The sequence below is a fragment of the Thermococcus sp. AM4 genome, assembly GCF_000151205.2.
GTDB lineage: Archaea > Methanobacteriota_B > Thermococci > Thermococcales > Thermococcaceae > Thermococcus.
The window spans coordinates 1,156,595-1,261,014 of sequence record NC_016051.1; the positions used below are offsets into that span (position 1 = coordinate 1,156,595).

At 55.3% G+C, this 104,420-nt stretch carries 140 protein-coding genes, 10 tRNA genes and 1 CRISPR repeat array (2 of these 151 running past the window's edge); of the genes, 102 read left to right on the top strand and 48 right to left on the bottom strand.

The features are described 5' to 3' along the window. A protein-coding gene (locus tag TAM4_RS06185; protein ID WP_014122389.1) for a hypothetical protein crosses the window boundary here: on the top strand, positions 1–761 show its 3' end. 1,795 nt of this gene lie to the left of the window's left edge; 761 of the gene's 2,556 nt are visible here — the last part of the coding sequence; its start codon lies beyond the left edge, outside the window; its stop codon occupies positions 759–761. Positions 762–763: 2 nt separating this feature from the next. Here the strand turns inward: TAM4_RS06185 and TAM4_RS06190 are convergent, their stop codons facing one another. Next, positions 764–1,438 carry a TIGR00289 family protein gene (locus TAM4_RS06190; protein ID WP_014122390.1) on the bottom strand — a complete coding sequence of 225 codons (675 nt, stop codon included), beginning with the start codon at positions 1,436–1,438 and terminating at the stop codon, positions 764–766. A 92-nt stretch (positions 1,439–1,530) separates the two neighbouring features. Between TAM4_RS06190 and TAM4_RS06195 the strand changes: the two genes are divergently transcribed. Genes TAM4_RS06195 through TAM4_RS06220 form a run of 6 tightly spaced genes read left to right on the top strand, consistent with a single transcriptional unit; the run spans position 1,531 to position 6,270 of the window. Next, positions 1,531–2,829 (top strand): bifunctional L-myo-inositol-1-phosphate cytidylyltransferase/CDP-L-myo-inositol myo-inositolphosphotransferase, encoded by a 1,299-nt coding sequence (locus TAM4_RS06195; RefSeq protein WP_014122391.1) that lies wholly within the window; start codon positions 1,531–1,533, stop codon positions 2,827–2,829. 43 nt (positions 2,830–2,872) lie between these two features. Beyond that, entirely contained in the window at positions 2,873–4,021 is a 1,149-nt protein-coding gene (locus TAM4_RS06200) for an inositol-3-phosphate synthase (RefSeq protein WP_014122392.1), read from the top strand. Between the two features lie 46 nt (positions 4,022–4,067). Next, a complete protein-coding gene (locus TAM4_RS06205) occupies positions 4,068–4,667 on the top strand; it encodes a DUF4443 domain-containing protein (RefSeq protein WP_014122393.1) in 600 nt (199 codons plus the stop codon). 4 nt (positions 4,668–4,671) lie between these two features. Beyond that, positions 4,672–5,307, top strand: a complete 636-nt coding sequence (gene pyrF, locus TAM4_RS06210; protein WP_014122394.1) for an orotidine-5'-phosphate decarboxylase — start codon at positions 4,672–4,674, stop codon at positions 5,305–5,307. Next, the gene (locus TAM4_RS06215; protein WP_014122395.1) at positions 5,298–5,816 is read left to right on the top strand and encodes an RNA-binding protein; all 519 of its coding nucleotides are present in this window, start codon (positions 5,298–5,300) and stop codon (positions 5,814–5,816) included. The genes pyrF and TAM4_RS06215 overlap by 10 nt, the downstream gene beginning before the upstream one ends. A gap of 1 nt (position 5,817) precedes the next feature. Continuing rightward, a complete protein-coding gene (locus TAM4_RS06220) occupies positions 5,818–6,270 on the top strand; it encodes an adenylyltransferase/cytidyltransferase family protein (RefSeq protein ID WP_014122396.1) in 453 nt (150 codons plus the stop codon). Here TAM4_RS06220 and TAM4_RS06225 read toward each other — a convergent pair whose 3' ends face one another. From TAM4_RS06225 to TAM4_RS06240, 4 genes are all read right to left on the bottom strand, one after another. Beyond that, positions 6,271–6,603, bottom strand: a complete 333-nt coding sequence (locus tag TAM4_RS06225) for a hypothetical protein (RefSeq protein ID WP_014122397.1) — start codon at positions 6,601–6,603, stop codon at positions 6,271–6,273. It abuts the gene before it with no gap. Next, the gene (locus TAM4_RS06230) at positions 6,587–7,360 is read right to left on the bottom strand and encodes a ParA family protein (protein ID WP_014122398.1); all 774 of its coding nucleotides are present in this window, start codon (positions 7,358–7,360) and stop codon (positions 6,587–6,589) included. Before TAM4_RS06230 ends, TAM4_RS06225 begins: the two co-directional genes overlap by 17 nt. 83 nt (positions 7,361–7,443) lie before the next feature. Further along, on the bottom strand, positions 7,444–8,697 hold the full coding sequence (ftsZ, locus tag TAM4_RS06235) for a cell division protein FtsZ (RefSeq protein ID WP_014122399.1): 1,254 nt from the start codon (positions 8,695–8,697) through the stop codon (positions 7,444–7,446). A 22-nt stretch (positions 8,698–8,719) separates the two neighbouring features. Next, positions 8,720–8,908 carry a ribbon-helix-helix domain-containing protein gene (locus TAM4_RS06240; protein WP_014122400.1) on the bottom strand — a complete coding sequence of 63 codons (189 nt, stop codon included), beginning with the start codon at positions 8,906–8,908 and terminating at the stop codon, positions 8,720–8,722. Positions 8,909–9,114: 206 nt separating this feature from the next. Between TAM4_RS06240 and cgi121 the strand changes: the two genes are divergently transcribed. The 56 genes from cgi121 to TAM4_RS06520 all read left to right on the top strand — a co-directional run bounded on the left by cgi121 (position 9,115) and on the right by TAM4_RS06520 (position 37,260). Next, a complete protein-coding gene (cgi121, locus tag TAM4_RS06245) occupies positions 9,115–9,507 on the top strand; it encodes a KEOPS complex subunit Cgi121 (protein WP_014122401.1) in 393 nt (130 codons plus the stop codon). Between the two features lie 62 nt (positions 9,508–9,569). Beyond that, positions 9,570–10,748, top strand: coding sequence for a pyridoxal phosphate-dependent aminotransferase (locus TAM4_RS06250; RefSeq protein WP_014122402.1), 1,179 nt, complete (start codon positions 9,570–9,572; stop codon positions 10,746–10,748). Between the two features lie 10 nt (positions 10,749–10,758). Beyond that, positions 10,759–11,022, top strand: a complete 264-nt coding sequence (locus TAM4_RS06255; protein ID WP_014122403.1) for a TMEM165/GDT1 family protein — start codon at positions 10,759–10,761, stop codon at positions 11,020–11,022. A 9-nt stretch (positions 11,023–11,031) separates the two neighbouring features. Continuing rightward, entirely contained in the window at positions 11,032–11,379 is a 348-nt protein-coding gene (locus TAM4_RS06260) for a hypothetical protein (RefSeq protein WP_014122404.1), read from the top strand. A 152-nt stretch (positions 11,380–11,531) separates the two neighbouring features. Beyond that, on the top strand, positions 11,532–12,299 hold the full coding sequence (locus tag TAM4_RS06265; RefSeq protein ID WP_014122405.1) for a putative RNA uridine N3 methyltransferase: 768 nt from the start codon (positions 11,532–11,534) through the stop codon (positions 12,297–12,299). A 1-nt stretch (position 12,300) separates the two neighbouring features. Next, positions 12,301–13,341 carry a 50S ribosomal protein L3 gene (locus TAM4_RS06270; RefSeq protein ID WP_014122406.1) on the top strand — a complete coding sequence of 347 codons (1,041 nt, stop codon included), beginning with the start codon at positions 12,301–12,303 and terminating at the stop codon, positions 13,339–13,341. Positions 13,342–13,351: 10 nt separating this feature from the next. Further along, positions 13,352–14,119 carry a 50S ribosomal protein L4 gene (gene rpl4p / locus TAM4_RS06275; protein ID WP_014122407.1) on the top strand — a complete coding sequence of 256 codons (768 nt, stop codon included), beginning with the start codon at positions 13,352–13,354 and terminating at the stop codon, positions 14,117–14,119. Positions 14,120–14,125: 6 nt separating this feature from the next. Next, positions 14,126–14,386 carry a 50S ribosomal protein L23 gene (locus TAM4_RS06280; protein WP_014122408.1) on the top strand — a complete coding sequence of 87 codons (261 nt, stop codon included), beginning with the start codon at positions 14,126–14,128 and terminating at the stop codon, positions 14,384–14,386. Positions 14,387–14,397: 11 nt separating this feature from the next. Then, positions 14,398–15,117, top strand: coding sequence for a 50S ribosomal protein L2 (locus TAM4_RS06285; protein WP_014122409.1), 720 nt, complete (start codon positions 14,398–14,400; stop codon positions 15,115–15,117). A 2-nt stretch (positions 15,118–15,119) separates the two neighbouring features. Beyond that, positions 15,120–15,521, top strand: a complete 402-nt coding sequence (locus tag TAM4_RS06290) for a 30S ribosomal protein S19 (RefSeq protein WP_014122410.1) — start codon at positions 15,120–15,122, stop codon at positions 15,519–15,521. 10 nt (positions 15,522–15,531) lie between these two features. Beyond that, positions 15,532–16,002: a 50S ribosomal protein L22 gene (rplV, locus tag TAM4_RS06295; RefSeq protein WP_014122411.1), complete on the top strand. Its 471-nt coding sequence runs from the start codon at positions 15,532–15,534 to the stop codon at positions 16,000–16,002. A 5-nt stretch (positions 16,003–16,007) separates the two neighbouring features. Further along, entirely contained in the window at positions 16,008–16,637 is a 630-nt protein-coding gene (locus TAM4_RS06300) for a 30S ribosomal protein S3 (protein ID WP_014122412.1), read from the top strand. Continuing rightward, positions 16,624–16,824: a 50S ribosomal protein L29 gene (rpmC, locus tag TAM4_RS06305; protein ID WP_014122413.1), complete on the top strand. Its 201-nt coding sequence runs from the start codon at positions 16,624–16,626 to the stop codon at positions 16,822–16,824. Before TAM4_RS06300 ends, rpmC begins: the two co-directional genes overlap by 14 nt. A 36-nt stretch (positions 16,825–16,860) precedes the next feature. Continuing rightward, complete coding sequence (gene yciH, locus TAM4_RS06310; protein WP_237702132.1) at positions 16,861–17,127, top strand: stress response translation initiation inhibitor YciH; 267 nt, start codon at positions 16,861–16,863, stop codon at positions 17,125–17,127. Then, positions 17,013–17,393 carry a ribonuclease P protein component 1 gene (locus TAM4_RS06315; RefSeq protein ID WP_193386073.1) on the top strand — a complete coding sequence of 127 codons (381 nt, stop codon included), beginning with the start codon at positions 17,013–17,015 and terminating at the stop codon, positions 17,391–17,393. The genes yciH and TAM4_RS06315 overlap by 115 nt, the downstream gene beginning before the upstream one ends. Then, a complete protein-coding gene (locus tag TAM4_RS06320) occupies positions 17,390–17,734 on the top strand; it encodes a 30S ribosomal protein S17 (RefSeq protein WP_014122416.1) in 345 nt (114 codons plus the stop codon). The genes TAM4_RS06315 and TAM4_RS06320 overlap by 4 nt, the downstream gene beginning before the upstream one ends. Before the next feature lie 3 nt (positions 17,735–17,737). Then, positions 17,738–18,163 (top strand): 50S ribosomal protein L14, encoded by a 426-nt coding sequence (locus TAM4_RS06325; protein WP_014122417.1) that lies wholly within the window; start codon positions 17,738–17,740, stop codon positions 18,161–18,163. Positions 18,164–18,173: 10 nt separating this feature from the next. Continuing rightward, positions 18,174–18,539, top strand: coding sequence for a 50S ribosomal protein L24 (gene rplX / locus TAM4_RS06330; protein ID WP_014122418.1), 366 nt, complete (start codon positions 18,174–18,176; stop codon positions 18,537–18,539). Then, complete coding sequence (locus TAM4_RS06335) at positions 18,539–19,270, top strand: 30S ribosomal protein S4e (RefSeq protein ID WP_014122419.1); 732 nt, start codon at positions 18,539–18,541, stop codon at positions 19,268–19,270. The genes rplX and TAM4_RS06335 overlap by 1 nt, the downstream gene beginning before the upstream one ends. A gap of 11 nt (positions 19,271–19,281) precedes the next feature. Further along, a complete protein-coding gene (locus TAM4_RS06340; RefSeq protein ID WP_014122420.1) occupies positions 19,282–19,833 on the top strand; it encodes a 50S ribosomal protein L5 in 552 nt (183 codons plus the stop codon). Between the two features lies 1 nt (position 19,834). Continuing rightward, entirely contained in the window at positions 19,835–20,005 is a 171-nt protein-coding gene (locus TAM4_RS06345; RefSeq protein WP_011250478.1) for a 30S ribosomal protein S14, read from the top strand. A gap of 11 nt (positions 20,006–20,016) precedes the next feature. Then, the gene (locus TAM4_RS06350) at positions 20,017–20,409 is read left to right on the top strand and encodes a 30S ribosomal protein S8 (protein ID WP_014122421.1); all 393 of its coding nucleotides are present in this window, start codon (positions 20,017–20,019) and stop codon (positions 20,407–20,409) included. Positions 20,410–20,419: 10 nt separating this feature from the next. Further along, positions 20,420–20,974 carry a 50S ribosomal protein L6 gene (locus TAM4_RS06355; RefSeq protein ID WP_014122422.1) on the top strand — a complete coding sequence of 185 codons (555 nt, stop codon included), beginning with the start codon at positions 20,420–20,422 and terminating at the stop codon, positions 20,972–20,974. A gap of 10 nt (positions 20,975–20,984) precedes the next feature. Continuing rightward, complete coding sequence (locus TAM4_RS06360; RefSeq protein ID WP_014122423.1) at positions 20,985–21,368, top strand: 50S ribosomal protein L32e; 384 nt, start codon at positions 20,985–20,987, stop codon at positions 21,366–21,368. Next, complete coding sequence (locus TAM4_RS06365; protein WP_193386074.1) at positions 21,368–21,820, top strand: 50S ribosomal protein L19e; 453 nt, start codon at positions 21,368–21,370, stop codon at positions 21,818–21,820. Before TAM4_RS06360 ends, TAM4_RS06365 begins: the two co-directional genes overlap by 1 nt. Positions 21,821–21,830: 10 nt before the next feature. Further along, positions 21,831–22,436 (top strand): 50S ribosomal protein L18, encoded by a 606-nt coding sequence (locus tag TAM4_RS06370; RefSeq protein ID WP_014122425.1) that lies wholly within the window; start codon positions 21,831–21,833, stop codon positions 22,434–22,436. After that, positions 22,433–23,140, top strand: coding sequence for a 30S ribosomal protein S5 (gene rpsE, locus TAM4_RS06375; protein WP_014122426.1), 708 nt, complete (start codon positions 22,433–22,435; stop codon positions 23,138–23,140). The genes TAM4_RS06370 and rpsE overlap by 4 nt, the downstream gene beginning before the upstream one ends. A gap of 11 nt (positions 23,141–23,151) precedes the next feature. Further along, positions 23,152–23,619: a 50S ribosomal protein L30 gene (locus TAM4_RS06380; RefSeq protein ID WP_014122427.1), complete on the top strand. Its 468-nt coding sequence runs from the start codon at positions 23,152–23,154 to the stop codon at positions 23,617–23,619. An 11-nt stretch (positions 23,620–23,630) separates the two neighbouring features. Beyond that, positions 23,631–24,077, top strand: coding sequence for an uL15m family ribosomal protein (locus TAM4_RS06385; protein ID WP_014122428.1), 447 nt, complete (start codon positions 23,631–23,633; stop codon positions 24,075–24,077). 40 nt (positions 24,078–24,117) lie between these two features. Further along, a complete protein-coding gene (secY, locus tag TAM4_RS06390) occupies positions 24,118–25,503 on the top strand; it encodes a preprotein translocase subunit SecY (protein WP_014122429.1) in 1,386 nt (461 codons plus the stop codon). A gap of 84 nt (positions 25,504–25,587) precedes the next feature. Next, positions 25,588–26,178 (top strand): adenylate kinase, encoded by a 591-nt coding sequence (locus TAM4_RS06395; RefSeq protein ID WP_014122430.1) that lies wholly within the window; start codon positions 25,588–25,590, stop codon positions 26,176–26,178. Then, positions 26,171–26,692 carry an EMC3/TMCO1 family protein gene (locus tag TAM4_RS06400; protein WP_014122431.1) on the top strand — a complete coding sequence of 174 codons (522 nt, stop codon included), beginning with the start codon at positions 26,171–26,173 and terminating at the stop codon, positions 26,690–26,692. The genes TAM4_RS06395 and TAM4_RS06400 overlap by 8 nt, the downstream gene beginning before the upstream one ends. A 42-nt stretch (positions 26,693–26,734) precedes the next feature. Next, on the top strand, positions 26,735–27,007 hold the full coding sequence (locus tag TAM4_RS06405; RefSeq protein ID WP_014122432.1) for a 50S ribosomal protein L34e: 273 nt from the start codon (positions 26,735–26,737) through the stop codon (positions 27,005–27,007). 10 nt (positions 27,008–27,017) lie between these two features. Then, positions 27,018–27,611, top strand: coding sequence for a (d)CMP kinase (gene cmk / locus TAM4_RS06410; protein WP_014122433.1), 594 nt, complete (start codon positions 27,018–27,020; stop codon positions 27,609–27,611). After that, positions 27,612–27,863 (top strand): 50S ribosomal protein L14e, encoded by a 252-nt coding sequence (locus TAM4_RS06415; RefSeq protein WP_014122434.1) that lies wholly within the window; start codon positions 27,612–27,614, stop codon positions 27,861–27,863. 67 nt (positions 27,864–27,930) lie between these two features. Further along, positions 27,931–28,644 carry an SDR family oxidoreductase gene (locus tag TAM4_RS06420; protein ID WP_014122435.1) on the top strand — a complete coding sequence of 238 codons (714 nt, stop codon included), beginning with the start codon at positions 27,931–27,933 and terminating at the stop codon, positions 28,642–28,644. 45 nt (positions 28,645–28,689) lie between these two features. Continuing rightward, positions 28,690–28,911: a type II toxin-antitoxin system HicB family antitoxin gene (locus TAM4_RS06425; protein WP_014122436.1), complete on the top strand. Its 222-nt coding sequence runs from the start codon at positions 28,690–28,692 to the stop codon at positions 28,909–28,911. Then, positions 28,883–29,122: a type II toxin-antitoxin system HicA family toxin gene (locus TAM4_RS06430; protein WP_014122437.1), complete on the top strand. Its 240-nt coding sequence runs from the start codon at positions 28,883–28,885 to the stop codon at positions 29,120–29,122. Before TAM4_RS06425 ends, TAM4_RS06430 begins: the two co-directional genes overlap by 29 nt. Positions 29,123–29,131: 9 nt before the next feature. Further along, entirely contained in the window at positions 29,132–30,136 is a 1,005-nt protein-coding gene (locus tag TAM4_RS06435; RefSeq protein WP_014122438.1) for an RNA-guided pseudouridylation complex pseudouridine synthase subunit Cbf5, read from the top strand. A 299-nt stretch (positions 30,137–30,435) separates the two neighbouring features. After that, a complete protein-coding gene (locus TAM4_RS11620) occupies positions 30,436–31,023 on the top strand; it encodes a class I SAM-dependent methyltransferase (RefSeq protein WP_014122439.1) in 588 nt (195 codons plus the stop codon). Continuing rightward, positions 31,009–31,095: transfer RNA gene (locus TAM4_RS06445), tRNA-Ser, on the top strand. The genes TAM4_RS11620 and TAM4_RS06445 overlap by 15 nt, the downstream gene beginning before the upstream one ends. A 42-nt stretch (positions 31,096–31,137) precedes the next feature. Further along, on the top strand, positions 31,138–31,587 hold the full coding sequence (locus tag TAM4_RS06450) for a 30S ribosomal protein S13 (RefSeq protein WP_014122440.1): 450 nt from the start codon (positions 31,138–31,140) through the stop codon (positions 31,585–31,587). A gap of 10 nt (positions 31,588–31,597) precedes the next feature. Continuing rightward, on the top strand, positions 31,598–32,140 hold the full coding sequence (locus TAM4_RS06455; RefSeq protein WP_014122441.1) for a 30S ribosomal protein S4: 543 nt from the start codon (positions 31,598–31,600) through the stop codon (positions 32,138–32,140). Further along, on the top strand, positions 32,137–32,550 hold the full coding sequence (locus TAM4_RS06460; protein WP_014122442.1) for a 30S ribosomal protein S11: 414 nt from the start codon (positions 32,137–32,139) through the stop codon (positions 32,548–32,550). Before TAM4_RS06455 ends, TAM4_RS06460 begins: the two co-directional genes overlap by 4 nt. Positions 32,551–32,580: 30 nt before the next feature. Next, positions 32,581–33,363 carry a DNA-directed RNA polymerase subunit D gene (locus tag TAM4_RS06465; protein WP_014122443.1) on the top strand — a complete coding sequence of 261 codons (783 nt, stop codon included), beginning with the start codon at positions 32,581–32,583 and terminating at the stop codon, positions 33,361–33,363. A gap of 1 nt (position 33,364) precedes the next feature. After that, positions 33,365–33,449: transfer RNA gene (locus TAM4_RS06470), tRNA-Leu, on the top strand. A gap of 63 nt (positions 33,450–33,512) precedes the next feature. Further along, complete coding sequence (locus TAM4_RS06475; RefSeq protein WP_014122444.1) at positions 33,513–33,878, top strand: 50S ribosomal protein L18e; 366 nt, start codon at positions 33,513–33,515, stop codon at positions 33,876–33,878. A gap of 6 nt (positions 33,879–33,884) precedes the next feature. Beyond that, positions 33,885–34,313: a 50S ribosomal protein L13 gene (gene rplM, locus TAM4_RS06480; protein WP_014122445.1), complete on the top strand. Its 429-nt coding sequence runs from the start codon at positions 33,885–33,887 to the stop codon at positions 34,311–34,313. 10 nt (positions 34,314–34,323) lie between these two features. Next, positions 34,324–34,731: a 30S ribosomal protein S9 gene (locus TAM4_RS06485; protein WP_015859569.1), complete on the top strand. Its 408-nt coding sequence runs from the start codon at positions 34,324–34,326 to the stop codon at positions 34,729–34,731. A 34-nt stretch (positions 34,732–34,765) separates the two neighbouring features. Beyond that, positions 34,766–34,963 (top strand): DNA-directed RNA polymerase subunit N, encoded by a 198-nt coding sequence (locus TAM4_RS06490; protein ID WP_011250450.1) that lies wholly within the window; start codon positions 34,766–34,768, stop codon positions 34,961–34,963. Between the two features lie 16 nt (positions 34,964–34,979). Next, positions 34,980–35,057: transfer RNA gene (locus TAM4_RS06495), tRNA-Pro, on the top strand. A 33-nt stretch (positions 35,058–35,090) separates the two neighbouring features. After that, positions 35,091–35,264 (top strand): DNA-directed RNA polymerase subunit K, encoded by a 174-nt coding sequence (locus tag TAM4_RS06500; protein WP_014122447.1) that lies wholly within the window; start codon positions 35,091–35,093, stop codon positions 35,262–35,264. Between the two features lie 6 nt (positions 35,265–35,270). Beyond that, positions 35,271–36,296 carry a hypothetical protein gene (locus TAM4_RS06505; protein ID WP_014122448.1) on the top strand — a complete coding sequence of 342 codons (1,026 nt, stop codon included), beginning with the start codon at positions 35,271–35,273 and terminating at the stop codon, positions 36,294–36,296. Positions 36,297–36,311: 15 nt separating this feature from the next. Further along, entirely contained in the window at positions 36,312–36,917 is a 606-nt protein-coding gene (gene rpsB, locus TAM4_RS06510) for a 30S ribosomal protein S2 (protein WP_014122449.1), read from the top strand. A 40-nt stretch (positions 36,918–36,957) separates the two neighbouring features. Then, positions 36,958–37,045: transfer RNA gene (locus tag TAM4_RS06515), tRNA-Leu, on the top strand. Between the two features lie 59 nt (positions 37,046–37,104). Continuing rightward, positions 37,105–37,260, top strand: a complete 156-nt coding sequence (locus tag TAM4_RS06520; RefSeq protein WP_014122450.1) for a 50S ribosomal protein L40e — start codon at positions 37,105–37,107, stop codon at positions 37,258–37,260. A 42-nt stretch (positions 37,261–37,302) separates the two neighbouring features. Here TAM4_RS06520 and TAM4_RS06525 read toward each other — a convergent pair whose 3' ends face one another. Next, complete coding sequence (locus TAM4_RS06525) at positions 37,303–37,644, bottom strand: PadR family transcriptional regulator (protein ID WP_014122451.1); 342 nt, start codon at positions 37,642–37,644, stop codon at positions 37,303–37,305. A gap of 112 nt (positions 37,645–37,756) precedes the next feature. On the opposite strand from TAM4_RS06525, the gene TAM4_RS06530 reads away from it, so the two are divergent. Beyond that, complete coding sequence (locus tag TAM4_RS06530; RefSeq protein WP_014122452.1) at positions 37,757–38,056, top strand: FUN14 domain-containing protein; 300 nt, start codon at positions 37,757–37,759, stop codon at positions 38,054–38,056. A gap of 7 nt (positions 38,057–38,063) precedes the next feature. On the opposite strand, the gene TAM4_RS06535 is transcribed toward TAM4_RS06530, so the two are convergent. Beyond that, on the bottom strand, positions 38,064–38,825 hold the full coding sequence (locus tag TAM4_RS06535; RefSeq protein WP_048150179.1) for a metallophosphoesterase: 762 nt from the start codon (positions 38,823–38,825) through the stop codon (positions 38,064–38,066). Between the two features lie 169 nt (positions 38,826–38,994). Next, positions 38,995–39,071 (bottom strand) — tRNA-Gly (locus TAM4_RS06540). A 90-nt stretch (positions 39,072–39,161) separates the two neighbouring features. On the opposite strand from TAM4_RS06540, the gene TAM4_RS06545 reads away from it, so the two are divergent. Both TAM4_RS06545 and TAM4_RS06550 read left to right on the top strand, forming a co-directional pair. Then, complete coding sequence (locus tag TAM4_RS06545) at positions 39,162–39,620, top strand: class III signal peptide-containing protein (RefSeq protein WP_014122454.1); 459 nt, start codon at positions 39,162–39,164, stop codon at positions 39,618–39,620. Between the two features lie 45 nt (positions 39,621–39,665). Then, positions 39,666–39,743: transfer RNA gene (locus tag TAM4_RS06550), tRNA-Arg, on the top strand. Between the two features lie 459 nt (positions 39,744–40,202). Here the strand turns inward: TAM4_RS06550 and TAM4_RS06555 are convergent. From TAM4_RS06555 to TAM4_RS06570, 4 genes are all read right to left on the bottom strand, one after another. Next, the gene (locus TAM4_RS06555) at positions 40,203–41,546 is read right to left on the bottom strand and encodes an FAD-dependent oxidoreductase (RefSeq protein WP_237702064.1); all 1,344 of its coding nucleotides are present in this window, start codon (positions 41,544–41,546) and stop codon (positions 40,203–40,205) included. Positions 41,547–41,644: 98 nt separating this feature from the next. Continuing rightward, positions 41,645–42,448: an S-methyl-5'-thioadenosine phosphorylase gene (gene mtnP, locus TAM4_RS06560; protein WP_014122456.1), complete on the bottom strand. Its 804-nt coding sequence runs from the start codon at positions 42,446–42,448 to the stop codon at positions 41,645–41,647. Positions 42,449–42,511: 63 nt separating this feature from the next. Further along, on the bottom strand, positions 42,512–43,831 hold the full coding sequence (locus TAM4_RS06565) for a hypothetical protein (protein WP_014122457.1): 1,320 nt from the start codon (positions 43,829–43,831) through the stop codon (positions 42,512–42,514). Positions 43,832–43,921: 90 nt separating this feature from the next. Next, positions 43,922–44,131, bottom strand: a complete 210-nt coding sequence (locus tag TAM4_RS06570; protein WP_014122458.1) for a hypothetical protein — start codon at positions 44,129–44,131, stop codon at positions 43,922–43,924. Positions 44,132–44,284: 153 nt separating this feature from the next. Here TAM4_RS06570 and TAM4_RS06575 point away from each other — a divergent pair, with 153 nt between their 5' ends. Genes TAM4_RS06575 through TAM4_RS06595 form a run of 5 tightly spaced genes read left to right on the top strand, consistent with a single transcriptional unit; the run spans position 44,285 to position 47,516 of the window. After that, positions 44,285–45,631, top strand: a complete 1,347-nt coding sequence (locus TAM4_RS06575) for a signal recognition particle protein Srp54 (RefSeq protein WP_014122459.1) — start codon at positions 44,285–44,287, stop codon at positions 45,629–45,631. Continuing rightward, positions 45,628–45,882 carry an Lrp/AsnC family transcriptional regulator gene (locus TAM4_RS06580; RefSeq protein WP_014122460.1) on the top strand — a complete coding sequence of 85 codons (255 nt, stop codon included), beginning with the start codon at positions 45,628–45,630 and terminating at the stop codon, positions 45,880–45,882. Before TAM4_RS06575 ends, TAM4_RS06580 begins: the two co-directional genes overlap by 4 nt. Positions 45,883–45,891: 9 nt before the next feature. Next, positions 45,892–46,398 carry a YkgJ family cysteine cluster protein gene (locus TAM4_RS06585; protein WP_014122461.1) on the top strand — a complete coding sequence of 169 codons (507 nt, stop codon included), beginning with the start codon at positions 45,892–45,894 and terminating at the stop codon, positions 46,396–46,398. Between the two features lie 58 nt (positions 46,399–46,456). Continuing rightward, a complete protein-coding gene (locus TAM4_RS06590; RefSeq protein ID WP_014122462.1) occupies positions 46,457–47,176 on the top strand; it encodes a phosphoribosyltransferase family protein in 720 nt (239 codons plus the stop codon). A gap of 4 nt (positions 47,177–47,180) precedes the next feature. Next, complete coding sequence (locus tag TAM4_RS06595; protein ID WP_014122463.1) at positions 47,181–47,516, top strand: hypothetical protein; 336 nt, start codon at positions 47,181–47,183, stop codon at positions 47,514–47,516. On the opposite strand, the gene TAM4_RS06600 is transcribed toward TAM4_RS06595, so the two are convergent. Further along, on the bottom strand, positions 47,502–47,960 hold the full coding sequence (locus TAM4_RS06600; RefSeq protein ID WP_014122464.1) for an Lrp/AsnC family transcriptional regulator: 459 nt from the start codon (positions 47,958–47,960) through the stop codon (positions 47,502–47,504). The two genes, TAM4_RS06595 and TAM4_RS06600, sit on opposite strands and share 15 nt — an antisense overlap. Positions 47,961–48,026: 66 nt before the next feature. Between TAM4_RS06600 and TAM4_RS06605 the strand changes: the two genes are divergently transcribed. The 4 genes from TAM4_RS06605 (at position 48,027) to TAM4_RS06620 (ending at position 52,151) form a co-directional block, all read left to right on the top strand. Then, positions 48,027–48,104, top strand: a tRNA-Arg gene (locus TAM4_RS06605). Between the two features lie 64 nt (positions 48,105–48,168). After that, positions 48,169–49,371 (top strand): gephyrin-like molybdotransferase Glp, encoded by a 1,203-nt coding sequence (glp, locus tag TAM4_RS06610; RefSeq protein ID WP_014122465.1) that lies wholly within the window; start codon positions 48,169–48,171, stop codon positions 49,369–49,371. A 56-nt stretch (positions 49,372–49,427) separates the two neighbouring features. Next, on the top strand, positions 49,428–50,795 hold the full coding sequence (serS, locus tag TAM4_RS06615) for a serine--tRNA ligase (RefSeq protein WP_014122466.1): 1,368 nt from the start codon (positions 49,428–49,430) through the stop codon (positions 50,793–50,795). Positions 50,796–50,894: 99 nt separating this feature from the next. Continuing rightward, on the top strand, positions 50,895–52,151 hold the full coding sequence (locus tag TAM4_RS06620; protein WP_014122467.1) for an ATP-binding protein: 1,257 nt from the start codon (positions 50,895–50,897) through the stop codon (positions 52,149–52,151). Here TAM4_RS06620 and TAM4_RS06625 read toward each other — a convergent pair. From TAM4_RS06625 to TAM4_RS06630, 3 genes are read right to left on the bottom strand one after another with little or no spacing between them, the layout of a single operon-like run. After that, positions 52,148–52,612, bottom strand: coding sequence for a type II toxin-antitoxin system VapC family toxin (locus TAM4_RS06625; protein WP_014122468.1), 465 nt, complete (start codon positions 52,610–52,612; stop codon positions 52,148–52,150). The genes TAM4_RS06620 and TAM4_RS06625 overlap by 4 nt on opposite strands. Next, positions 52,593–52,763, bottom strand: coding sequence for a hypothetical protein (locus TAM4_RS11730; protein ID WP_014122469.1), 171 nt, complete (start codon positions 52,761–52,763; stop codon positions 52,593–52,595). Before TAM4_RS11730 ends, TAM4_RS06625 begins: the two co-directional genes overlap by 20 nt. Before the next feature lie 43 nt (positions 52,764–52,806). After that, positions 52,807–53,511, bottom strand: a complete 705-nt coding sequence (locus tag TAM4_RS06630; RefSeq protein WP_014122470.1) for a nucleotidyltransferase domain-containing protein — start codon at positions 53,509–53,511, stop codon at positions 52,807–52,809. A 62-nt stretch (positions 53,512–53,573) separates the two neighbouring features. Between TAM4_RS06630 and TAM4_RS06635 the strand changes: the two genes are divergently transcribed. The 3 genes from TAM4_RS06635 to TAM4_RS06645 are packed head-to-tail and all read left to right on the top strand — an operon-like array spanning position 53,574 to position 56,280. Then, a complete protein-coding gene (locus TAM4_RS06635; RefSeq protein WP_014122471.1) occupies positions 53,574–53,999 on the top strand; it encodes a hypothetical protein in 426 nt (141 codons plus the stop codon). A 7-nt stretch (positions 54,000–54,006) separates the two neighbouring features. Next, positions 54,007–55,038, top strand: a complete 1,032-nt coding sequence (locus tag TAM4_RS06640; protein WP_014122472.1) for an L-threonylcarbamoyladenylate synthase — start codon at positions 54,007–54,009, stop codon at positions 55,036–55,038. Positions 55,039–55,083: 45 nt separating this feature from the next. After that, positions 55,084–56,280, top strand: a complete 1,197-nt coding sequence (locus TAM4_RS06645; protein ID WP_237702065.1) for a hypothetical protein — start codon at positions 55,084–55,086, stop codon at positions 56,278–56,280. On the opposite strand, the gene TAM4_RS06650 is transcribed toward TAM4_RS06645, so the two are convergent. The 3 genes from TAM4_RS06650 to minD all read right to left on the bottom strand — a co-directional run bounded on the left by TAM4_RS06650 (position 56,268) and on the right by minD (position 59,302). Continuing rightward, a complete protein-coding gene (locus tag TAM4_RS06650; protein WP_014122474.1) occupies positions 56,268–57,707 on the bottom strand; it encodes an asparagine synthase-related protein in 1,440 nt (479 codons plus the stop codon). The genes TAM4_RS06645 and TAM4_RS06650 overlap by 13 nt on opposite strands. A gap of 98 nt (positions 57,708–57,805) precedes the next feature. Continuing rightward, the gene (locus TAM4_RS06655) at positions 57,806–58,555 is read right to left on the bottom strand and encodes an ATP/GTP-binding protein (protein WP_014122475.1); all 750 of its coding nucleotides are present in this window, start codon (positions 58,553–58,555) and stop codon (positions 57,806–57,808) included. 9 nt (positions 58,556–58,564) lie between these two features. Beyond that, positions 58,565–59,302, bottom strand: a complete 738-nt coding sequence (gene minD / locus TAM4_RS06660; protein WP_014122476.1) for a cell division ATPase MinD — start codon at positions 59,300–59,302, stop codon at positions 58,565–58,567. A 98-nt stretch (positions 59,303–59,400) separates the two neighbouring features. Here minD and TAM4_RS06665 point away from each other — a divergent pair, with 98 nt between their 5' ends. From TAM4_RS06665 to TAM4_RS06675, 3 genes are all read left to right on the top strand, one after another. Beyond that, positions 59,401–61,209, top strand: a complete 1,809-nt coding sequence (locus TAM4_RS06665) for a PINc/VapC family ATPase (RefSeq protein ID WP_014122477.1) — start codon at positions 59,401–59,403, stop codon at positions 61,207–61,209. Positions 61,210–61,258: 49 nt separating this feature from the next. Beyond that, the gene (locus TAM4_RS06670; RefSeq protein ID WP_014122478.1) at positions 61,259–61,627 is read left to right on the top strand and encodes a hypothetical protein; all 369 of its coding nucleotides are present in this window, start codon (positions 61,259–61,261) and stop codon (positions 61,625–61,627) included. Between the two features lie 99 nt (positions 61,628–61,726). After that, positions 61,727–62,287 carry a Maf-like protein gene (locus TAM4_RS06675; protein WP_014122479.1) on the top strand — a complete coding sequence of 187 codons (561 nt, stop codon included), beginning with the start codon at positions 61,727–61,729 and terminating at the stop codon, positions 62,285–62,287. 454 nt (positions 62,288–62,741) lie between these two features. Next, positions 62,742–65,745: direct repeats of the CRISPR family, unit length 30 nt; unit sequence GTTGCAATAAGACTCGAGGAGAATTGAAAG. Position 65,746: 1 nt separating this feature from the next. Here the strand turns inward: TAM4_RS06675 and TAM4_RS06680 are convergent. Next, a complete protein-coding gene (locus tag TAM4_RS06680; protein WP_014122482.1) occupies positions 65,747–66,394 on the bottom strand; it encodes a PHP domain-containing protein in 648 nt (215 codons plus the stop codon). 119 nt (positions 66,395–66,513) lie between these two features. Here TAM4_RS06680 and TAM4_RS06685 point away from each other — a divergent pair, with 119 nt between their 5' ends. The 4 genes from TAM4_RS06685 to TAM4_RS06700 all read left to right on the top strand — a co-directional run bounded on the left by TAM4_RS06685 (position 66,514) and on the right by TAM4_RS06700 (position 69,011). Beyond that, a complete protein-coding gene (locus TAM4_RS06685; RefSeq protein ID WP_014122483.1) occupies positions 66,514–66,942 on the top strand; it encodes a cobalamin B12-binding domain-containing protein in 429 nt (142 codons plus the stop codon). Positions 66,943–66,982: 40 nt separating this feature from the next. Beyond that, the gene (meaB, locus tag TAM4_RS06690; protein WP_014122484.1) at positions 66,983–67,948 is read left to right on the top strand and encodes a methylmalonyl Co-A mutase-associated GTPase MeaB; all 966 of its coding nucleotides are present in this window, start codon (positions 66,983–66,985) and stop codon (positions 67,946–67,948) included. A gap of 4 nt (positions 67,949–67,952) precedes the next feature. After that, complete coding sequence (mce, locus tag TAM4_RS06695) at positions 67,953–68,354, top strand: methylmalonyl-CoA epimerase (RefSeq protein ID WP_014122485.1); 402 nt, start codon at positions 67,953–67,955, stop codon at positions 68,352–68,354. Positions 68,355–68,612: 258 nt separating this feature from the next. Then, entirely contained in the window at positions 68,613–69,011 is a 399-nt protein-coding gene (locus tag TAM4_RS06700) for a DUF835 domain-containing protein (RefSeq protein ID WP_048150185.1), read from the top strand. Between the two features lie 18 nt (positions 69,012–69,029). Here the strand turns inward: TAM4_RS06700 and TAM4_RS06705 are convergent. Together TAM4_RS06705 and TAM4_RS06710 are read right to left on the bottom strand one after the other, a co-directional pair. Beyond that, positions 69,030–69,107 (bottom strand) — tRNA-Ile (locus TAM4_RS06705). Positions 69,108–69,112: 5 nt separating this feature from the next. Continuing rightward, positions 69,113–69,188, bottom strand: a tRNA-Asn gene (locus tag TAM4_RS06710). 67 nt (positions 69,189–69,255) lie between these two features. Between TAM4_RS06710 and TAM4_RS06715 the strand changes: the two genes are divergently transcribed. From TAM4_RS06715 to TAM4_RS06725, 3 genes are all read left to right on the top strand, one after another. After that, complete coding sequence (locus TAM4_RS06715) at positions 69,256–69,918, top strand: phosphatase PAP2 family protein (RefSeq protein WP_014122487.1); 663 nt, start codon at positions 69,256–69,258, stop codon at positions 69,916–69,918. Positions 69,919–69,949: 31 nt separating this feature from the next. Beyond that, positions 69,950–71,026, top strand: coding sequence for a Xaa-Pro peptidase family protein (locus TAM4_RS06720; protein WP_014122488.1), 1,077 nt, complete (start codon positions 69,950–69,952; stop codon positions 71,024–71,026). A 170-nt stretch (positions 71,027–71,196) separates the two neighbouring features. After that, positions 71,197–72,375: a hypothetical protein gene (locus TAM4_RS06725; protein ID WP_048150190.1), complete on the top strand. Its 1,179-nt coding sequence runs from the start codon at positions 71,197–71,199 to the stop codon at positions 72,373–72,375. Positions 72,376–72,397: 22 nt separating this feature from the next. On the opposite strand, the gene TAM4_RS06730 is transcribed toward TAM4_RS06725, so the two are convergent. Beyond that, positions 72,398–73,429 (bottom strand): DUF835 domain-containing protein, encoded by a 1,032-nt coding sequence (locus TAM4_RS06730; protein WP_014122490.1) that lies wholly within the window; start codon positions 73,427–73,429, stop codon positions 72,398–72,400. A gap of 245 nt (positions 73,430–73,674) precedes the next feature. Between TAM4_RS06730 and leuS the strand changes: the two genes are divergently transcribed. Then, positions 73,675–76,572, top strand: coding sequence for a leucine--tRNA ligase (leuS, locus tag TAM4_RS06735; RefSeq protein WP_014122491.1), 2,898 nt, complete (start codon positions 73,675–73,677; stop codon positions 76,570–76,572). 2 nt (positions 76,573–76,574) lie between these two features. On the opposite strand, the gene TAM4_RS06740 is transcribed toward leuS, so the two are convergent. From TAM4_RS06740 to TAM4_RS06760, 5 genes are read right to left on the bottom strand one after another with little or no spacing between them, the layout of a single operon-like run. Then, the gene (locus TAM4_RS06740; protein WP_237702066.1) at positions 76,575–77,345 is read right to left on the bottom strand and encodes an ABC transporter ATP-binding protein; all 771 of its coding nucleotides are present in this window, start codon (positions 77,343–77,345) and stop codon (positions 76,575–76,577) included. Then, entirely contained in the window at positions 77,338–77,802 is a 465-nt protein-coding gene (locus TAM4_RS06745; RefSeq protein WP_048150192.1) for a hypothetical protein, read from the bottom strand. The genes TAM4_RS06740 and TAM4_RS06745 overlap by 8 nt, the downstream gene beginning before the upstream one ends. Beyond that, positions 77,780–78,568, bottom strand: coding sequence for a hypothetical protein (locus TAM4_RS06750; RefSeq protein ID WP_014122494.1), 789 nt, complete (start codon positions 78,566–78,568; stop codon positions 77,780–77,782). Before TAM4_RS06750 ends, TAM4_RS06745 begins: the two co-directional genes overlap by 23 nt. Before the next feature lie 6 nt (positions 78,569–78,574). Next, complete coding sequence (locus TAM4_RS06755) at positions 78,575–79,399, bottom strand: hypothetical protein (RefSeq protein ID WP_014122495.1); 825 nt, start codon at positions 79,397–79,399, stop codon at positions 78,575–78,577. A 20-nt stretch (positions 79,400–79,419) separates the two neighbouring features. Then, a complete protein-coding gene (locus TAM4_RS06760; protein WP_148258636.1) occupies positions 79,420–79,941 on the bottom strand; it encodes a hypothetical protein in 522 nt (173 codons plus the stop codon). Positions 79,942–80,374: 433 nt separating this feature from the next. Here TAM4_RS06760 and TAM4_RS06765 point away from each other — a divergent pair, with 433 nt between their 5' ends. Further along, complete coding sequence (locus TAM4_RS06765) at positions 80,375–81,082, top strand: class I SAM-dependent methyltransferase (RefSeq protein ID WP_237702067.1); 708 nt, start codon at positions 80,375–80,377, stop codon at positions 81,080–81,082. Between the two features lie 11 nt (positions 81,083–81,093). On the opposite strand, the gene TAM4_RS06770 is transcribed toward TAM4_RS06765, so the two are convergent. The 7 genes from TAM4_RS06770 to fni all read right to left on the bottom strand — a co-directional run bounded on the left by TAM4_RS06770 (position 81,094) and on the right by fni (position 87,157). Then, positions 81,094–82,269 carry a hypothetical protein gene (locus TAM4_RS06770; protein ID WP_014122498.1) on the bottom strand — a complete coding sequence of 392 codons (1,176 nt, stop codon included), beginning with the start codon at positions 82,267–82,269 and terminating at the stop codon, positions 81,094–81,096. Then, on the bottom strand, positions 82,266–82,640 hold the full coding sequence (locus TAM4_RS06775; RefSeq protein WP_148258637.1) for a hypothetical protein: 375 nt from the start codon (positions 82,638–82,640) through the stop codon (positions 82,266–82,268). Before TAM4_RS06775 ends, TAM4_RS06770 begins: the two co-directional genes overlap by 4 nt. 122 nt (positions 82,641–82,762) lie before the next feature. Next, complete coding sequence (locus TAM4_RS11980; protein WP_083820419.1) at positions 82,763–83,155, bottom strand: DUF3267 domain-containing protein; 393 nt, start codon at positions 83,153–83,155, stop codon at positions 82,763–82,765. Positions 83,156–83,252: 97 nt separating this feature from the next. Further along, complete coding sequence (locus TAM4_RS06780) at positions 83,253–84,284, bottom strand: polyprenyl synthetase family protein (RefSeq protein ID WP_014122500.1); 1,032 nt, start codon at positions 84,282–84,284, stop codon at positions 83,253–83,255. A 68-nt stretch (positions 84,285–84,352) separates the two neighbouring features. Beyond that, positions 84,353–85,687 carry an RNase J family beta-CASP ribonuclease gene (locus tag TAM4_RS06785; RefSeq protein WP_014122501.1) on the bottom strand — a complete coding sequence of 445 codons (1,335 nt, stop codon included), beginning with the start codon at positions 85,685–85,687 and terminating at the stop codon, positions 84,353–84,355. 52 nt (positions 85,688–85,739) lie between these two features. Continuing rightward, positions 85,740–86,042, bottom strand: coding sequence for a hypothetical protein (locus TAM4_RS06790; protein WP_014122502.1), 303 nt, complete (start codon positions 86,040–86,042; stop codon positions 85,740–85,742). A gap of 5 nt (positions 86,043–86,047) precedes the next feature. Continuing rightward, entirely contained in the window at positions 86,048–87,157 is a 1,110-nt protein-coding gene (fni, locus tag TAM4_RS06795) for a type 2 isopentenyl-diphosphate Delta-isomerase (RefSeq protein ID WP_371137002.1), read from the bottom strand. A 79-nt stretch (positions 87,158–87,236) separates the two neighbouring features. Between fni and TAM4_RS06800 the strand changes: the two genes are divergently transcribed. Beyond that, positions 87,237–88,403, top strand: a complete 1,167-nt coding sequence (locus tag TAM4_RS06800) for a hypothetical protein (protein ID WP_014122504.1) — start codon at positions 87,237–87,239, stop codon at positions 88,401–88,403. Positions 88,404–88,417: 14 nt separating this feature from the next. Here TAM4_RS06800 and TAM4_RS06805 read toward each other — a convergent pair whose 3' ends face one another. From TAM4_RS06805 to TAM4_RS06820, 4 genes are all read right to left on the bottom strand, one after another. Next, a complete protein-coding gene (locus TAM4_RS06805; protein ID WP_014122505.1) occupies positions 88,418–88,750 on the bottom strand; it encodes a DUF4389 domain-containing protein in 333 nt (110 codons plus the stop codon). A gap of 109 nt (positions 88,751–88,859) precedes the next feature. After that, complete coding sequence (locus tag TAM4_RS06810; RefSeq protein WP_014122506.1) at positions 88,860–89,447, bottom strand: thermonuclease family protein; 588 nt, start codon at positions 89,445–89,447, stop codon at positions 88,860–88,862. An 89-nt stretch (positions 89,448–89,536) separates the two neighbouring features. Then, positions 89,537–90,796, bottom strand: a complete 1,260-nt coding sequence (gdhA, locus tag TAM4_RS06815) for a glutamate dehydrogenase (protein WP_014122507.1) — start codon at positions 90,794–90,796, stop codon at positions 89,537–89,539. Positions 90,797–91,102: 306 nt separating this feature from the next. Further along, positions 91,103–91,179: transfer RNA gene (locus TAM4_RS06820), tRNA-Thr, on the bottom strand. 91 nt (positions 91,180–91,270) lie between these two features. Between TAM4_RS06820 and TAM4_RS06825 the strand changes: the two genes are divergently transcribed. Beyond that, positions 91,271–91,711: a Tfx family DNA-binding protein gene (locus TAM4_RS06825; protein ID WP_014122508.1), complete on the top strand. Its 441-nt coding sequence runs from the start codon at positions 91,271–91,273 to the stop codon at positions 91,709–91,711. Here the strand turns inward: TAM4_RS06825 and TAM4_RS06830 are convergent. Together TAM4_RS06830 and TAM4_RS06835 are read right to left on the bottom strand one after the other, a co-directional pair. Further along, complete coding sequence (locus TAM4_RS06830; RefSeq protein WP_014122509.1) at positions 91,679–92,350, bottom strand: CidB/LrgB family autolysis modulator; 672 nt, start codon at positions 92,348–92,350, stop codon at positions 91,679–91,681. The two genes, TAM4_RS06825 and TAM4_RS06830, sit on opposite strands and share 33 nt — an antisense overlap. Beyond that, on the bottom strand, positions 92,347–92,685 hold the full coding sequence (locus TAM4_RS06835) for a CidA/LrgA family protein (RefSeq protein ID WP_014122510.1): 339 nt from the start codon (positions 92,683–92,685) through the stop codon (positions 92,347–92,349). The genes TAM4_RS06830 and TAM4_RS06835 overlap by 4 nt, the downstream gene beginning before the upstream one ends. A 79-nt stretch (positions 92,686–92,764) precedes the next feature. On the opposite strand from TAM4_RS06835, the gene TAM4_RS06840 reads away from it, so the two are divergent. Beyond that, complete coding sequence (locus TAM4_RS06840) at positions 92,765–94,192, top strand: DUF2139 domain-containing protein (RefSeq protein WP_014122511.1); 1,428 nt, start codon at positions 92,765–92,767, stop codon at positions 94,190–94,192. Here the strand turns inward: TAM4_RS06840 and TAM4_RS06845 are convergent. After that, positions 94,189–94,497, bottom strand: coding sequence for a DUF3213 domain-containing protein (locus TAM4_RS06845; RefSeq protein ID WP_014122512.1), 309 nt, complete (start codon positions 94,495–94,497; stop codon positions 94,189–94,191). The two genes, TAM4_RS06840 and TAM4_RS06845, sit on opposite strands and share 4 nt — an antisense overlap. Before the next feature lie 2 nt (positions 94,498–94,499). Further along, on the bottom strand, positions 94,500–96,272 hold the full coding sequence (gene tes / locus TAM4_RS06850) for a tetraether lipid synthase Tes (protein WP_014122513.1): 1,773 nt from the start codon (positions 96,270–96,272) through the stop codon (positions 94,500–94,502). A gap of 149 nt (positions 96,273–96,421) precedes the next feature. On the opposite strand from tes, the gene TAM4_RS06855 reads away from it, so the two are divergent. Beyond that, entirely contained in the window at positions 96,422–96,772 is a 351-nt protein-coding gene (locus TAM4_RS06855) for a hypothetical protein (RefSeq protein ID WP_014122514.1), read from the top strand. A 5-nt stretch (positions 96,773–96,777) separates the two neighbouring features. Then, complete coding sequence (udg, locus tag TAM4_RS06860) at positions 96,778–97,362, top strand: type-4 uracil-DNA glycosylase (protein ID WP_014122515.1); 585 nt, start codon at positions 96,778–96,780, stop codon at positions 97,360–97,362. Here udg and TAM4_RS06865 read toward each other — a convergent pair whose 3' ends face one another. Beyond that, a complete protein-coding gene (locus tag TAM4_RS06865) occupies positions 97,363–97,818 on the bottom strand; it encodes a hypothetical protein (RefSeq protein ID WP_014122516.1) in 456 nt (151 codons plus the stop codon). A 182-nt stretch (positions 97,819–98,000) separates the two neighbouring features. Here TAM4_RS06865 and TAM4_RS06870 point away from each other — a divergent pair, with 182 nt between their 5' ends. Then, positions 98,001–98,423: a hypothetical protein gene (locus TAM4_RS06870; RefSeq protein ID WP_014122517.1), complete on the top strand. Its 423-nt coding sequence runs from the start codon at positions 98,001–98,003 to the stop codon at positions 98,421–98,423. Positions 98,424–98,746: 323 nt separating this feature from the next. Then, positions 98,747–100,075 (top strand): TrpB-like pyridoxal phosphate-dependent enzyme, encoded by a 1,329-nt coding sequence (locus TAM4_RS06875; protein WP_014122518.1) that lies wholly within the window; start codon positions 98,747–98,749, stop codon positions 100,073–100,075. Here the strand turns inward: TAM4_RS06875 and TAM4_RS06880 are convergent. Both TAM4_RS06880 and TAM4_RS06885 read right to left on the bottom strand, forming a co-directional pair. Then, positions 100,072–100,719 carry a Ribonuclease P protein component 3 gene (locus tag TAM4_RS06880; protein WP_014122519.1) on the bottom strand — a complete coding sequence of 216 codons (648 nt, stop codon included), beginning with the start codon at positions 100,717–100,719 and terminating at the stop codon, positions 100,072–100,074. The two genes, TAM4_RS06875 and TAM4_RS06880, sit on opposite strands and share 4 nt — an antisense overlap. Then, positions 100,716–101,174, bottom strand: a complete 459-nt coding sequence (locus tag TAM4_RS06885; protein ID WP_014122520.1) for an RNA-binding protein — start codon at positions 101,172–101,174, stop codon at positions 100,716–100,718. Before TAM4_RS06885 ends, TAM4_RS06880 begins: the two co-directional genes overlap by 4 nt. Positions 101,175–101,269: 95 nt before the next feature. On the opposite strand from TAM4_RS06885, the gene TAM4_RS06890 reads away from it, so the two are divergent. After that, complete coding sequence (locus TAM4_RS06890; protein WP_014122521.1) at positions 101,270–101,500, top strand: AbrB/MazE/SpoVT family DNA-binding domain-containing protein; 231 nt, start codon at positions 101,270–101,272, stop codon at positions 101,498–101,500. Between the two features lies 1 nt (position 101,501). Then, entirely contained in the window at positions 101,502–101,873 is a 372-nt protein-coding gene (locus TAM4_RS06895) for a type II toxin-antitoxin system VapC family toxin (RefSeq protein WP_014122522.1), read from the top strand. Positions 101,874–101,878: 5 nt separating this feature from the next. On the opposite strand, the gene TAM4_RS06900 is transcribed toward TAM4_RS06895, so the two are convergent. After that, a complete protein-coding gene (locus TAM4_RS06900) occupies positions 101,879–102,463 on the bottom strand; it encodes a 50S ribosomal protein L15e (protein WP_014122523.1) in 585 nt (194 codons plus the stop codon). A gap of 103 nt (positions 102,464–102,566) precedes the next feature. Then, on the bottom strand, positions 102,567–103,127 hold the full coding sequence (locus TAM4_RS06905; protein ID WP_014122524.1) for a hypothetical protein: 561 nt from the start codon (positions 103,125–103,127) through the stop codon (positions 102,567–102,569). Positions 103,128–103,262: 135 nt separating this feature from the next. On the opposite strand from TAM4_RS06905, the gene TAM4_RS06910 reads away from it, so the two are divergent. The 3 genes in view from TAM4_RS06910 to TAM4_RS06920 are tightly spaced (at most 2 nt apart) and all read left to right on the top strand, a layout consistent with a single transcriptional unit that may run on beyond the window. After that, positions 103,263–103,973 (top strand): PrsW family intramembrane metalloprotease, encoded by a 711-nt coding sequence (locus tag TAM4_RS06910; protein ID WP_014122525.1) that lies wholly within the window; start codon positions 103,263–103,265, stop codon positions 103,971–103,973. Between the two features lie 2 nt (positions 103,974–103,975). Beyond that, positions 103,976–104,200 (top strand): hypothetical protein, encoded by a 225-nt coding sequence (locus tag TAM4_RS06915; RefSeq protein ID WP_014122526.1) that lies wholly within the window; start codon positions 103,976–103,978, stop codon positions 104,198–104,200. Further along, positions 104,194–104,420 carry the 5' portion of a hypothetical protein gene (locus TAM4_RS06920; protein WP_048150205.1) on the top strand. 400 nt of this gene lie beyond the right edge of the window, so the window shows 227 of its 627 coding nt (coding positions 1–227); its start codon is at positions 104,194–104,196; its stop codon lies off the right edge, out of view. Before TAM4_RS06915 ends, TAM4_RS06920 begins: the two co-directional genes overlap by 7 nt.

Here is a 104,420-nt window from a genome sequence, read left to right on the forward strand (position 1 = left end):
CCGGCGAAATCGGAACCGCGATGAAGTACGGCTACAACGGGGTCATGTTCATCAACCAGCTCGTTACCGGAGAAAGCGCGAGCGAGTTCTACGGCTCAAGGATTCTGGCCGCTTTCGGAACCGAACCTGACATGGTTGGCTACTCCGGCTACACAATAGACGCGAGGGCCGATTACAGCGACGGCGTGCTCGTTGAGGTCTGGTCAACGGACGGCAACATGAGGGTTACCTACCTCGTCCAAACCGTGGAAGTCCCGAGGACGCTCCGCTACAACACCCTTCAGGCCTACCTCGACACCGTTCAGTTCACGAAGGATACTGAACTCGGCGACGACGAGTACTACCTCTACGCGAGCGGCTTCATCTCCTTCAAGCCAGAGGAAGTGGACGTTCCTGACGTAACGGCCGAGAGAACCACTGGAATGGCGCCGGTTCAGCCAGTCAACCGCTATCCAAAGTCCGGAGTGCTCTCGGGCAACAGGTTCACAGTAAGGCCGGAGATGCTTATTATCGGCCATACGAAGGCGGACGTGCCGTTCCTGTACCTCGAATACGACGGCTGGGAAGAAGATGCAGGAAACTGGGGCAACGACGACGACCCGATGGGGCAGGTTTCCATAACGCTCCTCTTCGACGATGACTACTTCGACTGGGAGCCGGATTCGGCGATTCCGACCAAGGAGTGGAGCCTTGAGCTCCCGAGCTGCGGCGTTTCGGGCGGTTGCTCAAAGGCGTGGTTCTGGGTCAGGGTGAAGCCCTGACTTTATTTTTTCTCAAGGTGCGCCCTCTTGACCTCAAGCACTCCCGAATAGTCCCACTCGTTCCACCGCTTTTCTACCTCGTCGAAGACTATTCTGGCCTTGAAGAACGGCGCGTCGCGGACGAAGGTCTCGAACTCACCGCCCTCTCCGGCCACGTGGATTTTGTACCTCTCGTGGAGCTTCACAAGCTCCTCCAGGGCCTTTTCGTCAATCCTCCGCCCGAGCCAGCGCTCGTCCAACCCGTAGGCCGAAACTCCGACCATTACGATGTCAAAGATTCCAATAAGCTCGCGCATGTAGTCGATTGGGTCCCTGTGCCACGCCGGGGCAAAGCTCTCAAGGCCGAGCTCCTTCGCGACCCTGTCAACCCTCTGCTTCTGGTACTCGCTGGCCAGAGCGCCGGCAACGACGCCGTCAATCTTCAGGCCCTCAAGGACGGCCTTCATGTCCTCTACTTCCTTCTCCTTCTCTCCGCTGGTGAACCCCTTGACGAGCGGAATCCCTATCGCCCTCGCCTGCAGTTCCGTGAGGTGAATGTTCGGCACGTGGTACATGTAGCTGTCTTCCCTCTCGCTCACCATCGAGACGAGGTACTTGACCTCGAACCCCTGCCTGAGCGCCCAGTAGAGGGCGTAGTTCGAATCCTTGCCCCCCGAGTAAAGGACCGCCACGCGCATTTCCACCACCGAAAGCTTTAAATTACCTGCGGTTAATTTAATCTTGGTTCTCCTGATGGGGCCTCTTCGAGGGCCTTAAAAAGGTGATGCCGATGACTCCAAAAACTGCAGTGATTCTCGCGGCAGGCCTAGGGACGAGGATGGGCGGAAGGCCAAAGGGCCTCATCAGGGTTGCCGGAAGGGAGATTCTGTACCGAACGATGCACCTCCTCCAGAGGAACGGCGTTGAGAGGTTCGTAATCGTCACCAACGAGCGGTACGCGCCCCTTTACCGCGAGTTCGTTGAGAGGAACGGCTTCAACGCCGAGCTCGTGATAAACCCCGAGCCCGAGAAGGGCAACGGGCACTCGCTCCACCTCGCCAAAGGCCACCTCTCCGGGCGTTTCGTCCTCGTCATGAGCGACCACGTCTACAGCGAAGCCTTCGTTGCGGAGGCCATAAAGGGAAACGGCCTCATAGCGGACCGAAGGCCAAGGTGGATTGACGTTGACGAGGCGACGAAGGTTAAGGTGAAGGACGGCCGGGTCGAGCGAATCGGGAAGGGCATTAAAGACTGGGACGCGGTTGATACCGGCTTCTTCGTCCTCGATGAAGGGATTTTCAAGGTGACGGAAGGGCTTGAAAACGAGAAAAACGGTGACTACTCCCTCAGCGAGGTCGTCGGGCGTGCTAAGCTTCCGGTTACGTTCGTCGACGGCCTCGGCTGGACCGATGTGGACACGCCGGAGGAGCTCAAGAGGGCCCGAAAGATGCTCGTCTTCACGGCAGTTAAGGGAACCGGCGACGGGTTCATCAGCCGACACCTCAACAGGAAAATCTCGACGAGAATCAGCTATCTCCTCGTTGAGAAGGTTACTCCAAACCAGATGACGGTCGTCACCTTCGCCCTCGGCGTGCTCTCGGCCTTCCTGACGCTCGTCAGCCTGCCCCTGGCCGGAATCCTCTACCAGCTGAGCTCAGTCCTCGACGGCGTTGACGGCGAGCTCGCGAGGGCCCAGCTGAGGACGAGCAGGCTCGGTGGCTACGTGGATTCAATCCTCGACCGCTACGTTGACGGCTCTTTCCTCGCGCTCCTGGCTTACTCAGCCCTGAAAGAGCCCTTATGGTATCTGGTCGCGCTCCTGGCTCTGCTCGGTTCGGTCATGGTGAGCTACTCGACCGAGCGCTTTAAGGGGGCCTTCTGCAGGGACGCCTACCGGGAAGTCCCGGCACTCAGAAAGCTCCCCGGGAAGAGGGACGAGAGGGTCTTCCTGACTATGCTGTTCCTGCTCGTTCCTTCGGGCCTCGCCGTCAGGGCGCTCTTCGCGCTCCTCGCAGTCCTGACGAACCTCCGCGTCGGGGCGACGGTTTACCTCATATCCAGAAAGGTTTCGCGACCAAAAACTATTTAACCACTGTAAAATATTTGAGAACAACGAAAAGGAGGTGGGTGAAATGGTCAGGGTTGTTATACTCGGCCAGGGTTACGTTGCAAGCATATTCGCGAGCGGTCTCGAGAAGATAAAGGCCGGAAAGCTCGAACCCTACGGCGTCCCGCTGGCGGACGAGCTCCCAATTAAGATTAAGGACATCGAAATCGTCGGTTCCTACGACGTTGACAAGGCCAAGGTCGGCAAGGACCTCCACGAGGTAGTCAGGGCCTACGACCCCGAGGCCCCGGAGAGCCTCAAGGGCATAACCATAAGGAAGGGTGTCCACCTCGGAAGCCTTAGGAACCTCCCGCTCGAGGCTACCGGTCTCGACGACGAGATGACCCTCAGCGAGGCCGTTGAGCACCTCGTCAGCGAGTGGAAGGAGCTCAAGGCGGAGGTCTTCGTCAACGTCTGCACCACCGAGGCCTTCGTTCCCTTCGAGAAGAAGGAGGAGCTTGAGAAGGCCATCGCCGAGGACAGGAAGGACAGGCTCACAGCCACCCAGGTCTACGCCTATGCAGTGGCAAAGTACGCGAAGGAAGTCGGCGGTGCCGCCTTCGTCAACGCGATTCCAACCCTCATCGCTAACGACCCGGCCTTCGTCGAGCTCGCGAAGGAGAGCAACCTCGTCATCTTCGGCGACGACGGAGCCACCGGCGCCACCCCGCTGACGGCTGACATCTTGGCTCACCTCGCCCAGAGGAACCGCTACGTCCTCGATATAGCCCAGTTCAACATCGGAGGAAACCAGGACTTCCTGGCTCTCACCGACAAGGAGCGCAACAAGAGCAAGGAGTTCACCAAGAGCTCCATCGTCAAGGACCTCCTCGGTTACGATGCACCACACTACATCAAGCCGACCGGCTTCCTTGAGCCCCTCGGCGACAAGAAGTTCATCGCCATGCACATCGAGTACGTCAGCTTCAACGGCGCCCACGACGAGCTCGTCATAACTGGAAGGATAAACGACAGCCCGGCTCTGGCAGGTCTGCTCGTCGACTTGGTGAGACTCGGAAAGATAGCGGTCGAGAAGAAGGCCTTCGGAACGGTTTACGAGGTCAACGCCTTCTACATGAAGAACCCGGGACCGAAGGAGATGCACAACATCCCGCGCATCATCGCCCACGAGAAGATGCGCATCTGGGCCGGACTCCAGCCCAAGTGGCTCTGACGGCAAGCTTTTAACTCCCTTTTCCTACTTTTCTCGGTGGGTGAGCATGAGCTGGAAGAGGGGAGCGTATCCTGAGTTCAGCCTTGAGGACATCATAGCCGCGCTGTTCCTCCTGAAAGAACCCGTTGGAAGAAAGTTCATGGCGGAGTTGCTCGACCTCGGCGAGGGGAGCGTAAGGACCATTCTGAGGAAACTCTCATCGCTGGGGCTCATTCGATCAACCCAGCGGGGCCACAGCCTGAGCGAGAAGGGCAGGGAACTGGCGGGAGAGCTCGAAAAACACTTCTCCGAAGTTTATCGGGCGGGCAAGATCGAGGGTTTTCCCGCCTACGCGATAGTCGTGAAAAACCCTCCCGAGTTCAAGAGCATTGAGCTTCGCGATGAAGCCATAAGGTTCTTCGCGAAAGGAGCAATGATTCTCGTCGTTAAAAACGGCGAGATAGTTTTCCCCGAGGACGGCCGGCCGCTGAGGGAGACTATGCCAGAACTCGCCGAGAGGCTCTCGGTTCTTAGGCCCGAAGAGGGGGACATGGTCGTCGTCACCTGGGCCGAAAACCCGGCCGATGCCATGAAGAGCGCCTACCACGTTGCCATCGTCCTCAAAGGAGATCTGATACCCGAGGAGCTCAGGGGACTCGTGAGGTGACGAAATGAGCAGGCTCATCCTTGCCCTTGACGTCTACGAGCGCGGGAGGGCCCTTGAGATAGCCCGAGAAACGGCGGACTACCTCTGGGCGATTAAGGTGAACTGGCCCCTCATCATCGGTTCCGGGCTGGACATAATCACGGAACTCAAGGAGGAGACCGGCCTTCCGGTCATAGCCGACCTGAAGCTCGCGGACATTCCAAACACCAACCGGCTGATAGCGGGGAAGGTTTTCGAGGCCGGGGCGGATTACATCATAGCGCACGGCTTCGTCGGGAGCGACAGCGTTAAAGCGGTTATGGAGCTCGGAAAGACGATAATCGTCGTCGAGATGAGCCACCCGGGGGCGAGGGAGTTCATCCAGCCAGTGACTGATAGTCTAATAGAGCTCGCCAACCGGCTCGAGCCCTTTGGGATTATAGCCCCGGCCACGAGGCCCGAGCGCGTCAATTACATTCGCTCGAAGCTCAAGCCGGGAATCAAAATCCTGACTCCAGGAGTTGGCGCCCAGGGTGGAAAGGCGGGCGAGGTTTTAAAGGCCGGTGCCGACTACATCATCGTGGGCCGTTCGATTTACGCGAGCGATAACCCGAGGGAAAGCGCGAGACGGATTTACGAGGAGGTGAGAGCGTGGAGCTGAAGGTCAAGCACCCCCTCAGCAAGAAGGAGGTAAAGGCCATAATCCGTGAGATGGCCGAGATTTTCGGCGAGGAGATAGCCGAGAAGATGCTGAGCAAGAAGGACCGCGTTGAAGTAGCTGAGTTCGACAAGACCACCGAAATCCTTCTCGTCAACGGAAAGCCCTTCTTCATAAGGCGCAAGGGCCTGATTTTCCCGCTTGTCATAGCGCTCTACGAGCTGTCCAACGAGGAAGACCTGAGGAAGTGGCCGAGGCGCGTTGTCGTTGATGAGGGGGCGGTTCCATACATCATCAACGGCGCTGACGTCATGGCCGCTGGCATAGTTGACGCCGATGAGAACATCAAGGAGGGCGACTTCGTCTTCGTGGTTGAAGAGCAGTACGGAAGGCCACTCGCGATAGGCATAGCCCTCATGAGCGGTAAGGCGATGAAGGAGAAGCCCAAGGGGAAGGCAGTGAAGAACATCCACCACGCCAAGGATAAAATCTGGAACGTCACGGTGGGATGAGATGGGGGAATCTAAAGGCCGGAGAATTCGCGTTTTAGCCGGTGGGGTCTTCGATATCCTCCACGTCGGTCACATTCACTTTTTGAAGCAGGCGAAAGAGCTTGGCGACGAGCTTATAGTCATAGTCGCCCACGACGAGACCGTTAGGAGGAACAAGCGGAGGAATCCAATCAATCCGGCCGAGGACAGGGCGGAACTGCTGAAGGCGATAAAATACGTGGACGAGGTTTACATCGGCTCTCCCGGCGGGATAGACTTCGAGCTCGTGAAGCGCATAAACCCGGACGTGATAGCAATCGGCCCGGACCAGAACTTCAACTGCGAGAAGCTCAAGGAGGAGCTGAGGAGGCACGGGATAGAGGCCGAGGTGATAAGGGTTCCATACCTCTACAAGGACGACCGGGCGAAGACCACTAAAATAATAAGGAGAATAGTCGAAGAGTTCTGCGAGTGATTAAAGCCGGAACTTCTCCATGTACTCCCTGAGGAAGTCCGGGTCCTCCCTTCTAACCGCACTCATGAGCTCCTCAAATTTCTTCTCTCCGAGTGCGAGGCGGAGGTAGTAGTAGAGGTTGACAGCGTCTTCAACTATTATGCTCTGCCTCCTTCCCTCTTCCCCATAGAGCTCTATCAGCTTTCGGTTTATATCGAGGCTTATGTAGAGGGTCTTCTGCTTCTTCTGGGATTTGAGATCCGCCCTCTCCTTCTGCTTCTTGGGCTTAGAAGGTTTCGTTAGGTCATCAACTGAACCGGAAAACAGTTTGGGAATCTTACTCTCCCTCGGCAATTGAGATCACCTCTTCGGTCAGCTTCTCAAAGGCCCGGGCCGCACGCCCGTCGGGCTCATAATCAAATATGCTCAGGCCCTCCCCCTGGGCTTTCTCTAGGGCTATCGCCTTGGGGATCGTCGTTAGTATGGGCGCGTCAGGATACGCTTCCTTGAGTTCCTTGAGCCTCATCTGGGGCACCTTGGTCTGGCGTGTGAACTTGTTGGGGACCAGGCCCATCAGAGTCAGGTTTTCGTTCGTTTCCTCCCTTATCATAGCCATGAGGTTGAACATGAGCTGCATCCCGATGACACCGAAGTAGCTGAGCTCCAGCGGGATGAGCACGTAGTCCGAGGCTGTGAGGGAGTTCACGAGAAAGATGCCCATGCTCGGGGGATTGTCTATCAAAACGTAGTCGTAATCGGGCAGAACCGGTGCTATCGCCTTCACGAGGCGTCTTTCACGGTTGTAGGCGTTTATGATCTCTATCTCCTTGGCGGAAAGGTTGAGGTGGCTGGGTATGAGGTGGAGGTTCGGCGTTACCTCTACTATGGCATCCTCAACGCTGCTCTCCCTGCTCATAAGGGTCCCAACGTTGTTGTTCTCGTACTTGAGGACGTCCATGCCGATTAAACCGAAGGTCAGGTTGAACTGCGGGTCAACGTCGATGAGAAGAACCTTCCTACCGGCCCTCGCGAGGCCGTAGCCGAGGTTCATGGTGAGGGTCGTCTTTCCAACTCCTCCCTTCTGGTTGGCCACGCTGATTACAACGGCCATACTACCACCCGCTCTCTAAGTTTAACCGGTCAGGTTTGGAATTCAAAAGATAAAAACCTTATGCAATTAAATAAAAGAGGTGATCACAACTCGTCGATGCCGGAGAGTATCTGTTCAATGCGCTTTTTGTACCCGTCGTCGGCCTTGGCAACGGACTTGTCCTTACCCGCGATTATGGCGTAGAGATCCTTTGAGGACTTTGATTTCTCGGCGAATGGGAACGGTTCGGGTTCAGGGATAACGACCGAGTCGGATTTAGTCGTCAACGCGGTCTCACCGCCGAGGATGTGCGGACTCTCAACGCCCGTCATTATCACCATTGCCCTTACCACTTTGCCCATGTCCTCATCAACGCGGGCACCCCACTTGATCTCGGACTTGGCCCCGAGGTTGTTGTAAACTACCTCCATGGCCTCGTTGATCTCGCCGAGGTTCACGTCCGGGCCAACGGTGAAGTGGACGAGTGCCTTGTTGCCGCTGCCGAACTTAACGTCGAGCATCTTGTTCTCAAGGGCAGCTTTTACCGCTTCCACCGCCCTCTTCTTGGAGTCGCTCTCGCCTATACCTATGAGAGCAGCGCCCCCATCCTTCATGACGCTGTAAACGTCCGCGAAGTCGATGTTAACCATGGAAGGGAGCTTTATCGTTTCGGTTATTCCCTTGACCATCCTGGCTATTATCTCGTCGGCAAACCTGAAGGCGGCGCTTATCGGCAGGTTCGGCACGAGTTTGAGGAGCTTGTCGTTCTCGATGATTATCACAGTGTCCGAGTACTGAAGGAGAGCCTTGATTCCGGCGCGGGCCTTTTCGAGGCGAACGGTACCTTCGGTCTTGAAGGGGAACGTCACGACGCTAACAACAAGGGGCTCGCGGAAGCGCCCGCTGTTCCTGGCGTGCTCCTTTATAACCTTTGCAACGACTGGAGCGGCACCGGTACCTGTTCCGTTGCCCATTCCGGCGGTTATGAAGACAAGATCGACGTCACCGACGGTTTTCGCTATCTCGTGGGCGCTCGCTTCGGCGGCTTTGTAGCCTATTCTCGGGTCTCCGCCCGAACCCTTTCCGTGGGTTATCTCCCTTCCGAGGAGGAGCTTTTTGTGGGCCTTCACCCTCGCCAGGTGCTGGGCGTCGGTGTTCATGGCTATAAGCTCGGCGCCCTCAACACCCAGCTCGTAGAGCCTGGTTATCGTGTTGTTACCCGAACCGCCAACACCAACGATTGCTATCTTTATGAAATCGTCAAAATCCTCGCCAAAAAAGTCCGCTTTTTTCTCCACTTCCTTGCCCTCATCAAGGTCCAGTTTTATTCCGGCCTGCTCCAGGAGCTTAAACACCATATTCCTTACCCCCTCTCCGGAGTTATTTAATTACATATTCAGGAACCTCGTCCCCTTGCAGCTTAGTGCTCATTTCTTTTTTGAGGAATTCTCTGAGTGCTGCTCTGATGACTTCGCTCCTGTTGGGATAAACACCGCGTCTAACGAGCTGATCCATGGCGTTGACAAAGCTCTGGGGCACTTGAACGCTTATGATGCGCATCTTTGTCATACGCTGTACCACCCATGGCAGTGGGTCGCTACTTTAGTTAGTGCTTTAAGTAGTTAAATACTTTGCGCCTTGTTAATAATATTAGCGTATTAAAAATCTCAAAAAAGTTTTGAAAAATTGATTGTATACAACAAATGTTTTGGATGTCCACAGCCGGACACGACAACCGTTATAAGCGGGAAGCAGTAGGCCGAAGGGGGAGGAAGATGAAGGAGTTCGAAATAACGGCGGTGGAAGTTGAGGACGTTGAGGAGGTGATCCCCCTAATCGGGGGAAACGTCCAGATCGTCAGCGCCCCCTGCTACGAGGCCGTTGTGTATGCTGCCTTACTGACAGTGAGGGCTTTTGAGAGGGGAACGAACCACGCAAAAACCCTCGGAGGAGAGCTGCTTCTCAGGCTCTCGGGCAGGTTGCAGATAAAGGACGCGATCAGGGAGAACGGCGTTAAGGTGGGTCTCAACTACCTTGTCGTGTTTGGGAATGGTCACCTGGAGTCAAAACTCCAGGAGCTGGGGTTGAGAAAAGCCGAGCCAGTTCACTGCGATCCCGGGGAGCTAAAACCCCTGATGGAGAAATCCGCACTGGTGGAGGCCCTATAAGCGGAACCCCTTAAACTTTATAAGGGGCCCCCTTCGAGTTCGAATGCCGGGGTGATATCTCCATGAAATACAAAAGAAGAAAATACTTCATGGCTGGCAGGATCAACCTCATACAGAGATCTAAGATTAGGGAGCTCTTCGAAAAGGCAAGGAAGATGGAAAACGTCATCTCTCTGGGAATCGGTGAGCCCGATTTTGACACTCCAGATGTCATAAAGGAGGCCGCCAAGAGGGCCCTTGATGAGGGCTACACCCACTACACCCCCAACGCGGGCATTCCCGAGTTCAGGGAGGCTATAGCCGAGTACTACCGCGAGTTCTATAAGATAGACGTTGATATTGACAGCATCATAGTCACCGCCGGCGCCTACGAGGCGACGTATCTCGCCTTCGAGTCCCTCCTCGAGGAGGGAGACGACGTTATAATCCCGGATCCCGCGTTCGTCTGCTATGTTGAGGACGCAAAGATAGCCGAGGCGGGAATAATCCGCATTCCCCTGCGCGAGGAGAACAGGTTTAGAATCGATCCCGATGAGCTGGTCGAGCTGATCACAAAGCGCACGAGAATGATAGTCATGAACTACCCCAACAACCCGACGGGCGCGACCCTCGACAAGGAAACCGCAAAGGCGATAGCCCAGATAGCGGAAGACTACAACATATACATACTCAGCGACGAACCGTACGAGCACTTTCTCTACGAAGGGGCCAAGCACTATCCGATGATAAAGTACGCCCCGTACAACACAATCCTCGCCAACAGCTTCTCCAAGACCTTCGCCATGACCGGCTGGCGTCTCGGCTTCGCCATAGCCCCACCCCAGGTTATCAAGGACATGATAAAGCTCCACGCGTACGTTATCGGGAACGTTACCTCCTTCATCCAGATCGCGGGCATAACAGCCCTGAGGGACAGGAGAAGCTGGGAGGCCGTCGAGAACATGAGAAAGATCTACGCAGAGAGGAGAAAGCTTGTCCTCCGCTACCTGAACGAGATGCCGCACATAGAGCCCTTCAGGCCGAAGGGGGCCTTTTACGTGTGGGCGAAGATCGATCCAGAGCTGGACATGAGCAGCGAGGACTTTGCCGAGTGGCTCCTGGAGAACGCGGGTGTCGTGGTTATTCCAGGGACTGCCTTTGGAAAACACGGCGAGGGATGGGTCAGGATAAGCTACGCAACGAAGAAGGAGCAGCTGATAGAGGCGATGGAGAGAATGAAGGGGGCCCTTGAAAAGCTGTGAGGTGAGCCCCTTGGACCCTCTGATTTACATTTCCGTGATGGTCTTTCTGGCGGAGCTCGGTGACAAAACCCAGCTGGCGACGATGGCCTTTGCGACCAAGTACGGGTGGAAAAAGGCCTTTGCCGGGGCGATAATCGGCCTTGCACTCATCAACCTCCTAGGGGCCGTTGCGGGCGAGAAGCTGGGTGAGCTTTTGCCGCAGGAGGTAATACACAGGGGGGCCGGGGCACTCTTCATCATAATAGGTATTTTAATGATGGCCGGAAAGCTGTGAGGTGGTAGTGTGAAGCTCATCCCCCGGCCAAAAACGGCCGTCGTGGTTTCCTTTTACGCCATGGCCCTCTACTTCATCGGCATAGGGGTTCTCTCCGCCGGCTACACCCTCCAGGTGGTTGGGGCCACTCTAGTCGGTGGGATCCACGCCCTCCTCGGATGGGGTGTCCAGAGGGGGGAAGAATGGAGCATAGGATTCGGAAAGTATCTATCCTTCGTCGATCTTATATTCTCGATACTCTGGATGATGCTCGGCGTTCTGCCCCAGGGCGCGACACTCTTCTTCCTTTCGGCCCTCGTTCTGGTTCTTCTGAGCGATCCGGAGGTTGAAGGACAGATCCTCGGCAGAATCTACTGATGACCACCGGCGAGCTTGGATCGCTGGTTCGTTGCAAAAAAGTTGCATACCACCAAACACGAAAAAGGGTTGCAGGGTTCGAAAGTCTTTTAAATAGTCTCCATAAGCTCCCTTCAGCGTGTTGGGGTTAGGGAGGACAGTGGGGGCGAAATATGGCCTGGCACGTCTTCATTCCCGATTCCCTCCTTGAGGAAACCGACGACCCGAAAATCCGGACGTACAAGGTTGGGCAGGTTGCAAGGGCCTGCGCAATCTTCGGCGTCGAGCACATCTGGATTTACAGGGCAGGCGGAAGGGACGGGAAGTTCATAAAAACGGTCCTTGAGTACATGGAGACACCGCAGTACCTCAGGAAGAGGCTGTTTCCCCTGATGCCCGAGCTCCGCTATGTGGGCGTCGTCCCCCCGCTCAGGACGCCACATCACAAGCTCAAGGGAAAACCAAAGGTCGGGGAAATCCGCGAGGGCTACGCCTTCCGGAAGGGGAGGAAAATCTACGCGGACATCGGGCTCGACGAGCTGGCCATCGTTGAGGGGAACGTCGAAGGCAGGGCAACGTTCAGAATCGTGTCAACGAGGCCCCTCAAGGTCGTCCCGACGAAGCCGGTTGAATACTGGGGGTACAAAGTTCACCTGAGCGGGAAGCCCCTGGCGAAAACACTTAAAAAGGCTCACCTGGATTTGGCAATCGCGACCTCGAGGAAGGGTCGCGACGTGAGAAAGGTCAACCTTCCCCCGCTCGAAGGGGAGGTTGGTATCGCCTTTGGCTCGCCGAGGAAAGGCGTCATGGAGCTCCTCGGCGGAGAGTACGAGTTCGACTTCGTGCTCAACACGATTCCAAATCAGAAAACTAAAACCGTCCGCACCGAGGAGGCGCTCCTCGCCACGCTGGCGATATTCAATCTCATGAGGAGGGATTGAGATGGGAAAGGTTCACAGACCAAGGAGAGGTTCACTCGCCTTCAGCCCGAGAAAAAGGGCTAGGAGTGTAGTCCCGAGAATCAAGAAGTGGCCAAAGGACAGTGAGGTCAGGATGCTGGGCTTTGCTGGCTACAAGGCCGGAATGACCCACATCCTCATGATAGACGACAGCCCCGGGCTCACCAAGGGCAAGGAGATATTCGTGCCCGTGACCATAGTTGAGGTTCCGCCTCTCTTCGTCTACGGAATCAGGGCCTACAAGCAGGGCTACCTTGGCCTTGAGACCGCTACGGAGGTCTGGTTCCACGAGCTCAACGACAACGTCAAGAGGCGCATAAAGACCCTGCCGAAGAACTACGGCGAAGAGGACTTCAAGGCCAAGCTCGGTCAGCTCGAGGACCTCGTCAACGACGGTGAGATTGTCGACGTCAGGCTTCTCGTCCACACCCAGCCCTGGCTCATCAAGCTCAAGAAGAAGCCCGAGGTTATGGAGTACGCCATCGGTGGCGACGACGTCAAGGCCAAGTTCGACTACGCCAAGGAGAAGATAGGCAAGGAGCTCCGCGCGAGCGAGGTTCTTCATGAGGGAGAGCTCCTCGACGTCATAGCAGTCACCAAGGGTAAGGGAACCCAGGGCCCGGTCAAGCGCTGGGGAATCAAGGTCCAGTTCCACAAGGCCCAGAGGGCTGGAAAGGGCAGGCACGTTGGAAACCTCGGTCCGTGGCACCCGGCTCGCGTTATGTGGACCGTCCCGCAGGCCGGTCAGATGGGCTTCCACCACAGGACCGAGTTCAACAAGAGGCTCATAGCGATAGGCGAGAACGGAAAGCTCATCCTTAACGGCAACGAGATCGAGATAACCCCGAAGGGCGGCTTCCCGCACTACGGTGTGATAAGGAGCGACTTCCTCATGATTGAGGGTAGCGTTCCCGGAGCCTTCAAGAGGATAATCCGCGTTAGACCCGCCATAAGGCCGCCCAAGAAGAAGCCGCCCGTTGAGAGGCCCCAGATAACCTACGTCAGTAGGGAGTCCAAGCAGTGAGGTGAGATAAATGAAGGTTAAGGTCTTCAACCTCGAAGGCGAGCCCGTTGAGGAGATAGAGCTCCCCAAGGTGTTCAGCACTCCCTTCAGGCCCGACCTCATCAGGAGGGCTGTCATCGCTTCCTGGACCCACAGGATACAGCCCCAGGGAAGGGACCCGCTCGCTGGAAAGAGACGCGTTACCGAGAACATCGGTAAGGGCCACGGAATGGCGAGGGTTGAGAGGATAAAGACCCCGCCGAGGTTCGCAGCGTTTGTTCCCTTCGCTCGCGGTGGAAGGAGAACCCACCCGCCGAAGGTCGAGAAGATAATCTGGGAGGACATCAACAAGAAGGAGCGCAGACTGGCTATAATGAGCGCCATAGCCGCAACCGCCAACCCGGACCTCGTGAAGGCGAGGGGACACGTCACCGACAACGTTCCGGCCTTCCCGCTGGTCGTCGTTGACGACCTTGAGAAGGTCTTCAAGACCGCCCAGACCAGGGAGATATTCAAGAAGCTCGGAATATGGGACGACATCGAGAGGGCCAAGAGGAACACCAAGATAAGGGCCGGAAAGGGCAAGATGCGCGGAAGGAGGTATAAGAAGGCCAAAGGCCCGCTCATCGTCGTTGCCAAGAACGAGGGAATAGTCCAGGGAGCGAGGAACCACCCGGGCGTTGATGTGGTTACCGTTGACAACCTCGGCGTTGAGCTTCTCGCGCCCGGAACACACCCGGGAAGGCTTACGGTCTGGACTAAGGGCGCTATAGAGAGGCTTAGGGAGATCTACGGGTGATGAGAGATGGACCCCTATAAGGTTATCATAAGGCCGCTCGTTACCGAAAAGGCCGTTTCGCTCATCGAGAAGGAGAACAAGCTCACCTTCATAGTGGACAGAAAGGCAACCAAGGCGGACATCAAGAGGGCCGTGGAAGAGATGTTCAACGTTAAAGTCGAGAAGGTCAACACCCTCATAACAATGAAGGGAGAGAAAAAGGCCTACGTCAAGCTCAAGCCCGAATACAACGCGAGTGAGATAGCCGCAAGGTTGGGATTGTTCTGAGGTGATGTGAGATGGGAAAGAGTCTCATACAGCAGAGGAGGGGTAAGGGAACCACAACATTTCGCGCTCCCTCCCACCGCTATAGGGGAGCCGTTAAGTACGTTCCTCTCAACGTCGTGAAGGAGAAGACCCTCAGGGGAGTCGTCGAGGAGATCCTCCACGATCCCGGAAGGACTGCCCCGGTAGCTCGCGTTAAGTTCGAGGACGGAACCAAGAAGCTCATCCTCGCTCCGGAAGGGGTCCTCGTCGGCCAGGAAATCTACATCGGGCCAGAGGCTCCTGTGGCGATAGGCAACACCCTTCCGCTCTCCAAGATACCCGAGGGAACCTACGTCTACAACATCGAGGGCGTTCCCGGCGACGGTGGAAAGTACGTCAGAGCGGGCGGAACATACGCCCTCGTGGTTTCAAGGGAGAAGGAGAAGGTCATCGTTCAGCTTCCGAGCGGTGAGCTCAAGCAGTTCAAGCCCGAGTGCAGGGCAACCATAGGCGTCGTCGCCGGCGGTGGAAGGCTTGAGAAGCCAATAGTCAAGGCCGGTAAGGCCTACTACATCGCCAAAGCTCGCAACAGGTTCTGGCCCAAGCCGAGGGGTGTCAAGATGAACGCCGTCAACCACCCGCACGGTGGTAAGGAGCACCACATCGGCAGGCCGAGCACCGTTTCCCGTAGAGCCCCGCCCGGAAGGAAGGTCGGTCACATAGCCGCGAGAAGAACGGGTAGGAGGAAGTGAAGATGGCGAGAAAGAAGGAGTTTAGGTATAGGGGTTACACGCTCGATGAACTGCTCAACATGTCCCTTGAGGAGTTCGCCAAGCTCCTCCCGAGCAGGCAGAGGAGGAGCCTCAAGCGCGGCCTTTCCCCGGAGCAGAAGAAGCTCCTCAGGAAGATCAGGCTCGCCAAGAAGGGCAAGTACAGCAAGCCGATAAGGACGCACAGCAGGGACATGATAGTCCTCCCCGAGATGGTCGGGATTACGATTCACGTCTACAACGGCAAGGAGTTCGTGCCAATCGAGATAAAGCCCGAGATGATCGGCCACTACCTCGGTGAGTTCGCCCTCACGAGGAAGATAGTCCAGCACGGCTCACCGGGTGTCGGAGCTACCAGGTCCTCGATGTTCGTGGCGGTCAAGTGAGGTGGTATAGATGAGCAGGGGCAGGTTTTCCTACTCATTCCAAAATTTTGACCCCGAGAGGATGGCCAGAGCGAGCGGAAGAGACCTCAGGATTTCCCCCAAGCACAGCGTCGAGCTCCTCAGGGAGATAAGGGGCATGATGCTCAACGACGCCCTTCGCTACCTCGACGACGTCATAGCAAAGAGAAGGCCCGTTCCCATGAAGCGCTTCAACGACAGCCAGGGGCACAAGCCGGGCAAGGGCTTCGGTCCCGGTCGCTATCCGGTCAAGGTCGCCAAGGCCGTCAAGAAGATACTCCTCAACGCCAAGAACAACGCCGAGCAGAAGGGCCTCGACGTTGACAGGCTCAAGATAATCCACGCGGCAGCTCACAGGGGTCCGGTCCTCAGGGGCTACATCCCGAGGGCCTTCGGAAGGGCCACGCCCTTCAACGAGCAGACCACCCACATAGAGATAGTCGTCGAGGAGATTAGGAGGTGAGACCTTTGGCAATCGAGAGGTACTTCATCAAGGAAGGCGTTAAGGAGATGCTCATCGACGAGTACCTTGAGAAGGAACTCAGGAGAGCGGGCTACGGTGGAATAGACATCAAGAAGACCCCCCTCGGAACCAAGGTTATAATCTTTGCAGCGAGCCCCGGCTACGTCATCGGAAGGGGTGGAAGGAGAATAAGAGAGCTCACCAGAATCCTTGAGAGGCAGTTCGGCCTTGAGAACCCCCAGATCGAGGTCGAAGAGATCAAGAACCCCTACCTCAACGCCAAGGTTCAGGCGGTAAGGCTTGCCCAGGCCCTCGAGAGGGGAATCCACTTCAGGAGGGCAGCTTACTCAGCGATCAGGGCCATCATGAGGAACGGAGCGAGGGGTGTTGAGATTCGCTTGAGCGGAAAGCTCACCGGCGAAAGAGCGAAAAGCGTCAGGTTTTATCAGGGCTACCTTGCCAAGGTCGGCAACCCGGCCGAGACCCTCGTCAGCAAGGGCTACGCTCAGGCCCTGCTCAAGCTCGGCGTCATAGGCGTTAAGGTCGCCATAATGCCGCCCGAGGCCAGGTTGCCTGATGAGATCGAGGTCAAGGAGATAGTCGAGGAAGAGGTGAGCACCAATGAAGCCCAGTGAGATTAGGGAGATGACCATTGAGGAGATAGATGAGAAGATAAGGCAGCTCCGCCTCGAGCTCGCCAAAGAGAGGGGTATGCTCACCATGGGGACCTCCACCGAGAACCCCATGGTAATAAGGAACCTCAGGCGCGACATTGCGCGCCTGCTTACCATAAAGAAGGAGAAGCTTAGGGAGAAAAGGTGAGGTTAGGTGCCGAGGATTGTGAACCCTCTGGATGAGATGCTCTTTAAGGAGGTACTCAAGGAGCAGCAGAGGATTAGGGTCTACATCGAGAGGGCCCGCTACGGAAAGCTTAAGACCATAATCGAGGGCATAGACGAGAAGGAGTTCGATCTCGAGGAGATAGCAAAGAAGCTGAAGGCGAAGCTGGCATGCGGCGGAACCGTAAAGAAGGGAAGGATAGAGCTCCAGGGCGACCACAGGGACCGTATCAGGAAGTTGCTCGCAGACCTTGGATTTTCCGAGGAGCTCATAGAGGTCGAGTGACGCGGAAAAACATACTCTGGCACGAACTCATAGGCCTCAAAGCAAAGATTATAAGGGCATCTCATCCAGAGCTGGTCGGCATCGAGGGCTACGTCCTTGATGAAACCCGTAACACTCTCACAATAGTTGGAGATAGGGTCTGGACCGTTCCTAAGGACGTGGTCGAGATCGAGTTTGAAACGGCCGCCGGCGAAAGGGTTAGAGTTGATGGAAGGAACCTGGTGGGAAGACCTGAGATGAGGTTGAAGAAGAGGTGGCGGAAATGAGAGAGATCGGATTGAGGGTTCAGCCTCCCGCTGAGGTGTGTAACGATCCCAAGTGCCCCTGGCACGGGAACCTCAAAATCCACGGGAGATACTTCGAGGGTATAGTCGTCAGCGACAAGGGCAAGAAGACGGTCGTCGTCGAGAGGAGGCACTACAAGTACCTCAAGAAATACGAGCGTTACGAGCTCAGGAGGAGCAAGGTCCACGCCCACAACCCGGAGTGCATCAACGCAAAAACCGGCGACAAGGTCCTCATAGCCGAGACCAGGCCGATAAGCAAGACGAAGAGCTTCGTCGTCGTTGCGGTCCTTGAGAGGGCCGAGAGAGCGGAGGGGGTGTGAGGTATGGCCAAGAAGGGTGCCGGTGCGACCAGGGGAGTTAGCCCCGTCAGGCCAACTCGCGCTCTTCCGGTGGGGGCCTACCTCAAGGTCGCCGACAACAGCGGTGCCAAGGTCATCCAGATAATCGGCGTCGTTGGCTACAAGGGAACCAGGAGGAGGCTTGCCTCCGCTGGCGTTGGGGACATGGTCGTTGCGACCGTCAAGAAGGGAAGGCCTGACATAAGGCACCAGGTCGTTAGAGCGGTTGTCGTCAGGCAGAGGAAGGAGTACAGAAGGCTCGACGGCATGCGCGTCAAGTTCGAGGACAACGCAGCCGCTATAGTAACTCCCGAAGGCGTCCCGAGGGGAACCGAGATCAGGGGTGCCATAGCTAGAGAAGCCGCCGAGCGGTGGGTAAGGCTCGGCAGCATAGCGAGCATAGTTTTGTGAGGTGAGAGTTATGAAGCTTGACATGAAGCAGCCGAGAAAGCAGAGGAAGTTCCTCTACAACGCTCCCCTTCACCTGAGGCAGAAGATAATGAGCGCGACCCTCAGCGAGGAGCTCCGCGAGAAGTACGGCGTCAGGAACCTTCCGATCAGGGAGGGGGACAAGGTAAAGGTCATGCGCGGCGACTTCAAGGGCAAGGAAGGGAAGGTCGTCGAGGTCGACCTCAAGAGGTACAGGATCCACGTTGAGGGAGTCACCATGACCAAAACCGACGGGACCGAGGTTTTCTACCCGCTCCACCCGTCGAACGTTATGATAATCGAGCTCAACCTCGATGATGAGGAGAGGAAGAAGATAATCGAGAGGAGGGCTGGCTGATGGCGAGGAAAGGCGCGAAGAGGCACCTTAAGAGACTTGCCGCTCCAACTTCCTGGTACATTCACAGGAAGGCCTACAAGTGGGCCGTTCGCCCGAGTCCGGGCCCGCACAACATGCAGACGTCGATTCCGCTCCTCTACATAGTCAGGGACTACCTGGGCTACGCAAAGACCGCTAGAGAGGCGAGGAAGATCCTCAACGAGGGCAAGATCCTCGTTGACGGTCGCGTTAGGAAGGACTACAAGTTCCCGGTTGGAATCATGGACGTCGTCTCAATCCCCGAGACCGGCGAGCACTACCGCGTTCTGCCCAACAGGATCGGCAAGCTCATACTCCACCCGATAAGCGAGGAAGAGGCAAAGCTCAAGCCCTTCAGGATCAACAACAAGAGGATGGTCAAGGGGGCTAAAGTTCAGCTCAACCTCCACGACGGGAGCAACCACCTCGTGAGCCTCGCCGAGAAGGACAGCTTCAAGACATCGTACACGATCATCATGAAGGTGCCAGAGAGGGAGATCGTCGAGGTCATACCCTTCGAGGTCGGTGCCTACGTCTTCGTTACCCAGGGTAAGAACGTCGCCAGAAAGGGAAGGATCGTCGAGGTCAGGCACTTCCCGATGGGCTGGCCCGACGTCGTCACCATCGAGGACGAGAGCGGGGAGAAGTTCGACACCCTGAAGGAGTACGCCTTCGTCGTTGGTAAGGAGAAGCCGGAGATTTCCCTTCCGTGAGGTGAGATGAGATGCAGATCAACAGAGAGGCTATCCTTGCAGACTGGGAAGCTCACCCTATGAGGAGGCCGAGGATAGCTAAGCTTACCATAAACATCGGCGTCGGCGAGAGCGGTGAGCGCTTAACCAAGGCCGAAAAGATGCTCGAGCAGCTCGTCGGCCAGAAGCCGATAAGGAGGCGCGCGAAGCAGACCAACAGGGACTTCGGAATCAGGCGCGGTGAGCCGATAGCGGTCAAAGTTACACTCCGCGGCAAGAAGGCCTACGAGATGCTCGACAGACTTTTGGAGGCCGTTGACAGGAAGCTCAGCGTCGGCAACTTCGACGAGCACGGGAACTTCTGCTTTGGAATCCAGGAGCACATCAACATACCGGGCGTCGAGTACGACCCCGAGATAGGTATCTTCGGTATGGACGTCTGCGTCACCCTTGAGAGGCCCGGCTTTAGGGTCGCCAAGAGGAAGAGGCAGAGGAGAAAGATACCGGCCAAGCACAAGCTGACGAAGGAAGAGGGTATAGTCTTCGCTATTGAGGAGTTCAAGGTCAACGTGGAGGGATTGTGAGATGGCGAAGGCCGATTACAACAAGAGGAAGCCGAGGAAGTTTGGTAAGGGAGCGAGAAGGTGCATGCGCTGCGGCCAGTACGGCCCGATAATCAGGATCCACGGCCTGATGCTCTGCAGGCACTGCTTCCGCGAGGTCGCTCCAAAGCTCGGCTTCAAGAAGTATGAGTGAGGTGAGAGGAGATGACTCTGCTTGACCCACTTGCGAACGCTCTCTCCCACATAACCAACAGCGAGAGGGTTGGAAAGAAGGAAGTCTACATAAAGCCCGCCTCGAAGCTCATCGGCGAGGTCCTCAGGGTTATGCAGGAGAACGGCTACATCGGCGAGTTCGAGTTCATAGACGACGGAAGGGCAGGCATTTACAGGGTTCAGCTCATAGGCAAGATAAACAAGGCGGGAGCGATTAAGCCGAGGTTCCCTGTCAAGGCGAGGAACTACGAGTACTGGGAGAAGAGGTTCCTTCCGGCCTTCGAGTTCGGAATCCTCATTGTCTCGACCTCCCAGGGCGTTATGACCCACAAGGAGGCCCGTGAGAGGGGCATCGGCGGAAGGCTGATAGCCTACGTCTACTGAGGTGAGAGCGATGCCGATAGACGCGTGGATAAGGGAAGAGGTTGAGATCCCAGAGGGAGTCGAGGTCACCGTCGAGGGGAACACCGTCAAGGTCAAGGGGCCCAAGGGAGAGCTCGAGAGGGAGCTCAAGTACCCGGGCGTTAAGATATTCACCGAGGACGGCAAGGTCGTTGTTTACAAGGAGTTTCCGAAGAAGAAGGACATCGCCATCGCCAGAACCTTCAAGGCCCACATAGCCAACATGATTAAAGGCGTCACCGAGGGCTTCACCTACAAGCTCAAGGTCGTTTACAGCCACTTCCCGGTCACCGTCAAAGTCCAGGGCGACGAGGTCGTCATCGAGAACTTCCTCGGTGAGAAGAACCCGAGGAGGGCCAAGATCCTTCCGGGCGTTACGGTAAAGGTTCGCGGTCAGGAGATAACCGTCGAGGGCATAGACAAAGAGAAGGTTGGTCAGACGGCCGCGAATATCGAGCAGGCCACGAGGATAACGAAGTGGGACAGGCGTGTCTTCCAGGATGGTATTTACATAGTTGAGAAGGCTGGCAAGCCGATAAAGTTCTGAGGTGTGAGAAATGGACGAGAAGGCGAGACTCCTTAGGGTGAGGGCCAGGCTCAAGAGGAAGAAGCCCAAGTTCCTCCGTCAGGAGTGGTGGAGGTTCCCGAAGTTCAAGAACGACCCCAAGTGGAGAAGGCCCAAGGGAATCGACAGCAAGATGAGGCTCAAGAAGAAGGGCAAGCCCCGCTCACCGAGCATAGGCTGGAGCTCACCTAAAGCTGTCCGCGGGCTTCACCCGAGCGGTTACGAGGAAGTCCTCGTTCACAACGTCAAGGAGCTCGAGGCAATAGACCCGACCAGGCAGGCAGCGAGGATAGCTGGAACCGTCGGCGCGAGGAAGAGAGAACTGATAATCGCGAGGGCCAGGGAGCTCGGAATTAAGGTCCTCAACGCGAGGTGATGCTCATGCTTAAGATGCAGAGAAGAATTGCCGCCGAGATTTTGAAGTGCGGTGAGAACAGGATCTGGATCGACCCCGAGAGGATTGATGACGTTGCCGCTGCAATAACGAGGGAGGACATAAAGAGGCTCATCCACGACGGCGTCATCAAGAAGAAGCCCATCAAGGGCCAGAGCAGGGCCAGGGCGAGGGCCTTCCACGAGGCGAGGAAGAAAGGAAGACACAGGGGTCCCGGAAGCAGGAAGGGCAAGAAGACCGCCAGGATGGGCAAGAAGGAGCGCTGGATGATGACCATAAGGGCCCTCAGGAAGGAACTTAGAAAGCTCAAGGCCGAGGGCAAGCTCGACGCCCACACCTACAGGAGGCTCTACATCAGGGCCAAGGGCGGCCAGTTCAAGAACAAGAGGCAGCTCTACCTGTTCATGCAGGAGCACGGCATCTTGAAGGAGTGAGGTGAGATAAATGGCGAGAGGACCAAGGTATAGGGTTCCCTTCAGGAGGAGGAGAGAGGGTAAGACCAACTACCACAAGAGGCTCAAGCTCCTCAAGAGCAAGAAGCCGAGGCTCGTCGTGAGGAAGACCCTCAACCACCACATAGCGCAGATTATAGTCTACGACCCGAAGGGCGACAGGACTATAGTTTCCGCCCACACCAGGGAGCTCATCAGGGACTTCGGCTGGAAGGGCCACACCGGAAACACCCCGAGCGCCTACCTCCTCGGACTGCTCATCGGTTACAAGGCGAAGCAGGCCGGCGTTGAGGAGGCCATACTCGACATAGGCCTTCACCCGCCGACCAGGGGAAGCTCAATATTCGCCGTCCTCAAGGGAGCCGTTGACGCGGGCTTAAACGTCCCGCACAGCGAGGAGATATTCCCTGAGGACTACAGGATAAGGGGCGAGCACGTTGCAAACTACGCCAAGGCCCTCAAGGAGGAGGACGAGACCCTTTACAGGAAGCAGTTTGGTGGCTACCTCGTCAAGGGCCTTGAGCCCGAGAAGCTGCCGGAGCACTTTGAAGAGGTTAAGGCCAAGATAATCGAGAAGTTTGAGGGGGCGAGAGAATGAGCGACCCGAGAGAGATTGCCCAGAGGGTTCTTGAGGAGTGGGAGCCCAAAACGAAACTCGGCAAGCTTGTGAAGGAGGGCCAGATAACTGACATTCACGAGATATTCAGGAAGGGTTACCAGATAAAGGAGCCCGAGATAGTTGACGTCCTCCTTCCCGAGACCAACCTCAGGGAAAACCAGGAAGTGCTCGACATCGCTCTCACCGTCAGAATGACCGACAGCGGCAGGAGGATTCGCTTCCGCGTTCTTGCCGCTGTTGGCAACAGGGACGGCTACGTCGGCCTCGGAATCGGCCACGGAAGGGAAGTCGGCATAGCCATCAGGAAGGCCATCAGCTACGCCAAGATGAACATCATCGAGATCAAGCGCGGTTGCGGTTCATGGGAGTGCAGGTGCAGGAGGCCACACTCGATTCCGTTCGCCGTCGAGGGCAAAGAGGGTAGCGTCCGCGTCAAGCTCATGCCCGGACCGCGTGGTCTCGGACTCGTCATAGGTGACGTCGGCAAGAAGATACTGAGCCTGGCTGGCGTTCAGGACGTCTGGTCCCAGACCCTCGGTGAGACGAGGACAACGGTTAACTTCGCCAAGGCAGTTTTCAACGCCCTCTACAACACCAACCGCGTCGCCATACAGCCCGGTATGGAGGAGAAGTACGGTATCGTCGTTGGCAGGGCGATGCCCCAGAGCTTCACCCTTGAGTGAGGTGAGAGAAGATGGCAAAGCTTGCACTCATAAGGCTTAGGAGCGGGATTAGGGCGAGGGGAGAAGTGAGGGACACCCTCGCCATGCTTCGCCTTCACAGGATTAACCACCTCGTCATAGTCGACGACAACCCGAGCTACCGCGGAATGATACAGAAGGTCAAGGACTACATCACCTGGGGCGAGATAGACAAAGAAACTCTCGTCAAGCTCCTCAGGAAGAGGGGCAGGCTCGTCGGCAACAAGCCGATTACCGACGAGTACGTCCAGGAGAAGCTTGGAATGAGCCTTGAGGAGTTCGCCGAGAAGGTCATCAACGGCGAGATGAAGCTCAGGGATTTACCCAACATCAAGCCCGTCTTCAGGCTCCACCCGCCGAGGGGAGGACTGAAGGGAAGCAAGAAGCGCTCCTTCAAGGAAGGTGGGGCTTTAGGCTACAGGGGCGAGAAGATTAACGAGCTCATTGAGAGAATGCTCTGAGGTGGCGAGAGATGATTAGGAGGAGGAAGAAGGTTAGAAAACTCCGCGGAAGTCACACTCACGGATGGGGATGCAAGAAGAAGCACCGCGGCGGCGGAAGCAAGGGCGGTAAGGGAATGGCCGGTACCGGTAAGAGGAAGGACCAGAAGTTCACCTGGACCATCAAGTACGCCCCCGACCACCTCGGCAAGCGCGGCTTCCACAGGCCCAAGGCCGTTCAGTACATCCCCAAGGTCATCAACCTGAGCGACATCGACGAGAACTTCGAGCTCTTCAAGGACATGGGCGTCATCTACGAGGAGGAAGGAAAGCTCATCTTCGACGCCACCCAGCTCGGCGTTGACAAGGTTCTCGGTACCGGGAAGATCACCAGGGCGATAGTTGTCAAGGCCTACTACGTGACTCCAAAGGCCGAGGAGAAGATTAAGGAAGCGGGCGGCGAGGTCATCCTCGCCTGACCTCTTTCTCATTATATACAGCTACACCAAGGTGTTGAAAATGGGCGTCCGCGATGTGGTCTACGCCATCGAAAGGTGGTTCCCAGAGGTAGAGCGTCCCAAGAGGAGGGTCCCCCTCAAGGAGAAGTTCATGTGGACCGGTGTCGCTCTGCTGCTCTACTACATCCTCGCTGAAATCCCCCTCTACGGTCTCCCGTCGAGGATAGTCGATTACTTCTCCACGCTTCGTTTCGTGCTCGCCGGTAGGAACGGTTCGCTCCTCACCCTCGGTATCGGACCGATTGTTACCGCCGGTATCATACTCCAGCTTCTCGTCGGTTCCGAGATACTGAAGCTCGACCTCTCCGATCCCGAGGACAGGAGGTTTTACCAGGCCCTCCAGAGGCTGTTCTCGGTCTTCATGAGCTTCTTCGAGGCGGCCATCTATGTCCTGGCCGGTGCCTTCGGAAAGGTTGGGGTTGACATAACCGTCACCATAGCGATCCTGCTCATCCTCCAGCTCGGCCTCGGTTCAACGATACTCATCATGCTCGACGAGCTCGTCAGCAAGTGGGGAATAGGCAGCGGTATCAGCTTATTCATCGCCGCCGGAGTTTCGCAGCAGGTTATGGTGAAGTCCCTCAACCCGCTCCCGCTTCCGCAGAACCCCAACGAGCTCAGCGGTGCGATCCCTGCATTCATCCAGCACCTCATAAACGGCGACATCGGGGGCGCCATCTACAGACCGGGTTATCCTGACATGACGAACTTACTTGCAACCATAATCGTCTTCCTGATCGTCGTCTACCTGGAGAGCATGCGCGTTGAGATACCCCTCAGCTACGGCCGCGTTACCGTTCGCGGCAGGTACCCGATAAGGTTCATGTACGTCAGTAACATCCCGATAATCCTCACGATGGCACTCTACTCCAACATCCAGCTCTGGGCCAGACTGCTCGCTTCAAGGGGCTACACCTTCCTCGGCACGTTCAACGAGAACGGCTACCCAATCTCGGGCCTCGCCAAGTACACGGTTCCGCCCTACGACATATTCCAGCTGATCCACAACCCGGTTCACGCGCTCATCTACGCCATCCAGACGATATTCTGGTCGGTGCTCTTCGGCTTCCTCTGGGTTGAGCTGACGGGCCTCGACGCGAAGAGCATAGCCAGACAGCTCCAGCGCGCCGGCCTTCAGATCCCAGGATTCAGGCGCGACCCGAGGATCCTCGAGAGGGTCCTCCAGAGGTACATCCCGTACGTTACGTTCTGGGGTTCGTTCACCCTGGCAATAGTTGCAGTGCTTGCAAGCTTCCTCGGTGCACTCGGTACCGGAACGGGAATACTGCTGACGGTCGGCATACTCTACAGGTTCTACGAGGAGATAGCGAGGGAGCAGGCAACGGAGATGTTCCCCGCTTTGAGGAAGTTCTTCGCGAGCCGCTGATGTTTTGGATTTCCTTTTTCCTGCCCAAATCTTTTAAAGAGACCCCCCAATTTTTACCGGGATTGTTTAAAGCGGGTGGTGCTGATGCCGTTTGTGGTCATGATAACCGGCATTCCCGGAGTTGGTAAGAGCACGATAACCCGGCTCGCCCTCAAGAGGACGGCCATAAGGTTCAGACTCGTAAACTTCGGGGACCTTATGTTCGAGGAGGCCGTAAAGCAGGGACTCGTCGAGCACAGGGACGAGATGAGAAAGCTGGACCCCATGGTTCAGAAGCAGCTCCAGCTTCGCGCCGCGCAGAGGATCGTTGAGATAGCCCGGGATGAGCCGGTTCTACTCGACACCCACGCCACGATAAGAACGCCTATGGGCTACCTCCTCGGCTTCCCCAAGGAGGTTATAGAAACCATCAGGCCAAACTTCATAGTCATAATAGAGGCAACGCCGAGCGAGATACTCGGAAGGCGCCTCCGCGACCTCAAGAGGGACAGGGATGTTGAGACGGAGGAGCAGATACAGAGGCATCAGGACCTCAACAGGGCCGCGGCGATAAGCTACGCCATGCATTCCGATGCCCTTATAAAGATAATCGAGAACCACGAGGACAAGGGTCTTGAAGAGGCCGTGAACGAACTCGTTCAAGTCCTTAACCTGGCGGTGAGGGAGTATGATTGAGAGCATATACCAGTTCCTTGATAACCTCTTTGGCGGTTACATCGTCCAGCACCCCCTGCTGGCGATAACGATAGCGGGCTTCGTCATAGGCGGCTCGTACACCCTGCTCTACTACTTCATGACCGACGTCGAGAAGACCAGGAAGATACAGAGGATGGCCAAGGAAATCCAGAAGGAGATGAAAGAGGCCCAGAAGTCCGGGGACGAGAAGAGGATCAAAAAAGTTCAGCAGAAGCAGATGGAGCTCATGAAGATGCAGAGCGAGATGATGAAAGAGACCATGGTTCCGATGTTCCTCACCCTTCCGATATTCTGGATCTTCTTCGGCTGGCTGAGGAGATGGTACGCCGAGGTCGCGATAGTCAAAGCCCCCTTCAAGTTCTTCCTCTTCGACTGGTTCCACAGCATGTACCACTCGGCCCTCAAGCCGGACGAACTCGGCTACTTCGGCTGGTACATCCTTTCCAGCTACATAATCGGTATGGTGCTCAGGAAGTTCCTCGACATGGGTTAAATTTAAAAACGCTCCGCTGATAGGGGTTGCGAGGTGAGAATTATGAAGCCGATGTACCGCTCAAGGTCATGGAGGAGGAAGTACGTTAGGACTCCCGGAGGAAGGACAGTGATTCACTTCGAGAGGAGGAAGCCCAAGGTCGCCCACTGCGCCCTCTGCGGCAGACCGCTCAACGGCGTTCCGCGCGGGAGGCCGAGCGAGCTCAGGAAGCTCCCGAAGACCGCGAAGAGGCCCGAGAGGCCCTACCCGAACCTCTGCCCGAGCTGCATGAGGAAGGTCATGAAGGCCCAGGTTAGAGCTTCGATAGCCCTCTGAAGGTGTTTCCATGCCGAAGGGCTGCCTCGTCATAACCGTCAGCGGCCTAGCAGGTTCCGGAACAACAACCCTCTGCCGGAACCTCGCCAGGCACTACGGCTTCAAGCACGTTTACGCCGGGCTGATATTCCGGCAGATGGCGAAGGAAAGGGGAATGACCCTTGAGGAGTTTCAGAAGTACGTCGAACTCCACCCTGAGATAGACAGGGAAGTTGACAGGAGGCAGGTCGAGGCGGCCAAGGAGTGTAACGTCGTCATTGAGGGCAGACTCGCCGGCTGGATGGTGAAGAACGCGGACCTTAAGATATGGCTCGACGCTCCAATAATGGAGCGGGCCAAGAGGGTTGCAAGAAGGGAAGGCGTCTCCGTCGAGGAGGCCTTCGTCCAGATTGCCGAGAGGGAGAAACAGAACAGGAAAAGGTATTTAAACCTCTACGGTATCGACATCGAGGACAAATCGATTTACGATTTAATCATAAACACTGCCAAATGGGGTCCCGATGGGGTCTTCGCGATTGTGAAGGCCGCCATCGACCACCTTTACCCCGACGGCGACGCGGGGTCGGGTGAAAACCCGGAAAACAAAAAGAAGGAGGTGGGATGAATGCCAGCTATTGAGGTCGGAAGGATTGCCGTCGTTATTGCCGGAAGGAGGGCCGGACAGAAGGTCGTCGTTGCCGACGTAATCGACAAGAACTTCGTCCTCGTCACCGGCGCTGGCCTCAACAAGGTCAAGCGCAGGAGGATGAACGTCAAGCACCTCGAGCCCCTTCCGGAGAGAATCAACATCGAGCGCGGTGCCTCCGACGAGGAGATAAAGAAGGCCCTCGAAGAGGCCGGCATAAGCCTTGAGTGAGGGCTTTCCCTCACTCTTCTTCCAATAAGTTTCTTAACGCTCTCTCGCTAATTCTTCGGGGATTGGCATGATTGCACTCGTTACCGGCGCAACCGGTGGAATCGGAAGGCTTCTTGTGAAGGCGTTGCTTGATGAAGGTTACAGGGTCGTTGGCGTGGGAAGGAGACGGGAGAAGCTCGAGGAGCTGAAGGCCCTCGGTAACTTTGACTACATCGTCGAGGACCTGAGCGAGCCGGGCAGTACAGAAAGAATAGCGAAGGCCCTAAGAGAACTTGGAATAGGAGAACTCGACCTCCTCGTGAACAACGCCGGCTATGCACTCCGGAAGCCTATCCTCCAACATAGCGACGAGGAACTCGAGAGGCTCTTCAGGGTTAACGCGTTGGTTCCCGTTGAGCTCACGCGGGAGCTGTTGCCCCTCCTTAGGCCCGGCTCAACGGTCGTCTTCGTAATCAGCGGGGTCGCCTTCGTGAACGTTCCCGAGCTTCCGTCTTACTGCGCCGCCAAGGGTGCACTGCACTACCTCGCGGTGAACCTCGAGCGGGAGCTGAAGGGTAGGGGAATCCGAGTTATGCGCGTCTATCCAAAGCAGGTGAAGACGGAGTTCTTCACCCGAAACAACGTGCCCTACCCGAAGGGTTCAATAGAACCCGAAGACGTCGTTAGGGCAATAATGAATGGACTGAAGAAGGGTAAACGGGAGGTCTTCGTCCCCGGCTACCTCAAACTGGTCAAATACCTTCCAAACTGGCCGGTTTTCACGTACCGCTTCAGGTATTAGGTGGGTTTATTAAGTCTGACCTCAAACTCTATGGGGGTGAGTGAGGTGCAACTCCACGCCGTCATCTGGGAGGAAGAGGGCGTTTACGTCATTCGGGAGGTCTTCACAGGAGTTACGACTCAGGGAGAGACAATAGAGGAGGCAATTGAGAACCTCAAAGAGGCCGTTGAGCTGTACCTTGAGGAGTTTCCGGAGCTGAGAAATGAACTGGAGAAGGTAAAGTTCGTGGGCGATTTCCATGTCGAAGTTGCCAAGGCTCTCGGGTGAAGAAGTCGTTAAAGTGCTCACCAAAAAGTTCGGCTTCGAGGTGTCCCGTCAAAAGGGTAGCCACGTTGTCCTCGTTAAATACGTTGACGGCAGGAAAATAGGAACTGTGGTCCCGCTTCACAAAGAGTTAAAAGCCGGTACGTTGATTGGAGTCCTGAGACTTGCTCAAATAAGCAGGGAGGACTTTATCAAAGCGTTGGAAGACCCGTAGGTGATGCTCATGGCGAGGGACGAAGTGAGGAGAATCCTTCCGGCTGACATAAAGCGAGAGGTTCTGATTAAGGACGAGAAGGCCGAGACGAACCCGAAGTGGGGCTTTCCGCCCGAGAAGAGGCCGATTGAGATGCACATGCAGTTCGGCATAATCAACCTCGACAAGCCACCGGGGCCGACGAGCCACGAAGTTGTCGCGTGGATTAAGAAGCTCTTCAACCTGAGCAAGGCCGGCCACGGCGGAACCCTCGACCCCAAGGTCAGCGGCGTCTTACCGGTTGCCCTTGAGAGGGCCACGAGGGTCGTTCAAGCGCTCCTCCCTGCCGGTAAGGAGTACGTAGCTTTGATGCACCTTCACGGCGACGTTCCAGAGGACAAAATCCTCGCAGTCATGAAGGAGTTCCAGGGCGAGATAATCCAGAGGCCACCGCTGAGGAGTGCGGTGAAGAGGCGCCTGAGGACGAGGAAGGTCTACTACATCGACGTGCTCGAGATAGACGGCAGGGACGTGCTCTTCCGCGTTGGTGTCGAGGCGGGAACGTACATACGTTCGCTCATCCATCACATAGGCCTGGCCCTCGGCGTTGGAGCGCACATGGCAGAGCTGAGAAGGACGAGGAGCGGTCCCTTCAAGGAGGACGAGACGCTGGTGACGCTTCACGACTTGGTGGACTACTACCACTTCTGGAAGGAGGATGGCATTGAGGAGTACTTCAGGAAGGTGATACAGCCGATGGAAAAAGCGGTTGAACATCTGCCCAAGGTGTGGATAAGGGATTCTGCCGTTGCAGCAGTGACACACGGCGCGGACCTGGCCGTTCCGGGAATAGTCAAGCTCCACAAGGGCATAAAGAAGGGTGACCTCGTTGCGATAATGACCCTCAAGGACGAGCTGGTGGCACTTGGAAAAGCCACGATGACGAGCGGTGAGATGCTCCAGAGGAGCAAGGGCATAGCCGTCGATGTGGACAAGGTCTTCATGCCGAGGGACTGGTATCCCAAAATGTGGTAGCGGCCCTTGCTGACGCAAGCGCCGGCGGAAGATTTAGTGCCTTTTTAGAATTTTGCTGATTTTTCATTGGGGTTTTCTGTGTATCCCAGGGTAACGGGTGTTTCTCTCTTTGAAGGCGCCCGATGGGCGCTGATATTGAAGTCGAAACTATCTCAAAGGGCTTTAGTGTGATTTAACCCCATCTCAGCTTGCTCTTTTGTTAGTGCACGATTGACCTTTCGCCTATGAGTAAGAAGGGCACTCTTTGGTCAAGCTTTGCGGGAGCAAAGGTTGATAAACCCCTCAACGAAGCACCCCACATGAGCCACTACTACTCCGAGGAGCCGAACGTCCCTCTGAAGACGAAGACAATAGATGTCTGCATCAGGGGTTACTGCTTCAAGTTCATAACTGCCAGCGGTGTCTTCTCCTTCGGGAAGCTCGACAGGGGAACGGAGTTGCTCATAGAGAATATGGTTCTCGATATGAACTGGCGCGTCCTCGACTTGGGCTGTGGCTACGGGGCAATCGGGATAGTTGCATCGCGCTTTGTTGACTACGTCGTTATGACCGACGTGAACAGGCGCGCGGTCAGTATAGCGAGGAAAAACTTAAAAATCAACGGCGTTAGAAACGCCGAGGTCAGGTGGGGAAGCCTCTACGAGCCCGTTAAGGGCGAAAAATTCGACTCAATCATCACCAATCCCCCCGTGCACGCGGGAAAGGAAGTCCTGAGGGAAATAGTTATAAACGCTCCCCGGCATCTCAACGATGGTGGCCTCCTGCAACTGGTGATTAAGACGAAGCAGGGGGCAAAGTATATTAAGGCCCTCATGGATGAGCACTTCACCGAAGTGAGAGAGCTCGCGAAGGGGAGCGGTTACCGCGTGTACGCCGGGATTGCCTAGCCTGGGAAGGCGCGGGCCTTGAGAGCCCGTGGGCGTTTGCCCGCCGGGGTTCAAATCCCCGTCCCGGCGCCAAAATCCCTTTGATTCCCAAGAGGGATGGGAGGTGTATTGATAATGACCGAGAACTTCAGGCACATAGTCCGCGTTGCGGGCGTTGATCTGGATGGACACAAGCAGTTGAGATGGGCACTGACAGGGATTAAGGGAATAGGAATAAACTTCGCCACGATGGTGCTCAGGGTTGCTGGAATAGACCCCTACATGAAGACCGGTTACCTCACCGACGAGCAGGTCAAGCTGATAGAGAAGATCCTCGAGGACCCCGTTGCCCACGGAATCCCGGCCTGGGCCGTCAACAGGCCGAAGGACTACGAGACCGGTAAGGACATGCACCTCATTACAGCCAAGCTCGTTATGGCCTGGCGTGAGGACGTCAACAGGCTCAGGAGAATACGCGCCTACCGCGGCATAAGGCACGAGCTCGGCCTGCCGCTCCGCGGTCAGAGAACCAGGTCGAACTTCAGGCACGGAACCACAGTCGGCGTTAGCAGGAGGAAGAAGTGAGGTGGTGTAAATGGGAGACCCGAAGAAGCAGAGAAAGAAGTACGAGACTCCATCTCACCCCTGGATTAAGGAGAGGCTCGACCGCGAGAGGGTTCTGAAGAGGAAGTACGCCCTCAAGAACAAGAAGGAGCTCTGGCGCCACGAGACCCAGCTCAAAGAGTTCAGGCGTAGGGCGAGGAGGCTTCTCGCAGCGAGAGGCAAGCAGGCCGAGATCGAGAGACAGCAGCTCCTCCAGAGGCTCCACAGGCTCGGCCTCCTCCCGGCCGATGCCGTGCTCGATGACGTTCTCTCGCTCACCGTCGAGGACGTCCTTGAGAGAAGACTCCAGACCCTCGTCTACAAGAAGGGACTCGCGAGGACCATAAGGCAGGCCAGGCAGCTCATAGTCCACGGCCACATCGAGGTCAACGGCCAGATAATCCGCTCACCGGGCTACCTCGTGCTCCGCGAGGAGGAGGACACCATCACCTACGCCAAGAACTCACCCTTCGCCAAGGAATCTCACCCCGAGAGGATGGTTATTGAACAGGCCAAGCAGGGTGGTGAGGCATGACCGAGGGACAGGTTAACCTCAAGAAGAAGGAGAAGTGGGGAGTTGCCCACATCTACTCCTCCTACAACAACACCATCATCCACATCACCGACATAACCGGTGCAGAGACTGTAAGCAGATGGAGCGGTGGTATGGTCGTCAAGGCCGACAGGGACGAGCCCTCGCCGTACGCGGCGATGATAGCCGCCAGAAGGGCCGCCGAAGAGGCCATGGAGAAGGGCTTCGTCGGCGTCCACATAAAGGTCCGCGCCCCGGGAGGAAGCAAGAGCAAGAGCCCTGGACCTGGTGCTCAAGCGGCAATTAGAGCTCTCGCCAGGGCCGGCCTCAGAATCGGCAGGGTGGAGGACGTCACCCCGATACCGCACGACGGAACCAGGCCCAAGGGCGGTAGGCGCGGTAGGCGCGTCTGACCTCCACAACTTCCTTTTTTGGTGATGCCAATGGAGCCGAAGTTTGAAATTCTTGAAAGGCGTGGGGACGCCATCAAGTTCATCCTGCGGGGAGTTGATGTACCCTTTGCAAACGCCCTGAGGAGGACGATTCTCGCAGAGGTCCCCACCTTCGCCGTTGATGAGGTCGAGTTCTTTGAGAACGATTCGGCGCTCTTCGATGAGATAATCGCCCACAGATTGGCCATGATCCCCCTCACAACCCCCGTCGAGAGGTTCTCCCTCGATTCGCTCGATCTCGACGACTACACCGTTACCCTCTCACTCCAGGCGGAAGGACCAGGCATGGTGTATTCGGGCGACCTCAAAAGTGATGACGAAGGCGTAAAGCCCGCCAACCCCAACATTCCAATAGTCAAGCTCGCCGAGGGGCAGAAGCTCACATTCAACGCTTACGCCAGGCTCGGCCGCGGTAAAGACCACGCCAAGTGGCAGCCGGGCTTCGTTTACTACAAGTACCTCACCGAGATACACGTGAGCAAAGAGGTTCCCGACTGGGAAGAGCTCAAGGAGCTCGCCGAGAGGCGCGGATTGCCGGTGGAGGAGAAGGAGGACGAGATAGTCATAAAGACCACCAAAGCCTTCTACCTCCCAAGAAAGTTCGAGGAGTATGAGGGCGACAAGATCAGGGAAGAGATAATACCCGGGGCGTTCGTCTTTACCGTGGAAACGAACGGAGAGCTCCCCGTTGAGGAAATCGTGAGCATAGCGCTCAAGATACTCATGAGGAAGAGCGATAGATTTATAAACGAACTCCATAAATTAGCCGACTGACGCGGGGGTTGCCGAGCCTGGTCAAAGGCGGTGGACTCAAGATCCACTCCCGCAGGGGTTCCGGGGTTCAAATCCCCGCCCCCGCATCAGTTTCACGCTCACCCCATCCGCTGTCGGTTTCCCTGCGAGAGCGTTGAGGAGGTATGTTCATGGTCAAGAGAACCGGTCCAACCGATATCAACCTGAGAAGGCTCATTCGGGCACTCAGGAAGAAGTCGAACGAGGAAGGGGTTAAGATCTGGAAGGACATCGCGTGGAGGCTTGAGAGGCCGAGGAGGCAGAGGGCTGAAGTCAACGTCAGCAAGATAAACCGCTACACCAAGGAGGGCGACACCGTCATCGTTCCGGGGAGTGTCCTCGGTGCAGGAAAGCTCGAGCACAAGGTCACCGTTGCGGCATGGAAGTTCAGCGAGACCGCCAAGAGGAAGATAGTCGAAGCCGGTGGAGAGGTCATAACCATCGAGGAGCTTATGGAGAGAAACCCGAAGGGTAGTGGAGTAATCATAATGGAGTGATGGGCCATGAGGATTATTAACGCTGAAGGACTCATACTCGGAAGGCTCGCCTCGAAGGTTGCCAAGATGCTCCTCGAGGGCGAAGAGGTCGTCATAGTCAACGCCGAGAAGGCCATCATCACCGGAAACCGCGAGGACATCTTCGCCAAGTACAAGCAGAGGACCGAGCTCAGAACCAGGACCAACCCGAGGAGGGGTCCCTTCTATCCGAAGAGGAGCGACGAGATAGTCAGGAGAACCGTCAGGGGCATGCTCCCCTGGAAGACTGACCGCGGAAGGAAGGCCTTCAGGAGGCTCAAGGTCTACGTCGGCGTTCCCAAGGAGTTCGAGGGTAAGGAGCTTGAGACCATAAGCGAGGCCCACATGTCGAGGCTTGCCACGCCGAAGTACGTTACCGTTGGTGAAGTGGCGAAGTTCCTCGGTGGAAAGTTCTGAGGTGAGAAAGATGAGGGTCATCCAGACTGCTGGAAAGAGGAAAACCGCTATAGCGAGGGCCACCATAAGGGAAGGAAAGGGAAGGGTTAGGATCAACCACAAGCCCGTCGAGATAATCGAGCCCGAGATAGCGCGCTTCACCATCATGGAACCGCTCATCTTGGCTGGAGAGGAGATAGTCAGCAAGGTTGACATCGACGTCAAGGTCGAGGGCGGAGGCTTCATGGGCCAGGCCGAGGCCGCGCGCGTCGCCATTGCCCGCGCGCTTGTCGAGTGGACCAACGACATGAACCTGAAGGAAAAGTTTATGAAGTACGACAGAACTATGCTCGTTGGCGACAGCAGGAGAACCGAGCCCCACAAGCCCAACCGCTCTACCAAGGGTCCAAGAGCGAAAAGGCAGAAGTCATACCGTTGATGCCTTCCCTTTAACAATTTGAGGTGTTAGGAAAATGATAGTCCCCGTCAGGTGCTTCACCTGCGGAAAGGTGCTGGCGGACAAGTACTACGAGTTCAAGAAGAGGGTTGAGGCCGGGGAAGACCCTGGCAAGGTCCTCGACGACCTCGGCGTCGAGAGGTACTGCTGCAGGAGAACCCTGCTGAGCCACGTGGAGCTCATCGACCAGGTAATGGTTTATAAAGTCTACTAAAAACCGCAATTCTTGGGGGGCCGTGGGGTAGCTTGGTCTATCCTCCCGGCTTGGGGTGCCGGAGACCCGGGTTCAAATCCCGGCGGCCCCACCAAAATTTGCAGAGGACGTTTGGAGGGAGGGGGTAATGTTTAGGTACACCCGCTTTGAAAAGGCCCGCATCATCGGGGCGAGGGCTCTCCAGATCGCGCTCGGTGCCCCAGTCCTGGTGGACGTGCCGGAGGGTTCGACTCCACTGCAGGCCGCGATAATAGAGTTCGAGAAAGGGATAATCCCGATCACAGTAATCAGACCGAGCTGATGGAAGATGACGATCATAGAGAACGTTATCGGCAGGGTGGCCGTGCTCAGGGGCGGCAGGTATTCCGTTGAGGTTGACGTCATAACCAGCTCGGGCTTTGGCAGATTCGCCGCCCCGATTGACGAGGATCCCCACCTTTACATAGCCGAGGCGCACCGTGCCGTGAGTGAAGTCGATGAGATAATCGGGCCGGAGCTCATAGGCTTCGATGCCAGCGAGCAGGAACTGATAGACAGCTACCTCTGGGAGATCGACGGAACCGATGATTTCAGCCACATCGGTGCAAACACTGCCCTGGCCGTTTCGATCGCCGTTGCCAAAGCCGCCGCGAGCGTTAAGAGGCTTCCCCTTTACAGTTACATCGGCGGAACGTTTACGACCGAGCTGCCCGTTCCGATCCTCGCCTTTGCCGAGGATGAAACGTTCGAGTACTACGTGCTCGTCCGCGACATAATGGAGATAACGGACGTGGTGGACGCCGCCAACAAAGTTCTCGAGGCAACGGAAGCGATATCCCTGGAGGCGCTGTCAGAGGCAACCGAGAAAGCGGGCAAAGAGCTAGGTCTTGAGGTTTCCCTGGGCATCGCACTGAAATCCGAGGTCGAAACTGAAGAGCTATTGAACCTCGTCGAGGACAACAACGTTGCCTACGTCAAGCCCGTTGGGAGCGAGGAGCTCTTCCTCGAACTCATAGCCGGAACGCACGGGGTTTTCATCGATGGGGAGCACCTGTTCCGGGAGAAGGGGATCATAGACAGGCGCTATTACAACGCCCTCTCCATAAAGCCTATAAACCTCGGCACTCTCACAGACCTCTACAACCTCGTGAACGATGTTAAATCAGAGCGCATAACTCCCATTCTGGCGGAGGCCAGATACGAATCGGCCGACGAGGCCCTTCCCCACCTGGCCGTGGGCCTGAAGTGCCCGGCTATGATCCTGGGGAAGGACTCGGTGGCCAAGATGAACGAACTCAACCGCATTGCCGAGGACCTCGGCGAAAGGGGTAGGTTGATAACGTTTGAGGAATAACCGGAGGTGTGAAGGATGGAGGAATATCTCGTCCCACTTGATCAGTACCTCGCGGCTGGTGTCCACATAGGAACCCAGCAGAAGACCCAGGACATGAAGAAGTTCATCTACCGCGTCAGGCAGGACGGCCTCTACGTCCTCGACGTCAGGAAGACCGACGAGAGGCTCAGGATAGCGGGCAAGTTCCTGGCCAAGTTCGACCCGGAGAGCATCCTCGCTGTCAGCGTCAGGCTCTACGGCCAGAAGCCGGTCAAGAAGTTCGGTGAGGTTACAGGGGCCAGGACGATTCCGGGCCGTTTCCTCCCGGGAACCATGACCAACCCGCAGGTCAAGAACTTCTTCGAGCCGGACGTCATCATAGTCACCGACCCGAGGGCCGACCACCAGGCGATGAAGGAAGCGATCGAGGTTGGCATACCCATAGTTGCCCTCGTCGATACCGAGAACTTCCTCAGCTACGTTGATCTCGCGATTCCGACGAACAACAAGGGTAGAAAGGCTTTAGCGCTCATCTACTGGATACTCGCGAGGGAAATACTCTACAACAGGAAGGAAATCGAGAACAGGGAAGATTTCAAGGTCCCTGTTGAGGACTTCGAGATGAGGATCATCAGAACCTGAGGGGAAGGTTTTTAACTCCTCCTCCCTTTATTCCCCTCGCGCGGGGGTGCCCGAGCCTGGCCAAAGGGGCCGGACTTAAGATCCGGTGCCGCAGGGCTTCGCGGGTTCAAATCCCGTCCCCCGCACCAAAGGTTTAAAAATTCCGCGCTGGATGAAAGTTCAGTTCAAGATCATTGAGGTGGTCGAGATGGCGAGATTCCCAGAGGCTGAGGCAAGAATCTTCAGAAAGCTTATCTGCATGCGCTGCGGCGCCACAAACCCCTGGGGCGCCAAGAAGTGCAGAAAATGCGGCTATAAGGGGCTTAGACCAAAGGCCAGGGAGCCGCGCGGTGGCGGCCGCTGACGCCCCGTTTCAAAATTTTTATCAAGAAAATTTTACTCCGTTTCACCCTTTCTTTGGATTTCCTTTGAGCTTTGAGAGGGTCTCCTCAAGGAAGGCCAGCCCCTCTTCGAGAAGCTTCTCCCCCTGGGGCGTTAGCTCGTAGTATTTCCTGGAAGGCTTGCCGCTCAGGCCCTCCTGCCATTTCGCCTTTACGTAGCCGTCCTTCTCAAGCTTGTACAGAACAACGTACGAGCTCACGGTGGCGGGTTCAAAGCCAAAGGCCTTCTTTATCTCCTGCTTCAGCTCGTACGCATACATGGGTCTTTCCCTGAGAAGCTTGAGTATGTAGAGCCACAGGACTTCCTTGGTGATCTTATCCCGCAATCTTTCCATTGGACTGGGCATGGTCTCACCCGGTTAGTTCATCCTTACTAAATATTTCAGGCCGATATAATTTAAAGTTTTGGGCCAGAAAACTATTTTAATCCCGATCTCCTAATTTTGGGTGGTGGTGAGCATGCAGTTCGATCTAAACGGAATGATCGGTGATCTCGGCGTTGGGGGGATAACGGGCTTTATAACGGGCTACGCCCTCAAAAAGTTCATGAAAATCGTGATGACAATAATCGGAGCCTACGTCCTAAGCCTGTTCTGGCTCCAGCAGAAGGGCGTTATAACGATAAACACCGACAAACTCTTCAACTTGACCGGAAGCGTTACCTCTCAGGTGGTTAGCCTGGGTCAGAAAGTCCTCGGACTCCTTCCGGGAACGGGAGCCTTCGTTGCCGGTTTCTACCTGGGGTTCCAGAAAGGATAAAGAAAGATCAAACCTTCCCCCTGTACAGAATCTTGATGAGCTCCTCCGGGAGACCTTCCCTTTTGATTTTCTCCTCAACGAGCCGCTTCTCCTTTTCGTAGTCAACCTCGATGAACTTGGCGTGGAGCGTGTCAACGTCAACCAGGGCAAAGGTTGCCTTGTGGTTCTTGCCGGGTGGATAGCCGATGCTTCCGGGGCAGATAACCCTTCCGTACCTCGTTCTCGCGTTGACCGGGTACTTAGGTGATGCCACAAAGAGTATCTCGTAGTCCTTGACGGGCCTCATTATGGCCTCATAGTAGCTGGTCGGCTGGTCGGGAAGAACCTGTCCGCCGAAGGGGTTGAGCGGGCTTCCGTAAACGCCAAAGATATCGTTCTTTCCTATCTTATCCACGAGGTAAATCGGCAGATCCCTGATGAACTCCCTGCCCTCGTGGCCGAGCTTCTCCCATGTGTACTTCAGGGCCTTCTTGATGTAGGGCGGGTACTCAAGGTTGTCTATGTAGTCCGGGCCCTCGGCGTGCGGGTCGCTGGCCGCTATGACCTGGTCGAACTCACCTCGGATGACCTTGACGACGTTGTTCCTGATGAGGTCGTCGAGCGTGTCGAGAACCTCCCTCGGGTACGGGAAGAGGCCGACCACGTTTCCAAGAACGTAGTACTTCTCGATCTCATAACCTTCCTCCTTAAGGGCCTCAATCTTTTCAAGAGCCTTCGCCAGGGCTGGAAGGTTTCCGTTTATGTTCGCCAAAACAGCCACGTACACCATGCTACCACCTCCCGTTTTTCTTACCTAAAGGAACTAAAAACCTCAAGGTATTTAAACGTTTCGGGGACGGAACCCATTGAAAAACACCCTAAAGGGACTTCACAGAAAATAGCCGTTTAAAGCACGAACTTTCAAAATTGCATTTGAAAGAGTGAACCCGCGAAAAAGCTGGTGCGGTGGCCGGGATTTGAACCCGGGCCAGCGGCGTGGCAGGCCGCTGTCCTAGCCAGGCTAGACTACCACCGCACAGGCCCGGTTAATACTCAATCTTGGTGGATTTATAAATCTTTCGGTAAAGCTTTTTCAGAGGGGGAACAATTTACGTTGGTGGAATACGTGAAGAGGGCCCAAGGTTCCCTTGAATACCTGCTGATGGCCGTTGCTGCACTCATCGTCATTGCGGTTGCAGTTAAGTACACCCTGCCCGCATCCAAGGGGACCCCAATAACGGGAATAGCCTACATAGACCCCGAGCTCTCCCCCGAAAAGCCCGGCTACGATCACCCGGTGACCTGGGTTGTCTACAGGTATCCGGAGGGCTGTAAAGCCACGAAAAACTGCGACTTCTACGTCTCCGTGAACCTCCATTACTATCCAGATAGCAACAGGTACAAGGTGTGGGTCTACGCCAACGGTGACGAGAACAAGATCCGGGAGGTCCACGTTAGACTGTGCAACGGGAAATCGGCCACCTGGCACTTTCCAGACGACAAGGGAAAGACGAAAATCAGGGGGGTTAAGCTGACCGAGAAAGACTTCCCCTGCGAACTCTACGTCATGGCCTACATGAGGTGAGGGATTAAATTTATAAAGCGTTCACGAGAAGGGTTAGCGGGCAGTGCCCCGGTGGCCTAGTCTGGATAGGGCGCGAGGCTGCGGACCTCGAGGTCCGGGGTTCAAATCCCCGCCGGGGCGCCATCGAAACTTTGCCTTCGCAAAGTTTCATCAAAGCTGGTAGCTCCTTTTGGAAAGCGATATTTCGGGTGATTTTCTCATTGACTTGTCGTCTTGAGTGTGAGAACCCTTCCAATTGCTCCTTTTTGCAGAGGTTTACTTTTAGAATCGACGCCCGAAGGGCGTCAAGGGAGAGCAAACCCTCTTGTAGGGTGCTGTTTTTGTGGTCTCTAGTTGGAAAGAGCGATTTTGTGAGTAAAATCAATTTTATTGGGGCCCTTAGCGAGGAGCTACTAACTTTTGGTCAAACTTTTCCAAAAGCTTGCTTGTGAGTGTTTCAATCTTTAAACGGCGTCCTTTGGATGCCAAAAGCAAAGTTGAAACTGTTTTAAGTAACGCTTGACGCAAGGGACAAAAGTCCCGCAGAGTTTGACCAAGGGTCGATTCTTCTCACAAAATTGAAATTCAAAAAGAAGCCAAAAATCACGTTCTCAGCTTCGCCAGTGCATCTTCGGCCGCCTGGAGTATCTGGTAACCGACGGGCGAGGCCGTAAGGAGCGGATGGGTCGCTATCTGGAGGGTGTAGAGCTCGCTCGCCGTGAGCCTCTTCTGTATGGCCAAGGCAAGGATGTTTATCATCTCTCCGACGCTTTTGCCACCAGCTATCTGGGCCCCGAGTATCGCACCCCTGTCGCGGGAGAAGATGAGCTTGACAGTTACCATCGAGGTGTCCGGGAACTTCGCCGGGTGCCTGTCCGGGCCCTTGCCGTAGCCCACGATGACCTCGAATCCTTCCCTCTTTGCCTGCTCTTCCGTCAAACCGGCCGCGGCGAGGGTGAGGCCGGCAATGTGGGTTGAGTAGGCACCTATCGTCCTCCTGTTCTCCCTGACAATCTGGAGCTTGAAGAGATTCGCCCCTGCAATCCTCGCCTCGAAGGTGGCCGTTGAGGCAAGCATGAGCTGGTAGGGCTTGCCCGTGAAGAAGTCCCTGTGCTCCACGCAGTCTCCAACCGCGAAGATGTCGGGGTGAGAGGTTCTCATGTACTCGTCGGTCCAGACCCCGTAGCGAGTAACCTTGAGGCCGGCCTTAACTGCCAGCTCGACGTTGGGCCTGTAACCGGTGGAGAGGATTACCAAATCGGCAGGGATTTCCCTTCCGTCAAGGAGCCTAACCTTCTCCACCTTCCCGTTCCCGGCAAAGCCCTCAACCTGCTCGTAGGCAATGTTTATTCCGGCTTCCTTCAGCCTCTCCTCAATCATCTCGCTAAACTCCGGGTCAAAGGAGCCCCTCAGAAGCCTGCTCCTGACGACCAGAGTCACGTCCTTGCCGAGCTTCCTTATCTCGTCGCCAACTTCAAGGGCTATGAAGCCACCGCCGACGATGACGATTTTCTCGGCTTCCTCAACCCTCTCGCGGAGCTTCTTGAGGTACTCGTAGTCCTTGGGAACGGTGTATATCCCATCGAGGTCAACGCCCGGAAAGTCCGGCTTTGCAGGCTTCGAGCCCGTCGCCAAGACCAGCTTCTCCCAGGCTATCTCCTTCCCGGACTTGGTCCTGACGACCTTCCTCTTCGGGTCGATGTCGGTAACCTCGTCCGTCAGGATATCGACGCCGAGGGGCTCCAGGAACTTCTCAACCGGCAGTACGTCATCGTCAACGCTCTTCAGGGTTCCGAAGATGTAGGGAATTCCACAGGGAATCATGCCCACCTTTTCCCTCTTGATGACGAGGACGCTCCTGTCGGGGTAGAACTTCTTGGCCGAGATAGCAGTTGTGATACCTCCTGCAGAGGCTCCGATAATCACGACGTCGTACCTCATTCGCATCACCGGAAGAATTAGGCCGACCTACTATTAAACACTTTCTTTAACTTCCGGTTCCCAACGTAAGCACTTTTCGGGGGAGAAATGAAGGGAAGAGAACATCACTCGCCCGTTGCGCCCTTGAGGGCATCCTTGCACGGACAGCGACGCTCCTTGGGAATGTGCTCCACTGCCTTCATGAGGAGGAGCTTTATCTCCTCGCCCTTCTTCGCCATGAGCTCGACGACCTCGGTGTGGGTGAGTTTCTCCCTGCTGATTCCCGCGGCGTAGTTGGTGACTATGGCAACGCTCGCGTAGCACATCTCAAGCTCCCTCGCGAGAACAGCTTCCGGGCACTGAGTCATGCCAACGACGTCGGCGCCGAGTATCTTGAGCGCCCTTATCTCTGCCCTCGTCTCAAAGCGCGGTCCCTCCATGCAGGCGTAGGTTCCCGTCGGGTGGTAGGTGAAGCCGAGCTCCTTGGAGGCGGTGATGAGGGCCTTCCTGAGCTCGGGACAGTAGGGGTCGGTGAAATCCACGTGGGCGACGAACTTCCTGTCGTGGGGGCTGTCCTCACCGTCGTAGAAGGTGTAGTGCCTCGTCTTCGTGAAGTCCATGAGCTGGTCGAGGATTACGAAGTCGCCGGGCTTCATGTCAAGGTTGAGCGAACCAACGGCCGAAGTTGCCAGAATCCTTTCAACACCGAGCTCGTGGAGCGCCCAGATGTTGGCGTGGTAGTTTATCTTGTGGGGCGGAACGCTGTGCTTCTCCCCGTGCCTCGGCAGGAACGCTATCTCCTCGCCCTTGTACGTTCCTATCTTGACCCTTACCGTTCCGTAGGGGGTCTCAACGGTTTCCTCCCTTACGTTCTCAAGCAGTTTGGGGTCGTAGACTCCGGAGCCTCCAATAATAGCTATCCTGACCATGGCCATTCCTCCCTAAGGGCTGTAGATGATAGAACGGCGCGAGGGTTTAAAACTTTAGACTTCTCAAGATCCCCCTCTGCTCCTCCGGTGAAGCTCGGCCTTTCTCTCCAGCTCCCGCTCCGGGTGCTCCCCCAGGGAGCCCTCAAGGATTTTAACGAGTATTTCGCCCATGAGCCACGAGCCCCACTCAATGTCGGGAACGTTTTTAACGGCATCTATCGCCCCGTCTATGTCTCCCCTCCTGAGCTTTTCGAGTGCTATCGCCCCAAAGGCCAAGGACCTCAGGTAGGGATCGTCTATCGCCCTTCCGAACTCCTCGGCGGTTTCGAAGTCCCCGATCTTGGCGAGATACGTCGCAACCTTCACCAGAACCCTCTCGTTCTCGGCTTTTCGCCCCAGGAACTCCACGATGTTCCTGTATTCGGGAGAGGGCTTTCTCTCAAGCAGGGCGTCTAAGGTGGCCTTGGCAACCCCATCGAATTCCTCAGGGCTCAGACGGATTGAACTCAGGAAGGCTTCAAGCTCACGGGGCCTGTCAATGAGCAGTTTCGAAAGGTAAGAGGCTATGCCTCCCCTGTTGCCGGTTACCGAGTTCAGTATCTCCGCGGCCCCGAGTACATCGCCTCCCTCCACGAGACCCGTCAGAAAGGCCCTCAGGAGGTCCTTCCCCAGCCTTTCCGAGAGCTCCTTGGCAGCCTCGACGAACTTCTCGTAGGTTGCCTTAGGTACTCCGGAATCCCTCAGGCTCTTCGCGGTTTCCTCGAGAGCCGTTTCAAGCCAGTACTCGTTCTCTATCATAGGGAGAAGCGAGAGCACGCTCGCAAACTCTTCCCTGGCCAGATGCCCCCTTATCACCTCAACGATGGCCTGAGATCTCTCGGGTTCACTGGAGAATACGTTGAGAACCTTTCTCGCCATCTGAACGTCTCCCTCTTGAACGAGGCTCCTCACTATCTCAAGGAGCAGTCTGTTTCTCAGGCTCTCATCCTCTATGTCGGTGGCGTAGAGTATGGCGTCCCTTTTCTTTCCAGCCCGCATCGATTCCCGTATGATATCCACGAGGAGGGAATCCTTGACCCTTCCCCTGAGCAGCAGCGCTCCCTCGTAGGCCCTGTGAAGCATGCTCTCCGATAGCTCCTTCACTCCAGCCATGCGAAGGTACCTGGAGGTGGAAACTATAGCCCTGAGTATGAGCACGGGATCGTCTATGTAATCGAGGGAAGAAACGGCAAGCTTAAACGCCTTCACGGACGCCTTGGGTTCGCTTTTGCTCAGAAGGTAACCGAGTCTCGCGAGCGTGAGGGTTCTGACGTAGGGATCGGGGATCGTTTCGGCTATTTTCAGAACCTCCTCGCCAATCCCCGTTTGCGTCCTTTTTTGCATAAAACCCACCAATACTATAAAAGAGCGTTCCAATATTTAATCCTTGCGAATTCAAAGGGACTTATTGGAAAAGCCTCAAACAACGAAAGTTCAACTCATGTCATCGTAAACGACGCTGACCGTCTCTCCGTCGTCGAGGACGACAAAGCTGACCTTGGCCTTTTTGCCGGTTTTCTGGTCAACGACGAGGAAGTCCGGATCCTTGAGGTACTCGCTTCCCGGCATCTTCCAGACGTCGTCGTAGTACTCCCTGAGCTCCCTCAGGAAGAGAGCAGGGTTCTTTCTAATAACGGTCGCCATAACGCATCACCGTTGTTATCTACAACCTTTAAGTATAAAAAGATTTCGGAAAGACAATCGTTAAACAGGGTTTCGACAATCGACGTTATAACTCCCCTGGCCGGGCACAAGGGTTATTAACTCCCGGGCGTCTTTGATTCAGGAGGGGTGAACATGGCACTTGAAAAGCTCGGCAAGGCCCTAAACAGTGCCCTGAGAAAGCTGGCGAGATCGAGCACTGTCGATGAAGCGCTCATAAGGGAGGTCGTTAGGGACATCCAGAGGGCCCTCATTCAGTCCGACGTTAACGTAAGGCTTGTTCTGCAACTGACGAAAAGGATACAGGAGAGGGCCCTCAACGAGAAGCCTCCCGCAGGCGTTAGCCCGAGGGAGCACGTGGTCAAAATAGTCTACGAAGAGCTCACGAAGTTCCTTGGAAAGGAAGCGGTCCCCCTGGAGATCAGGGAAAAACCAACGATACTGCTCACCGTTGGAATCCAGGGATCCGGTAAAACGACGACGATAGCAAAGCTCGCCCGGCACCTTCAGAAGAGGGGCTACAAGGTAGGTCTCGTGTGCACCGACACCTGGCGTCCCGGCGCCTACTACCAGCTCAAGCAGCTGGTCGAGCCCTACAACATAGAGGTCTTCGGCGATCCCAACGAGAAAGACGCCATAAAGCTCGCCAGAGAAGGCGTTGAGCACTTTCGGGAGAAGGGCGTGGACGTCATAATCGTCGATACAGCAGGAAGGCACAAGGAAGAATCCGGGCTCATAGAGGAGATGAAGCAGATAAGCGAGGCCATTAAGCCCCATGAGGTCATCCTGGTCATCGACGGAACGATAGGCCAGCAGGCTTACCATCAGGCCCTCGCCTTCAAGGAGGCCACTCCGATAGGCTCGATAATCGTCACGAAGCTCGACGGTTCGGCCAAGGGCGGAGGGGCACTTTCAGCAGTGGCAGCCACGGGGGCGCCGATAAAGTTCATAGGCGTCGGCGAGAAGATAGACGATCTCGAGCCCTTCGACCCGAAGAGGTTCGTTTCCAGGCTTCTCGGCCTTGGTGACATTCAGGGCCTTCTCGAGAAGATCGAGGAACTCCAGAAGGAGCAGGAGTTCAAGGAGGAGGACGTCGAGAAGTTCCTCAGGGGCAAGTTCAACCTGAAGGACATGTACGCCCAGCTTGAGGCGATGCAGAAGATGGGCCCGCTGAAGCAGATACTCCAGATGATACCCGGCCTCGGTTACTCCCTCCCCGACGACGCCATAAGGGTTGGGGAGGAGAAGCTCAGGCGCTACCGCATCATAATGGACTCCATGACGGAGGAGGAACTCGAGAACCCGGACATAATAAACTACTCCAGGATAAAGAGAATCGCAAGGGGTTCGGGAACGTCAACGCGCGAGGTGAGAGAACTTTTGGCACAGTACAACCAGATGCGAAAAATGTTTAAGAACCTGGACAAAAGAAAGTTAGCAAAGATGGCCAAGAAGTTCAACTTTGGAGGGCTGGGGATATGAAGAAGATGGAGGCGATAATTCTCGTTGTCGCGAGGCCCGGTACGGAGGAGAAGGTCTACGAGAAGCTGAAGGACCACCCCAAGGTCAAGGAGATATACAGGGTCTACGGGGAGTACGACCTGATCCTGAGGGTCGAGGCCGACACGATAGAGGACCTCGACAGGTTCCACGACGAGGTTCTCAGGAAGGTCAGGGAGATAGAGCTGACCGAGACGCTGATCGCGAGCACCTACGGCCTAAAAGAGGGCTGAGGTGGGATCGTGGCCACCGAAGTCAGAAAAACCCTGGTGGCCACGGTCGATCTTTTAACTTTGAACGTCGAGTTAGTCAATCCCGTGAAGTTCAAATGCGTCGAGAACTGCGGGCGCTGCTGCTACGAGCTCGAGATCCCCCTGAGAGATGAGGACGTTGAGGCGATTGAGGAGCTAGGATACAGTGCCTGGGAGTTCGTGGACTACGAAAAGATGTTCTACCGCGGCGACAAGTTCCTCGGCTACGCCCTCAAAAAGAGGCCCTTCGACGGCGGTTGCGTTTTTCTCGACCCCGAGACGAAGAAATGCAGGATATACCCCAACAGACCCATGGCGTGCAGGCTGTACCCCTTCGTCTTCATCAAACACGGGGCCAAAATGGAGGTGTACATCAAAGAGGACTCCTTCTGCCCCGGGATAAATCACCCCGACGGCGAGCCGGTTGACGGCAGTTTTCTCCTCCGCGAGTACGGATGGCTCTTCGAGGAGTACCGGAGAAAGCTCGAGGAGAGCTGAGCAACCGAAACCTATTTATACATTTTTTTGTTAATCAGTGGCCACCGGGGGTGAGTGCATGACACAGTTGAAGTCAGTGCAGGAGAAGATCAGGCTCGTTAACATGCTCAGGCTCCTCAAAAAGAGCTACACCTACGAGGAGCTCTCGAAGATAACCGGACTGCCGATAACGGTGCTGAACCGGTACGTCCGCGGAAAGGTGCTCCCAAGCACCGAGAGAACCAAGGCCCTCATCGAACTCCTCAGTCCCTACATAGATCTCAGGGCAGAGGTCAGGAAGAGGCTCAAGTTCGACAGCAGGGGATTCTTCGACACGATGGCGGTTTTGAGCGATACGTCGCTCATGACCCTCCTCTCCGAGGAGCTGGCCGGCAGGCTCTCAGAGCTGAACCCTGACAAGATCCTGACTGCGGCGACCGATGGCATACCCTTCGCCGTCCACATCGGCAGACAGCTCGGCGTTGACGTCGTGTACGCCAAGAAGAAAAAGGAAGTCGGAGTTGAGAAGTTCTACGAAGTTAGCTACGTTCCAAGCGCCTCTGGAAGCGTTACAACGCTTTATCTGCCCTCGTGGGCCCTCAGCAAAGGGGACAGGGTTCTCATCGTGGACGACGTCGTGAGGAGCGGGGAAACCCAGAGGGCACTCCTTGAGCTCGCCCTTCAGGCGGGGGCAAGGCCCGTGGGCATGGTCTTCCTGGTCAGCGTTGGCGAAACCGCGAAGAGGTTCGGGGAGGAGCACGGCATACCCGTGGAGAGCGTCATAACCCTCGAGAGGTAGGGCCATGAAGTTCATGCTGTACAACGTTGAGGGGCTGAGCATACCGGTCGAGGCCGAACCCGGCCGGCCCTTTAAATTTAACTGTTCCGAGGAGGAGTGCGGAAAGAACTTGACGATAGAGGGCGTAATTCTCCCGGTCTCAGAGGACGAGTTCGCGGTCGTTCTAAACGCCACGATAGATGAAAACCCGGACTTCAAGGCCATAGAAGAGATAAAGGCGAGAAAGTACGTCTTCAAGGGAAAGGTCAACGGCGTTGAGGTCGTCCTTCCGGCAGAGACCTTTGAGGACTTTGCCAAGAGGTTCCTTGAAGCCGTTGATTCGGTCTTACTCCTCAGATAGAGCCTCAAGGCTTATGGTGAAGTCCTCCTTGGCCACGTCCATGACGACGCTCGTGTTCGTCTTTTCAACTCCCTCGAGGGAGAGCAGCCACTTAACGAACCTGTTCATGTCCGCCCTGTCCCGGAACTTCGCCACCGCGATTATGTCGTACTCCCCAGTCACATCGTAAACCTGCATGACCCTCGGATTCTTCGCGATTTCGCGCTCTATCCTCACGATTTCCCGTCCCCTCGCCTTTATCCCTATCACCGCGGTCAGGCCAAAGCCGACTTTCTCGTAGTCGATGGCCACGCAGAAGCCCCTGATAACGCCGTTTTCCTCCATCCGCTTTATCCTGTTGTAGACAGTCCCGACGGCGACGTTGAGTTCCCTCGCTATTTCGCGATAGGAGAGCCTAGCGTTTCTCTGAAGGAGCTGAAGTATCTTGAGGTCGAGCTCGTCCATACCCATCCCCCAGCTTAATGCACCGTAAACTTTAAATACCCACCGCTAAAGGAGATAGCGGGCAGTGGACCGGTAGCCTAGCCAGGATAGGGCGGCGGCCTCCTAAGCCGCAGGTCCGGGGTTCGAAGCCCCGCCGGTCCGCCAGTTTTAACGTTCCCGTTTAACAAAACCCATTTATACGCCTTTTCGGACTTTCTCCGGTGGTTGCATGGCGTTCCTTAAGGTCGTTTCACTGGAGGAGGCCTTGGAGGTTATCAACTCCTTCCGGCTTGAACCCGAAGTGGAGACAGTCCCCCTCAGCGAGGCCCTCGGCAGGGTTCTGGCAAAGGACGTTCTCTCCCCGATAGACGTTCCGCCCTTCGACCGCGCCACAGTCGATGGATACGCGGTTCGGGCTGAGGACACGTTCATGGCGAGCGAAAGCGAACCGGTCAGGCTGAGGGTCATCGGGGAGGTTCACGCCGGCGAGGAACCCAAGCTCAGGATCGAGAAGGGCCTGGCCGTTTACATTTCAACGGGCGCTCCCCTGCCCGAGGGGGCCGACGCGGTGATACAGTTCGAGGACGTCGATCGCGTTGGAGACGAGATTCTCATCTACAAGCCAGCCTACCCGGGACTCGGCGTCATGAAGAGGGGAACCGACATCCCCTCCGGCAAACTGCTCCTAAAGAGGGGCACGAGGCTCGGGTTCAAAGAGACCGCACTCCTGTCCGCGGTTGGTCTTGCGGAGGTTCCCCTCTTCAGAAAACCGAAGGTTGCCGTGATAAGCACGGGAAACGAGGTAACTCTCCCCGGAAACGAGCTCAAACCCGGGCAGATATACGACATAAACGGGAGGGCGATAGCAGACGCCGTGAGGGAGCTCGGCGGTGAGGCCTGCTTCCTCGGCGTTTCCGGCGACGATCCGAAGGCCCTCGCGGAGATGATACTCAACGGGGTCGCGAGCTGCGATATCGTCGTCCTCAGCGGCGGCGCGAGCGGAGGGATGAGGGACCTGACGAGCTCCACGATAGAACGTCTAGGCAGGGTTCACGTGCACGGCATAGCGATTCAGCCGGGCAAACCCACAATAATCGGCGAGATCGATGGAAAGCCCGTCTTCGGCCTCCCCGGCTATCCGACGAGCTGTCTGACAAACTTCACCCTGCTCGTGGCTCCCCTCCTCAGAAGGCTCATCGGGAGGGAAAGCGAGGTCAGAAAGGTCAGGAAGAGGCTCGCCCACAAGGTCTTCTCGGTGAAGGGCAGGAGGCAGTTCCTCCCGGTGAGGATTGAGGGCGAAAAGGCCGTTCCGATACTCAAGGGGAGCGGTGCCGTTACGAGCTTCATCGATGCGGACGGCTTCATCGAGGTTCCGGAGAACGTGGAGATACTCGAGGCGGGGGAGGAAGTCGAGGTCACGTTCTTCGGATGAAGCCCCATCAAAATCTTTTTTAACGCCCCCTCGTTTCTCATTCTTAGGTGTTGGCTATGCTCGACATAAAGCTCATCCGCGAAAAGCCCGAGCTGGTGAAGAAGGACCTCCTCAAGAGGGGCGAAACCGAGAAGGTCAAATGGATTGACGAAATCCTCGAACTCGACAGGAAGTGGCGCGAGAACCTGAAGAAAATCAACCAGCTCAGGAAGGAGCGCAACCAGCTGGCTGTACAGATAGGAAAGCGCAAGAAGGCTGGAGAGCCGGTAGAAGAGCTCCTCGCGAGGAGCAACGAGATAGTGAAGCAGATTGAGGAACTCGAGAGGGAAGTTGAAGAGCTGAGGAAGAAAATAGACTACTACCTGTGGCGTTTGCCCAACATCACCCACGAGAGCGTTCCGGTTGGTGAAAGCGACGAGGACAACGTGCCGATTAGGTTCTGGGGCAAGGCCAAGGTCTGGGAAGGCTTCCTCGAGACCTTCAAGGAGCAGAGCCTTGGAAAGATGGAGTACGAGCTCCTGAGCTGGAGACCGAGGCTTCACGTTGACATGCTCGAGCTTTTGAGGGGAGCAGACCTCGAGAGGGCTGCGAAGGTGAGCGGTTCGCGCTTCTACTACCTCCTCAACGAGCTGGTCATACTGGACTTGGCCTTAATCCGCTTCGCCCTCGACAAGCTAATCGAGAAGGGCTTCACGCCTGTGATTCCACCTTACATGGTGCGCAGGTTCGTCGAGGAAGGCGCTACCACCTTCGATGACTTCGAGGACGTTATATACAAGGTCGAAGGCGAAGACCTCTACCTGATTCCGACGGCGGAGCACCCGCTAGCGGGCATGCACGCCAACGAAATCCTCGACGGAAAAGATTTGCCCCTCCTCTACGTCGGCGTTAGCCCGTGCTTCAGGAAAGAGGCCGGAACGGCTGGAAAAGACACCAAGGGAATATTCAGGGTGCACCAGTTCCACAAGGTCGAGCAGTTCGTCTATTCCCGCCCGGAGGAGAGCTGGGAGTGGCACGAGAAAATCATAGCCAACGCCGAGGAGATATTCCAGGAGCTTGAGATTCCCTACCGCGTCGTCAACATCTGCACCGGCGATTTGGGTTACGTTGCAGCTAAAAAGTACGACATCGAGGCCTGGATGGCGGGCCAGGGCAAGTTCAGGGAGGTTGTCTCTGCCAGCAACTGCACCGACTGGCAGGCGAGGCGCTTGAACATCCGCTTCCGCGACAAGACCCACGAGAAGCCGAAGTTCGTCCACACGCTGAATTCAACGGCGATAGCGACTTCGAGGGCAATCGTCGCCATACTCGAGAACCACCAGACAGAGGAAGGAATCGTCAAGCTCCCGAAGGCCCTCTGGAAGTATACGGGCTTCAAGGAGATTCTGCCCGCGAACATGAAGGAGAAGTGCTGTCAGGGCTGAATCCTTTTCTCCTTTTGTTTGCCATAGTCCACGCTTCTTGGACAGTATGTAGTACAAGAGTTTATAAAGGGTTGTACTGTATGTAGTCCATGATGAGTCATGATTGAGAGGGAAACCTGGGCCGAGGTCGTTCTCGATTACCGTTTGCTTCCCTTCGAGGGCATAGAGCGAGAAATAGAAGTTAAACTTCCCAACACCCAAATGGCGGTGGCGATAATCGGGCCGAGAAGGGTGGGGAAGACTTACCTCATGCGCCAAATTATGGAGAGGCTTAAGTCCGAGGGCGTCCCCAAGGAGGGCATCGCCTACGTGAACCTTGAGGACCCAAGGCTCGTTGGAGCTTCCCTTGATGATCTGATGACCCTGCTCGAAGTTCTGAGGGAGATGGGAGGAGAAAAGTTCTACCTCTTCCTCGATGAGGTTCAGGCGGTTGAGGGCTGGGAGCGCTTCGTTCGATATCTTCTCGACACAGGCCACAGGGTCTTTGTCTCAGGCTCCTCCTCAAAGCTCCTTTCGAAAGAGATAGCGACCCAGCTGAGGGGTCGTTCTATAGAAGTTCGCGTCTTTCCCTTCTCGTTCCGCGAGTTCCTGAGGGCCAGGGAATTCCAGTTCAAGCGCTACCTTTCTAGCACTGAAAAGGCCCGCCTCAGGGCGCTTCTTGGGGAGTACCTGGAGTGGGGAGGCTACCCAGAGGCCGTGCTCAACCCCCACATGAGGATTGAAGTCCTGAAGGGAATCCTTGACCTTGCAATATACCGCGACATCGTGGAGCGCTGGGAGGTTAGAAACGTCTCCGCTTTACGTTTGCTCCTCAAAATCCTCGCCCGCTCAAGCCATCTCACGCTCACAAAAGCGTATTCGACGATGAAGAGTCTCGGAATCTCGATAGGCAAGGGGACGGTTGCGGATTACCTTGAATACCTGAGCGATGCCTTCATACTGCACAGGCTTCCCCCCTACGTGAAGTCCTATAAGAAGGCTGAACTGCTCGGCTTCAAGCCTTACCTCGTTGATAACGGCCTCCTCCGAATTATGGGGGTCAAAGACAGAGGGAGATTGCTCGAAAACCTCGTCATGGTCGAGCTCCTCAGGAGGGGCTTTGAGCCGGGGGAGAATTTGTTCTACGTCCCCGGCGACGGCTGGGAGGCGGATTTCCTCGCTGGAGACGAGCTGATTCAGGTTAGCTACGAACTCCACCCGCTCAACAGGGAGCGTGAGCTTGGAGCGCTCGCGAAAGCAGTGAAGAGAACCGACGCCGAAAGGCTCACGGTCGTTACCTTCGCGGATAAGGAAAGTGTCGAGCTGAACGGGAAAAGAATTGAGGTCGTCCCGCTCCACGAGTGGCTTCTCCGCTAACCTAAGAGACCCAAAAGTTCCTCTTTCGAGGATACGATGTGGAGGTTCTCTTTTCGGCCAAGCTCCGTGAAGTCCTCATCAAGGGTTATTATCCCGTCAAGTTTGTAGAAGAGGGCCGTTGCACCGATAAGGGCATCGTTGGGCAAAAGGCCGTACTTCTCAATGAGCTCTTTTGATATGTTGAAGATAAACTCGTTAGTTTCGAGGAACCGAAACAGCGAGAGAAGCTCATAAACTGGCTCTTTTCTGACTGCTTTAACGAGTTCTGGCCTTTTCTTCAGCGTTCTAAAACTCCTGCCTGTTGTGAACTTTAGGTAGATAAAAATGACTTCAGACGCTACCGTTTCGTTGATGTATCCAGCCACGTTCTCCTCAACAATCGCTTCGAGTATTTCTGTTGCCTCTGGGTTTCCCTTCAGGTGCTCCACGAGAACCGTTGAGTCAACCATAAAGCTCTTCATACAGCTCCACCTTGAGTTCCTTGGCTGGCTTTGGGGTTTTCAGGATTCCTGCGGTCTTTTTCAGAATCTCCCGCCTCTTTTCAAGTTCCTGGAGGTACAGGCGAACCTTTCTCTCAAGCTCCTTTGGAACCTTCAAATCTACAGTCTCCACGTTCCCACCATTCCTGATTTCTCGGAGAAGAATATAAGGATTGCTAGACCCCTCCCCGCTCCCTCACCTTCCTCCTGACGTTCGGGTCGCGGTCGGCGATGATTTTTAGGGCTTCCTCAAAGGTCATCCAGTCCGGAACTTCTTCGTTGAGATAAATGCCCGTCCTTCCAATCGCGTCCCTCCTCGTGAGGACGTGAACGCGCTCTTTAACGATGTCAACGCTAACGCCGAGGATTTTCGCCACCTCGCTCTCCCTTCCAACGACTTCGCGCTCGATGTGGCCCCTCTCGGTGGGAATTATCAGAATCAGCTTCTTATTCACTCCCGGAACGCGCTCCTTCGTCTTGACGCCCCACAAATCAACGGCCCCTCCCCAGCGGTAGAAGTCCAGCTCCCTGTCGGTCGGCTCGATGAGGGGAAACGTCACGGTCGTTTCTTCGTCAATCTCAATCACTCCCTTTATCAGGTGCCAGGGGGTTGCCATGACTATCTTCCTTCTCCTCACGAGGCCCTCTAGAGCCAGCTCTATGAGGTAGCTCGGGACCTTAATGGGGATAAAGATGTCCACATCGCTGTCCCTTCTCACGTCGCCCCTCGCGACGCTCCCGTAGAGCAGGGGGTCGAACTGTGCGAGACGCTCCATTATGGCTAAGGCCTTCTCGCGCTTCTCCCAGAGGTAGCGCCATCTCTTTGGGGTGTAGATGATTTCCCTCTCGTCCCAGACGCGGACTACCTTTTCCCTCGGCATCGCATCAGGTTCACCGCTCACCTTTTTAAGGGGATCGTCGAGAGCGAGCTTTGGTGGAAAAGATGCCGGTGATAGGGATCAATCTGACGAAGATAGAGTTCGAGAAGAGGGGAGTGCCGCCCATCGGGGGGAGGATCGAGGTCAACCTGACGCCGAAGGTCAGGGACATGAGGCTCGGGGAGATCAGGAGCCCCACCGGTCGGATGAACGGGGTTGAGGTGCTCTTCAAGTACGAGATAACCTACAGGCCAGAGATAGCTGAGGGGCTCATCGAGGGGGCCGTTATGTACCTGCCGCAGAGGAAGGAGGACGTGGACAGGATCCTGGACACGTGGGAAGCCGAGAGGAAGGTTCCCCCGGAGGTTTTCGCGGAGATCATAAACTTCCTCACGGCCGAGATAAGTCCGCTCCTCTTCGTCATCGCCAAGGAAATGCGCCTCCCGTACCACATTCCCCTGCCGAGGGTCGAGATAAAGCCGCAGGGGTGAGAGCCCGGTGACCATCGTCATCCCGATGAAGGCCGGCCCGGATGAGAGGCTGAGGGTCGCCGCGAGGCTGATAAGGGAGGGGAAGCTCGTCGCTTTTCCTACCGAGACGGTTTACGGACTCGGTGCCGATGCACTCAATGAAAAGGCCGTTAGAAGGATATTCGAGGCCAAGGGCAGGCCAGCGGATAACCCACTCATAATCCACATAGCCGAAAGGGAGTGGCTCTTCGAGCTCGCGAGAGATATTCCCGAAAAGGCACTTGAACTCGCCGAGCGCTTCTGGCCGGGACCTCTAACCCTCGTCCTGCCCAAGGGGGAGAGGGTTCCGTCGGTAACTACCGGCGGTCTCGACACGGTGGCCGTGAGAATGCCCGCCCATCCGATAGCGCTTGAGCTCATAAGGCTCAGCGGAAGGCCGGTAGCGGCTCCCTCCGCCAACATAAGCGGAAAACCCAGCCCGACCGACGCGGATCACGTCGTGGACGATTTCTACGGCAGGATCGAGTGCATAGTTGACGGAGGCCCAACCTGGATCGGCGTCGAGTCAACGGTTCTGGACCTCACCGGGGACGTTCCGGTTCTCCTAAGGCCCGGAGGCCTCCCCCTGGAGGAGATCGAGATGGTCGTCGGCAGGGTCGAGATTCACCCGGCGGTGAAGGGAGTTGAGGTCGATCTCGCGAGGGCCCCGGGAATGAAGTACAAGCACTACTCCCCAAACGCCCAGGTTATTGTCGTTGAGGGATCGAGGAATGCAGTCAGGGAAAAGATAGACGAGCTGGTCAGGGAGTTCAGGGGAAAGGGCCTCAGGGTTGGCGTCATGGCAACGGAGGAGCACGGGGCGGATGCATTCTTCCACCTCGGGGAGAGCACGGAAGATGTGGCGAGAAACGTTTTCCGCGCGCTCAGAGAGCTCGACAAGGCGGGCGTGGACGTGATAATAGCGGAGGGCGTGGAGGAGAGGGGTCTTGGACTGGCGGTGATGAACCGCCTGAGAAAGGCCGCCGGCTACCGGGTGATCCGGGCGGATAAGCTTAAATAGAAAAATCTCCAAGGGATCCCATGGGTGCGACCCTTAAATCACGGGGTGAGAACGTTGGCTTTGATTCCTGATATGGCGTCACCTGAGGAACTCGAGCACATGGGCTTTGAACACCTCCGAAAGGGTGAGCTCAAGGAGGGCCTCAAGCTGATCCTCCGGGCGGCGAAGAAGTACGAGGACGAGGGAAAGCTTGAGGACGCCGCGAGGCTGTACTACTACTTCGGCTACTTCTTCCTGGACAGGCTGAAGAAACCGGACAAGGCCAGGCCCCCCCTCCTCAAGAGCGCGGCCCTGTACATAGACCTCATAGAGAGAGAACTCAGCCGCTTCGACATCGACACCGAGCGGCTCAACGAGTACTGCACCAAAACGCTCTCGGTTTTCGCGACCGTGGGGGACGAGAAGAACCTGAGGAAATACGCCAAGTACTTCGCCGAGATATACGAGGACATGGCGAGGAGTTACATGGAGAACGACGAGATCGAGCTCGCGGTCAAGGCGTACGAGGATGCCTTCCGCTACTACAAGATAGTGGGTGATGAAGAGGCGATAAAGCGCATAGCCGACGAGCTGATCACCGCCTACGGGCGCATAACCGAGGAGAAAGTTGCCGAGGGCGACGCGGCCGGCGCTGCGGAGGCCTTTTACAGGTTAGCCGGCTACGTTCTCGAGATATTCGGCTACGACGCCCACTACATCGAGATGATGGACACGGCCGCGAGGAACTACGAGAAGGCGAGCAAGCTGGCGTATTCAGAAGGGGACCTCGACGGGACGACGACTTACCTCCTGAAGGCCCAGTACGCGTACCTGCTCGCCGGAAACACCAACAGGGCAAAGCTGATAGGATTGAACAACATAAGGATCACCTATCAGGTTATAAGCTCGTTCCAGAGCGCCGGAAGGGATAAGGACGTCGCGAGGAAGATGCTCGAACTGGGCCAGTCCCTGCTGGCGGTGGGCAAGACAAAGGAAGCATTCAAGGCCTACAAGGAATCCCTGAACCTTGAGAGCTCCCTCAAAAGCCGCACCCTCATGAGGATAGCCATCCTCAAGATCTACGGGGCGCAGAGAAAGGACGCCCGCGTTCTCTCAGCCGTCTGCGATGCCGAGTACTACCTCGACAGGAACAACGAGGTCAGGGCGATAGAGATAGCGAACGAGACCCTGCAGGGAATTCCCGAGCTCGAGCCCCTCGTCAAGATGCTCCACGAGGCGGAGGGAATAAGTCAGGAGGAGTGAAAGACCTCCCTGAAGAGCTGAAGGGCGAGATCCCTCGGCGAGAGGCCCCTCCTCTTTCCGATCCTTTTGAGGATCTTTTGAGCACCGCTGCCGTACTGTGCGGCCTTTTTCTCCCTCTCCACAACTTCCTTCGGAAGTCCGAGTTTTTCGGCGGCGTTCCGCAGGATGAACTTTCTGACCCCGTTCCGTATCTTAAGCTCGACCGGGATTCCAAGGGCGGCCGTGACGACGGGGAGCGCAAGATATGGGAAACGACCCTCCACGCCGTTGAGCATCGCTATCTTGTCGTCCCTCGCGAGGTTCCTCTCGGCCAGCTCCCTGAGGTCCTCCTCCATGAGCCAGGGCTTCTCAACGTACTTAGCGTAGCCCCCGAAGAGCTCGTCCGCCCCCTGCCCGCTCAGGAGAACCCTGACATCGTCCCTCGCCGCGAGCAGGGTCGAGAAGTAGAGGGGAACACCGATGGCGAGGTTCATGGCGTTTGGTTCCTCCATGGCGAAAACGATCCGTTTCAGGGCTTCCTCAACGTCCTCCTCGGTGAAGACGTACTCCCTGAGCTCCAGCCCGAGGAGTTCGCTCACCTTCCTCGCCCACTCGAGATCCTGACTGCCCTCGGCTCCGGCCGTGTAAAGCACAACGTCCGAGTGTTTAGAGGCAAGGAGAGCGATCAGCGAGCTGTCAAGGCCCCCCGAGAAGAGAACCCCAGTTTTCCTTCCGCACCTTATCCTCACGGAGTAGGGGATCGTCCTCAGGAGCGAGCCCAAAGCCCTCTCCGCCGTGAAGGTCCCTGGCCTTAGATCCTCAACGCTCAGGAGGCGGCTTACCTCAACGCCCCCCCGCGAGATGGTCACGAGACTGCCCGGCTCAACGGGAACGGCCTCCTCACCGATCGCCCAGAGGACCTTCTTCTCGCTGGCGAAGAAGCCGTTGGGGGAGAAGTAGAGGGGCCTTATCCCGACGGGATCGCGGAACAGGTAGATCCTCTCGCCGTCCGAGAACGCCACCGCGTAGTCGCCCTCGATCCAGCGCATCGCCTCCCTCACGGCCTGGGGGAAGCTAAGGCCTTTCCCCCTCAGAAACTCGATGAGCCTGAGGATTACCTCGCTGTCAACGTCGCTCTCGAAGGAAACGCCCCTTCCCTCTAAAAACGCCCGGATCTGGGCGTGATTGTAAACCTCACCATTGTGCACTAAAGCTAACTCGTTAACGAAGGGCTGGGTAAAGGCCTTCGAGCCCGTCATGGCCAGCCTGCACTGAAGGAGCCCTATCCTCCCGCCCGGGATCTGGCCCAGCTTTGAAAAATCGTCCGACTTCAGCACTCCCTCGTCGGTCCAGACGCCGAAGCTGTCCGGCCCCCGGTGTTTCCCAGCGAGGGCCATTTTGATGAGCCTTTCCCTGATCTCCCCGATTCCACCGGCAATCAAGCACATGCCCTCTCACCCAACTTCCTTCGCCCGGGGGGAGAAAAGGCTTAGCCCTTCCCACTTGGGAGAGTTTGCAGGAAAAGGAGGACACTTTGAACGTCCGTTCACGTCAGGTCTCCGCAGGTGCAGTAGTGCTCGTAGGACAGCGTCTCCAGCTCGTCAAACCCCCTACCGTCCCGGGCGGAGGCGTAGACGACCCTCACCGGCGGGGAAACCTCGGGCAGAAAGGAGCACATCCTGTAAGCCAAGAGCCCCTGCATCGTCGGATCGAATTTAAGCCTTGCCGTGAGGTACTCGATGTCCTCGAGGTACTTCCTGTGCCTCTCGAGCTCATCCTCGCCCAGGAGGTCGACCTTGTTGAGAACCGGAACGGTGGTGGTGCCGAGGCGGAGGTCTATCATGAGGGCGAAGAACCTCACGAAGCAGTAGTCGTGGGGCCTCCTCAGGATCTCAGGATCGAAGAGGTACGCCAAGAGGGGCTCGCTGAGGTTCTCCATGAGCTTTACCCCGAACTCGTGGAAGAGGAAGCTCTCCATCTGACCGGGGGTGTCTATCAGGGTGTACTCCCTCTCCCGGTCGAGCCCGAGTATCTCATCCGCGATCCTCCCGACCTCTGGGAGAAGCCTGTCGTAGCTCTCGACTATGGCACCGTTGGGCCCGTATCCTTCAGCCATCAGCTCCTCAACGGTCACTATCTCCCTCACGTCGAGATCGGGCTCGTAGGGGAGCTTCCTCACTCCAGTATCAAGGTTCACGTAGGCCACGCTGTGGCCGTTCTTCTCGAGGTACTTCCCGAAGGAGCCCGTCATGGTGGTCTTCCCGCTCCCGGCGGTTCCGAGAAAGGCCACTATCATGGCACCACCTCAGTACATGACCCTCGCCTTGAAGCCGGCTATCCTGAGCACTTCCTCCGCCAGCTTCATAAAGGCCCTGGCACCCTCGGAATCGGGATCGTACTCGACGACGGGAACCCCTTCCAGCGTTGCCTCCCTGACCTTCGGGTCCTCGGGAACCACCACGAGGAGAGGAACCTCCATGACCTCCTCGGCGGCATCCGGCGGGATGTCGTTCTCGCTCCTGCCGTAGCGGTTGAGAACGAAGCCGAGAACGGCCAGGCCGGCCTTCTTGAGGACGATTCCAACCTTCATGGTGTCGGTTATGCACGAGATCTCGGGGTTCGTTATTAGAATGACCTCCTCACCGCTCAGCATCGCGTTCATCGCGTCCATTTGAAGCCCGGCCGGGCAGTCGATTATCACAAAATCGTAGTACTCCTTGAGAGGTTTTATCGTCCCGGGCAGCTTCCTCGGGTCTGCTTTCTTGACGTGCTCCCAGTCTATCGCCGCTGGAATCAGATCAACGTTCTCAAAGCTCGTCTGGTAGATGGCGTCCGAGATGGACGCTTCCCCCGCGAGTACATCGTGAAGGGTAACCTCCGCGTCGTCTATTCCCATGACGAGGCTCAGGTTGGCCATCGTGAGATCGGCGTCAATGGCGAGGACCTTCTTACCCAGCTTCCCGAGGGCGATGGAGAGGTTAGCCGTCGTCGTGGTCTTACCGGTCCCGCCCTTACCGCTCGCTATCGATATCAAATGCCCCATGAATCCCACCCATAGGCTTTATTCCCCAACCTTTATGAAGCTTTAGGAGAGGCTAAAACCTTATGAACCGTTCCATCAAGTTAGGCCGGGTGAGAGAGATGAAGGTGTTCGTTCCAGACACGAGCGTGATAGTTGATGGCAGGTTAACGCAGTTCCTCTCAACCCTCGACGAGAAGGTCAAGGTCGTCGTTCCGGAAGCGGTCATAGCCGAGATAGAGCACCAGGCCAACGAGGGGAAGGCGATAGGCCATACGGGCCTTGAGGAACTCAAAAAGCTCCGCGACATGGCCGACAGGGGAGAGATACTCCTCGAGTTCTACGGCGAGAGGCCGGAGCTCTGGCAGATTAGACGGGCCAAAGCCGGCGAGATAGACCACATGGTCCGCGAGACGGCGAAGCAGCTCAACGCCACCCTGATAACCGGCGACCAGGTGCAGAGGGACATAGCGGTAGCCAAGGGCATCGACGTGATCTATTTAACCGCCAAGAAAGAAGTAAGGCATCGCCTCGAGGACTTCTTCGACGAGACGACGATGAGCGTCCACCTCAAGGCAGGGGTTAAGCCCCTCGCCAAGAAGGGGAAGCCCGGCGAGTGGAGGCTCGTCCCAATCCGCGACAAACCGCTGAGCGACGAGGAGCTGGAGGAGATAGCGGACGACATCGTGGAAAGGGCCAAGCGCGAACCCGACAGCTTCATAGAGCTCGACGAGCCCGGAGCTACCGTCGTCCAGCTCAGAAACTACCGTATCGTCATAGCCAGGCCACCCTTCGCCGACAGAATTGAGATTACCGCGGTCAGGCCCGTCAAGAAGCTGAGCATAGAGGACTACGAGCTGAGCGAGAAGCTTCTCGAAAGGCTCAAGGACAAGGCCGAGGGAATACTCATCGCTGGCGCTCCCGGTGAAGGAAAGACGACCTTCGCCCAGGCTTTAGCTGAGTGGTACGCGAGCATGGGCAAGATAGTGAAGACGATGGAGAAGCCGAGGGACCTGCAGGTGAACGAGGAGATAACGCAGTACACCGCTCTAAACGGTAGGATGGAGCTCACCGGCGACATACTGCTCCTCGTGAGGCCGGACTACACGATATTCGACGAGATGAGGAAGACGAGCGACTTCAAGATCTACTCCGACCTGAGGCTTGCCGGCGTCGGAATGGTCGGAGTGGTTCACGCGACGAAGCCCATAGACGCCATTCAGCGCTTCATTGGAAGGGTCGAGCTTGGAATGATACCGCAGATAGTCGATACCGTTCTCTTCATCAAGGCTGGAAAAGTTGCGAAGGTTTTGACGCTCGAATACCTCGTTAAGGTTCCGAGCGGGATGAAGGAGGAGGACCTCGCGAGGCCGGTCATCGAGGTTAGGGACTTCGAGACTGGGGAGCTCGAGTACGAAATCTACACCTACGGCGAGGAGATAAGCGTCGTCCCGGTTAAGAAGGAGGAGAAGGCTCCTGCCCTGAGGCTCGCCGAGAAGAGGCTCAAGCAGGAGATTAAGAAGTTCCTTCCAGATGTTTACACCGAGGTCGAGATAGTCAGCCCGCACAAGGCCGTGATTTACGCCGACGAGTTCGACATTCCGGCAATCATAGGCAAGAAGGGCAAGAGGATAACCGAGCTGGAGAAGAGGATAGGCATAAGCATAGACGTCAAGAGCTTCGCCGAGCGGGAAGCCGAGAAACCCAAGGAGAAAATACCCGTCGAGGTCGAGGAGAAGAAGAAAACGATTGTCCTTCGCGTCTCGCCTGACTACGCGAAGAAGCCGCTCAAGTTCTACGGCGGCGAGCAGTACGTTTTCACTGCGACGCCGAGCAAGAAGGGCCTCGTCAAGGTCAGCAAGAGCACGCCGATAGGCAAGGAACTCAAGAGGCTCATCCAGGCCGGCATACCCATCTGGGCCAGCACCTGAATTCCAAAGCTTTTTAATGACCTTTCCAATTCCCTTTTTGGTGGTATCGATGAGATACGACGTCGTTATCATCCCGGAGAGCTTCCACAAGTTCGACAAACACAACATGGAGCACATCTGCCCTCCGATGGTCATCGGCGACAGAAACTACGACATAGCGATGGAGATAGTGAACGGAGTTGACAGGATCATAAGGGCGAACTTCGAGGTGAGCGTCGAGGAGCTTGAGGGCGAGGAATGCGACGTTCTCTACCGGAAGTACACGCTCGAGAAGGACGGTAAGAAGGGCATCGTCCACGTCAAGCTGAGGAAGATAGCCGAGAACTGCCCGCCGATAGACGGGAACCGCTGTTCGGTCCTCGAGTTCGAGAGGGATATCGAGTGCATAGTTGCGGCGATAGAGGAGTGCCTCGATTAGGCTCGGTTGCGAGGGTACTCATCACGGTTCAGCTAGCGAAATTGTCGTCATCGCCCGTTCAACTTGGGCGCTTTCCTTTTAACGTTTGGGGGTGAGGGAATGCTCGTTCTGGCGTCGGCTTCACCGAGGAGACGGGAGATACTGTCGCGCTTCATCGCTGACTTTCACGTAATCCCGAGCAACGCCGAGGAGAAGTGCTCCAGCACTGTTCCCGAGGAGTGTGCCGTCGAGCTTGCAAGGCTGAAGGCGCGGGAGGTTTATTCGCGCGTTGGTGGAACGGTCATCGGCGCCGATACAGTCGTCAGCATCGACGGAAAAATCCTCGGAAAGCCAGGGGACGAGAATGAAGCCTACGAGATGCTCAAGCTCCTCAGCGGAAGGGTTCATCGCGTCACTACCGGCTACTGCATAATCCACGAGGGGAGCGAGATAACCGGCTCCGTGACGACGGAAGTCAAGTTCAGAGACCTCGACGACGAGCTGATCTGGGCCTACATAAGGACGGGCGAGCCTATGGACAAAGCCGGAGCCTACGGAATCCAGGGAAAGGCGGGCCTTTTCGTCGAGTGGATTAAGGGGGACTACTACAACGTCGTCGGCTTCCCGATGGAAATCATCTGGGAGCTCCGGGAGCTCGGCTTTGATGTGTTATCACGCTGAGGCGAGGCCTTCTTTGGGTTCCATGCAAATCCTGCCCTGTTTTTCCATTTGAAGCCCGGAAACGGTCCGGGAGATGGAATTTTAAGTTTCCAAAAATGTGACAGTTTGTTACAATTTATTGAGCCCAATGTAACGAATATTTTTCGAAAATGGAAGCCGAGGGATTCAAGCCCGCGAATCCCGCCAATCCGGATTCAAACTGCATCTTATCCAGTTTAAAGCCGAGATGAGAGTTTGTTTTTGATTACAGCCCCTGTAAAGTCCCTGGAGATGCCACAAAATTTCACACGCCCGGATTTTTGGACGGACCTCGTTCCTCCACAGGGAAATCGGCGTTTTCACCCGGCTTGAATCCCGGGTCTCCCCTGGGTTTTTGCGGAGGCTTTTTCAGAAAGGCTTAAATATCGGGGCGTTCTTATTTCTTCGTTGGGCGAAAGGGCAAATTTCGCGCCCTGTTGCAATAAGACTCGAGGAGAATTGAAAGGAAGGTGAAGACGGATGGACAGGCGAGCGGGGCCGGGTTGCAATAAGACTCGAGGAGAATTGAAAGCTGACTGGCTCGACAGCGATGAGCTTTTAACGGTTTACAGTTGCAATAAGACTCGAGGAGAATTGAAAGCAGAAAGCCGTCGAAGGAGATGGAGAACTGGAGCGTGCTGTTGCAATAAGACTCGAGGAGAATTGAAAGTCAAATCTGGCAAGTTGTCTTCCGTCAATTTGCCCGCGTTGCAATAAGACTCGAGGAGAATTGAAAGTGAGTAATTCGATGAGGGCAGGTTGTAGCTTTCGCCTTCGTTGCAATAAGACTCGAGGAGAATTGAAAGCAATCGTGAACGTGGGTTCGCTTTCGGCGTATTTTCTGTTGCAATAAGACTCGAGGAGAATTGAAAGCTCTCAAAGAAGAGCTTGCGAAGCTGACTTACACGGAGTTGCAATAAGACTCGAGGAGAATTGAAAGTTCATTAAAATTTTCGGCGTTGTGGCTTATTACATTTGCGTTGCAATAAGACTCGAGGAGAATTGAAAGGTCATCGCAATCGCGGCACTAATCGCGGCGATTGTCGGTTGCAATAAGACTCGAGGAGAATTGAAAGATCAGTGATTACGAGAACTGCAGAGATGATCGCGCTATAAACGTTGCAATAAGACTCGAGGAGAATTGAAAGGGTTGAACGCAACAAACTGGCTCAGGCCGTCGTAGAGGAGTTGCAATAAGACTCGAGGAGAATTGAAAGGTGACACGAGGAACACGTCACTGTTTGCATGGAGCTTGTTGCAATAAGACTCGAGGAGAATTGAAAGCAGGGCCTCATCCTGATCTTCCTCGCGAGTATTGGGGTGTTGCAATAAGACTCGAGGAGAATTGAAAGGCGCTCAATGCCGAGCACTAGGTAAACGTAGTGTATGTTGCAATAAGACTCGAGGAGAATTGAAAGATGCGGAATTTGTTTACATCAAGGCCGTGCGGAAAGTTGCAATAAGACTCGAGGAGAATTGAAAGATCACGGTATCAAGGCATCGCAGGCGGGCACTTACTGTTGCAATAAGACTCGAGGAGAATTGAAAGTGTAGAGTTCAGGGCCAGCCTCGGGCTTCGCGTAAACCATGTTGCAATAAGACTCGAGGAGAATTGAAAGCAACGTGCTTCTTCAAGCCCTTTGCCGCCGCGAGGATTGTTGCAATAAGACTCGAGGAGAATTGAAAGAAAACTTTAATTATTATTGGTGCGTACGTTTGTTGGTGTTGCAATAAGACTCGAGGAGAATTGAAAGCCCAGAAACGGGCGAAACGGCAGACTAAACGGGCTTGTTGCAATAAGACTCGAGGAGAATTGAAAGGAGGGAACTGAGGGAGGGGCGCCTATGAGGCCGGGGGGTTGCAATAAGACTCGAGGAGAATTGAAAGTGTTGTGTGCATTGTGGACGGGCACGGGTCAGGAGCGCGTTGCAATAAGACTCGAGGAGAATTGAAAGACATGGTGGAGGAGATATACAACCTTGAGGAACTGGTTGCAATAAGACTCGAGGAGAATTGAAAGGAAGAGACCCCTGAAGCTGAAGAGGAGCACGCCCCGTGTTGCAATAAGACTCGAGGAGAATTGAAAGTGGGCATCGGCATACTCTGCATGGCAATATCGGACAGCGTTGCAATAAGACTCGAGGAGAATTGAAAGTACTGAGTCTGCAATCCCCAACAAGCGAAGGCTTTTTGTTGCAATAAGACTCGAGGAGAATTGAAAGGCACGCTACTGATGTTGAAGTGCTCCTCATTCGCAAGTTGCAATAAGACTCGAGGAGAATTGAAAGCCTGCAGACGCTGAGGGACGTTTCCGGGCTTGGCCTCTGTTGCAATAAGACTCGAGGAGAATTGAAAGTGCCGTACAGAATTGAAGGTATCAGCACGAGAACTGGGTTGCAATAAGACTCGAGGAGAATTGAAAGCGCGGAGGTAGAGGAAAAACCCGCCCCTCGGGACGCGCGTTGCAATAAGACTCGAGGAGAATTGAAAGCTGTTGAATGTGCCGATAAAGGTGCTCCCGAGGTACACGGTTGCAATAAGACTCGAGGAGAATTGAAAGCGACGTAGGTCGTGACGGTCGTATCGACGTAGTGCAGGTTGCAATAAGACTCGAGGAGAATTGAAAGGAAATCAAGGTGGCGTCTCAGGTAATAGCTGTATCTCTTTGCGTTGCAATAAGACTCGAGGAGAATTGAAAGTGGAAATATTCGCTCTCTATCCCCGCGTGCGCCACCTGTTGCAATAAGACTCGAGGAGAATTGAAAGATACCAAAGAACCGCGACAAGCTCTTCGTTGACAGGTTGCAATAAGACTCGAGGAGAATTGAAAGCTGTTTATGATTCCGTAAGAAGCGCCGTCTACGTAGTTGCAATAAGACTCGAGGAGAATTGAAAGTTTGCCCCTGAGCCGCCTGAGCCGGAGCCGGTTCCCGTTGCAATAAGACTCGAGGAGAATTGAAAGTGAGATAGATTCAGTTCTACACGAGCATTTGTTGGTACGTTGCAATAAGACTCGAGGAGAATTGAAAGACGGAGACAGCATCACGTACGAGTACAAGTTCGAGGGTTGCAATAAGACTCGAGGAGAATTGAAAGCATGGACTGACATTACTGGCCTAAAGGTAAAGACAGAGTTGCAATAAGACTCGAGGAGAATTGAAAGGCGAAAGGAGTTGATGTCGTCGAGCTTCCGGTCCATGTTGTCGAGTTGCAATAAGACTCGAGGAGAATTGAAAGTCCTCATGGACGGATTCACCGATGCCCCCCGCCTTACGGCGTTGCAATAAGACTCGAGGAGAATTGAAAGGGGCTGATTGCTGTACCTTCCAACGACCCCCGCCTGGTTGCAATAAGAGTCGAGGAGAATCGAAACGAGAAGATATATGGTTTTCTGCTGTTCCGGTTCAGATGTTGCAATAAACCCTTGAAAAGCCCAAGCCACTACAAAAACTCCCGGAACAGCAGATCCTCAGGCTTTCCGCCGGCTTTTCGGAAGACCGCCACGCTCCAGCCGACGTTTCCCACCCGCTCGGGCCTGTGGGCGTCGCTGGCAAAGGTCAGCTTAACGCCCCGCCGTATGCACTCCCTCACGAACTCTAAATCCGGAACGCGGTAGCGGGAGCTTATCTCAAAGGCCTTTCCCCTCTCCTCGGCGAGTGCGATGAGTTCAAGGAGATCCTCCCACGAAGGATAGCCGATGTAGGGGAAGCTCGCCCCGAAGTGGCCTATTACATCGACGTTCTCGTCTAGGAGAGCAACCCTGACGAGCTCGGCGTACTGTTCCGGCCTGTCAACCCACTCGTGAACGCTCGCTATCACGAAGTCGAGCTTTTTAGCCATCCAGTCCGGCACGTCAACGCCGTTGGGGGTGATGTTGCCCTCGATTCCCGCTAAAACCGTTATCTCGCTCTCCTCGCCCCAGCGCCTTATCTCGCTCAGGTAGGCGTTGAAGCTGCCCCGCAGGAGGTAGTGGCTGTGGTCCGTTATCGCAACGAGCGAGAGACCCTTCCGCTCGGCCTCCGCGATGTTCTCGAAGACCTCCCCGAGGCCGTCAGAGTGGAGCGTGTGGGTGTGTGAATCATGGATCATGTTCGAGGCTATTCTGGAGCTTTAAAAAAGCTTGTGGACAAAAAATCCAACGTAAAGCTAAACCTTGAGTTTTGACAACCTTTAAATAATGCAAGGGAGAAACATACCCGGTGGTGTCAATGGTGGAGCGCTCAAAGGTTCGCGTCGTCATAGCGAAGCCCGGACTTGACGGTCACGACAGGGGAGCCAAGGTCGTGGCGAGGGCCCTGAAAGAGGCAGGCTATGAGGTCATCTACACGGGAATCAGGCAGACCCCCGAGCAGATAGTCGAGACGGTTATCCAGGAAGATGCTTCAGTTCTTGGAATAAGCATTCTCTCCGGTGCGCACATGGTCCTGATCCCGAAGATTATCAAGCTCCTTGAGGAGAGGGGCATAAAGCCCAACGAGGACATCGTAATCTTCGCCGGCGGAATAATCCCGCCCGACGACGCGGAAGAGCTGAAGAAGATGGGCGTCGCGGAGGTCTTCGGCCCGGGAACGTCCCTGAAGACGGTCATCGAGTTCGTTGATAAAGCAGTTCAGAACCTCAAGAGGTTCAGGGCTTAACTTTATATTCTCCCCCTGGATAATTTCTCCAGTGATGAAAATGACGCTCGAGCCCCTCATTCAGTCGGCACTATCGGGCGATAAGAAGGCCATAGCAAGGCTCATAACCCTCGTTGAAAACGACGAGGAAAAGGCAAGGAAGATAATACGGAGGATTTATCCCCACACGGGAAGGGCCTACGTCGTCGGCATAACAGGTCCGCCCGGTTCTGGAAAGTCAACCCTTCTCGACAAGCTCATCAAGCTCGCCAGGAACGAGGGACACAAGGTTGGAGTCATAGCCATTGACCCGACGTCGCCATTCACCGGGGGTGCACTGCTCGGCGACAGGCTGAGGATGCAGAGGCACTCCACCGACCCCGGCGTCTTCATCAGGAGCATGGCGACGCGCGGTTCCCTCGGCGGTCTGGCGAAAGCAACCAACGACGCGGTTAAGGTTTTGGACGCTGCCGGCTACGACCTGATATTCGTCGAGACCGTTGGAGTCGGGCAGATCGAGGTTGACATCGTCAAAACCGCAGATACCGTCGTTCTCGTAACCGTCCCGGGCCTCGGCGACGAGGTCCAGGCCATTAAGGCCGGTCTAATGGAAGTGGCGGACATATTCGCCATCAACAAGGCCGACAGGGAAGGAACGGAGATGGTCTACCTCGAGCTCAAGATGGCCCTCGAGTTCGAGAGGGAAAAGTGGAGGCAAATCGGCTGGGAGCCCCCGATAGTCGAGACCACTGCTTTCACCCTCAAGGGCGTCAGGCCTCTCTGGGAGGCGATAAAGAGGCACAGGAAGCACATGGAGGAGAGCGGAAGGTTGAGGGAGAGGAGGGCCTTCCGCGCGAGGGAGGAAGTGAAGACGATTATCGCCTCGACGATAGCGAGCAAGGTGGAGGAGAGGCTCGCGAAGGGCGAAGCGAAAGAGCTCATCGAGGAGGTCGTTGAGAGGAAGCTCGACCCCTATTCGGCATCTCAAATCGTGATGGAGAAGCTTAAGGAGGATCTCTGGAGGTGATCCCATGTTCAAGAAGATAGACCACGTGGGTATAGCCGTTAAGAACCTTGAGGAGGCCATAAAGGTCTGGGAGGGCCTCGGCCTCAAGGTTGAGGAAATCGAGGAAGTGCCGGACCAGAAGGTTAGGACCGCAATAATCCGCATCGGCGAGAGCAGGATCGAGCTCCTTGAGCCGACCGCCGAGGACTCGCCGATAGCGAAGTTCATAGCCAAGCGCGGTGAGGGGATACACCACATTGCTTTAGGCGTTACGAACATCGAGGAACATCTCAAGGAGCTCAAGGAGAAGGGTTACAGGCTCATAGATGAGGAGCCGAGGATTGGAGCCGGTGGAGCTAAGATAGCCTTCGTCCACCCGAAGGCCGTGACAGGTGTGCTTCTCGAACTCTGCGAGAGGGGAGAGTGAGCCCCTCGTTTACCCTTCTGTTTAGTTTTTGGTCACCGGTTGTCATGTAATTCGAGTATTAGCTTTTGTATTGGTTCTTCTGTGCTCATCTGATCATACATTTTGTTACATATTTTCGCAACATTTATATACCATGAGCGTAGACCCCGATCCAGTGATGACGAAATGAGCCCCCTGTTGTACCGCAAAAGCGTGGGTTTGAAATGGAAACCTTCAGACAACGGGGGGCGAAGTGACGTAGTCGTTCATCCCTCCCAGTTGAAGAAGCTCGTGATAAACAAACTGTCTTCCAACAGGCCGGTTCTTCTCGTGGGCCGCAATCCACCCCAGCTAATGGCAGAGAGGCTGGGCGTAAACGACAGCAGGCTGAGGATGATCTGGCTGTCGGCCGTCGATCATCCCAACGCAGTAAGCCCAAGGGACCTGTACAAGCTGGAATTCCACATCGCCAGGGACGTCTCCACGAGAAAATCCGACGTGATCCTCGATGGCATCGAGTACCTCATACTGGAGTCCGGCCTCGTCCCGACGCTGAAGTTTCTGGCGAAGGTGAACGATATAACCATCCTCAACGGGTCGAGGCTTCACCTGGTTCTGGGGGATGCCCTCGGGGAGCGAGAGGTTGCCCTGCTGAGGAGAACTCTGGGAGTGTTCTAAGTCGTTAGAAGTGATTCGTGGTGGGCCCGGGGGGCTTTGAACCCCCGACCACGCGGTTATGAGCCGCGCGCTCTGACCAGGCTGAGCTACGGGCCCACAGCTGGCGCCGCCGCCCGGATTCGAACCGGGGACCGCCGGATTAACAGTCCGGCGCTCTACCGACTAAGCTACGGCGGCACGACCCAATGTAGGGAACATTGGGTGAATTTATAAATCTTGCGGTCTCTTCCAGGCTGTGGGGAACATGCTCGGACCGGGGATCGTGCTCAAAGGAAAAAGCCACACGAGGCTCAGGGCGGTGGCTATTCTTCTCCTCGCCTACGCCTACTGGAACCTCTACGGGTTAATATACCCCGCACTCGGCAGGTGGAGCCTCAACTACACGGATCTGCTGATGAACCTCCCTGGAACTTCCCACGACTTCATTCTCGGATTGCTGCTCTGGACGAAGTCACATGGAGCCCTGTACCTTCTGATGGACGTCCTTTACAGAATAGGTTTCACGGGCGTCATGTTCGGAACGACCCTTTACCTCATCATCCTCGATCCAGAGGGGGCGGAAAAGCTCGCGAAGGGCTATCTCACGGCGTTCCTGATACTCAGCGCGGTATTCATCATTGCCCACGTGTACCCACCGCACCTGATCTACCCGGATCTGCCGAGGAGGTACTCACCTCCGAGCTGGCAAGCGAGGCCCCAGTTCGTCCTCCCCTCGCCCCACTGCACCATCGACACCCTGAGCTTCCTAGCCCTCGTGAAGAGGAAGGACAGAACATCGAGGGCACTTGCCCTGATACCCGCGCTGATCCCCGTCTCAACGGTTCTCCTCGCCGAGCACTGGATTTGGGATGCGCTCACCGGGGTGCTCCTCGGTTACCTTGTCCACAGGCTCTCGGAACGTTTTTAATTCCGGAGGGGTACCCCATCAGGTGGTGACTTTGAGGATCGAGAGGTTCATCTCCGAGATGGCGCGGGCAGGCTTCGACGGGGCCATAGTAAGCCCCGGGGCAAACTTCTACTATCTAACCGGCTTCAACCTCCACGAAACGGGCGAGAGGCCGACTTTACTCGTCATCAACTCGGACGGTGATTATCACCTCCTCGCGCCGGCCATGTACCGGAACCAGATCTCAAACTTTCCCGTCACTTTCTGGAGCGATGGGGAGAACCCCTACCACAAGCTCTCGTGGATATTCGGCGAGCTGAGGCTTTCCGAGGGCAAATTGCTCGTTGAAAACACCATGAGGGCGGACTGGCTTATAAACATCCTCAGACTGGGAAACGGTCGCTTCGAGCTGCAGCCGCTAAGCCAGGTCATCAGGGAACTCAGGATGAGAAAGGACGGAAAGGAGCTCAAACTGATGGAGCACGCCGCCAGGGCTGTGGACAGGGTTTTTGATGAGATCCTAAGCTGGGACCTCCTTGGGATGAGCGAGAGGGAGCTTGCCCTGAGGATCGAGCTCAGAATACGGGAGCTGTCCGATGGCCTGTCCTTCGATCCGATAGTGGCGAGCGGTGAAAACGCCGCCAACCCCCACCACGAACCGGGGGATAGGAAGCTGAGGAAGGGCGACATGGTGATACTCGACTACGGGGCCAGATGGAAGGGCTACTGCTCCGACATAACGAGGACGATAGCGATAGGCCGGCCCGACGAGAGCCTAATCGAGATATACGAGACAGTTAAGGAGGCCCAGGAGAGGGCGTTTCGGACGGTCAGGGAGGGCATCCCCGCCAGGGAAGTTGACTCGGCGGTGAGGGAAACGATTGGAAAGGCAGGTTACGGCGAATACTTCCCCCACAGAACGGGCCACGGGCTTGGCCTTGAGGTGCACGAGGAACCTTACATAGGCCCGGACGGAGAGGTCATTCTCGGGGAGGGCATGACCTTTACGATCGAGCCCGGAATCTACGTTCCCGGACTTGGAGGCGTCAGGATCGAGGACGACGTGGCTGTCATAGATGGCAGGGGCAAAAGATTGACCAGATCCAACAGAGAGCTCGTCGTGCTTTGATTTCTTTTAATTCGTTTCTGAAAGTTTCTCTTTCGAAGACTGGCCAGATAAACCCTAAAGACCAGAAAAACCACCGTTTTCAGTCTCTGATTTCCTGAAACCTCCGTTTCTGGAATTTTTCACCGGGTTCCTGAAATATGAGTTCGACGCAGTTTCCAACGGTGATACCCATGAGACGGTTGATGGCCCTACTCATCTCGGCCGTGCTGGTGCTGTCGATAGTACCGTTTGGGTTCGGTTCGGTAAGCGCCACCTCAACGACGGACGAGCAAAGCTTGACAAACTCAACAGCGAACTCAACGGCGGAACAGGTGCTCGCCCAGAGGATAGTCGCGATAGTCGAGCGCCTCCACAACATGACGTCAGCGCTGGAGAACGTGAGCCTGCCCGAAAACGCGAGCGTAATGGAGAGGTACCAGCTTGCAGAGGAGTACAGGGAAAGGATGGAGGAAGCCTACAGGAACGGCAACTACTCGGAGGCAGTAACGGAGGGAATACTGGCGATGCACCAGTACAGAGTGGTTCTGCAGAGCATGGAGCAGTTCAGGGAGCAGGTACGGGTTTCGGTTGAGCGCATGGAAGAGTACTTCAGGGACGCGGAGAAGTTAATAGCCACGTGCGACCGGGCGGGGATAAACACCACTCTCGCATGGAGACTCCTCAACGAGACCAGGAAAGCGTACGGACTCGTGATTGAGGATCTCAGGGAAGGGAACTTCACGAAGGCCAGGGAAGACCTCAAAACGGCAAACGAACTCAAGGCGAAACTCGACGGAGAGCTCGAAAGGCTCAGGGGAAGCTTGGCCTACGCAAACGCGGAAAGGATCGTAAACGCTTTCCTGGAGAGGGGCCAGAAGGCCATTACCTTCATGGAGAACGTGCTCGCCCGCGTCAATGAAACCGCAACCAACGCAACGGTGCTCCAGGAGAGAGTAACCAGCTTCGAGGAGCTTTACAACAGGGTCAAGGAGATGAGCGAGGCCGGCAACTACACGGGGGCAATGGCGCTCCTGCTCGAGGAGAAAGAGATCGTCAAAGAGTTCCAGGTTACAGTCGAGCACGTCCTAAAGAAGACGAAGGAGAAGAAAATTAAGGAGAAGCTCGAAGACCTCAAGACCTTTGAGAGGGAGATCCAGGAGAGGCTTAAGGAAGCAACCAAGGCCCTGGAAAAGCTCAAGCGGAAGGGCATCAACACGAGGGAAGCGGAGCTCAAGCTGAAAGCAGCGGCTCAGGAGTTCAGAGCGGGCTTTGAGCTGGCCAAGAAGGGAGACCCAAGCGCAAAGGTCCACATAGAGCTGGGCCTCAAGCTGCTCCATGAAGTGGAGGAGTTCATAGCAGCGAATTCCTGATCCGGCTTTTCTTTTTTCCTCCTCATCTGTAGACGTGATCGCTTATCCTCTCGAGAACCGCCAGTTCTTTTGGGTTCAGTGTGCCCTCCGGGAGTGCCAAAAATACTATCCCGTTGTTCACAATCGCATGATCCCTTAAGTCTGCTAGAAACTTCAGTAAGACCTTATCCTCATTATATAACCTCAGGTAATCCACTCCATCGATAACCACGATTCCTTGGGATCCTGCGGTTCTCGCCTCCGTTAGATACCGGACAACAAGATGCCTCAGGCGTTCTAAAGCTGTTGGATTAATAGAACCGGAGGTATCAACAGAGGTTAGATAGAAGACCGTCCACTGTTGTGGATACTCATCTCTCTTTCTAGTAATGAGCAGAAGAGGATATTCCCGATACTCATCAAGAAGCTTTTCAAGTCTTGACTGTTCTATAAGAAAAAGTCCCTTCATATCTCCAGTACTCGGTTTTTTCAAACCGGAACCCTTGAAGAGTCTTAAACCCATAACGCGAATCGTTGATATTGCAAAAACTATGGTACCAAAGGACATTAGTGCGAAACCAATCGGAGTACCCTGAATGACCTTATAGAACAACAGGGCGATTGCCATGGGAATGAGAGGAAACGAGAGAATTGCCCTTCTAAAGGTCACGTAAGTTACGTAAGCAGTTATCAGGAGCATAATTCCAGAATCTCCCGCGATACCTCCTATTCGTGGCACCAGACGGACACCAGCATACGATAGAAGACGATAGAAGATATGAGAGGTGGGTATTAGCATGTACATCCACAACAATCTAGCGCTTTCGGGATCGAATTCTAAAACATTCAGAATCAGATAGAGGGACACGAACAGTGCAAACAGATACGTCAAAATTTCCCTCAGTGCAACTGGAACACCCCCAGCTCGAAGAATGGCATGGATTGCAAAAAACGCCCATCCTATTGCAGCAAAATGGTAGTATCTACCTGAATCTCTACATTTTATCAAGAAAAGCACTGAAATAGCCGTGCTGAGACAAGCCATAGTGATAGCGAGCAACATGCTTGTGTCCATTGGTGTTCCCTCCTACAGTCAGGGATGTCCACTGTTATTTAAAGATGTTATATGTAGCAGTACAAAACTTTTGTGCCCCAAACAAGTTACCCAAAAACCTTAAATACCCAAAGCCGTTACTCGCACCGATGCCGATGAGGGGGGAGTGTCTTCTCCGCTGGAATCACACCGGTGCCTGATTTCATCGATAACCCCCCTATTCTTGACTCCCGCTCTTTTGGAAAAACCTTGAGGAGGTTTTGGACATGAAAGTTGACTTCAAGGCCATTGAGGAGAAGTGGCAGAAGCGCTGGCTTAAGGAGAGGGTTTTTGAGCCCGACAGAAACGCGAAGCCCAAGGATAAGAAGTTCTACATAACCGTCGCCTTCCCCTACCTCTCGGGCCACCTCCACGTCGGCCACGCGAGGACATACACGATTCCCGACGTCATAGCTCGCTTTAAGCGCATGCAGGGCTACAACGTGCTGTTTCCGATGGCGTGGCACATCACCGGCGCGCCGATAGTCGGAATCGCTGAGCGCATAAAGAACCGCGACCCCAAAACCATACACATCTACCGCGACGTCTACAAGGTGCCCGAGGACATTCTCTGGAAGTTCGAGGACCCGAAGGAAATCGTCAAGTACTTCATGAAGGCCGCGAAGGAGACCTTCATAAGGGCCGGCTTCAGCGTGGACTGGACGCGCGAGTTCCACACCACCAGTCTCTTTCCGCCCTTCAGCAAGTTCATAGAGTGGCAGTTCTGGACGCTCAAGGACATGGGGCTGGTCGTCAAGGGCGCTCACCGCGTCCGCTGGGACCCGGTTGTTGGCACTCCCCTCGGCGACCACGACATAATGGAGGGTGAGGACGTCCAGATTCTCGAATACGTGATAATCAAGTTCATCTTGGAGGAGAACGGCGAGAAAATCTACCTTCCGGCCGCGACGCTGAGGCCCGAGACCGTCTATGGAGTAACCAACATGTGGCTCAACCCCAACGCCACCTACGTCAAAGCCAGGGTCAGGCGCGGTGACCGGGAAGAGACCTGGATAATCAGCAAGGAAGCGGCCTACAAGCTCTCCTTCCAGGACAGAGAGATAGAGGTCATCGAGGAGTTCAAGGGCGAGAAGCTCATAGGAAAATACGTGAAGAACCCGGTAACGGGCGACGAGGTCATCATTCTGCCGGCGGAGTTCGTCGACCCCGACAACGCGACGGGAGTGGTTATGAGCGTTCCCGCCCACGCGCCCTTCGACCACATAGCCCTCGAAGACCTGAAGAAGGAAACCGAACTGCTCCTCAAGTTCGATATCGACCCGCGCGTCCTGGAGGACATCACCTACATTTCACTGATAGAGCTTGAGGGTTACGGCGAGTTCCCGGCCGTTGAGGAAGCCGAGAGGCTCGGCGTGAAGAGCCAGAAGGACAAGGAAAAGCTCGAAGAAGCTACCAAGAACATCTACAAGGCCGAGTACCACAAGGGGCGCTTCAAGATTGAGCCCTACGCGGGCAAGCCGGTCCAGGAGGTAAAGGACCTCATCGCCAAGGAGCTGATGGAGAAGGGAATAGCGGAGATAATGTACGAGTTCGCGGAGAAGCCCGTCATCTCGCGCTTCGGCAACCAGGCTGTCATCAAGATAATCCACGACCAGTGGTTCATAGACTACGGAAACCCCGAGTGGAAGGAGAAAGCTCGCGAGGCTCTGGCAAACATGACGATTTACCCGGAGAGCAGGCGCGCGCAGTTCGAGGCTGTAATAGACTGGCTCGATAAGAAGGCCTGTGCCAGAAAGGTCGGCCTCGGAACGCCCCTGCCCTGGGATCCAGAGTGGGTCATCGAGAGCCTGAGCGACTCGACAATTTACATGGCCTACTACACGATAAGCAGGCACATAAACAAGCTCCGCGAGGAGGGCAGGCTCGACCCCGAGAAGCTCATGAGGGAGTTCTTCGACTACATCTTCCGCGAGGACTTCAGTGAGGAGCGCGAGAAGGAGCTTGAAGAGAAGACCGGAATCCCGGCAGAGACAATCCACGAGATGAAAGAGGAGTTCGAGTACTGGTACCCACTCGACTGGCGCTGCTCTGCCAAGGACTTGATACCGAACCACCTGACGTTCTTCATATTCAACCACACGGCTATATTCAGGCGCGAGCACTGGCCGAAGGGCATAGCGGTTAACGGCTTCGGAACGCTTGAGGGCCAGAAGATGAGCAAGAGCAAGGGCAACGTGCTGAACTTCATTGACGCAATCGAGGAGAACGGGGCAGACGTTGTGAGGCTGTACATAATGGGTCTCGCCGAGCACGACAGCGACTTCGACTGGCGCAGGAAGGAGGTCGGAAAGCTCCGCAGGCAGGTCGAGCGGTTCTACGAGCTGATAAGCGAGTTCTCAGGCTACGAGACCGAGGAGACCGAGCTCAAGAACATCGACCGCTGGATGCTCCACCGCCTTAACAAGGCCATCGAGGGAACCACCAAGGTCCTTGAGGAGTTCAGGACGAGGACCGCCGTCCAGTGGGCGTTCTACACGGTCCTCAACGACCTGCGCTGGTATTTGAGGAGGACGGAGGGAAGGGATGACAGGGCGAAGCGCTTTGTATTGAGAAAGCTCGCGGAAATCTGGGTCAGGCTCATGGCGCCGTTTACGCCACACATCAGCGAAGAACTCTGGGAGAAGCTGGGCGGAGAGGGCTTCGTCAGCCTCGCTCCCTGGCCAGAGCCCGTTCCCGAGTGGTGGGACGAGACGGTAGAGGCGGAAGAGGAGTTCGTCAAGGCCTTCATCGAGGACGTCAAGGAGATAATCCGCGTTGCGAAGATAGAGAACCCGAGCAGGGTTTACGTCTACACCGCCCCGGAGTGGAAGTGGAGGGTCGTTGAGGTCGTTGCCGAGAAGAGGGACTTCAAGTCTGCGATGGCGGAGCTCATGAAGGACCCGGAGATGAGGAAGCACGGCAAGGAGATAAGCAAGCTGATACAGAGGCTCATCAAGGAGAGGGCCTTCGAGGTCAAGAGAATAGACGAGGAGAAAGCTTTGAGGGAAGCAAAGGACTTCATAGAGAAGGAACTTGGCGTCGAGCTGATAATCAACCCCGAGGAGGACAGGGGAGGAAAGAAGAAAGCCGCGATGCCGCTGAAGCCCGCTGTGTTTGTTGAATAATATCACTTCTTTTTCCCATTCTTTAATTTCTCGTACATGATATCTTCTGGAGTTATAGGATCAATGCATAGGAGTTCTTTGCCTTTCCTAATGAGTTTCATAACCATATTCACGTCATTCTCCACTACAGTACCATCTTTAAAGGTAGCCTTGAATCCCCCAACGGTACTAACCTCACGACCCACTTTGTTTAAAACGACCTCTCCATTGTGGAGCAGGACAAGAGAGTCCAGATTTTTGAGACCAGATATTATGTGGGAAACTATAACGATGCTGACTTCCCGTTTTATTTCCTGGAAAGCCCTTCCGAGTTCTACCTTTGAGACTATGTCCAGGTTGCTAAAGGGCTCATCAAGAAATACAGCCTTGGGTTTTCCCGCGAAAGCTGTCGCGACTAAGAACCTCCTCTTGTAGCCTTGCGAGAGCTCTTTGAATTTCTTTGTTCTGTACCTTCTCAGCCCAAAGAGATCGAGGAGTTCATCAACGTTGTCTGTTCCCCTGTACTCTGCAACCGCCCTTAGATAGCTCTCAACTTGAATGCGTGGAGGAGCTACTGTACGTTCGAAGGCAAATCCAATCTCGTTCTTGGGAACACTGAGATAATCTCTCTTCAGCACTCTGATATCACCTTCATCAGGTTTGATAATTCCTGCCAGTATTTTGATTAAGGTTGTCTTCCCGCTTCCATTGGGTCCAAGGATCAAAGAGAGTCCCCTGGATAGTGAGAAAGTAACACCCTTTAGGGCCTTTACTCTTCCGTAGGATTTACTCAAATTTGAACACTCTAACAGCATACCCCATCACGCTCCCCACAACCAGAAGAAACACGGGGGTTGTGTAGTCGATTCTGCGTTGCGGGATAAACTTCACAACGACATCGGTCGTCTGATTGAGGAGAATGACCCTGATACCTCTGTTGGTCACGGTGATGGTGTTCGGGTTCCTAAGCAAGCCGCTATCCGTTTGCACGTAAAGGGTACAGTTTCCACTCAGGGAAACGCCATACGTTCCTGCCGCTGGAAGAACGAGATCCTTCTCGGCAACCTGGACAATATCGAAAGTGCTCGAGGTGTTTCCCATTCCTGGAGGCATAAAGAGCTGAAGTTTGAACTCTACCATGACTGGGGTAACCGTCTGGTAGTAGTTCATGGTGAAGAAAGCCCCCGAGAGCAGGGCTGCTATTAGGAACAAGTGAAAAATCTTGAGGTTAATAAAAATCACCCCCTTCAAATGATTTCACCGTGGCAATGGCAAGCACCGCGTACAAGGCTAAACCTGCATGTACGTAAATAGAGAGCTTTGTGCTCTTTGGATTCCACACGAAGTACGTGAGCTTCTCAAACGGCAGTAATAGGTTATTGATGTTGACTGTTGTCATAGACAAGAAACCCACAATGAAAAGCATGGCTAATGGAATTACAGGCTCCTTAGATACCGTCGATAGAAAAGTTACGAGGAGGGACCCCGCGATCAGGGACAGAAGAGATGTTACTAAGAGTGAAAGGAAAAACCTTGACTCCAATGAAAGACCCGCAAGGTTTGCGATATTCCAGAATATCATCCCAGTTGACACTACCAGAAAAAGGGCGTAAATCATAATGAACAGAAACCTGCCAGTTAGGGTTTTCCTTTTTCCCATGAGGCCGATGTCGTTCACTATGCTACCCCGGTAGATGGGCTCAGCAATGAGAAACGCCGCCAAGAGTCCCCCAGTCAGGAACAGTATCAGATGCACCTTTGAGACTGCATTAAATAGTGATGACATTTGAGCCGACGCAACGTTGGCGAAAAATTCGGCGTTTGATGTGGTGTTAACGAGATACTGTTCCATCATGTCTCGCAGTACCGAAGACACCTCCCCACCGGTACTAACACCCCTAATCTCCGGGAGATAATTCCAGAGTGTGTACTGGATAACAATCGGAGATGTCAACAGCACGAGTATTAACTGCAGGTTCGATTTGATCTCCTCTCCAATGGTTTTAAGTGGTTCCATGTTGAGCTACCCCCTTCTTGCTTTAACTGCCAAGACTAAGAAAACACTAACTGCACCCGCTCCGATGAGGTAGAAAGGCCATGACGAATTAGGTGGAGGAGATATTGATTTGACACTTCTAAGGAATTCTCTGGTCTCAGGCGTGTCCTCGACGCTAATAAACATGATAACGTCCCGGTTTTTGATTATTCCAAATGGATCGGATGGAAGGTATATCTGACCGCTGACTAAGTACGGGCCTTTGAAAGTTATATCGATTGAGAAATTCTTGTAGCCTTCATCTATGCAGCGGGGAGGGCCGTCGAAATCTTCGGGCACACTCCAGCCAGTACACCTGAGGACTTTTAATGGGCCTCCCTGAAGAGAAATTGCCCATCCTATACGATTCTCCGGGCTGTTATTTTTTAAATACAGCTCCACGGGAGTGGGTTTGAGCTCGATACCACCACTGTAAACGGAGTCGTTAATGGAAAATTCTGGCCAGTACTGAAAGAAGAACACGGGTTTGTTGGACAGCATGAATGTGTTGGTATCTTTCTTGACTATGAAGGTGACTTCCTTTCCACTCACAGGGCAGTGTTCAACGACTGTTCCGTTCCTGTATATCACGCACTCATAGAAGGAGACGTTTTCGTGGACAATATAATAACTCTCTCTGTCTTCAATGCTCATATTGGTTATGCGGAAGCTGTAATGGGAGGAATCCAGTTTTCCCCCAAGTGCCACTACGTTCCCTTTCCAAGTCAAAGGAACATTTGAACTGGCTGTGTATAAGGGCATCAGGAATGTAAAAAATAAAAGGATGGCAGCTACAAACTCCCTTTTCGACATTCTGTTTCACCCGCTCATATTTAGTTTATATAGTCGGGATTAGGAATGAAATAGGATACTGAGTCACCACTGTCGACTATTTTTTCTATCTTCGGATGATCCCAGAACCATTTATCTGTTTTCTTATAGACTATCACATGATAATAAGTTTTCACATAGTATTGCCGCCCGTTCCTTGCTGAATAGGATACTGGGTCTCCAATGGTCAGTTTGACAGAATAGCTTATCTTTGTATAACCAAGTATGGGAGTGCTATACCCTTTTACCTTGTAAGTTCCATCCGCATAAAATCCAATGTATTTATTAATTGAGTCATCATAGTTAGCCCACTGCCAAACTCCCCAAGCTGCGCCGTGGTGATCGTTCCAGGAAACACTGAAGGAGACTTCAACCTTTCCATATGCGACACCTATTGTAATATGGGGATCTATTCCAGAGTCAGTAGCCCCGGTTCTTGAACCAGCAGGAGTTCCCCACACTGTGGCAGCAGCACTCCCAGCAGTTACTCCAACCATCAGCAGTCCCAACAGGACTGCCATCAAACCCTTCCACCGCATAGAGTTCACCTCCATGGTAGGTCTGCGATACCAACTATCTAACTTTTCTTTATAAATTTTTCTGCTTACTATAAGTGGATAATTCTTTTTTTTTCAGGCACAAATTCATTCAGAGTTGGAGTTTCATCTCAGCTCTCCAGAAGAAACCCAAGTAAAAGAGTTGCATGATGATGCAATCAAGGTCATCATCAACAAAATACATCAATCACAAAAACACAACAAGAAGAATTTCAACCCCACAATTAATTCTCCCCCACCTTATAAAACCTTTTCTCCGAAAACGCCTTAAAGAGAGCGTTTTTAGCCCTTTTCGGTGTCCTCCATGCCGGTTAGTGAAGAAACGTTTAAGGGAGAAGTTCTTTCAAAAATCCCGCCCCGGAACGAGCCACCTTTACCTTCCGATTGGCTCCATGTCGAAATGCTCGAACGCTTCCGCGTCCTCGGGTTCGCGCCCCTCAATGAGGGAATGAACGTCCTTGAGATAGGGTGTGGCGCCCATGCCTTAACTACCGTTCCCCTCGCTTATCTCGTCGGTGAGGCCGGCCGTGTCGTTGCGGTTGACCGCTCCCGCTGGCGCTTCTTTGAGGATGTAACTTCCTCAGCCGGCGTGAAGCACAGGATAATCCCGCTCAAGCTTGACGCGCGGGAGTTGCCGTTCCCGTTCAGAGCCTTCGACTTGGCGATTCTCGTCCATGGAGTCAGGAGCCTGAAAAACGAAGAGGCGATGATTAAGGTCATCTCTGAAATGCTCCGTGTCTCGGAGCGGGTATTCATCGCGGAGAGCCTCCCTGTGGCGAAAAACGAGCGACAGAGGGCGCACCTCGAACTCTACAACCTGCGCGAGGAAATCATTGAGGCGCTGTTCGGCGAGAAGGACGACCTCCACTACCCGACGCTTGAGAAGCTCGTGGAGCTCGTTGAGTGGGCAGGGGGAGATGTAATCGAGAGCGGAACCTTCGAGCCCGAGTTGCCGCACTACCTCGCCTACATTCCGGGGGAATATGTGGAGAGGATAGAAGACGAGGAAAAGCGCGCCGAGCTTTTGAGAAGGCGGGAGGAAGCCTACGAAAAGTGGAAGGAAGGGGCGGAGCATCCTCTGGTGGGGTGGCTGATTGCAAAGCGCTGAGCTTGCTGAGCTCAGGGTTCGTCTATGAACCACGGATAAAGCTCAACCGTAAACTCAATGGGCGGTGCCTCTACGTCGTGCCGTGATATGAAGGTTCCGCTGAAGGGGGAATCGATGACCGCCTCATAGTGGAAGAGGGCCTCTGCCTTGAGTTTCAATCTCGCCAGATGGAACGTGACACCGGGATCAACATGAACGATTACCGCAGGGTGGGCACTGAAGCTCTTTCCCCATGCCGGATGGCTGAATATAAACCCCCGCTCTTTGAGGTCGTAGAAGTTGAACTTCACTTCCAAGTTGGGATCCACGTCGTCGGTGTACCATTTGAAGCCTAGAGCCGTGGAGTGGCTCTCCGTAAAGCCCGCCTGGGCGTTTAGTAGGGATCTTCCTGAGCAATCAACCCCAAAGCCAACGTTCATGCCCCACGTAATCACAGAGGTGGAACTTGAGCCGCTTCCCTCCGGTCTGAAATTGCCAACACCTATGAAGGCGTCTTCGGGATTGAGGACTTTTAATCTCTCCTTCACTTCTTTAACGGCAACCTTGAGACCTTCAGATACGGTTGAGGGTACTTTGGCGTCGTGATTTATGTGAATGTAGTACACGTACTGACCGCTAAGTGCGGACGTTACCCAGAAATTGGCTCCAAATACGTTATAGACGGTGCCTCTTTTCTTTGTCCACATGCTGGTTGAGACCTCGATGTCTTTTGATGTAACCGGTGATCTAATTCCCCCAATGTATTTCCAATCCCGGGCAGGTTCGCCAGCGAGGGATCCCTTAACCTCGAGGGGAATCCTTTTGAACATGCTTACTTCCGAGATGAACTGCTCTTCTAGGACCCTAAGGTCTGTGAGGTTATCTCCAAAGTAGTACAGTGGCGCATATGCTCCGGACGGTAGGGGACGTAAGGCGATTCCGACAAAGGTAGCGTTGCTAAACTGGCTGAGGTTCAGCCGGAGGGTTAGCTTGTCCCAATACTCTGCGAGGAACTTCTCCGCCAGTTCGATGCTTGAGTTGCCAGTGAATGTTTTCATTATGAATCCTTTCTCAGGTGTAGGTGATGGGTGGTTGGAAAGTTTAAACATATCTCTGTCTGTGATATTGGACTGGGGGAACAAAGACACGACAACCGTTGCCGCAAGCATAAACCCGAGGAGAAACACCAATAGGAGCTTCTTTTTCAAGATCTCACCTCCATTTTTCTGAATCCTGGCCAGACCAGCTCAAAAAACCCGCTGAGGGCCCAAGCTGTGAGAAACATCGCCCCTTCCTTCGAGATCCCGTGAATGCTACCAGTAGGGGAAAGGTACTCAATCGCCACCAAACCCATCAAGATGCCGTAAAGGGCTACGTTCCAAACCCATAATTTTTGCCTTTGCCTTTCCACTCTGTATTTCCAAGCGCGGAAGAGAAGAGCACTCGAGACCCAGAGAGCTATGAGAACGAGTGCAGTCTCAGGGGATAAGCCGTAAAACCAAAGGAAAAGAATCATCATGGCGAGGAAAGGAACACCTATAATCAGTCTGAATGAATTGTTCAATCGCATTTCTATCATCTCCCAACTTGCAATTGTACTCGACTCTTAAAAGTTTTACTAAAAGAGCAATAGTTTACAACTTTGACCCAGCGGAATTTAAAGGGGATATAAATTCAACCTGACCCCATAAAATCTTTATGTCACTGCCTAAGATTAGGGGCTCTTCTCTTGTTACAGACCACCGCGTCGGGAGGCATTCCAAAGAGTGCAAATGCTGTTATGATATCGCTGGACATCCCCACTGTGTTGGAGACGAAAACGAGCGCCCAGAAGTTTGAATGGAAAAGCCACGCAAGGAGAAGTGAAAACACAGAAAGCAGAGTCGGCGCAAGAGTTGCGAAGAGATACTCCCTCGCGCGGAGAGGTGTCTCAACTGACACATAGGGAGATAACAATTTTCCAAAAAAAGTAACCCCCACTCTGATTCTTGCCTTGAATAGCTTAGCTGTGAGTGCATGGAGCCCCTCGTGAAGGGGATTATAAATAACTGTAGGGTTAAAAAATACAGAATCTCTCGAAGCGAACTTGGGAATATATCAACCCATGGAACCGCGAGGACCGAACCCACGAAAAGCAGAAAGGAGAGAACGATGACATTAGAGGAACAATCAGGGAGTCGAGGCCCTCCCATCAGAACTCCCTCTCGACGAGGAACTCGGCGAGGAGTTCAAGATCTTTCCTCGCCTCGCTCTCAGGGAGGATCTTTAGGGCCTCGTTCGCTTCCTTCACCAGGTTTTTCGCGTAGTTGGCGGCGTAGTCGATGCTGCCGTACTTTTTGAGGAGCTCAATGGCTTTGGCGACTTCCTCCTTAACTTTCTCGTCGTGGATGAGAGCATCGCCCTTAGCGTCACCGGCGTACTTGCCGAAGACCTTCAGGAACTCGGCCTTGTCCTCCTCACTCGCGTGCTGGAAGAAGTGGCTGACTATAAGGGTTTTCTTGCCCTTCCTTATGTCGCTTCCGACGGGCTTCCCGAGCTTCTCCTCGTCGGCAATCAAATCGAGAACGTCATCCCATATCTGGAAGGCTATTCCCACGTTCCTTCCCCACTTCGAGAGGGCCCTTATGTACTCCTCATTGTCGGTGCCGACGATTGCGCCTATCGTCGCCGAGCCGTCGAAGAGCGCCCCGGTCTTGCCGCTGATCATCTTGAGGTACTCGTCAACGGTAACCTCGTCCTTCGTCTCGAACTCTATGTCGAGTGCCTGACCCTCGCAGAGCTCGTTTGAGGTCTTCACGAGAACCTCGAGGATTCTCGCCTTCTTCTCGGGGCTTACCTCAGCCTTGGCTATCGCCTCAAAGGCCTTTGAAAACAGCAAATCGCCAGCTAAAATGGCCATGTTGACGCCCCAGACCTTGTGGACGGTCGGCCTTCCGCGCCTCAGCTCGTCCATGTCCATTATGTCGTCGTGAACCAGCGAATAGTTGTGAATGAACTCCACAGCGGCCGCTGGATAGAGAGCCTTCTCGGGGTCGCCGCCAACGGCCTCCGCTGCCCTGAGAACGACGAAGGGGCGAACCCTTTTGCCGCCGGCGAGCGGGTAGTGGCGGGCGGCCTCGTATAATTTCTTCGGGTCCTTTTCGGGAACGAGTTCGAGGATAATTTTATCGACGTCCTTCGCGAGGTTTTTGATCCGCGTGAAGAGTTCCTTGTAGTCCGTCATACTATCACCTCATCGGGATCTAAAGCTGAAGGGAAAAGGGTGAAAACCTTTATCAGTTTTTTGGAGGATCACTCGATTTCCACGGTGTAACCGTTCCTTGAAACGAAGACGTCTCTGCCGATCAGATAGCCTTCCTCCTCAGCCAGCTCCGCGTACTGTGTGAGCATCTGGAACTCTCCATGGGCCGGGACGATGTTCTCGGGGTTGAGCATCCTTATCAGGTAGCGGTGGTCCTCCCTGCTCGCATGGCCTGAAACGTGCATGTCCTTGATCATCCTCACACCCTTCATCCTGAGCTTGGTTTCCAGGATGTAGCGCTGGGCCCTGTTGAGGGGGTTTGGTATTGTTCCGGCCGAGAACACGACGGTGTCGCGCTTCCCGATGTCGTAGAGCTCCCCGTTGGCCATCCTCGTTAGCACCGCACCCGGTTCACCCTGGTGACCAGTAACGATGAGCAGGTAGTTCTCCCTCGCCTGCGAGACCTCGGCAAGAACCTTCTTTATCGCGTTTGGGCTCCTCAGAACCCTCGAGCCCTTCATCTTTATTAGCCCGAGCTGCTTCGCTATTCCGGTGTACTTGGCGAGGGAACGGCCTATGAAGACCGCCTGCCTGCCCATTCTGTTGGCTATCCATATGAGCTCCTGAAGGCGGGCGATGTGGCTAGCGAAGGTAGTGGCGATGAGACCATCGGCCTCCATGCCTTCGTAGAGAAAGAAGTCCTCGAGGAGCATCTGGGCAACTGCCTCGCTCGGGGTCTTCGTTGGCTCTCCAACGCGGGTCGATTCCGGTATGAGGACTTTAACGCCCTCCTTGCCGAGCTCCTTCAGCCTCTTGTAATCGGGTCTCTCGCCCAGGGGGCTGTTGTTGTCGAACTTGAAGTCGCCGGTGTGAACGACGGCGCCATCGGGCGTGTGCACAACCACCATGGCCGCCTGGGGGATGGAGTGGGTGGAGCGGACGAACTCTATCGCGAGGTTCTCGCTGACCTGCACTATCTCCCCGAACTCGGTCTCGTACATGGGGTTCTTTACGTCGAAATACTTCTCGCTCTTAACCTCGCTCTTGGCGAGCTTCACGGTGTATGGAGTCCCGTAAACGGGAACGTCGGGGTAGTGGGGGGCTATTTTCCCTATGGCCCCTATGTGATCGAGATGCCCGTGGGTCAGGGCTATAGCAACGACGCGTTTGTTCCGTATGATGGAATCGTCGGGGATGGCACCGAGCTTCTGGAGCTCCTTGGTGGGGAACTCCTGGATGTTAACGTCCTCATGAATGAGAACGCGATCGAGCCTTATTCCAACGTCGATTATAACGATCTCCTCTCTCTTGCCATCGGAGTAGCCGACGGCGGTCATGTTCTTACCCACTTCCTCGTAGCCGCTGATGGTGTAAACTCGTATCATGTTTTCGCCTCCCGTCCCCGAGCCTCTCCTGAGGCACGGGGCTGCGTTGCTCTCAGTTGTCCCGAGGGTTTAAAAAGGTGTGCATCATTCCAGCGAGAACGGCCAGAACGAAGGCCAAGGGAATCAGCCCCCTGAAGCCCCAGAGCGAGAACCAACTACCTCCCCATAGAAAGAGGGCCACGGCCGAGCCCGATACGGCACCGAGCAGAAAAGCCGGCCCGTCCGTTCTCGGCTCCCATACCTTGAACAGAGAGGCCAGAAAGGAGAGGATTATGCCCGCGACCGCCGTCAGGGGCGTTAGCACTATGAGAAAACCCTCAAGGAAGGAAAAGATACCAGAAAGGAGACGGCCCACAGTCCTCACCGGGCGCGCAGATATGCGGAAAGGTCAATCCTCTGCTCCAGCCACTCCCTCGTGAAGCCCGTGATAACGAGAGGAACCCTTCTCAGCTCTTCGACGTTTCTCGCACCCACGAGGAACATCGCGTTCCTTATCTCCTCGATGTAGCGCCTCAGGATTTTGATGACGCCCTCGACGTCTCCCTTCACCGCGGGCTTGAGCAACGGTAATGCCACTCCCGCGAAGGTAGCTCCCATAGCGAGGGCTTTGGCCATCGTTATCCCGTCGCGCATTCCGCCGGTGGCTATAATCGGCAGGTCCGTGGAGTAGCGAACCTCGGCAACGCTTATGGCTGTCTTAATCCCCCAGTCCCAGAACTTGAGCGCGAGGTTCCTGCCGAGCTCGTCCTTTGCGCGGTAGTACTCAACGGCGCTCCAGCTCGTTCCGCCGAGGCCGCCGACATCGATGGCGTCAATTCCAATGCTCTCAAGCCTGACCGCGACTTCCTTGGAAACCCCCGCGCCGGTCTCCTTCGCTATTATCGGGTATGGAAACTCCGCCTTGAGCTCTGCCAGAGCTTTGAGAACGCCCCTGTACTGCGTGTCCCCCTCGGGCTGGACGCTCTCCTGGAGTGGGTTCATGTGTATCGCCAGAGCGTCCGCCTCAATCGTCTCGACGGCCTTCAAAGCCTCTTCAATGCCGTAGCGCTCCGGAATTGTTTCGGAGAACTGGGGAGCGCCAAGGTTGCCGACGAGGAATACGTCTGGAGCCACATCTCTAACGTAGTAGCTCTCCCAGGTTTCAGGTTTCCGTATCATTGCCCTCTGACTGCCGACGCCCATCGGTATGTTGAGCTCCTGAGCGGCCTTCGCGAGGGTCTTGTTTATCCTTCCGGCGAGCTGTGAGCCCTTCGTTCCACCGGTCATTCCCGCTATGAAAATCGGGTAGTCAAAGCGCCTCCCGAGGAACTCGACGCTTAAGTCGATTTCATCCTTGTCGATCTCGGGCAGGCTCATGTGGACGAAGTGCACGTCCTCAAAACCATTGCTCACGTGGGCCTGAACGTTGCGCTTTAGGCAGTGCTCGATGTGCTCGAACTTCCTGATGATAGTGAGCTCTTCCCTATCCATCTGCTCCACAATCACCACCGATGAAAGAAGGGGGGAAACGTTAATAGGTTTTCGGGAAAAGCATTCTGGGGGTGAAATCGTGAAGGGGGAGGTAATCCTTCTAACGGGCCCACCGCTCAACGGGCGCGATGAGTACCTGAGTGAAGCCCTCAAAAAGGCCAGCGGGGAGAGCTACGCCTACTACCACGTCTTCGAATACCTCCGCGAGGTCGGGAAGGAGAGGGGAGTTAAGATAACCCGCAAGAACGTCCTCGACTTCGCGATAAACCATCAAGACCTGATGAACGAGATTCGAGATGAAGCCTTCGAGAGAATCAGGCGGGAGATAGACGGGAGCGACAAAAGGTTCCACCTCGTATCGACGCCGAGCCTCTTCCGCTGGGGGAGCGGGAGCGTTATAGGATTCACCCTTAGCAACCTCAAGCTCCTCAAACCGGACAGGGTCATTATCGTCCTCGACGACGTGCTCTCGGTCAGGAGGAGGATAATAAACGACCCGGAGTGGTTCGAGCGCTTCGGCAACGATCCGGACAACATAAAGCTCACCACCCTCGTCATGTGGCGTGAAGACGCCATAAACCACGTGAAAACCCTCGTTCACGAGCTCAAGAAGGAGGGGATAAACGTCCGCTACATCCTGCAGTTCGGCATAAGGCACCCGCCGGAGGTGTTCCTCGATCTCGTTTTCAGGGAGAAGGAGAAACCGCTGGTTTACCTCAGCTACCCGATGACCGGCCACGAGGAGGAATACTACCACCGCGTCAGGGGCTTCTACGACAAGCTGAGCGAGCACTTCACAGTCCTCGATCCCGGAGCTTTGGACGACTGGTGGGTGGTGGCTGAGTACGACAACCAAGTCGCCAAGAACCCCAACGTGAAGAGGATTAGGATAAAGCACCTCTTGGACGGAAACGAGGTGGATGAACTGGACAGGGAGGACATAGAGCAGGCGACGGAGATACTGAGGAGACAGCTCGTCGAGAGGGACTTCAACCTCGTCGATGTCAGCAGGGCGATAGCGGTTTATCACTACGCGGAGGGCGTTTCGGCGGGGGTTATAAGTGAGATGGCCGAGGCCTACAGGACGCTCGCTGCAATATACCTCTACTACCCGTTCGAGAGGCGTCCAAGTCCGTTCATGGAGTTCTACGGCATGCAGAACCCGTCGAGAAGAACTATGTTCAGGGACGAGGACGAGATGGTCAGGGCAATGGTCGAGGAGAAAGAGTACTGGACCAAAGCATAAAATTGAAATCGAAGTCAGAGAGCATTATCAAAGGCTTCCTTGATCTCTTGGTATTTATCTCCGCTACGTTTCCTGTCGAAGTCACAGGGAAGGACCTCCTCAAAACCGGGCCCTCCAAAAAGGGGCCTCTCGTTGGTCGCAAAGCCTGTGTACCGGTTAACATGGTACTGGAAAGACGCGTACTGATTTGCAAACCTCGCCATACCCTCATGACGCCTTCCCAAAATCAACGTGTGGAAGAACTGGAGGAAGACTACTATCCCAACAACAATATTCAATATGTACAGGATTATCCCGTACAGGATCCCGAGTGGTATCCTTAAAAGCGCCTCTATTCTTTCTCCCATCAGTGTCACCTCCAATACAAATACGGGGAGTATATCATGAAGTCCTTTAAAAAGTTAGCGGCGGGAATTTAATGCCCAAGGGGATTGAAGATCAAGATAGCCAGATAACTTAACCGCAGGCTCCCCAGAGCCCCAGTCCCCTCTCCATGGCTTCCCTCTGGTACCTCAGGTACTCCTCCTTTTTCTCGAAGGTTCCCTCGACGTAAACCCTTGCGTAACCCTTCTTTACAAGCTCCGCCGTGAAATCGGTGCCGTTGATGAGGTACACGTAGGCCAAGAGCCTTCCGAAGTAGCCCCTCCTCGGGGAGATCGGATCGAAAACGAGATAGACCTGCCTGTGCTCGATGGAATCCCTCGTGAACTGTTCGGCCTTCAGCCCCCATATCGTCAGGCACCTGAGGTCGGTAATGTGATCGTACTCGTTCGGCCGGTTTCTGTCCTCTTCAGTCTCCGGGGTGTCCACTCCAAGGAACCTCACCTTCTCTTCCGTGCCGTTTGGAAAACGGACCCAGGCGGTGTCCCCATCAACGACGTGGGTAACGTAGACCAAAACCTTCTGAGAAGAGTTACCAGCGGGCACGTACTCCCCGGGCTGTCCCCGACTCAGAGTGCTGTGGGATACGGTATAAGCCCCCGCCAGTATGAGAACCGAGATCAGGATGACCGAGATGTAGATCGCCAATGGCTTTCTCTCCATGCGATCACCAGCCGACCGTTGCAGATCGTCTGAGAAGAGGAACTCACGATTTAAACTTTACTGAAGGAATAGAAAGAAGGGAGAAGGGATCACTTCTTGACCCATCCGCGGTCGAGCATGGCCTGGTAAACCCTCTGGACGGCAACGACGTAAGCACCGTCACGCATGTGGATGTTCTTCTCCTTGGCGGTGTTGTAGACCTCCCAGAAGGCCTTTGTCATCTTCTTGTCGAGCTTCTCGCGAACTTCCTCCTCGGTCCAGTAGTAGCCGTTTATGTTCTGGACCCACTCGAAGTAGCTGACGGTGACACCACCGGCGTTACAGAGGAAGTCCGGAATCTGGAGGATGCCCTTCTCGCGAAGTATGTCGTCGGCCTCCGGGGTAACCGGACCGTTAGCAACCTCGGCAACAATCTTGGCCTTGATGTTGTCGGCGTTCTTCTCGGTGATGACCTCCTCGATTGCCGCGGGGGCGAGGACGTCGACCTCGAGCTCGAGGAGCTCCTCGTTGGTGATGTTGGTAGCTCCCGGGAAGCCCTTAACTGAGCCGTGCTCCCTCTTCCACTTGAGGACCTCGTCCGGGTCGAGGCCATCGGGGTTGTAGATACCACCCTTGCTGTCGCTGACGGCGACGACCTTCATGCCGAGCTGCTCCTTGGCGAGCTTGGCGGTGTAGTAACCGGCGTTACCGTAGCCCTGGACGGCGATGGTCTTGCCCTTGAGATCGATGCCGAGGGCCTTGGCGGCCTCTCTGATGGTGAAGATAGCACCCTGGGCGGTGGCGGTGCCCCTTCCGAGGGAACCGCCGATGCTGAGCGGCTTGCCGGTTATGACACCAAAGGCCGGACCCTTGCGCCTCATTATGGTCTCGTACTCGTCCATCATCCAGCCCATTATCTTGGGGTTGGTGTAAACGTCCGGGGCAGGAATGTCGGTCCACGGGCCGATGACGTCGTAGATGGCCCTTATGTAAGCGCGGGCGAGCCTCTCCTGCTCCCTCTCGGAGAGTTTCTTCGGGTCAACGATGATGCCACCCTTACCGCCACCGTAGGGGAGGTCAACAACGGCAACTTTCCAGGTCATCCAGGTGGCGAGGGCCTTAACGGTGCTGAGGGTCTCGGCAGGGTGCCACCTTATACCACCCTTGGTTGGGCCGCGGGCCCAGTTGTGCTGAACGCGGAATCCCGTGAAGACTTTAACAGAACCGTCGTCCATCTCGATGGGAACGCTAACTTCAACAATCCTCATGGGCCTCTTGAGCCACTCAAGGGCCTCCTCACTTATATCCATGTACTGGGCAGCCCTCTCGAGCTGCTTAACGGCCATCTCAAAGGGGTCGATCTCGACCATCTCTATCACCTCAGGTTTCGGTAATTTGCGATAGGGGTTACGACCTTTGCGTATATAAACCTTTCGAAAAAAGGAGGCAGGAAAACAGTCCGTTCAAAACAAAAAGTTTACTACCAAAATTTTTAGGACAACAGCCCGATTAGGGCAAAGATCTGGCCAAATGGGGGGATGTGCATCGAGAATTTTGTATACATTGAAGAACACTAAAGGCCATTGAGGTATGAAGAATGAACTAACCTTGGTCCTCAGCGAGAAGTCGGTCATCACCCGTCAGCTCACTCTCGTTCCAATCATCGGACCAGAATATGGAGCCCCGGGCGGGATTTGAACCCGCGACCGGCGGATTACAAGTCCGCCGCCCCGCCAGGCTAGGCTACCGGGGCACCAATCTAAAGGAAAGGCCGAAAATTATAAACCTTTCGTTCCCCGAAAGTCTTTTAATGTTTGACGTTTTGTTAAACTCTGGTGTTTAAGATGTCATCCAAGAGCTTCCTCACCGATCAGCAGATTAAAATACTCAGGTTGAGGGCGAGGGGGTTGAGGCAGAGCGAGATCGCGGAACTCCTCGGCACGAGCAGGGCCAACGTGAGCATACTCGAAAGGAGGGCCCTCGAAAAGATTGAGAAAGCAAAGAACACGCTCCTCCTCTGGGAGCAGATCAACTCAAAGGTGAGCGTTGAAGTGAGAAGGGGAGACGACATTTTCCAAATCCCCGAGAGGCTCTTCAGGAAGGCCGACGAGATCGGCGTGAAAGTCCCCTACAGCACGGCCGAGATAATAGCGTTTCTCGTTGAGCACGCCCCCGTAGAGGACAGGCTCGCCAAGAGGGACTTCACGCTCTTCCTAGACTCGAACGACAGGCTCCGCGTCAGCGAGTGCATTCTAGAGGATTTCGATGAGATAAGGAAGGACTAAAGCTGTAAAAACCCCGTTCAGGGCCATTGCCAGCCCGCTGACGGCACCGGCAAGCTCGTCCTCGGTTATTATCCTCGCCGTTCCAAGGCCGTGGGAGCTAACGCCAGTTGCCAAACCCCTCGCTATTCTGTCCCTCACCCGGAAGAGGTCCAGCAGTTCCGGGGCGAAGGCGTTGCCCAGCAGTCCGGTCGTTATGACGAGGACGGCCGTTAAAGCCGGTATTCCCCCGATTTTGGCGCTTATCCCTATCGCTATTGCCGTTGTGACGCTCTTCGGAGCTATGCTCCTCAGGACGGTTCCGGTCGCCCCGAGAAGCTCCGCTATCCAGTAGGCGGTGAGCATCGCGGTGGTTCCGCCAACGACGATTCCAACGGCAATCTCCCGCGAGTACCTTGCTATTAATGCTCTGTTCTTGTAAACGGGAACGGCAAGGCTCACAACGGCAGGCCCGAGGAGGAACTTCAGGAAGACCGCACTCTCCATGTATGAAGAGTAGGAAAACTCGCCGAGCCTCAGGAGCAGTGAAATGGCAACTATAGAGAGCAGAACCGGGTTCGTGTAGACTGCCTTCTTCCTCCGGTGGAGCTCGGAGAAGGCGTAGAAGACTACCAAGGTGAGGGTTATGCCGTAGGGGTTCATCGCCTCAGCACCTCGACGGTCTTTGCAGTAACGAAGAGCGTGATTACGAAGCTGAGAGCCAGGGCCAGGGAAATCGGAACGAGCTGGGCCCTTATCAGGCCAAGGTATGTGACTATCCCAACTCCCGGTGGAATGAAGAGGATGCTCATGTTCTTAACCAGAAACTCGGCCTCGTTCTCAACCCATTCGAGCTTTACGGCACCGCTCAGGAGGGCGGAGAGGAGGAAGAGCATTCCGAGGACGCTACCAGGAACGGGAAGGTGAAGGCCCGAGCTGACCATCTCACCGAGCGCGTAGAAGCCGAAGATGACCGCGAGTCCTCGGTAGGGTCTCATGATATGACATAGCCGCTTCGCCCTTTAAAACCTTCGAGAACTCTATAAAGGCTTACGTTGTAGAGTTACTGGTGGTTTCATGCTCCTGCCGAATTATCGCTTTCCAGGAAGGTACGGCCCCGAGTGGGGCAGCGGGGGAATCTTTGGCCTCAGGTACAACAACGGCTTTCTCTACTTCAACCTCGCGTTTGAAGGAGAGGCGCATTTTATCGACGTGAAGAGTGGAGAAGAAAAGGTCTACGACTTCACGCTGGTTGGCCCGGGGCCGACGAGCGGAGGGGACACCTACAACGCCGTCGAAACCGTGGACGAGTTCATATACTTCGGCGGCTGGGTTCACGCACCGGCCGTCTACCGGAGGGATCGCAGGATCCTCTTCACCAACAAGTACTCCCACGTTCACGCCTACGACACCAAGGAGGGAGAGGTAAAACTGCTGTGGAAGGAGTCGATCCACCACGAGACTGACTGGGCCGGGGAGGTGAGCGAAATACTCTACGACCCCTACAACGACAGGCTCCTCCTCGCGAGGGAAGACGGCCACGTGAACCTCGGTGTCTACTCCCTCGACAGGGAAAACGGGGAGATCAAAAGGCTCCTCAACGAGCCCTCGCCAAAGGGCACCCTCGTTCACGATGTGGCGGTCTTTGGGCTGGGGAGCAACTTCTCGTGGGGCGTGGGGAAGTTTGGAATACTCGACCTCCAGGAAAACAGGTGGGAGCTCATAGAGCCGGGCCCCACTGTGGATTCTCTCCCCTCTGTAAGACCGGAACTGGGGGCGATGGCCTCTGCCTACAACAGGGCCTTCGCCTTCGTCAGGGGCGGGCTCTTCGTTGGCAGTCCCTTCCTCCACGAGGAGTTCACTTTCTACCGCCTTTTCGACTTCCCGACGTTCTACGCTCCCTTCAGGGTAAACGCCCTTCCCCTGGGCGGGGGCGTGCTCATAGCCTACAACTCCTACCACGACGTCTCCTTCGAGGATTCCCGGTGGGGCAGGTTCACCCACCTTGTTGCGGGGCCAAGCGTTCTCCTCTACATCTCCCCTCCCACGGTAAGGATCGTCGGGGCGTTCGGTGCAAGGGTCACGAGCATCGAAAAGTTAGGAGGCAAACTGCTCATAGCGACCAACACCGCCCCCAACACGGGCGCGAGGGAGGCGACTCCCTTCGATACCGGGACGAGGGATCTTGTTCTTCTCGACGAGGGCATAATTAGGGAACGCTCCCCGCCGGTCAGCTTTCTGCTCCCAACCCTTGGAGAACGGCCATTGGGCGGAATCCCCCTCGACGGCTATCGCGAGCCGAGAATGATCCTGCACCTGGGACGGAGCAACAGGATAAGGGTACTTGAATACGACCTCTCCCTTCCACCCTCCGCCGCCGTTGAGGAGACCTTCGAGCTGGAACCCGGCAGGAACGTCATCGATCTGAGTGCCTTCAGCGGGATCGTGAGCTTTGAGCTTGAGAAAAGTGACGAGAAAGGAAGAATAAAGATAGACCTGCGCTAGGCCTTTGCGTTTTTCATCACGTTGTTCCAGCTCATGCTCCTCTCGATGAGCTCGGCGACCGTGAGTTCCTCCCTGGACTTTACCTCGGGTTGCAGTCCCTCAAGGGCCTCGAGTATCTTGTCCTCTGAAAGAACGGAGGGATCGAAAACGACGAAACCGTTCCTGGCGTAGCCGTTGAGGAAGATCCTCCAGACTGCCTCCTCCTTCTCCAGCTCGTACTGCTTTACGGTTGCTCTCTCCCAGTCGATATCACCGAACCTCAGGTTGAGCCTCACGAGCTTCTTGTTGAGTACGGCCTCGCTCATGCTCACACCTCCTTAACCCCGAAGTAGTCCTCTATGTCGATGTAGGTCTTCCGGTAGAGCTCGCTGTTCCTCATCTTCTCGACGAACTCCCTGCTCCTGAAGTACTTGTCCTTCTTGTACTCCCAGTCAGGATGGAGCTTTTTCCACTCCTCCCACGTGTAGCTGAACTGGGCCTGCACCTTGTCGCGGTAGAGCTCGGGGATCACGTTGAAGGTACAGAACGGGACGATCCTGCCGTCGGGCATCGCGTAGTGAATTACACAGCGCTCAACGCGCTCGACGTCGTAGTTGTACTCGTCCATGAAGTGCATCATTCCAAGGAAGAGGGCGTTCTCGTGGAACTTTCCGAGGGCGTCGTAGTTGCCGTGCATGAAGGCGTTCTTTATGAGCTCGAGAACGCTCAGACCCTTGGGGGCGTACCTCTCATCGTAGAAGCTCTTGAATTTGATGAATATCTCGGCACCGAGCTTGAGCTTCTGGAGCTTGCCTAGGTGCTTCCACTGCTCTATCTCCTCCGCCTTGCTCTCGAGGTATTCCACGAAGCCCTCGACGTCGAGGAACCTGCTTATCGGAACAACTTTCTTGTTTTCGCGGTCGAGGAAGACGTAGGTAGCTGCCCCACAGGAGAAGTGGCTGGTCATGTAGTAGCGTGAGCCCGAGAAGACCTCGAAAAAGCGCGCTATATGCCCTGCTATTGGAATCGGGTACCAGTCGTCCCTCGTTATGACGCCGTTGGTCTGCTCCTCTATGCGCTTTATCGCTCCAGGAATCGTTATCCTGAACCTCTGGCGCTCCTTCTTCGGAACCCTGCCGACCTGGGAGAGCGGCTGGAAGTTAACACCCCTGACTATGTCGAGGTGGTTGAGGCCGAAGTTGATTATAGCCCCAAGCTCGTGGTCGTTGACGTTCCTGATCGTTGTCGGCACGAGGACTATTCCCGGCCCTCCGGCCTTCCTCACGTTCTCGAAGATGAGCGGGATCTCCCAGTGGTTCTTCCAGTTGGTCTGGGGTGTCATTCCGTCGTAGCTCAGGTAGAGGGTGTTGGTTCCGGCCTCGCGGATCTTCTTCACGAGCTCGGGCTCGAAAGCGAGCTTTATTCCGTCGGTGTTGAGCTGTATGTGGTCGTAGCCTTCCTCCTTCGCGATCTTGATTATCTCGATCAGGTCGTCGCGGAGCGTTGGCTCTCCTCCGGTGAACTGGACGGCGTTGGCACCGATTGGGTACTCCTTCTTCGCGTTGCGGAGCATCATTCTAATCTGCTCCAGCGTTGGCTCGTATATCGGCTGGCCTTCTTTGGCGTAGAAGAAGCAGTACCAGCAGCTCAAATTACAGCGGTTCGTCAGGACTATGTTGAGCAGGCTCGTGTGTGAGCGGTGCCTCGGACAAAGGCCGCAGTCGAGGGGGCAGTTTACGCCGGAGTTCTCAACGTTGGTGGAGAAGAGCTCCTTTTCCTCCCAGCGCCAGACCTTAAAGCGGTAGTACATCTCGACGTCCTCGTAGTAGAGGTCGGTTATCATGCCCTCGGGGCACTTCTTGGTTATCCAGACCTTTCCGTCCTTCTCCCACACGAGGGCCGGAACTATTCTCCTCGTCTCGGGACAGAGGGAGTACGTCCTGTGGGGCAGGTCACCACCGTAACCCCTGCTCGCGGTCTTCAAAAGCTCGTAGAATTCATCCTCGCTGATTTCCGGAAACTCAACTATATCCCGTATCCTCTTGGTTGATTCGGCGAATTCCTTCTCCCCGCTGGGGATTTCACCCAAACTTTCAGCCATAGGCATCACCTTTAACAACTCCTCCCTCTGGCGGGTGTTCAATCTAAGAGTATAAAAGCTTTTGCGTAAATATGAAGATTTTCCTGCATAGGTATGAGCGCCGGCACAAGCGTTAAAAACGGGAGCGTGAACCCTTCCAGGGGTTGAAGATGCCGGCGAGAGAGATGAGGATGGAGATGTTCCTCAGGGCGCTCCTCAGGAGGGACTTCTCAAGGGCTAAAGGGCACATGGAAAAGCTCCAGAAGATAGCGGGAAACGACGAGTGGGGCAGGGGCTACTCAAAGGCCGTCACCGGGTTCCTGAGTGCCATTCAGGACAACGACCCCGACTCCCTCGTGGTCCAGCTCCTCAAGGAGCACGATCGAAAGAAAGCAGAGGAAGTGCTCGAACGCTTTGAGCAAATACTGAGGCAGGAGTTCAGAGACGAGTACGAGAGGGGCTACTTCACGGCATGGGTCGAGTTCCTGAAGGCCTACCTGAGCCAGAAAACCCTCGCGTGATGCCTATGGGGAAGGAAGAGCTCATGAAAAAGCTGGAGGAGAGGATCAGGAACTGCCGGAAGTGTCCCCTGGGCCAGCTCAGGACCAACGCCGTTCCCGGCTCCGGAAGCTACGACGCCAAGGTCATGTTCGTTGGGGAAGCCCCGGGTTACTGGGAGGATCAGAAGGGCCTTCCCTTCGTCGGCAGGGCAGGAAAGGTTCTCGACGAGCTCTTGGCGGGAATAGGGCTCAGCAGGGACGACGTCTACATAACGAACATCGTCAAGTGCCGCCCACCGGAGAACCGCAACCCAACGGAAGAGGAGATAAGGGCCTGCTCCCCCTACCTCGACATGCAGATAGACATCATAAGGCCCAGGGTGATAGTTCCCCTCGGGAGGCACTCAATGGGCTACATCCTTAGGAAGTTCGGATTCGAGCCGGAACCGATAAGCAAGATCCACGGGAAGGTTTTCAGGGCCAACACCCTCTTCGGAAGGATCCTCATAATGCCCATGTACCATCCAGCGGCGGCCCTCTACAAGCCTCCCCTCAGGGAAGAGCTGAGAAAGGACTTTGAAAAGCTGGGGAAGATCCTGAACGAGCTCTAATCACTTCTTTGACCCCGCGGAGGACACGAACCCCACTGAAAAGCCGACCCACGCCAGCAGGTAGCCGGTTCCGACGCTGAGCGTGTCCTTTCCACTTCCCCACTGGAGCAGGCCAACGGTCAGGAGGACCATGCCCACCAGCCCAACCCCGTGGCCGAGTTTTCCGTTGAAGAGCCCTATTACCGCCCCGAGAAGGATCAGGGGAACGGACACTATCGAGAGGAGCTCGTTGATTGAGGTCTCCTTTGCCTTGAGGTGGAGGTAGCTCCTTACCTCCTTCTCGTTGAGGTACAGGCCCTTTACAACGTCCAGGAAGCTGAGGGAACGATTTGAGGATGAGCCGTTGTGGTCAATGGCGTAGGCCACGACTCCACCGGAGGCATGCTGGGACGTGAACCACGGCATGCCCATTGCCACGAGGACGAGGAGCGCGGCCAGGAATGGAATCGGTCTCACCTTTCTACACCCAAGACCACTCCAACGGCCCCTTTATGAGTTTTTCGGCCCAAAATTACTCGGAATCCATAATCCCATGTACTCTTTCTTTTAGTTTGGAAACGGCATCTTTTCTGCATCTTTTTTCACCACCCGGTCAAAACCCTTTTATCCACCCTTGAAGAGTGAATGTGGGGACGGAAATGGAGCGGATAAGAAAGGCCACAATGGAACTCGTTTCGCTCTTCAACGAGGAGAACGGCGAGCCCCGCCTGGTGGGCATCCTCGTGGCTAAGGCGGGCAGGAGGAGCTACAACTTCTCGCTCTTCGACATAACGGAGAACGAACTCGTCCTCCAGCTCCACATTGGAAGGACCCTCGTGTACCTAGCCTTCGAGAGCCAGGAGGAGATAGAGGAAGACGAATACCCGGAACTCGTGGAGGGGATCCTCAGAAGGGCCGTTCCAGCGGTCAAAGAGCTGATAAAGGCTATAGAGGCCGAAAACCTTGAGGAGCCGGCAATACTCTACGATGAGATGAGTCCGGACGTTAAGGAGTTCGTCTACGACCTGCTGATCCGGCACAGGAGGGGAGCCTCTCCATACGACCAGACCGAGCCGGCTTAGATGAATGACGATCTCCGCCCCCATTCCCCCGGAAAAATCGTCGCAAATCCCAATTTTCCGCCGAAACTTATTTAAACAAAGACCCACTCCGAGTATCGATGCGCCATGATGGTCAGGAGTGATTGTTTTTGGCTTTGAAGGTCGCTTCTCGAGCCCCGGCATAGCAGTTAGGCGGGATTGTTTTTGGCGCTGATATGAGGGGGGATTGCTTTTGGCCGCGCCCTTCTGTCACTTAAACGCTCCGGTTTAGTTCTCACGCTCTTATTCCCTCACCCTTTGGGACCTTTCTCGAACGGATTAAAGGAATTGGAGGAGGTGTTAGAATGAAAGCCGTTCTGCCCGATTCGAAGATACCAAAGAGATGGTACAACATACTGCCCGATCTGCCAGAGGAGCTGGCTCCGCCCCTCGACCCGGAAACCGACGAGCCGATGAGGCCGGAGAAGCTGTTGAGGATTTTCGCAGAGGAGCTGGTAAAGCAGGAGATGAGCACGGAAAGGTACATCGAGATTCCGAAGAAGGTTCGCGAGCTCTACGCCAAGATAGGCAGGCCCACACCGCTTTTCAGGGCGACAAACCTTGAGAAGGCCCTTGGCACACCGGCGAGGATTTACTTCAAATACGAAGGCGCCACTGTAACGGGGAGCCACAAGATAAACACCGCTTTAGCTCAGGCCTACTACGCGAAGGAGCAGGGAATAGAGAGGCTCGTTACTGAAACGGGAGCCGGCCAGTGGGGAACCGCTTTGAGCCTGGCCGGTGCTCTTCTCGGGTTAAAAGTTCGCGTTTACATGGCGCGCGCCAGTTACTTCCAGAAACCATACAGGAAGACGATAATGCGCCTCTACGGGGCCGAAATCTATCCCAGTCCAAGCGACAGAACGGAAATCGGGAGGAAGTTCCTGAGCGAGGATCCCAACCACCCCGGAGGGCTGGGAATAGCGATAAGCGAGGCGATTGAAGACGTTTTGAGGGACGAAAAAGCCCGCTACGCCCTCGGAAGCGTTTTGAACCACGTGCTCATGCACCAGACCGTCATCGGCCTCGAAGCTCAGGAGCAGATGAAGGAGTTCGAGGAGCCGGACGTTATAATCGGCTGTGTAGGCGGTGGGAGCAACTTCGCTGGCCTTGCGTATCCCTTCGTGAGGGACGTTCTGAGCGGTGAAAAGGAGTACGAGTTCATAGCGGTCGAGCCGAAAGCCGCCCCGAGCATGACGCGCGGTGTCTACAAGTACGACTTCGGCGACTCCGGTGGTTACACCCCAAAGATGAAGATGCACACCCTCGGCCACACCTACTACGTCCCGCCGATTCACGCTGGAGGGCTTCGCTACCACGGCTTAGCTCCGACGCTGAGCGTCCTCATAAACCACGGAATAGTCAGGCCAGTAGCTTACCACCAGAACGAGGTCTTCCAGGCGGCGGAGCTGTTCGCGAAGACCGAGGGCATAATCCCAGCACCCGAAAGCGCCCACGCGATAAAGGGCGTCATAGACAGGGCGTTAAAGGCGAAGGAAGAAGGAAAGGAGGAGGTCATACTCTTCAACCTGAGCGGCCACGGCCTGCTCGACCTGAAGGGCTACGAGGACTACCTGGACGGGAAGCTCGAAGATTATGAGCCGGACTACTTCCCGGCTCTGGAGGAGCCTTAGTCCAGTTTTTTCAAAATTTTTCTCGGGTGGAAGTTCAGGCTCGCCCTCGCCTCTGGAATCTCCATCCCGATGTTTATCCCGAGGCTCATCAAGTCCCTCGGCCCGCGAACCTCCCACCTGCTCTCGGCGGAGCTCGTGATGAAGCGCGGAACGCGATACTTCTTTGTTAATTCCCAGACCTTGGCCATGAAGCGGAGCGTTAGGGCCCTCTCGTAGGGGTTCGCCCTCAAAAGGGGTGAGAGGGAAAACCCTATCGCGACGCCCCTCCTGCCGGCCATTCCCGCCAAGGTGTGGTCGAAGCCGTAGTCCTTCCTCCCGAGCCAGGGGCTTATCAGCGCGTCCGCCTTTGCCTCGATTGCCATCCTGTTGACCCTCATGTCGCCTCCCTGAACGTAGAGCAGAGCCCTGAGGTTTCTCGCTTTAAAGGCCCTTATCAGGCTCGGCTTTCTCGTTACGAGCAGGAGTGCAACCTTTCCGTAGGTCCTTCTGAGTTCTCGGAGTTCTTCCTTCAACGAGTCCCAGTCGGGCTCGGCGTCGAGGACGAGCTTTTTGGTGAAGACTACCTCGTCGAACCACTCCTTAGCTAACTCGTAGGCTTCCGCATTCCTGACGTCCATCTCGACGAAGTAGTCCCTCCCGCTCATTCCTTCTCCTCCAGCCACTCCCTCACGGCCTTCACAACGGCCTCTTTCCTCATCGGGAAGGCCTTGACCTTAATTCTGACCTGTATCACGTCGGCTCCCTCGTCAACCTCAACGTCGCCGAGGTAAGCCTTCTGCTTGTTGAATCGGACGTAGAGCGTTCCCTCGTCGTCGACCTTCTCGTCGAGGTTTTCCAGTATGTAGCGCCTCGCGTTCTCGTCAAGGAGCTCCCTGAAGTGCTTGAGGAACGCCCTCACCGCTTTGCTCCTTTTTATCTCAACGTTAACGACCTTAATCGGGTTGCCGAAGAAACCCTCGGTCTCAACGACCTCAAAGTGAATGTCCTCGTCGTCTATCTCCTCCGGAATGAAGGTTCCTATCGCCTCTAAGACCTTGTCCTCGTCCTCGGTCGCGTGAATGAAAGTCGTAAGCCTGACGTGGTGCGCCCTGAGCGTCATCTTCTCTCACCCGAACTCCTTTGGAGGAGGGATTTAAAAAAGTGAGTGGGGGAAAACCATAAGTATGTTCCCATCTAAACCCCTATGGTGGGAAAATGCTGGCCAGAGTGGACTCGCGGGGGAGGCTCTACATACCCAAGGAGCTCAGGAAGAACCTCTCGGGTGAGGTTTACCTCGTTAGAGTAGCGGAGGGTATTCTCATAGTGCCCAAGCCGGAAGACCCGCTGGGGGAGCTTGAAGAGCTTGGAAAGAAGCTCCCGGACGTTTCCCTCGAAGAGCTGAGGAGGGAAATCCTGAAGGAGGCAGAGAAGCTCGCGGGTGAGTGAAATGGTCTACGCGGACACGGATTTTTTCCTCGCCCTTCTCAAACCCAACGACTGGCTGAAGGAGAACGCCAGAAAGCTTTACGAAAAATATAAAGGGCGGATAACGACCTCGGAGGCAACCTTCCTCGAGCTTTTGATACTCTCAAAAAGGTTCAATCTCGACCCCCTCAGGCTTCTGGCGGCTGTGATGGCGATAATCGAGGAGGAAAACGAGGACTACCTCCGGGCAGCGTACTACATGAAGGAGCACAATCTCAATCCCTTCGATGCAGTTCACGCGGCGAAGTGCGGAGGGGTGATAATCAGCTCGGATAAGGCCTTCGACAAGCTCGGAATCAAGAGGATAAAGCTCGAAAAGCCGGAAGAAGAATAAAAGGCTCACTTGGTCTTGCCCTTATTAGCTCTAACGCTGGGCCTGACCTTTTCAGCGCCCTTGCCCTTGTTCCTCAGGCCGCGGCCCTTCTTGCCGGCGCTCGTGAGACCGCGGAAGACCCTACCCTTGTGGGCTTTACCAGCGATCCAGGCTATCTTCGGGTCGCTCTTTATGACCGGGTGGTGCGGGTCAACCATTATGACCTCGAACCACTTGTACATTCCGTCCTCGCCGACCCAGTAGGAGTTGAGGACCTCGAGGTTCGGGAACTTTCTCGCGGCCTTCTCCTCGGCTATCCACTGGAGGCTCTTCTTCGGGCTGTATTTAACCATACCCATCTTGCTCGGCTTCCTTCCGCCCTTCCACCTGGGCCTCTTCCTTCCACCGCGCCTGACCCTAACGCGAACGACGACGTAGCCCTGCTTGGCCTGGTAGCCGAGGTTCCTCGCTCTATCAAGCCTCGTCGGCCTCTCGACGCGAACGACGACCGGCTCTCTCCTCCACTTTATCATCCTCTTCTTGAGGAGCTCTCCCACGTAGCTCTTCTTGGGGCTCTTCCAGGCTTCCCTTATGTACTTGTACATTCCCATTTCAATTCCCTCCCACGTTTGTGGTTCTCCGCAGAGCGGAACATCCCGCGGGCGAACCCGCCTAGTCGGTCGGGTTTCGAGGGTTGGTTTTTAAGGGTTGCGCTCACCCAACCGGATGAACACCGTTTTCCCTGATCATTTCCTCGAGCTCCTGAATCGTCACCAGCTTGTAGTCCTTCTCGGGGGAAGGCGCAACGTAAACGGCCGACAGATTGTCGAAGAACTGCCACGTTCCGAGCAGCCGGAAGTAGACGTTGGAACCGTCCTCGGAGAGCTTGCCGTTCCACACCTGAATTGAAAGGGACTCGAGTTTCTGGTCGAACTGAACCTTCAGCGTTCCCTCTATGAGCTCATCCGAACACGCTCCCACCGTGCCGTTGCCCGTGAGAGCCCGGTACGTTGCAGCGTCGAGCTCGTAAACTTCCACTTTGCCCTGCTCCGGCAGGAGGTACGTGAACGCGACCGTGCAGTTCGAGAGGACGTTGCCCTGAACGTAGTAGGTTCCGTCATCCTCGGGGCCCGGAACTATCCCCCTGCTCAGCTCAACGTCCACGAGCTTCGGGGGGGAAGGATTGGCCTTTTCGAGGATGTCCCCCCAGAAAGCCCCAACGAGAGCAACGGAGATGAACAGTAACACCACGATGATCGTGATCTTCCTGTCCATACCACCACCTGATGAGAAAGTTAAACCCCGGAGTTGATATATTTTTTGTGCAGGTGGTAACGTCCACTCGTGGTAACCACCCGAAACCGTGAAAACATTAAAAAGATCGAACTCCCAACTGTTGAGGGTGGTGGCATGAACGTTATAGCGTCGATAGTGTTCTTCGCGTACGTGCCGGCCTTGATACTCTTGTGGTACTTCTATCACGAGGACAAACTGGAACCGGAGCCAAAGAGGTACGTTATCATGACCTTCCTCCTAGGGGCAAGCCTCTCGGTAACTGTAGCTTTTGTCATAGAGGCCCTCCTGACCCCCAGGTGGGGCTACGCCAACTATCTCCTCCCCGCGAGTGCCTTCTACATGGCCCTTGTTGCAGGGGTTGTGGAGGAACCGGCTAAGGCCCTGGCGATACTGTACCCGTTCAGGGCCGGCCAGATGGACGGAATAATGGACGGGGTCGTCTACGGCGTTGCAGCAGGACTCGGATTCGCGGCAACCGAGAACTTCCTCTACGGTCTGGGGTACGGCCTCCCCACGACGGTTTTCAGGGCGTTTTTAACACCCTTCGCCCACGGAACGTGGAGCGCGATAGTCGGAGTTGGATACGGGCTCGTCTCGGAGGGAAAAGCCGATTCAGTCGGAAGCTTCCTCCTTACGGCGATGTTCCTCCACTTCCTCTGGGACTACTTCGCGTTCCTGAGCGAAGCGGTTCCGGCCTACAACATACTCCTCATCTTCCTGCTCCTCCTCAACCTGGCGATCCTCAGGTACCTCATACTCCTCGGCCGTGCCGAGGACGAGCAGAAGAGGTGGTACTACGCCCTCAGGGGCATGTGGAGGTGGTGAGCTTGAAGGAACTCAGGAGCATCGTTGAGGAGGCCCTGTTTGAAGCCCGGCCCTACGTCGAATACCCCGACCGGCTGAGGGAGCTGGTGCTCGGCTTTCTTGACGGAGCCGAAAGCGTTGAGGACCTAAAGAAACGCCTCGAGGAGGAGATCGCGAGGGCGGACGAGCCCTTTAAGACCGATCTGAGAATATTCCTCCAGAAGCTCGAGGCGGTGGAGGGATGGTGAGCTTTCTCCACAAGTTCGGGATTCTATTCGTTCTTTTTCTCCTGCTCTTCGTCTACCCTGACGGGATCAACGACACGGGATATTCCTACAGGTACACCCGGCACGATAGTGGGTTCATGTCGTCCCAGTCGAAGGGCTACGGCGTGATATGCCCCGGCCAGTTCGGCGCGTACTACGAAAGCCGTGATTGGGATAGAGAGATCTTCGTCAGATCCTTCAA

What these genes read in the sequence shown, in the direction of transcription:
- TAM4_RS06190 (WP_014122390.1), bottom strand. Translation starts at nt 1,438, where the DNA reads ATGCGCGTGGCGGTCCTTTACTCGGGGGGCAAGGATTCGAACTACGCC.
- TAM4_RS06195 (WP_014122391.1), top strand. Translation starts at nt 1,531, where the DNA reads ATGACTCCAAAAACTGCAGTGATTCTCGCGGCAGGCCTAGGGACGAGG.
- TAM4_RS06200 (WP_014122392.1), top strand. Translation starts at nt 2,873, where the DNA reads ATGGTCAGGGTTGTTATACTCGGCCAGGGTTACGTTGCAAGCATATTC.
- TAM4_RS06205 (WP_014122393.1), top strand. Translation starts at nt 4,068, where the DNA reads ATGAGCTGGAAGAGGGGAGCGTATCCTGAGTTCAGCCTTGAGGACATC.
- pyrF (WP_014122394.1), top strand. Translation starts at nt 4,672, where the DNA reads ATGAGCAGGCTCATCCTTGCCCTTGACGTCTACGAGCGCGGGAGGGCC.
- TAM4_RS06220 (WP_014122396.1), top strand. Translation starts at nt 5,818, where the DNA reads ATGGGGGAATCTAAAGGCCGGAGAATTCGCGTTTTAGCCGGTGGGGTC.
- TAM4_RS06230 (WP_014122398.1), bottom strand. Translation starts at nt 7,360, where the DNA reads ATGGCCGTTGTAATCAGCGTGGCCAACCAGAAGGGAGGAGTTGGAAAG.
- ftsZ (WP_014122399.1), bottom strand. Translation starts at nt 8,697, where the DNA reads ATGGTGTTTAAGCTCCTGGAGCAGGCCGGAATAAAACTGGACCTTGAT.
- TAM4_RS06240 (WP_014122400.1), bottom strand. Translation starts at nt 8,908, where the DNA reads ATGACAAAGATGCGCATCATAAGCGTTCAAGTGCCCCAGAGCTTTGTC.
- cgi121 (WP_014122401.1), top strand. Translation starts at nt 9,115, where the DNA reads ATGAAGGAGTTCGAAATAACGGCGGTGGAAGTTGAGGACGTTGAGGAG.
- TAM4_RS06250 (WP_014122402.1), top strand. Translation starts at nt 9,570, where the DNA reads ATGAAATACAAAAGAAGAAAATACTTCATGGCTGGCAGGATCAACCTC.
- TAM4_RS06265 (WP_014122405.1), top strand. Translation starts at nt 11,532, where the DNA reads ATGGCCTGGCACGTCTTCATTCCCGATTCCCTCCTTGAGGAAACCGAC.
- TAM4_RS06270 (WP_014122406.1), top strand. Translation starts at nt 12,301, where the DNA reads ATGGGAAAGGTTCACAGACCAAGGAGAGGTTCACTCGCCTTCAGCCCG.
- rpl4p (WP_014122407.1), top strand. Translation starts at nt 13,352, where the DNA reads ATGAAGGTTAAGGTCTTCAACCTCGAAGGCGAGCCCGTTGAGGAGATA.
- TAM4_RS06280 (WP_014122408.1), top strand. Translation starts at nt 14,126, where the DNA reads ATGGACCCCTATAAGGTTATCATAAGGCCGCTCGTTACCGAAAAGGCC.
- TAM4_RS06285 (WP_014122409.1), top strand. Translation starts at nt 14,398, where the DNA reads ATGGGAAAGAGTCTCATACAGCAGAGGAGGGGTAAGGGAACCACAACA.
- TAM4_RS06290 (WP_014122410.1), top strand. Translation starts at nt 15,120, where the DNA reads ATGGCGAGAAAGAAGGAGTTTAGGTATAGGGGTTACACGCTCGATGAA.
- rplV (WP_014122411.1), top strand. Translation starts at nt 15,532, where the DNA reads ATGAGCAGGGGCAGGTTTTCCTACTCATTCCAAAATTTTGACCCCGAG.
- rpmC (WP_014122413.1), top strand. Translation starts at nt 16,624, where the DNA reads ATGAAGCCCAGTGAGATTAGGGAGATGACCATTGAGGAGATAGATGAG.
- yciH (WP_237702132.1), top strand. Translation starts at nt 16,861, where the DNA reads ATGCTCTTTAAGGAGGTACTCAAGGAGCAGCAGAGGATTAGGGTCTAC.
- TAM4_RS06315 (WP_193386073.1), top strand. Translation starts at nt 17,013, where the DNA reads ATGCGGCGGAACCGTAAAGAAGGGAAGGATAGAGCTCCAGGGCGACCA.
- TAM4_RS06320 (WP_014122416.1), top strand. Translation starts at nt 17,390, where the DNA reads ATGAGAGAGATCGGATTGAGGGTTCAGCCTCCCGCTGAGGTGTGTAAC.
- TAM4_RS06325 (WP_014122417.1), top strand. Translation starts at nt 17,738, where the DNA reads ATGGCCAAGAAGGGTGCCGGTGCGACCAGGGGAGTTAGCCCCGTCAGG.
- rplX (WP_014122418.1), top strand. Translation starts at nt 18,174, where the DNA reads ATGAAGCTTGACATGAAGCAGCCGAGAAAGCAGAGGAAGTTCCTCTAC.
- TAM4_RS06335 (WP_014122419.1), top strand. Translation starts at nt 18,539, where the DNA reads ATGGCGAGGAAAGGCGCGAAGAGGCACCTTAAGAGACTTGCCGCTCCA.
- TAM4_RS06340 (WP_014122420.1), top strand. Translation starts at nt 19,282, where the DNA reads ATGCAGATCAACAGAGAGGCTATCCTTGCAGACTGGGAAGCTCACCCT.
- TAM4_RS06345 (WP_011250478.1), top strand. Translation starts at nt 19,835, where the DNA reads ATGGCGAAGGCCGATTACAACAAGAGGAAGCCGAGGAAGTTTGGTAAG.
- TAM4_RS06350 (WP_014122421.1), top strand. Translation starts at nt 20,017, where the DNA reads ATGACTCTGCTTGACCCACTTGCGAACGCTCTCTCCCACATAACCAAC.
- TAM4_RS06355 (WP_014122422.1), top strand. Translation starts at nt 20,420, where the DNA reads ATGCCGATAGACGCGTGGATAAGGGAAGAGGTTGAGATCCCAGAGGGA.
- TAM4_RS06360 (WP_014122423.1), top strand. Translation starts at nt 20,985, where the DNA reads ATGGACGAGAAGGCGAGACTCCTTAGGGTGAGGGCCAGGCTCAAGAGG.
- TAM4_RS06365 (WP_193386074.1), top strand. Translation starts at nt 21,368, where the DNA reads ATGCTCATGCTTAAGATGCAGAGAAGAATTGCCGCCGAGATTTTGAAG.
- TAM4_RS06370 (WP_014122425.1), top strand. Translation starts at nt 21,831, where the DNA reads ATGGCGAGAGGACCAAGGTATAGGGTTCCCTTCAGGAGGAGGAGAGAG.
- rpsE (WP_014122426.1), top strand. Translation starts at nt 22,433, where the DNA reads ATGAGCGACCCGAGAGAGATTGCCCAGAGGGTTCTTGAGGAGTGGGAG.
- TAM4_RS06380 (WP_014122427.1), top strand. Translation starts at nt 23,152, where the DNA reads ATGGCAAAGCTTGCACTCATAAGGCTTAGGAGCGGGATTAGGGCGAGG.
- TAM4_RS06385 (WP_014122428.1), top strand. Translation starts at nt 23,631, where the DNA reads ATGATTAGGAGGAGGAAGAAGGTTAGAAAACTCCGCGGAAGTCACACT.
- secY (WP_014122429.1), top strand. Translation starts at nt 24,118, where the DNA reads ATGGGCGTCCGCGATGTGGTCTACGCCATCGAAAGGTGGTTCCCAGAG.
- TAM4_RS06395 (WP_014122430.1), top strand. Translation starts at nt 25,588, where the DNA reads ATGCCGTTTGTGGTCATGATAACCGGCATTCCCGGAGTTGGTAAGAGC.
- TAM4_RS06400 (WP_014122431.1), top strand. Translation starts at nt 26,171, where the DNA reads ATGATTGAGAGCATATACCAGTTCCTTGATAACCTCTTTGGCGGTTAC.
- TAM4_RS06405 (WP_014122432.1), top strand. Translation starts at nt 26,735, where the DNA reads ATGAAGCCGATGTACCGCTCAAGGTCATGGAGGAGGAAGTACGTTAGG.
- cmk (WP_014122433.1), top strand. Translation starts at nt 27,018, where the DNA reads ATGCCGAAGGGCTGCCTCGTCATAACCGTCAGCGGCCTAGCAGGTTCC.
- TAM4_RS06415 (WP_014122434.1), top strand. Translation starts at nt 27,612, where the DNA reads ATGCCAGCTATTGAGGTCGGAAGGATTGCCGTCGTTATTGCCGGAAGG.
- TAM4_RS06420 (WP_014122435.1), top strand. Translation starts at nt 27,931, where the DNA reads ATGATTGCACTCGTTACCGGCGCAACCGGTGGAATCGGAAGGCTTCTT.
- TAM4_RS06430 (WP_014122437.1), top strand. Translation starts at nt 28,883, where the DNA reads ATGTCGAAGTTGCCAAGGCTCTCGGGTGAAGAAGTCGTTAAAGTGCTC.
- TAM4_RS06435 (WP_014122438.1), top strand. Translation starts at nt 29,132, where the DNA reads ATGGCGAGGGACGAAGTGAGGAGAATCCTTCCGGCTGACATAAAGCGA.
- TAM4_RS11620 (WP_014122439.1), top strand. Translation starts at nt 30,436, where the DNA reads ATGAGCCACTACTACTCCGAGGAGCCGAACGTCCCTCTGAAGACGAAG.
- TAM4_RS06450 (WP_014122440.1), top strand. Translation starts at nt 31,138, where the DNA reads ATGACCGAGAACTTCAGGCACATAGTCCGCGTTGCGGGCGTTGATCTG.
- TAM4_RS06455 (WP_014122441.1), top strand. Translation starts at nt 31,598, where the DNA reads ATGGGAGACCCGAAGAAGCAGAGAAAGAAGTACGAGACTCCATCTCAC.
- TAM4_RS06460 (WP_014122442.1), top strand. Translation starts at nt 32,137, where the DNA reads ATGACCGAGGGACAGGTTAACCTCAAGAAGAAGGAGAAGTGGGGAGTT.
- TAM4_RS06465 (WP_014122443.1), top strand. Translation starts at nt 32,581, where the DNA reads ATGGAGCCGAAGTTTGAAATTCTTGAAAGGCGTGGGGACGCCATCAAG.
- TAM4_RS06475 (WP_014122444.1), top strand. Translation starts at nt 33,513, where the DNA reads ATGGTCAAGAGAACCGGTCCAACCGATATCAACCTGAGAAGGCTCATT.
- rplM (WP_014122445.1), top strand. Translation starts at nt 33,885, where the DNA reads ATGAGGATTATTAACGCTGAAGGACTCATACTCGGAAGGCTCGCCTCG.
- TAM4_RS06485 (WP_015859569.1), top strand. Translation starts at nt 34,324, where the DNA reads ATGAGGGTCATCCAGACTGCTGGAAAGAGGAAAACCGCTATAGCGAGG.
- TAM4_RS06490 (WP_011250450.1), top strand. Translation starts at nt 34,766, where the DNA reads ATGATAGTCCCCGTCAGGTGCTTCACCTGCGGAAAGGTGCTGGCGGAC.
- TAM4_RS06500 (WP_014122447.1), top strand. Translation starts at nt 35,091, where the DNA reads ATGTTTAGGTACACCCGCTTTGAAAAGGCCCGCATCATCGGGGCGAGG.
- TAM4_RS06505 (WP_014122448.1), top strand. Translation starts at nt 35,271, where the DNA reads ATGACGATCATAGAGAACGTTATCGGCAGGGTGGCCGTGCTCAGGGGC.
- rpsB (WP_014122449.1), top strand. Translation starts at nt 36,312, where the DNA reads ATGGAGGAATATCTCGTCCCACTTGATCAGTACCTCGCGGCTGGTGTC.
- TAM4_RS06520 (WP_014122450.1), top strand. Translation starts at nt 37,105, where the DNA reads ATGGCGAGATTCCCAGAGGCTGAGGCAAGAATCTTCAGAAAGCTTATC.
- TAM4_RS06525 (WP_014122451.1), bottom strand. Translation starts at nt 37,644, where the DNA reads ATGCCCAGTCCAATGGAAAGATTGCGGGATAAGATCACCAAGGAAGTC.
- TAM4_RS06530 (WP_014122452.1), top strand. Translation starts at nt 37,757, where the DNA reads ATGCAGTTCGATCTAAACGGAATGATCGGTGATCTCGGCGTTGGGGGG.
- TAM4_RS06535 (WP_048150179.1), bottom strand. Translation starts at nt 38,825, where the DNA reads ATGGTGTACGTGGCTGTTTTGGCGAACATAAACGGAAACCTTCCAGCC.
- TAM4_RS06555 (WP_237702064.1), bottom strand. Translation starts at nt 41,546, where the DNA reads ATGCGAATGAGGTACGACGTCGTGATTATCGGAGCCTCTGCAGGAGGT.
- mtnP (WP_014122456.1), bottom strand. Translation starts at nt 42,448, where the DNA reads ATGGTCAGGATAGCTATTATTGGAGGCTCCGGAGTCTACGACCCCAAA.
- TAM4_RS06565 (WP_014122457.1), bottom strand. Translation starts at nt 43,831, where the DNA reads ATGCAAAAAAGGACGCAAACGGGGATTGGCGAGGAGGTTCTGAAAATA.
- TAM4_RS06570 (WP_014122458.1), bottom strand. Translation starts at nt 44,131, where the DNA reads ATGGCGACCGTTATTAGAAAGAACCCTGCTCTCTTCCTGAGGGAGCTC.
- TAM4_RS06575 (WP_014122459.1), top strand. Translation starts at nt 44,285, where the DNA reads ATGGCACTTGAAAAGCTCGGCAAGGCCCTAAACAGTGCCCTGAGAAAG.
- TAM4_RS06580 (WP_014122460.1), top strand. Translation starts at nt 45,628, where the DNA reads ATGAAGAAGATGGAGGCGATAATTCTCGTTGTCGCGAGGCCCGGTACG.
- TAM4_RS06590 (WP_014122462.1), top strand. Translation starts at nt 46,457, where the DNA reads ATGACACAGTTGAAGTCAGTGCAGGAGAAGATCAGGCTCGTTAACATG.
- TAM4_RS06595 (WP_014122463.1), top strand. Translation starts at nt 47,181, where the DNA reads ATGAAGTTCATGCTGTACAACGTTGAGGGGCTGAGCATACCGGTCGAG.
- TAM4_RS06600 (WP_014122464.1), bottom strand. Translation starts at nt 47,960, where the DNA reads ATGGACGAGCTCGACCTCAAGATACTTCAGCTCCTTCAGAGAAACGCT.
- glp (WP_014122465.1), top strand. Translation starts at nt 48,169, where the DNA reads ATGGCGTTCCTTAAGGTCGTTTCACTGGAGGAGGCCTTGGAGGTTATC.
- serS (WP_014122466.1), top strand. Translation starts at nt 49,428, where the DNA reads ATGCTCGACATAAAGCTCATCCGCGAAAAGCCCGAGCTGGTGAAGAAG.
- TAM4_RS06620 (WP_014122467.1), top strand. Translation starts at nt 50,895, where the DNA reads ATGATTGAGAGGGAAACCTGGGCCGAGGTCGTTCTCGATTACCGTTTG.
- TAM4_RS06625 (WP_014122468.1), bottom strand. Translation starts at nt 52,612, where the DNA reads ATGAAGAGCTTTATGGTTGACTCAACGGTTCTCGTGGAGCACCTGAAG.
- TAM4_RS06630 (WP_014122470.1), bottom strand. Translation starts at nt 53,511, where the DNA reads ATGCCGAGGGAAAAGGTAGTCCGCGTCTGGGACGAGAGGGAAATCATC.
- TAM4_RS06635 (WP_014122471.1), top strand. Translation starts at nt 53,574, where the DNA reads ATGCCGGTGATAGGGATCAATCTGACGAAGATAGAGTTCGAGAAGAGG.
- TAM4_RS06650 (WP_014122474.1), bottom strand. Translation starts at nt 57,707, where the DNA reads ATGTGCTTGATTGCCGGTGGAATCGGGGAGATCAGGGAAAGGCTCATC.
- TAM4_RS06655 (WP_014122475.1), bottom strand. Translation starts at nt 58,555, where the DNA reads ATGATAGTGGCCTTTCTCGGAACCGCCGGGAGCGGGAAGACCACCATG.
- minD (WP_014122476.1), bottom strand. Translation starts at nt 59,302, where the DNA reads ATGGGGCATTTGATATCGATAGCGAGCGGTAAGGGCGGGACCGGTAAG.
- TAM4_RS06665 (WP_014122477.1), top strand. Translation starts at nt 59,401, where the DNA reads ATGAAGGTGTTCGTTCCAGACACGAGCGTGATAGTTGATGGCAGGTTA.
- TAM4_RS06670 (WP_014122478.1), top strand. Translation starts at nt 61,259, where the DNA reads ATGAGATACGACGTCGTTATCATCCCGGAGAGCTTCCACAAGTTCGAC.
- TAM4_RS06675 (WP_014122479.1), top strand. Translation starts at nt 61,727, where the DNA reads ATGCTCGTTCTGGCGTCGGCTTCACCGAGGAGACGGGAGATACTGTCG.
- TAM4_RS06680 (WP_014122482.1), bottom strand. Translation starts at nt 66,394, where the DNA reads ATGATCCATGATTCACACACCCACACGCTCCACTCTGACGGCCTCGGG.
- TAM4_RS06685 (WP_014122483.1), top strand. Translation starts at nt 66,514, where the DNA reads ATGGTGGAGCGCTCAAAGGTTCGCGTCGTCATAGCGAAGCCCGGACTT.
- meaB (WP_014122484.1), top strand. Translation starts at nt 66,983, where the DNA reads ATGACGCTCGAGCCCCTCATTCAGTCGGCACTATCGGGCGATAAGAAG.
- mce (WP_014122485.1), top strand. Translation starts at nt 67,953, where the DNA reads ATGTTCAAGAAGATAGACCACGTGGGTATAGCCGTTAAGAACCTTGAG.
- TAM4_RS06715 (WP_014122487.1), top strand. Translation starts at nt 69,256, where the DNA reads ATGCTCGGACCGGGGATCGTGCTCAAAGGAAAAAGCCACACGAGGCTC.
- TAM4_RS06725 (WP_048150190.1), top strand. Translation starts at nt 71,197, where the DNA reads ATGAGACGGTTGATGGCCCTACTCATCTCGGCCGTGCTGGTGCTGTCG.
- TAM4_RS06730 (WP_014122490.1), bottom strand. Translation starts at nt 73,429, where the DNA reads ATGGACACAAGCATGTTGCTCGCTATCACTATGGCTTGTCTCAGCACG.
- leuS (WP_014122491.1), top strand. Translation starts at nt 73,675, where the DNA reads ATGAAAGTTGACTTCAAGGCCATTGAGGAGAAGTGGCAGAAGCGCTGG.
- TAM4_RS06750 (WP_014122494.1), bottom strand. Translation starts at nt 78,568, where the DNA reads ATGGAACCACTTAAAACCATTGGAGAGGAGATCAAATCGAACCTGCAG.
- TAM4_RS06755 (WP_014122495.1), bottom strand. Translation starts at nt 79,399, where the DNA reads ATGTCGAAAAGGGAGTTTGTAGCTGCCATCCTTTTATTTTTTACATTC.
- TAM4_RS06765 (WP_237702067.1), top strand. Translation starts at nt 80,375, where the DNA reads ATGCTCGAACGCTTCCGCGTCCTCGGGTTCGCGCCCCTCAATGAGGGA.
- TAM4_RS06775 (WP_148258637.1), bottom strand. Translation starts at nt 82,640, where the DNA reads ATGATAGAAATGCGATTGAACAATTCATTCAGACTGATTATAGGTGTT.
- TAM4_RS06780 (WP_014122500.1), bottom strand. Translation starts at nt 84,284, where the DNA reads ATGACGGACTACAAGGAACTCTTCACGCGGATCAAAAACCTCGCGAAG.
- TAM4_RS06785 (WP_014122501.1), bottom strand. Translation starts at nt 85,687, where the DNA reads ATGATACGAGTTTACACCATCAGCGGCTACGAGGAAGTGGGTAAGAAC.
- fni (WP_371137002.1), bottom strand. Translation starts at nt 87,157, where the DNA reads ATGGATAGGGAAGAGCTCACTATCATCAGGAAGTTCGAGCACATCGAG.
- TAM4_RS06805 (WP_014122505.1), bottom strand. Translation starts at nt 88,750, where the DNA reads ATGGGAGAAAGAATAGAGGCGCTTTTAAGGATACCACTCGGGATCCTG.
- TAM4_RS06810 (WP_014122506.1), bottom strand. Translation starts at nt 89,447, where the DNA reads ATGGAGAGAAAGCCATTGGCGATCTACATCTCGGTCATCCTGATCTCG.
- gdhA (WP_014122507.1), bottom strand. Translation starts at nt 90,796, where the DNA reads ATGGTCGAGATCGACCCCTTTGAGATGGCCGTTAAGCAGCTCGAGAGG.
- TAM4_RS06825 (WP_014122508.1), top strand. Translation starts at nt 91,271, where the DNA reads ATGTCATCCAAGAGCTTCCTCACCGATCAGCAGATTAAAATACTCAGG.
- TAM4_RS06830 (WP_014122509.1), bottom strand. Translation starts at nt 92,350, where the DNA reads ATGAACCCCTACGGCATAACCCTCACCTTGGTAGTCTTCTACGCCTTC.
- TAM4_RS06835 (WP_014122510.1), bottom strand. Translation starts at nt 92,685, where the DNA reads ATGAGACCCTACCGAGGACTCGCGGTCATCTTCGGCTTCTACGCGCTC.
- TAM4_RS06840 (WP_014122511.1), top strand. Translation starts at nt 92,765, where the DNA reads ATGCTCCTGCCGAATTATCGCTTTCCAGGAAGGTACGGCCCCGAGTGG.
- TAM4_RS06845 (WP_014122512.1), bottom strand. Translation starts at nt 94,497, where the DNA reads ATGAGCGAGGCCGTACTCAACAAGAAGCTCGTGAGGCTCAACCTGAGG.
- tes (WP_014122513.1), bottom strand. Translation starts at nt 96,272, where the DNA reads ATGGCTGAAAGTTTGGGTGAAATCCCCAGCGGGGAGAAGGAATTCGCC.
- TAM4_RS06855 (WP_014122514.1), top strand. Translation starts at nt 96,422, where the DNA reads ATGCCGGCGAGAGAGATGAGGATGGAGATGTTCCTCAGGGCGCTCCTC.
- udg (WP_014122515.1), top strand. Translation starts at nt 96,778, where the DNA reads ATGGGGAAGGAAGAGCTCATGAAAAAGCTGGAGGAGAGGATCAGGAAC.
- TAM4_RS06870 (WP_014122517.1), top strand. Translation starts at nt 98,001, where the DNA reads ATGGAGCGGATAAGAAAGGCCACAATGGAACTCGTTTCGCTCTTCAAC.
- TAM4_RS06875 (WP_014122518.1), top strand. Translation starts at nt 98,747, where the DNA reads ATGAAAGCCGTTCTGCCCGATTCGAAGATACCAAAGAGATGGTACAAC.
- TAM4_RS06880 (WP_014122519.1), bottom strand. Translation starts at nt 100,719, where the DNA reads ATGAGCGGGAGGGACTACTTCGTCGAGATGGACGTCAGGAATGCGGAA.
- TAM4_RS06885 (WP_014122520.1), bottom strand. Translation starts at nt 101,174, where the DNA reads ATGACGCTCAGGGCGCACCACGTCAGGCTTACGACTTTCATTCACGCG.
- TAM4_RS06890 (WP_014122521.1), top strand. Translation starts at nt 101,270, where the DNA reads ATGCTGGCCAGAGTGGACTCGCGGGGGAGGCTCTACATACCCAAGGAG.
- TAM4_RS06895 (WP_014122522.1), top strand. Translation starts at nt 101,502, where the DNA reads ATGGTCTACGCGGACACGGATTTTTTCCTCGCCCTTCTCAAACCCAAC.
- TAM4_RS06900 (WP_014122523.1), bottom strand. Translation starts at nt 102,463, where the DNA reads ATGGGAATGTACAAGTACATAAGGGAAGCCTGGAAGAGCCCCAAGAAG.
- TAM4_RS06905 (WP_014122524.1), bottom strand. Translation starts at nt 103,127, where the DNA reads ATGGACAGGAAGATCACGATCATCGTGGTGTTACTGTTCATCTCCGTT.
- TAM4_RS06910 (WP_014122525.1), top strand. Translation starts at nt 103,263, where the DNA reads ATGAACGTTATAGCGTCGATAGTGTTCTTCGCGTACGTGCCGGCCTTG.